A 112,980-nucleotide genomic window follows, 5' to 3' on the forward strand; every position below is an offset into this window, starting at 1 on the left:
TCCTGTGGGGCGGGACGGCGAACGCCGGGCAGTCCTGCCAGTCCGTCGAGCGGATCTACGTGGCCCGCGAGGTGCACGACGAGTTCCTCGACCGGCTCGTGGCCGCGGCCGGGCAGGTCGGCCTGACCTGCGAGGGCGGCCCGATCGGGCCCATCATCAAGCCGGGCCAGGAGGACGTGATCGCCGCCCACCTGGCCGACGCCGTGGCCAAGGGCGCGACCGTGCACACCGGCGGGCGCATCGAGCGGCACGGCGGCGGCCACTGGTGCCGCCCCACCGTGTTGTCGGGCGTCGATCACGGCATGCTCGTCATGACGGAGGAGACGTTCGGCCCGGTGCTGCCGGTCATGGCGGTGTCCGGGCCCGACGAGGCGGTCGCGCTGGCCAACGACTCGGTCTACGGGCTGTCGGCCGCCGTCTTCGCCGCAGGAGAGGAGCAGGCCCGCGCCGTCGCGGCCCGCCTCCAGGTCGGCGCCGTGAGCGTCAACGACGCCGGGCTGACCGCGCTCGTGCACGAGGGCGAGAAGAACTCCTTCCGCCTGTCGGGCCTGGGCGGCTCGCGCATGGGCGCGGCCTCCATCAGCCGGTTCCTGCGCCGCCGGGCCTTCCTGGTCAACCGATCCGACGCCGCCGACCCGTGGTGGCACAGCACGAAGGAGTGACCGGATGGGACTGCGCGAGCAGATGCCGCTGCTGGCCAGGCACGAAGGCGAGTGGGAGGGCGAGTACCGCCACGTCGGCCCCGACGGCGAGCTGCTCGACCGGCACCGGGTGCGGATGACCTGCGAGATCCGCGGCGAGGTCTACCACCAGACCAACCGCTACACCTGGGACGACGGCCGCACCGAGGTGCACGAGTTCCCCGGCGTGTATCTCGGCGGCGGGCGGTGCGGCTTCGACACCGAGCGGCTCAAGGGCGAGTTCTGGGAGCTGGACGACAGCACCATCTACCTGACCTGGCGGTTCAAGGGGGAGGACCTGCGGCTGTTCGAGCTCATCGTGCTGAGCGAGGACGGCCGCACGCGCAGCCGGGTGTGGCAGTGGCTGCGCGACGGGGTGTGCGTGCGGCGGACGCTGATCGACGAGCGGCGGGCCGGATGACCGCGTACACGGCGCTGGCGCTGCAGGTGCAGACCCGCCCCGGCGCGGGCATCGCGGCCGCGATCGACCGGATCGGCGCCCAGGTGGCGGGCTCGAAGGCGTGGCTCGGCCCTGAGCTGCGCCTGGTCGTGCTGCCCGAGTACGTGCTGACCGGCTTCCCGCTGCGGGAGAGCACCGCGCAGTGGCGCGACAGGGCGGCCATCGACCCCGGCGGCCCGGAGTACCGCGCGCTCGGCGCCGTCGCCGCGGATCAGGACGTGTTCCTGTGCGTCAACGCCTACGAGCGCGACGAGCACTTCCCCGACCTGTTCTTCCAGGCCACGGTGATCCTCGCGCCGTCGGGGGAGTGCGTGCTGCGCTACCGCAGGCTGCACTCGCTGTTCTCGCCGACGCCGTACGACGTGTGGGAGCGCTACCTGGAGATCTACGGCATCGACGGGGTGCTGCCGGTGGCGCGTACCGAGATCGGCAACCTCGCCGTGGTCGCCTCCGAGGAGATCCTCATGCCGGAGCTGGCCCGCGCGCTCGCGCTGCGTGGCGCCGAGGTGCTCTGCAACCCCACGTCGGAGGCGTCGTCACCGCAGCTCACGCCCAAGGCCGTCGCCCGCCGCGCCCGCGCCGTGGAGAACCTGGCCTGCGTGGTGTCGGCCAACAGCGGCGGCCTGACCGGCATCGCGATCCCCGGCGACTCCACCAACGGCGGCTCCGAGGTGATCGACCACCAGGGGCGGGTGCTCGCCCAGGCGGGGCCGGGCGAGACGCTGGTGGCGGCAGCCGAGCTGGACCTCGCCGCGCTGCGCCGCGCCCGGCTGCGACCCGGCATGGCCAACCTGCTCAGCCGGGTCAAGACCGGGCTGTGGGCCGGCGAGTACGCCAGGCACGACGTGGAGCGGCCCGCGAAAGGCGTACCCGATCGGGCGGTGCTCCGGGCGAGGCAGGTGGAGGCCATCGCCCGGTTGTTCGGCTGACTCCGGTCAGGTGTCGCCGGTGCGGGCGCTCGTGTGCCAGCCCAGCACCGCCCGCTCCACGCCGAGGAACGCCGCGTTGAGCCCGATGCCGAGCAGCCCGAGCAGCACGATCCCGGCCCACATGGCCGGGATGTCGAACTGGCTCTGCGCCTCCAGCATCCGGTGCCCGACCCCTTCGCTGCTGCCCACCAGCTCGGAGATGACCATCATGATGAGCGCCAGCGACACGCTCAGCCGCAGCCCGGCGAAGATCTTCGGAGCTGCGGCAGGCAGGATGATCTTCGTGAGGCGATGCCAGGAGCTCAGCCGGTAGACCGCGCCCGTCTCGATGTACTGCCGGTCCACGTGGCGGGCGCCGTCCATGCTGTTGATCAGCACCGGCCAGACGACGCCGTACACGATCGAGGCCACCTGCATCGGCGTGCCGACCTTGAACAACACCAGGAACACCGGCAGCAGCGCGGCGGGCGGAACCGACCTGCCGAAGTGCACCAGCGGCTCCACCAGCCCCGCCAGCCAGGACGAGCGCCCCAGCACCACCCCGACCAGCACCCCCGCCAAGCACGCGATCGACCACCCGGCGAACAGCCTGGACAGGCTCGGCACCAGGTCCGCCACCGCCTCGTCGGTCAGGAACACCCGCGACGGCGGCCCCGAGAACCACAGCTCCCGCAGCCGCGTCACGATCAGCGACGGCGGCGGGAAGTACGTGGCCTGCACCGACCGCGTGATCAGCTCCCAGGCCAGCACCGCCACGGGCAGCAGCCAGTACCACGCCACCCGCCGCACGACGCTCACGTGCCCTCCCCCGTCCGCGCGTGATGCCAGTGGAACAACCGCCGCTCACCGGCCGTGAACAGCAGATTCGCCGCCAGCCCGAGCACACCCGCCCACACCGTGGCCGCCAGCACCCTGTCGAGCCTGTTGGCGCTGCCCGCCAGCGACTGGAACGCCCCGATCCCGCCGCCGCCCGGCGCCAGCAGCTCCACGCTCACCGCCACGATCAGGGTGACCGCCACCGCGATCCGCACCCCCGTCGCGATGAACGGCGCCGCGCTCGGCAGGCTCACCCGCAGCACCACCGCCAGCCGGCCGAAGCCGAAGCTGCGCAGCGTCTCCTTGGCGAGCGGATCGACGTCGCTCAGGCCGTACATCGTGTTGATCAGCAGCGGCCACGAGCAGGTGTAGACGACCAGAGCGGTCTTGGCGTCGTGACCCTCGGGGAACAGGAACACCGCCAGCGGGATCAGCGCCACCGACGGGATCGGCCGCAGGAACTCCACCAGCGGGCGGGCCGAGCGCTCCATGAACGGCACCGTCCCGAACAGCAGGCCCGCGGGCACGGCCACCGCGATCGCGATCACCAGGCCCAGCAGGCACGGGCCGAGCGTGGCCAGCACGTCGGTCCTGAACTGGGCGTCCATCGGCAGGGTGGCCGCCGTGGCGAGCACGTGCGACACGTACGGCAGGAAGTCCGGGATCAGCCCGGTCCGGCCGGCCAGCTCGGCGGCGGCGAGGAATCCCACCACCCCGACGAAGCCCAGCACCGCGCGCCGGGGCCCGCCGCCGGCCGCGCCACGCCCGGCCCGGCCACCGCGCACTCCACGCCCATCGCCGCGCCCATCGCGACGCCCATCGCCGGGCCCACCGCCGGGCCCGTCGCTGCGCACGTCGCTGAGCCCGTCCCGCCCGGGTCCGGCGCCGGGCACCTCACGACCCGGCCTGGTGCTCGGCTCATCGCGCCCGGGTCCGGCGGCGACGGCGCCGCGGCCGGTCCGCCGACGAATCATCCGCCGACCGACGCGAAGAGCTGGGCCACGTCCACCTTGGCCTTCAGGTAGCCGTAGCCGTGCATGAGGTCGGCCAGCTTCTGCACGCTGGCCTTGTCGGCCTCCATGGTGAACGTCCCGAGCGTCATCGCCGCCGCCGTGTCCGCCGGGATCTGCGTGTACGTCGGCACGACCTCGTCGATGGCCTTACGATCGGCCCCGGCGATCTGCTGAGCCTTGGCCAGCGCCCGGTGGAAGGCCGCGGCCGTCTTCGGGTACTTGCTCACCCACTGCTCGGTGACGCCCCACCCGTCGATCGGCACGCCCTCGGTGACGCCGCTGGTGGTGTCGACGATCTGGGTGGCGCCGCTCTTCTTGGCCGCGCTCAGGAACGGCTCGACCAGCCAGGCCGCGTCCACCTTGCCCGTGGACAGCGCGCCGAGCTGGTCGGCGAACGACACGGGAACGAACTTGACGTCTTCCGGCCTGACGCCGGCGTCCTGGAGGTGGGCGTTGGTGACCGTCTGCCCCAGCGCCTTGAGCACGTTGACCGCGACCGTCTTGCCCTTGAGGTCGGCGACCGACTTGATGGGGGAGCCCTTGGCCACGACGACGGCGGAGACGTTCGGCGCGCCGCCCATGGTGTGCTGGAACAGCTTCAGCTTGGCCGCGCCCGAGTCGTTGATGGTCATGAGCACCACATAGCTCGTCATGAACGCGTCCATGCTGCCGTTAACGATCTTCGGCATGACCGCCGTGGGCGCCTGGATGATCTCGGTCTTGACCGTCAGGCCCTCCTCCTTGAAGAACCCGCGTTTCTCCGCGATGAAGAGTGAGGCAGAAGACGGCACCGGCACCACGCCGACCAGGAGCTGGGTCTTCTCCAGCCCGCCGGCGGACGTGGTGCCGGTGGTGCCGTTCTCTCCTCCTCCGCCTCCGCACGCGCTGAGCGCCAGCGCCACTGCCATACCCGCGACTACGATCCTGGTCAGTTGCATCGCCACTGCCTTTCTGAGTCCGGTGATCCGGCGGAGGCTGGGGAGAGGTCAGCGGCGCCTCGCCTCGATGAGGTTGGCGCCGGCGCCGAGTTCGACGACGTCGCTGATCACCAGCCCCGCATGGTCGAGCACGGCGGCGTACTCCTCGCGGCTGCGCTCGGTGCCGCCATTGAAGATCGCCAGCATCCGCATGTCAATGTCCTTGCCGAGGTGCGGCTCCTCACTGTCGGGGAGCACCACCTCCAGGATGAGGACGCGCCCGTCGTGGTTCATCGCCTCGCGGACGTTGCGCAGAACCCTGACCGCGTCGTCATCGTCCCAGTTGTGCAGGACGCTCGCCAGCAGATAGACGTCACCGCCTGCCGGAACCTCGGCGAACATGTCGCCGGAGACGACCCGCACCCGGTCGGCCAGGCCCTCGGCGGCCAGCGTCTGCCTGGCGTGCCCGGTCACGTACTCCAGGTCGAACAGCACACCCCGCATCTGCGGGTTGGCGTGCAGGACCGTGGCCAGGATGTGACCCTTGCCGCCCGCCACGTCCACCATGGTCGCGGTGGCGGGGAAGGTGTAGCGCTTGGCCAGGCCCTCGGTGAAGGGGATGGCCCTGGCGGTCATGTAGTCGTCGAACATCCGGCTGACGTCCGGGTGCCCGGCGAGGTGGTCGTAGATGAGGCCGTACCGCTTGATGAAGGCCGAGCTGCCTTCGCGCACGGTGGCGGGCAGCATGCCCATGGCGTACCAGAAGCTCTCCTCGCCGAGCATGCGGATCGACGAGCGGACGGAGTCGGGCACGTCCGAGCGCAGGGCCGTGCCCTTCTCCGTGAGGTCGTACGCGTCGGGCCCGGCCGCCGTGACGACGCCCATGCCGGCCAGCTCGCGCAGCACCCGGCGCAGCGAGGGGGCGTGCGCCCCGCAGCGCTCTGCCAGGTCGGCGGTGTTCAGCGGGCCGTGCGCGAGATGGTCGGCCACGTTCAGCTCCGCCATGGTCAGCAGAGCCGCGAAACGCGAGATGTCTCCTACGGCTCCCCATAAGAGGTCATCGGAATGCGGCATATGTCCTTCCAGGGGCGGTCACGGGTTGCGGGTGGCCTGCCGGTGCCAGACGAGCACGCGCCGCTCGGCCAGCACGAACAGGGAGTTCACGAGGTAACCGAGGATGCCGAGCAGCGCGATCGCCGCCCACACCCCGGCGCCGTCGAAACTGCGCTGCGCCTGCAGGAGCTGGTAGCCGATGCCGTCGCTACCGCCGATGAGCTCGCTGATGACCATGAGGATCAGGGCCAGCGAGAGGCTCAGCCGCAGCCCGGCGAAGATCTTCGGCGAGGCGGCGGGCAGCACGACCACCCGCAGCCGCTGCGCCCTGCTCAGGTTGAAGACGGTGGCCGTCTCGGTGTACGTGCGGTCCACCGCCCTGGCGCCGTCGATCGAGTTGAGCAGCACCGGCCACACCACGCCGAAGGTGATCGTGGCGAGCTGCGTGGCCAGGCTGTCCTGGAAGATCACGATGAGCGCGGGAAGCAGCAGGGGCGGCGGGATCGCGCGGCCGAACTCGATGAGCGGGTCCACGTAGTCGGTCGCCGCCCGGGAGCGCCCGAGCAGCATGCCCGCCACGATCCCGATCGCCGCCGCCAGGACCCAGCCGCCGAACATGCGGCCGAGACTCGGCAGGATGTTGTCGATCGCGTCGTCGGTGAGGAACACCGTGCTGACGGGGCCGGAGAACCACAGCTCGTACATGCGCACGACGATCGTCGTGGGCGGCGGGAAATCGGTGTCGCCGATCGCCCGGGCCGCCAGCTCCCACACGACGAGCACGACGGGGATCACCAGGAACTTGGAGAGCTTCTTCACGAGTCCGACGCTCCCGTCCGCATCCGGTGCCAGTGGAAGAGCCTGCGCTCCCCGGCCAGCAGCAGCACGTTCGCCAGCACGCCGATGACCCCGGCCCAGACCGTGGCCGCCATCACGAGGTCCGTTCTGTTGCCGCTGCCCGCGACGTTGACGTAGACGCCGATCCCGTTGATGCCGCCGGCCAGCAGTTCGGCGCTGACCGCCAGGACGAGCGCGATCCCGGCGGCGATCCTGACGCCCGTCGCGACGAACGGGGCCGCGCTGGGCAGGCTCACCCTGGCCAGCACGGCGAGGGGGCCGAAGCCGAAGCTGCGCAGCGACTCCTTGGCGACGGGGTCCACGTCGTGCATGCCGTAGAGGGTGTTGATGAGGATCGGCCAGACCGAGGCGTACACGATGACCGAGATCTTCATCAGCTCGTCCACCGGGATGAGCAGGATCGCCAGCGGGATGATCGCCACGGACGGGATCGGCCGCATGAACTCCAGCAGCGGCCGGATGGCGCGCTCCAAGGGGGTCAGCGCGCCGAGCAGCACGCCCACCGGCACGGCGATGACGGTGGCGAGAAGCAGGCCGAGCACCCAGTTCGTCAGGGTCGTGCCGACGCCCGCGACGAACTCGGCATCGGCCGGCAGGCGCACGGCTTCGAGCAGGATGGACGAGGGGGTGGGGAAATCGAGTTGCTGGTTGATCCCGAAGCGGATGAACAACTCCCCCAGAACGAGGAAGCCCGCGGCGCCGACGGCGCCGCGGAGCAGTCGTGCACCGGTCATCCGTTTGAGGCGGGAGCCGCGATGACGGACTTCACGTCGATGGCGCTCTTCAGGTAGCCGTACTCGAGCATGAGGTCGGCGACCTTCTGCAGGCGGTTGGCGTTCAGCTCACTGGGGTACGCGCCCAGCGTGATCACCGAGGCCGTCTTGGCGTCGATCTTCGTGTACTGCGGCAGCATGGCCTCGATCTCCTTGCGGTCGCTGGAGGCGACCTGCTGGGCCTTGGAGATGGCCCGCTGGAAGGCGGCCAGCGTCTTCGGGTACTTCGAGGCCCACTCCTCGGTGGCCATCCAGCCGGCGATGGGCAGGTCGGCGGTCTGACCCGTCATCGTGTCGGCCAGCTTGCGGAAGCCGTGCTGGCTCTGGTTGGCCGTGATGAACGGCTCGGTGATCCAGCCCGCGTCGGCCTGGCCGCTCAGGATCGCGTTGCCCATGTCGGGGAACGGCTTCTCCTTGAACGTGACGTCGTTCTCCGTCAGGCCCGCCACCTTGAGCTGCGAGGTGACCGCGAGCGTGGCGACGTTGCGCAGGTTGTTGACGAAGATGGTCTTGCCCTTGAGGTCCGCCACCGTCTTGATGGGGGAGTCCTTCGGCACCATGATGTTGAAGGTGTTCGGGCCGGCCTGGTACATGTCCGCGACCAGCTTGATCTTCTTGCCGGTGCTGACCGCGAGGAACGTCGAGACGTAGTTCGTCTGCGAGATGTCGAGCGAGCCGCTCTCGATCGCCGGAATGGCCGCGGCGCCACCGGTGATGATCTTCGGCGTGACGGTCAGGCCCTCTTCCTTGAAGAAGCCCTTCGCGTTGGCGATGTAGAGCGAGACCGGGTCCGGAATGGGGAGCGCCCCGACCGTGATGGTGGTTTTCTCCAAGCCGTTGCTGTTGGGCGCGGTGTCCGCGGTGTTGTCGGACCCGCCGCAGCCGGCAAGGGTGAGAGCGACTGTGACGCCGAGAACAATGGCGTGACAGCGCAGTTTGCGTGTCATGGGGGGGTTCTCCTACCAGGGGGAAGTCTTCTGGAGATCGGCACAGGTTGCCGGGCGTGAAGCGTACCGGAGGGGAGATCCGAACGGCAGCACTATGCCACGTTTATGCCGTTTATCTAGGAAATATGACTGTGCCCCGCTAAGTGTGTAAATAGTGCGATAAAGGGTGGTTAGTGGCTACATGTCCGGATTGGCGTGTTGGTTGCGCTCCGTGTCCAGGGGTTTGCCACGTGAACAATGTGTGAGTTGGAACGGTTGAAAACGGTCGAGACGTTGGCCTAAGTATGAGGTTTGTGCTCAAATTGGGCCTCGAACTTGCCTGCGATCACTCGTCCGTGTGACGAAGCCGCTGAGACCCCCCTGAAGCAGGCCATGGCGAGAGGTTGCCACCAGTGAGGACAACAACGACCGGCTCCGGTCGTGGTAGCGCTCCGGACGTTCCGGAAGAGTCTGCGGGCGGTGCGGCGCCGCAGAAGCCGCAGCACCAGCCCCGCTCGGGCAGCTCGTTCGCGCTGCGCAACTGGCGTGTGCGCACCCGCCTCATCGCTCTCATCGCCATCCCCACGATCGTGGCCGTGATCCTGGGCGCGCTGCGCGTCACCACCTCCATCAGCAGCGCGCAGCAGTACCAGCTCATCAACGACTCGGGACGACTGGTCGCCCAGATCGGTGAGCTCGCCCGCGACCTCGGCATGGAGCGTGACCTTGCCGCCCGCTTCGTCGCCGAAGGCAGGCGGGACGACGACAAGCTCAACAGCCAGCAGGGCATCGTGGACGCCAACGTCACCCGTACGCGGGCGCTGGCCAAGACCGTCGAGCCGTCGCTGTCGGTTCTCGGCGGCAGGATCCTCGACCGCATCGAGGTCCGGCTCAGCCAGCTCGCCTCGCTGCGGCAGACGGTCAAGGGCTCGCAGCTCCCGCCGCTGCCCACCGTGGAGAAGTACTCCGAGACCATCGCCGACATGCTGCAGATCTACGACGAGCTCGGACAGGGCTCCACGGACGAGCAGCTCATCGCGACGGCCGCCGCGCTGCGCTCCATCGCCCGCGCGGAGGAGGAGGCGTCCAAGCAGCGCGCGCTGCTGACGGTCGCGCTGGTGCGGGGCTCGTTCGAGGAGCCGGAGTTCAACGCCTTCCTCGACGCCCGCTCCCGCCGCGAGAGCGAACGGACCACGTTCAACACGGTCGCCACGGCGGAGCAGCGCCAGGACTTCAACAACACGGTGGCCAGCCGGAAGATCGGCCTCGCGGAGCTCTACATCAGCCGCGCCGTGCTGTTGAACAACAACGGCGACAACCTGCGCCGGCTCGACAGCAAGACGGCGAACGACACCGACAGCTGGTTCGAGGCCGTCTCCGAGACCGTCGACCGGCTCCACCAGGTGCAGAAGTCGCTGTCGGAGCAGGTGGCCACCCGAAGCACCGACGTCGCCGGCGGCGACAGGCAGCTCGCCGCGATCAACATCGGCATCGTGGTCGCGCTGCTGGTCCTGGTCCTCGCGATCACCGCCCTGATGGCCGGCTCGCTGGTACGCCCGCTGCGCCGCCTGCGCGGCGACGCCCTGAAGATCGCCGGCCACACGCTGCCCGACCTGGTGCGCCAGCTCCGCAACACCGACGTGGACCCCGACCAGCTACGCGTCCCGCCCATCGAGATCAACTCCAGGGACGAGATCGGTGAAGTGGCGCGGGCCTTCGACGAGGTGCACCGCGAGGCGGTCCGCCTGGCCGGTGAGGAGTCGAAGCTCCGCAGCAACGTCAACGCGATGTTCGTGAACCTGTCACGCCGCAGCCAGACGCTGGTCGAACGGCAGATCACCCTGATCGACGGCCTGGAGCAGGGCGAGCAGGACGAACAGCGACTGGGCAACCTGTTCAAGCTGGACCACCTGGCCACCCGCATGCGCCGCAACAGCGAGAACCTGCTGGTCCTGGCCGGCCAGGAGCCGCCGCGCCGCTGGAGCCAGCCGGTCAAGCTGGTGGACGTGGCCCGCGCCTCCCTGTCGGAGGTCGAGAACTACGAGCGGGTCGTCCTGGAGGTGCCGGAAGGCGTCTCCATCGCCGGCCAGGCCGTCAACGACGTCATCCACCTGCTCGCCGAGCTGATCGAGAACGCGCTGTCGTTCTCGCCGCGCGAGACCCGCGTGCCCGTTTCGGGCAGCCGCATCGACGGCGGCGGCATCATGCTCTCCATCAGCGACTCCGGCATCGGCATGACCGGCGAGGAGCTGGCGCAGGCCAACCTCCGCCTGACCGACGCGCCCACCGTGGACGTCTCCGTCTCGCGCCGCATGGGCCTGTTCGTGGTCGCCAGGCTGGCGCACCGGCACGGCATCCGCGTGCAGTTGCGCCCGCACGGCTCCGGCGGCCTGACCGCCATGGTCCTCATCCCCGAGTCGCTGCTCGGCGCGCAGGCCGCCCCGGTCGGCACGCCCGCCGCCGGCGGCCAGCCCAGGGAGGCGTTCCAGACGCCGCAGCCCGCGGCCGCCAGCCCCTGGCCCGCCTCGTCGTTCCAGCTCGGCCCCGGCCATCCGTCGTATCCGTCGTACCCGTCGGAGCCCGTCCCGCAGGGCGGTGGCGGCGGATCCTGGGCGTCGGGCCCGGCCTTCCCCGCCGAGGCGGGCGGCTGGATGTCGTCCGACTCGTCCAACGACGTCTGGGTCTCCTCGCGCGGCCCGATGACCGGCGACAGCGGCCTGCCGCAGCGGGAGAGCAGCCTGCCGCAGCGCGGCGCGCTGCCCGACGAGACCCGCCCGTGGACGCGCGGCCCCGAGCAGCCGCTGCCGACGAGGGGCGGTTTCAACAGCTTCGCCGAGCCCGACACGGCCAGGGGCGGCTTCCCCAGCTTCGCCGAGCCGGACACGGCGAGAGGCGGCTTCCCCAGCTTCGCCGAGCCGGACACGGCCAGAGGCGGCTTCCCCAGCTTCGCCGAGACCGAGTCGGCGAGAGGCAGCTTCAACAGCTTCCCTGAGACCGAGTCGGCCGCGACCGGCCCGATGCCCGCCGTCAAGCCGGCCTCGGCAGGGGACGAGTACCTGCCGATCTTCGCCTCGGTGGAGTCGGCCTGGTTCGACCACAACGCGGCCGAGGCCAACGCCACATGGGGCTCGGCCAAGGCCGACGCGGGCTGGAGCGCGGCGGAGGCCGTACGCGAGCCGGCGCGCGACGGCGCGACAGCCGCGGGCCTGCCCAAGCGGGTGCCCAAGGCCAACCTGGTGCCCGGCTCGGCGGACACCGTCTCGGCGCCCAAGGGCGTCGCACCGATGCCGGCGGTCTCACCCGACCGGGTGCGCAGCCGGCTCTCCAGCTTCCAGCAAGGCTTCCGGGCCGCGCGCGACGACATCAGCGAGGGACGGACGTACGGGTCCGGCCCGAGAAGTGACAGTAGGGATGAGGGCGCATGAGCGAGCGTAGCGAGCGGCCAGTCACACACAGCCGACTGTCGTTCATGCGATCGACGAAGGAGAACGCATGAATGACCTGAGCCACGCGGCACGTGGGGTGGACTGGTTAATCACCGACTTCGTCAGTACCGTTCCGGGAGTCGCGCACGCGGTGGTCGTCTCGTCCGACGGATTGCCGCTGGCGGCGTCGTCGGGCTTCCCCGCCGACCGGGCCGACCAGCTTGCCGCCATCGCGTCGGGCCTGGTGTCGCTGACCCAGGGCGCCGCCAGGGTGTTCGAGGGTGGCGCGGTCAACCAGACGATCGTGGAGATGCAGCGCGGCCTGATGCTGATCATGTCGATCAGTGACGGCTCGTGCCTGGCGGTGCTGGCCGCACCGGACTGCGACATGGGTCTGGTGGCGTATCAGATGACGCTGATGGTCGACCGCGCCGGTCAGGTGCTGACTCCGGCTGTGCGTGCCGAGCTGCGCGCCAGCCAGACCAGGTGATGTAGGTGACGAACTCGTGGAACAGCGGCGGCTGGGAGCCCCCGCCCCCGCCTCCCAGCCATGACCCCGCCTCCCCGGTGCGGCCGTACGCCGTGACGGGCGGGCGGACCGCGCCCAAGGTCAAGCTGGCGATGGAGGCACTGGTGTCCTCGGCGACCGCCGAGCACCGGGAGTTCTCCCACATCACGCCCGAGTACAAGGCGATCAGCCAGCTCTGTCTCCAGGTCCGATCGGTGGCCGAGGTGTCGGCGCTGCTGCGGATCCCGCTCGGCGTGGTGCGTGTTCTGATCGCGGACATGGCGGCGGAAGGCCTGGTTCGGGTGCATCAGCCGCAGCTCGAGGCAGGTAGACCGGACGTCAACCTGCTGGAAAGGGTGCTCAGTGGACTACGCAGGCTCTAGCCCCGGCCTCACCTCGACGAAGATCGTCGTCGCCGGTGGGTTCGGGGTGGGCAAGACGACGTTCGTCGGCGCGGTGTCGGAGATCATGCCGTTGACGACGGAGGCCGTCATGACGGACGCCTCCGCCGGCATCGACGACCTCGGCATGACACCGCTGAAGTCGACCACGACCGTCGCCATGGACTTCGGCCGCGTGTCACTGGACCGCGACCTGATCCTGTACCTGTTCGGCACGCCCGGGCAGCACCGGTTCTGGTTCATGTGGGACGACCTCGTACGGGGCGCGATCGGCGCGGTCGTCCTGGTCGACACCCGCCGCCTGGCCGACAGCTTCCCCGCCATCGACTACTTCGAGGAGGCGCAACTGCCTTTCGTGGTGGGCATCAACGGCTGGGACGGGTCGTACCCGCACAGCGACACCGAGGTGCGCGACGCCCTCACCCTGTCCCCGCACATCCCGATGGTGCGGCTGGACGCGCGTAAGAAGGATTCGGTGAAAACCGTCCTGATCCAGCTCGTCGAGCACGCGCTGACCGTCCGGATGGCCGTGCCAGGCTGGAGCGGCTAGCGGAGCGGATAGGCTGGAGTCTTAGACGTACATTCGCTTCGAGGACTGGCCAACCACGTGTTCGAGACGCTATCCGACCGGCTGACATCGGTCTTCTCCTCCCTCCGATCCAAGGGGCGGCTGTCCGATGCCGACATCGACGCCACCACCCGCGAGATCCGCATCGCCCTGCTTGAGGCCGATGTCGCGCTGCCGGTGGTCAAGGCGTTCGTCGCCCAGGTCAAGGAGCGCGCCCGCGGTTCCGAGGTCTCCCAGGCGCTGAATCCGGCGCAGCAGGTCGTCAAGATCGTCAATGACGAGCTGATCGGGATCCTCGGCGGTGAGACCCGCAGGCTGCGCTTCGCCAAGACACCGCCGACCGTCATCATGCTGGCGGGTCTGCAGGGCGCGGGCAAGACGACGCTGGCGGGCAAGCTGGCCAGGTGGCTGCGTGAGCAGGGGCACGCCCCCATGCTCGTCGCCGCCGACCTGCAGCGGCCCAACGCCGTCCAGCAGCTCCAGGTCGTGGGCGAGCGCGCCCAGGTCGCCGTCTTCGCGCCCGAGCCGGGCAGCGGTGTGGGCGACCCGGTCGAGGTCGCCCGCAGGTCGCTCGACGAGGCCAGGCGCCTCAACCACGACATCGTCATCATCGACACGGCCGGCCGCCTGGGCATCGACCAGGAGATGATGAAGCAGGCCGCCGACATCCGCGACGCGGTCACGCCCGACGAGACCCTGTTCGTGGTCGACGCCATGATCGGCCAGGACGCCGTCACGACGGCGCAGGCGTTCATGGAGGGCGTCGGCTTCGACGGCGTGGTGCTGACCAAGCTCGACGGCGACGCCCGCGGCGGTGCGGCGCTCTCGGTGCGGCACATCACCGGCCGGCCGATCATGTTCGCGTCCACGGGTGAGAAGCTGGAGGACTTCGACGCCTTCCACCCCGACCGGATGGCCTCGCGCATCCTCGACATGGGTGACATCCTCACCCTGATCGAGCAGGCGCAGAAGACGTTCGACGAGGAGCAGGCCGCCAAGATGGCCGGCAAGCTCACGTCGGGCGAGAACTTCACGCTCGAGGACTTCCTCGAGCAGATGATGATGGTCCAGAAGATGGGGCCCATCAAGAACCTGCTCGGCATGATGCCCGGCATGGGGCAGATGCGCGACCAGATCAACTCCATCGACGACCGCGACCTCGACCGCATCGCGGCCATCATCCGCTCGATGACCCCGGGCGAGCGGCAGGATCCGAAGATCATCAACGGCTCGCGCCGCGCCCGCATCGCCGCCGGCTCCGGCGTGTCCGTGAGCGCCGTGAGCAACCTGGTCACCCGCTTCTACGACGCCCAGAAGATGATGAAGCGGATGGCCGGCGGGATGGGCATTCCCGGCATGCCCGGCGGGAAGGGCAAGAACGCCAAGGCGCAGAAGAAGGCCAAGAAGGGGCGGCGCGTCAGCGGCGACCCGCGCAAGGCCGCGCTGGGCAAGCAGCCGTCCGAGTCGGCGCCCGACGAGCCCAAGCAGGGTGGCGTGCTGGGCAACCTCGGCGGGAAGCTGCCGCCCGGCATGGAGCTGCCGCCCGGCTTCGACCCGTCCAAGCTGCGGTTGCCCGGTCAGAAGTAGGCCGTCGGCGGGGGCGGTCGCATCCGCCCCTTGCCCGGTCGGGAGGCCGGCTGAGGGGTGGACGCATCCGCCCCTTGCCCGGTCAGGAGGTCGGCCGAGGGATGGACGCATCCGCCCCTTGCCCGGTCGGGAGGTCGGCCGAGGGGTGGACACATCCGCCCCTTACCGGACCTTTGCGGTGTGCTGTGGTGACAGGTCGTAGGCAGTGCCGTCGATCTGGCACAATGGCATGTTGGAACATCGTGGCCATGCGGGTGCCCTCTCACCTCCCGCCGGGCACGCCTGTCCCTGGAGCGTCGTCCCGTCGTGCCCCACTCGGCGAGATGCCGTTCACCCACGCTCGAATGCAGGAGAGACCACACCCGTGGCAGTCAAGATCAAGCTCAAGCGGCTCGGCATGATCCGCAACGCTCAGTACCGTATCGTCGTCGCCGACAGCCGCACCAAGCGTGACGGCCGGGCGATCGAGGAGATCGGCCTGTACCACCCGAAGCAGAACCCGTCGCGCATCGAGATCGACGCCGAGCGTGCTGCTTACTGGCTGGGTGTCGGCGCGCAGCCGACCGAGCCGGTGCTCAAGCTGCTCAAGCTCACCGGCGACTGGCAGAAGTTCAAGGGCGAGCCCGCTCCGACGCCGCTGAAGGTCGCCGAGCCCGCGCCCGACCGCCACGCCCTCTACGAGGCCGCGGCCAAGGAGACGGTGTCCGGTGGCGACACCGGCACGGCGGCCACCACGCCCCGCAAGAGCAAGAAGAAGGACGAGGCCGAGGCCCCCGCCGAGACCCCGACCGAGGGCGAGGGCTGACGTGCTCGAGGAGGCTCTCGAGCACCTCGTTAAGGGCATCGTCGAACATCCAGACGATGTCCGGGTCCGCGCACGCCGCATTCGCAGCGGGCGCGTCCTGGAGGTCCGGGTGCACCCCGAGGACCTGGGCAAGGTCATCGGACGCGGCGGGCGCACCGCCAAGGCGCTGCGCACGGTCGTGAACGCCCTGGCCGACGGGAAGTACGTGCGGGTCGATCTGCTCGATCTGCACGAAGCGGTCCGTTAGCGTCAGGTTTTTGCGCCCTCATCGGCTTCGTTCCGATGGGGGCGCTCCGCGTAGAAAGAGGTTTTTCACGTGCAGCTCGTCGTCGGCCGGATAGGCCGCCCGCACGGGGTACGCGGTGACGTGACCGTGGAGGTGCGCACCGACGATCCCGAGCTGCGCTTCGCCGCAGGCACGCCGATCGCGACCGACCCCGCCGATCGCGGGCCGCTCGTCGTCGCCGGTCGCCGGTGGCACAAGGGCGTGCTGCTGCTCACGTTCGAGGGGGTCGTCGGCCGCGACGCCGCCGAGGAACTGCGCGGCACCATGCTGGTCATCGACTCCTCCGAAGTCACGCCGTCCGACGACCCCGACGAGTTCCACGACCACCAGCTCATCGGGCTGGCCGTGCAGACCGTCTCCGGCGAGCCGGTCGGCGAGGTGGAAGACGTCCTGCACCACGGCCAGGACCTGCTCGTGGTGCGCAGGAAGGGCCAGGAGGACGCGCTCATCCCGTTCGTGCGGGAGCTGGTGCCCGAGGTCGACCTGGAGGCGGGCCGGCTCGTCGTCGACCCTCCTGAAGGGCTGCTGTGATGCGGCTCGACATCATCTCGATCTTCCCCGAGTACTTCGCGCCGCTGGACGTCTCGCTCATCGGCAAGGCCCGCGAGCGCGGCACCCTCGACGTACGGCTGCACCAGCTCCGCGACTGGGCCCACGACGTGCACAAGACCGTCGACGACACCCCGTACGGCGGGGGGCCCGGCATGGTCATGAAGCCCGAGGTGTGGGGCGAGGCCATCGACACCGTCGCCGCCGGCGGCGCGCCCCGGCTGATCGTCCCGACCCCCAGCGGGCGGCCGTTCACCCAGGAGCTCGCGCAGGAGCTGGCAGGCGAGCCGTGGCTGCTGTTCGCGTGCGGGCGGTACGAGGGCATCGACTCCAGGGTGATGGCCGACTACTCCGCCCGCCTGCGCGTGGACGAGGTCAGCATCGGCGACTACGTGCTGGCCGGCGGCGAGGTCGCGGTGCTGGTGATGGTGGAGGCCATCGGCAGGCTGCTGCCAGGCGTGCTGGGCAACGCCCAGTCGGCCGTGGACGACTCGTTCGCGCCCGGGTCGATGCGGAACCTCGTCGAGGGGCCCGTCTACACCAAGCCGCCCGTGTGGCGCGGGCACGAGGTGCCCGCCGTGCTGCTGTCCGGGCATCACGGAAAAGTCGCCCGGTGGCGGCGGGACGAGGCGATCCGGCGTACCGTGCGGAACCGGCCAGAACTGGCGGCGGCGCTCGACCCTGAGACGCTCGACAAGCACGACAAGAAGCTGCTCGAAGAGCTCTCGTTTCGCCTCCAGCCGGAAGATATGGCAAACTGAATCGCTGCCAACCGTCTATCGGTTGGTCCGTCATGCCCGGGAAACGGTCCCGGGTTCATCAAATCAGCAGGCGTGTCCGCCGCGAGCTCCGGCCGGGTGGACCTCCGCGTGCTCGCGAGGACTTGAGGACTGCTCTCATGCACACGAAGATCCAGGAGCTCGAGAAGGCGACCCTGCGCGGCGACGTGCCGGCGTTCCGCCCCGGTGACACGCTCGAGGTTCACGTCCGCGTCGTCGAAGGCAACCGCTCCCGCATCCAGGTCTTCAAGGGCTTCGTGCTGCGCCGCCAGGGCAGCGGTGCCCGCGAGACCTTCACGGTCCGCAAGGTCAGCTACGGTGTCGGCGTCGAGCGCACCTTCCCGGTGCACAGCCCGGTCATCGAGAAGATCGTGCTCGTGACCCGCGGCGACGTGCGTCGCGCCAAGCTCTACTACATGCGTGACCTGCGCGGCAAGGCCGCCCGCATCCGCGAGAAGCGCGAGACGACGGCCGCCAAGTAACCAGTGGTCTTCCGATGGCCCGCGCCTGGCGCGGGCCATTCGGCTTTACAGGGCCGTTTCCTTTATGTGGAGCGACTCGTGCACGGTGTAACGTCGGTCGAGGCTTGTCGAGCCTACGCATCATCTAGGCTCGTCAGCGATGACTAACGAAAGCCAGGAGCACGGCGCGGCGCGCCGCCCTGTCGAGGACGAGGTGGACGTGGTCGCCGAAGAGACTCAGAAGCCGGCCAAGGGCGAAAAACAAGAGAAGAAGGGGTCGTTCTGGAAAGAGCTGCCCGTTCTGATCGTCGTCGCCCTGGTGCTGGCGCTGATCATCAAGACGTTTGTGGTCCAGGCCTTCTACATTCCGTCGGAATCGATGGAGAACACCCTGCTGACGAACGACAGGGTCCTGGTCAACAAGCTCGTCTACCACACTCGTGACATCGAGCGCGGCGACGTGGTGGTCTTCTCCGGGGTCGACTCCTGGGACGGCGAGTTCGAGCTGGCGGAGCCGTCCAACGTGGTCGAGGGCTTCTTCCGGTGGGTCGGCACGGCGTTCGGCATCATCCCCGGTGAGAAGGACTACATCAAGCGGGTCATCGGCGTCGGCGGTGACCACGTCAAGTGCTGCGACTCCAAGGGGCGCATCACGGTCAACGGCACGCCCATCGACGAGGACAGCTACCTCTACCCGGGTGACGTGCCGTCCGACGAGTTCTTCGACGTCACGGTGCCGCAGGGGCGGCTGTGGGTCATGGGCGACCACCGCTCGGTCTCGCTCGACTCCCGCTCCCACACCGGCGACCCCGGCGGCGGTTCCATCCCGGAAGGCCAGGTCATCGGGCGGGCCTTCGTGATCGTGTGGCCGTTCAACAGGTTCGACACGATCGACATCCCCGACACGTTCGCCCAGCCCGCGCTGCACGCGATGGGCGGGTCAGTGCCGCTGGTCGCCGGGTTCGGCATGGCCGTACCCTTGGTGCTGGTCCGTCGGCGCCTGCGGAGGAGGCGCTGATGGCCGACACCAAGAAGGCGGAGGGCGTGGGGAAAGAGAAGAAGAAGGGCGGCTTCCGAGAGACCGTCCTGCTGCTCGTCATGGGCGTCGGCATCGCGCTGCTGCTCCAGGCGTTCGTGGTCGGATCCTTCTACATCCCGTCCGTGTCGATGGAGAACACCCTCCTGGTCAACGACCGGGTCTTCGTCAACAAGCTGGCGGGCAAGCCCGAGCGCGGCGACATCGTGGTCTTCAAGGGCTGGAACGGCGAGGACACGATCAAACGGGTCATCGGCATCGGCGGCGACAAGGTGGTGTGCTGCGACAAGCAGCGGCGCATCACCGTCAACGGCACGCCGCTGGAGGAGAAGTCCTACCTCTACCCCAACGACTTCCCCTCAGGCGACGACTTCAACGTCACCGTGCCCGCCGGGAAACTCTGGCTGATGGGCGACCACCGCAGCGCCTCGGCCGACTCCCGGGCCCACATGGAGGAGCCGGGCGGCGGCTTCATCGCCGAGGACGACGTGATCGGCAAGGCCGTGGTGCGCTACTGGCCGCTGTCGCGGGGCTACCTCTTCTCGCGTCCCGACATTTTCGACAAGGTCAAGTAGAGCCGACTTCCAGTCGCGGTATGCGGCGAATGGGGCGTACGCTGCCTGTGTCATGACAGTTGCGTTCCGCCCTCGACCGAGCGTCGTCCGGCGCGATTCCGGACTCTACGCCTACGAACGGGCGCTGGCCCGCCGCGGCCTCACCCCCATAGCGGGCGTCGACGAGGCCGGCCGCGGCGCCTGCGCCGGGCCCCTCGTGGTCGCGGCCGTCGTCCTGCGCAAGCAGATCGACGGCCTGAACGACTCGAAACTGCTGAACCCCCTGGTGCGCGAACGCCTCCACGACCAGATCATGCGCCTGTCACACGTGGGCATAGTGATCATCCCGCCGGGGGAGATCGACGCCAAAGGTCTGCACAAGTGCAACGTCTCGGGAATGCGGCGGGCCGTCGCGCGATTGCCCTGTGACCCGGAGTACATCCTGACGGACGGCTTCCCGGTCCCGGGGCTCCCGGCGCCGTCGCTGGCCGTGTGGAAGGGGGATCAGGTGGCCGCGTGCGTGGCGGCCGCGTCGATCGTGGCCAAGGTGACCAGGGACCGGCTGATGGTCGCGCTCGACGAACGCCACCCGCAGTACGGCTTCGCCGAACACAAGGGGTATGTCACACCAGGACACCGGCTGGCGCTGGAAACGCACGGGCCGTGTCCTGATCACCGCTACTCCTTCGTCACGGTGGCGAGGGAGATGGGTGAAAATGAAATGGGGGCCGGGGTTGCCTGAGCAGGCGAACCGGGGGACCGGTACGACAGGAGGACCGCGATGAGCGCAGAGGATCTCGAAAAGTACGAAACCGAGATGGAGCTGCAGCTTTACCGCGAATACCGTGATGTCGTCGGTTTGTTCACGTACGTGGTGGAGACTGAGCGGCGGTTCTATCTGACCAACTCGGTCGATCTCGACGTGCGTACCGCGGAGAACGGCGATGTCTTCTTCGATGTGAAGATGCAGGATGCTTGGGTTTGGGACATGTATCGGCCGGCGCGGTTCGTCAAGAACGTGCGGGTGGTCACGTTCAAGGATGTGAACGTGGAGGAGCTGGCGAAGGCTGATCTGGAGATGCCGAAGGAAGGGTTCTCCGGGTAGGGCGGGGCGGGCTGGGGGCGGTGGTGCCGTTGTGGGGGCGGGCGGTGAGCTGGGCGGATCGGTGGTGGGGGTGCCGTTCGGTGTGGCTGGCCGTTCGTGTCGGCGGCGTCGCTTAGCAGTGGCCGCCTCTGCCTGTGCTGTCAACTCGGCCTGGACTGTCGATTTGGCCTGCACTGTCGGTTCGGCCCCTGCTGTCGGGTTGGCCCGTGCTGTCGGTTTGGCCCGTGCTGTGGTCTTGGCCCGTGCTGTGGTCTTGGCGCTCGCCTGCCACGACGGCTCCCGGTCGTAGCCTCATCCCCGCGGCGGTTCTTAGGCGCGGCTGCGGTGCTGCCTTGGACTCACATCGGCCCGCCTCTGCGCAGCCTCCTGCCATGCCACCGCATCGCGCGCCTGCCACGACGCCGAGCCTGCCACGACGCCGAGCCTGCCACGACGCCGAGCCTGCCACGACGCCGAGCCTGCCACGACGCCGAGCCTGCCACCGCGCCGTGCGTGCCACCGCGCCGTGCCTGCCGCCACAGTGCGCCCCTGACATCACAGCCTGCGCCCCGCGCTACGGCTCGCACCCGCACGCGTGCCTGCACCCGCAGCCGTCGTCGCGCCCGGCCCGTGCCCCGCGCCCCTGCATTCGCGCCGCCCGCTCGCCCCGCCCGCCCGCTCGCCCCGCCCGCCCGTTCGCGCCGCCCGCTCGCCCCGTGCGCTCGCCCCGTGCGCCTGTCCCTTGCGTCTGCCGTGCCGTGGGCGTCCACCCCGCGCACCCGCCCCGAAGCGCCGGCCTGCCACGCCCTGCCTTACGCGTTCTCCCCGCCTGTCCTCGCCCGCCTACCCCGCCTACCTCGTGCGCCTGCCGGGCCGTCGGCGCCTACACCGCGCGTCCTGCCTACGTGCCGCCTGTCCTGCCAGCCGCTCGCACCAACCCCTCACCCCCTTGCCACCCCAAACCGCACCAGTTCTCCATCCCTCACCTCTCCCTACCACTCCCATCCCACGCCCCTGCCAGCCAGTTATCCACAGCCCTCAACCACCCCACAGCCCCTAATCCCCAGAACCCCATTCGGCCCCTCCACCACCACCCCACCTCCGCCAAGGTCGTGCTCGGACCCCAACCCAACCGACCCCGACGGAGGCACCACATGACCAAGGAAAGCAAGCAAGAACTAGGCAGACGCGGCGAACAAACAGCCGTCGCCTACCTAGAAACCCAAGGCATGCGAATACTCGCCCGCAACTGGCGCTGCCGCCACGGCGAGCTCGACATCATCGCCGAAGAAGGCCCCACCCTCGTCGTAGTCGAGGTCAAAACCCGCTCAAGCAGATCCCACGGCACAGCCCTGGAGTCAGTCAGACCCGCCAAGCTGGCCAGACTGCGCATGCTCGCCGCCAAATGGCTCGCCACCCAGCCCACCACGTTCGAAACCGTCCGCGTGGACGTGATAGCCCTGGAGCGCTTCGCCGGCGATTTCGCCCTCCGTCACGTACGGGGGGCGATCTGAATGGCGGTGGCCCGCACACGCAGCGTGGCCCTGGTGGGAGTGGCGGGCCGCACGGTCGAGGTCGAGGCCGACGTGGGCAACGGCCTGGCAGGCATCCACCTCATCGGCCTCCCTGACACGGCGCTCAGCGAGGCTCGCGACCGCGTCAGGTCGGCGATGGTGAACAGCAACTATCCCTGGCCCGACGCCCGCATCATCGTCAGCCTCTTCCCGGCCAGTCTGCCCAAGCGGGGTTCTCAGTTCGACCTGGCGATAGCCGTGGCCATCTTGGGCGCGGCGGGCGTGGTCCCGGCCGAGCGCATCGCGGAGCCGTTCTTCCTGGGGGAGCTCGGCCTCGACGGCCGCATCAGGGCCGTACGCGGCGTGCTCCCCTCAGTCCTGGGCGCGGCCAGGCACGGTGACGTCACGGTCGTCGTCCCCTCGGCGAACTCCGCCGAGGCCGTCCTCGTACCGGACGTGAGGGTGGTCCCCGTCGCGGATCTGCGCCAGCTCGTGGAGTGGCTGCGCAAGGGCGACGCCCCGCCCGAGCCCGAAGTGGAGGGGTACGCCGACCCGCCCAAGACCACCTGCGCCCCCGGCATCGACCTGGCGGACGTCGTCGGCCAGCCGGTCGCCCGCCGGGCACTCGAAGTCTGCGCGGCCGGCGGCCACAATCTGTGGATGCTCGGCCCGCCTGGCACGGGCAAGACGATGCTGGCCGAACGCCTCCCCACCCTCCTGCCGAGCCTGGAGCTCGACCACGCCCTGGAGGTCACCGCCATCCACTCGGTCGCGGGCGTCCTGCCGCCCAACGCGCCGATGCTGAGCCGTCCTCCGTTCGTCAGCCCGCACCACACGGCGACGTCCGCCGCGATCATCGGCGGCGGCAGCACCGTGGTGCGCCCAGGAGCCGTCTCCCTGGCCCACAGAGGCGTTCTTTTCATGGACGAGGCTCCCGAGTTCCCCAGACACGTCCTGGACGCGCTGAGACAGCCTCTGGAGTCCGGCAGGGCGACGGTGTCGAGGTCCGCGGGCTCGGTCACGTTCCCGGCCAGGTTCATGCTCGTCCTGGCGGCCAACCCATGCCCCTGCTCCCAAGCGGAGGACCAGGGTGAGACCTGCAAATGCTCTCCCACAATCAGACGCCGCTACCTCGGCCGCCTCTCCGGCCCCCTCCTCGACCGCATCGACATGAAGGTCACTGTCAACCGCTCCTCACGCCGCGAACTCCTGGCCGACCGCCAGTTCGTCGAGACCAGCGCGACGGTGGCCGAACGCGTCCTGGTAGCTCGCGAACGAGCCGCCAAGCGCCTGGCGGGCACGCAGTGGCGCTCCAACGCCGAGATCCCGTCCTCCGTCCTGCACGCCGACTTCCGCCCTCCGGACGAGGCCATGCAGCCCATGACGGCGTGCCTGGACACGGGCAGCCTCACCGCACGTGGCCTCGACCGTGTCGTACGCGTGGCGTGGACCCTCGCCGACCTGGCCGACAAGGACACCCCGGGACAGGACGAGACCAACGCCGCCCTTGGTTTCTGGCTCGGCGTGAGATAGCCACTCGGACCCTCTCCCCACCGCTCTCCTGGCGAACCTCGATCACCGCGCACCTCAAGGAGGTCACCTTGACCACCACGCCCTCGACGACCACAGAGCCCGCCACGCCTTCCACGACCACAGAGCCCAGCAGGTCTTCCACTCCCGCGACGACCCGCGCCGACGACCCGCCGAACCGCCCCACGCCCAGCGCCTCCACGCCCCCAGCCGGGCCCGTGAGCAGAGCGGGTCCCGAAGCCGAAGATGAGCCCACGAGCAGCGTCCAGGCCGATCTCCGCGCCCTGGAAACAAGGAGCGCAGAGCCTGAAAGCGAAGTGAGAACCACCCGACTCGAAGGCACACCAGCGACGGCAGGACCTCATGACGGAGCCAGGACAGCGGGTTCTCCGGACCGAATCAAGGCCGGCGGACAACTGACCGAGACCAGGACCCGAGCCGCCAAGACATCCGACACGGACAGGGAAATCAGGGCCAGAGCCGCTCTCATGCGAGCCGCCGACGTCGGAGACGTCACCATGGGCAGCCTCGTAGCCCAGTACGGCGCCCCTCAAGCAGTGGAGGCCATCCGCACCCGCACCCTCCCTCCAGGCTTCATAGCCCAACAAGCCCAGCAAGAGCGCCCACCCAACCTGACATCCTGCCTGAACGCCTGGTACACCCGCCTCGCAGCCGCCAACCCCGCAGCCGACCTCGAAGCCGGCCAACGAGCCGGAGCCCGGCTGATCATCCCGGGCAGCACGGAATGGCCCACCCAACTCGACGACCTTCGTCGCAGCCGCCCTCTCGGCCTGTGGGTGCACGGCAACGCCGACCTCCGCTTCTCCTGCCTCAAATCGGTGGCGGTGGTCGGGGCCAGAGCAGCCACCTCGTACGGCTGCCACATCGCGGCCGAGTTCGGCGTCGGTCTCAGCGAGTCGGGCTGGACCGTCGTGTCGGGTGGCGCGTTCGGTGTGGACGGGGCTGCCCACAAAGGCGCGCTGGCCGCCGAAGCGCCCACGGTCGTGGTCCTGGCCTGCGGTGTCGACGTCAGTTACCCGAGTGCCCATGAGTCCTTGTTCGCCAAGGTGAGAGAGAAGGGCGTTCTCGTCAGTGAGTGCCCGCCCGGCGTGCACCCGACCAGAGCCCGCTTCCTCATCCGCAACCGGCTGATCGCCGCCCTCTCCCGAGGAACGGTGGTCGTGGAAGCCGCGATTCGCAGCGGCGCCCTCAACACGGCCACCCACGCCCTCTCCCTCAACAGGCACCTGGGAGCAATTCCGGGCCCCATCACCTCCGCGATGTCAGCCGGATGCCACCGACTCCTCCGGGAGCGCAAGGCCGTCTGCATCACCTCCCCCGAAGACATGATCGACCTCGTAGGCGCGCTGGGCGATGACCTCGCCCCGCAGGTCCGCGGCCCGGCCGTCCCCAGGGACAGGCTCAACGAGCCGACCAAGAGAGTTCTGGACGCGGTCCCCACCAGAGGTGGTGCCGGGCCGGCTTCGATCGCGGTGGCGGCCGGCATGAGCCTGGACACGACGCTGAGCGCACTCGGTGGTCTGGCGGCCGCCGGCTACATCGAACGCACCCCGAGCGGCTGGCGCCTCCGCAAGCAACCCGCGGCGTACCGCAAGGCCCCGGACTCCACGGCCCTGGCACCCCCGCCCATCCCGGAACCCGACCCAACGGAAATCCCGCCGCCTCCTGACGATTTCCGAGCTTCGGAGGTCGGTCCGTAGCAGACCGGCCGGCCGGAGGTTGTGTTCGCGTGAATGAGGAGTACGCGGCTGGCGCCTGATGCCGGCTCAGTCGTGTCACCTGCCGATGGCGCGGAGGGTTGGGTGAGGAGGAGGCGATGGTGGTGTCTGAAGTGCGGTGATTGGGTCGGCTTGGAGCGCATGGTGACGGGAGCGGCTCGGGCATGGTTGAGAGAAAGTAGGGGTCACTGGTCCGCGTTCAGCTTCGTGGCATGCGACTGCGGGCTCAAACTGTTGTCCGCGGCCATCGTTCTGCTCTCCTCGGTTAACTTAGGCCCTCCAAGGATCAAGCGATGGCCGTCACCATGCTTACTGGGATGGCCCTGACCAGGCCGAACGGACATCGCCCCGACCGTACGCGGTCGGGGCGATGTCTTTGATGCTCATGACCGATGGTTGTGGCGTGCCGGGCTTTGGGGCGCCCTGTGCGGGTGGCCGCTGGCGTTGCGGTGGAGCGAATCTGCGCGGATGCGTGGGGGCAGCCGCTCGTGTCGCTGGTGGAGCGGTCTGCGGTGATTGCGTGCGAGTAGCTGCTTACGGTGCGGTGGGGCGGTCTGTGGTGAGGCGTGCGCGTAGCCGCCTGCGTTGCGGTGGGGCCGTCTGTGGTGGCGTCGCGGGTGGCTGCTTGCGTCGCGGTGGGGCGGTTCGTCGTGGTGTGTGCGGGCGGGCTGCAAGGTTGCGAGCTTGGGGCCTCCGCGCCTCAGAGCGTTGCGAGGTTTAGTCTGCCGCCACAGGGAGCCGTAGCGACGGGCAAGCGGGCGGCGGGCGTGGTGGAGGAGGCAGCCTTTCAGCCGGTTGCGGCCCCGGCCCCGGTTACGACCCCGGTTTCGGCCCCAGCCCCAGCCCCAGCCCCAGCCCGGTCTCGGTCCCGGCCCCCGGCTCCAGCCCCCGGCCCCAGCCCCAGCCCCCGGCCCCGGTACCGGCCCCCTGCCCCTGCCCCGGTCCCGGTCCCGGTCCCGCCCCCTGCCCCGGTCCCGATCCGGTCCCGGTCTAGGCCTCGGTCCCGGCTTCGGCTTCGGTTTCGGCCTTGGTCTTGGTTGCTGTTTCTGCGTTGGCGCCGGGGGGTGACGGTGGGGCCTCGATGGGGAACAGGATCGGGCTGAGCAGGTATTGCGTGCGGTCGGGGGCTGAGGCGTGGGAGAGGCGGGGGGCGATGGCGGCGCGTAGTTCGCTGATCAGCTCGTGCAGCTCATCGCGGCTGAGCCAGATGGCGTGCTGCCGGTAACCGACGAGGTCCGCTACCGGGTCGGCCTTCTCTTGGTCGAGGTAGGTGTTGAACTCGGCGAGCAGGATGGCCATGGCGGTGGCGAAGCCGCGTCGGTGGTCGTCGCGCGACAGTGATTCGAGCATGGCGGGGTCGATCACGGCCAGGTCCTGGCGCAGGCGGTAGCGGCGTTCCACGGCTCCTCGCACTCGCCGCTCCTCGGCCACCTCCAGGACGCCCTCGGTGGCCAGTAGGTCGATGTGCCGGTAGAGCGTGGCCTTGGAGACGTCGGGGATGCGTGCGCACAACTGCGAGGTCGTCAGCATGCGGCCGCCGCGCATCGCATGTACGACGCGGAGTCGTACGGGGTGGGCCAGCAGCTCCAAGGTGTCCATGTGGTTATGGTCTCACATGTGCTACCTTTCTCATCAATGAGAAAGGTAGGTGGCGAGACATGGGAACTGCTGAAGCCGAGCCAGGTGCGGTTGCTGTCTCTGTGGTGGAGATGGCGTGTGAAGGGCGGTTCGGGGACATTGAGGCGTTGTTTGCGCCGTCGTTGCGGGCGGTGGTGAGCGCGCAGGTGCTGCGGGTGGCCTGGGAAGGCGAGGTCGTGGCGAAGCGGGGCGGGGTGTCCGGCGTTGGGCTGCCGGTGAGGGAGGCGGCAGATGCGGGGATGGTGCGGGTCAGCGTTCCTGTCGAATGTCGGGAGGGTGGGCTCACCCTGGTGACGGTGGTCGATGAGCAGGGCGGGTTGCAGGGGTTGCAGCTCGCGCCCGCGACGGTGGTTTCGTGGGAGCCGCCGCCTTACGCCGAGCCTGAGCGCTTCTTCGAGGAGGACGTCACGGTTGACGCTGGTGCTCATGCTGTCGGCGGGACGTTGAGCCTGCCGCGGGGTGAGGGGCCGTGGCCTGGTGTCGTGCTGCTCAGTGGTGGGGGGCCGTTCGATCGCGATGAGACGAGTGGGCCTAACAAGCCGCTCAAGGACCTGGCCTGGGGGCTGGCCAGCCGGGGCGTTGCTGTCCTGCGGTTCGACAAGGTGAGCTTCGTTCATCGGGAGATGATGGCCGCGGCCGGCTTCACGATGACCGGTGAGTACGTGCCGCATGCGGTGGCTGCTGTGCGGCTGCTGCAGGGGCGGTCCGAGGTGGATGCCGGGCGGGTCTTTGTCGTGGGGCACAGCATGGGTGGCAAGGTGGCCCCGCGCGTGGCCGAGGCGGAGGAGGCCGTGGCCGGGCTGGTGATTATGGCTGGGGACACGCAGCCGATGCATCGTGCTGCTGTGCGAGTGGCGCGGTATCTCGCGACCGTTAGTCCGGGCATGGTCACGGAGGCTGCGGTCGAGGGGTTCGTCGCGCAGGCGGCGATGATCGACAGCCCTGATCTGTCGCCTTCCACGGCCGCTGCGGAGTTGCCTTTCGGGCTGCCGGGCTCGTACTGGATGGATTTGCGCGACTATGACGCGGTGGCGACTGCGGCTGCCCTGGACAAGCCGATGTTCATCCTGCAGGGCGGGCGGGACTATCAGGTCACCGTTGCCGATGATCTGGCTGGGTGGCGGGCGGGGCTTGGTGGCCGTCCTGATGTCCTTATTCGGGTGTACGACGCCGATAATCACCTCTTCTTTCCTGGGGAGGGGGTTTCCACGCCTGCGGAGTATGAGTATGCGCAGCATGTCGATGGGGCTGTTGTCGCGGATATCGCGGAGTGGGTGGTCGCGACGGCGGTGGAGGGATGAGGCTGCTTGCTGTGCGTTTGATGGCGTGCGTCGTTGATTGTCGGTGGCTCGGTGAGCCAGGGGGGTCGCCAGTGGGGGAAGAAGGTCGGAGAAGTTGGGGCTGCGGTGAGAACTGGAACGGGGGTGGAGGGGCTTGGTGATGGATGCGACGTTTAGGAGTTTCAGTCAGGCTTAGAGAGTGTGGGAGGTCTGGTCTCGTTCGGCGGGTGGGCTGGATGGAGATGTGGAGGGGGTTAGGCGTGGACAGGGAAGAAGTCGTGGCTGAGTTCAGGCGGTATCTGCGGCTTGAGCGTGACCTTTCTCCGCATACGGTCCGGGCGTACCTGACTGATGTGAACTCGCTGCTCGACCACACGAACGGGGACGTTGAGGGGCTGGATATCGGGGTGCTGCGGGCATGGCTGGCGGGGCAGCACGCGGCTGGCAAAGCGCGGGCCACGCTGGCGCGGCGGACCGCGTGTGCTCGTACCTTCACCGCCTACTGCCATCGGCGAGGGTGGCTGCAGACCGATCCCGGGCTGCTGCTGGGCAGTGCGAAGTCGCCTCGGACGCTGCCTTCCGTGCTTGATCAGCGGCAGGCCGAGGCTGTGCTGGCCGCGCCTTCGGAAGGGGAGCCGAAGGAACTGCGGGATCAGGCGCTTCTTGAGTTGTTGTACGCCACCGGCGTGCGGGTGAGTGAGCTTTGTGCGCTCGATGTCGATGACGTGGATCGGGAGCGGAACGTCATCAGGGTGATGGGGAAAGGGCGCAAGGAGCGTTCGGTGCCGTTCGGGGTGCCTGCGTTGCGGGCGTTGGATCGGTGGTGCATTCATGGGCGGCCGTTGTGGATGCGGGCCGGGTCCGGGCCGGCGCTCTTTCTTGGGGTGCGGGGTGGACGTATTGACGCGGGGACTGTGCGGCGGGTTGTGCATGCGCGGTTGGCGCAGGTAGAGGGGGCGCCGGATATGGGGCCGCATGGGTTGCGGCACAGTGCGGCCACGCATTTGCTTGAGGGTGGGGCTGACCTGCGGAGTGTGCAGGAGTTGCTTGGGCACGCGTCGCTCAGTACGACGCAGATTTATACGCATGTGTCGATTGAGCGGTTGCGGGCGGCGTATCGGCAGGCGCATCCGAGGGCTTGATGTGCGGGTGAGGGCGGCACTGGCTTCGGGTTGAGGGAGTCAGTGTGGCCCTGGGGTGGCTTTTCGGGCTCTGGTCGTTCTGCGGCGTCGTTGTCTTCGGTGTTGGCCCTTTGCGCGGGCGCGTGGGTTTGGTTGAGGGCGGCGGCGGTTGCGGAAGAGGGCGGTGATCAGGAGGAGGGTCGTGATTGAGGCGCAGAGGGCCATGACTGTGATGGCGAGATGGGGTGAGGTACTGCGTCGCAGGGTGGCTTGGAACGTTCCCGTGGAGAGGGAGTGATCAGTAGAGGGGGTGAGGGGGCGGGAAGAAGGCGGGGGCGCAAGATCCTCGCTGGGGCTGGGGCTGGGGCTGGGGCTGGGGCTGGGGTCGGGACCGGGGCTGGGACCGAGGCTAGGACCGGGGGTGAGGGGGCGTGGGGGCGAGGTGCTGGGGAAGTTGTTGCCCGTGGGCGGGGCCTCGGTGCCGGTCGTGAGGGTTGCCGGGAGGGGTGGGGCCAGAAGGGGAGGAGTCGGGTGGGGGCGTGGCCCAGGAGTTGCAGAGGGTTCAGGTAGGTGGTGGCGCGACGCAGGCCCCAGTGGAGGCACGACTCCTCACAATGGTGCGTCGAAGGCTCCAGGACGCCGAGTCTGGCGCCTGAGGTGATGGGCTGGCCTCGCTGGACAGAGGCGCTGACGGGGAGGTAGGTCGTGCGCAGGCCGCCTTCGTGGACGATCGTGACCACGCCCTTGCCGGCGACCGGGCCCGCGAAGTGGATCGTGCCTGGGCCTGCGGCCAGGACGGGGGTGGCTGCCGGGGCGGCGAGGTCGATGCCGCGGTGGCCGGCGAGCCATGGCTCGGGGGGTGGGGTGAAGCGGCGCAGGATCCGCGGGTTGCCGTCGAGTGGCCATCGCCAGGTGGGCGGGGAGGCTCTTGCTGGGGGAGCAGGGGTGGTGGAGAAGAGCAGCGTCGTCGAGATGAGCAGGATCGCGGTGGCGGAGGCGGCTCTCGTCCAGGGGCTTGAGGGTGGGGTGGTCATGAGGGGAGTTTGGCGGGGGTGGGGAAGGGCGCGAGGAGGCGAACGTCGTTCTGTGGATAAGGGGTCAGGGTGCGGCGTGGCGCTTGCTTTCGATCAGGTGGGTTGTGGAGTCGGTGGGCGAGGGTGCCGGGGTGTGGAGGAGGGTGGTTCGGCGGCGTTGGGGGCGGAGCGGGGACGTCCAGATCCAGATGGTGCTGAGGGCGATGCCTGCCGCGCAGATGAGGATCACCGGGCGCAGGCCGATCAGTTCGGCCATGAAGCCGCCGGCGAGGCCGCCCAGGGCCAGGACGCCCTGCACCGCGAAGGTCGTGGTGGCGTTCACCCGGCCGCGTAGCTCCGGCGGGGTTTCCCTGAGGGTGATCGCGCCCATGCAGGTGGCGAAGGCGACGACGATGCCGCCTGTGATCGTGCCGGTCAGGGCGAGGAGGGCGAGTTTCCACCAGAGCGGGCCGGTCAGCAGGCCCACGGCGAGGATCTCGATGGGGAAGAAGATCACTGACACGAGCAGGACGCGGTTCTCGCCGTAGCGCTTGGACAGGCGGGCCGTCAGCCAGGCGCCGAACAGGCCGCCCGCGCCGCTCAGGGCGATGAGGACGCCGATCAGGGCCTTGGGGATGCCGAGGGTGTTCAGCATGTAGAGCATGTAGACGGCCGTGTAGGCCATGGCGAAGAAGTTGATCGTGACGCCGGCGCCCAGGAGAGCGCGAAGAACCGGGTTGGTGACGCTGGTCCTCAGTCCTTCGACGACGTCGCGCCACATGCTCTTGGAGGCGGCGGGGGTGTTGTGCTCGGGAGTTCTGATAGTGCGCAGGAGGAGGGCCGAGGTGAGGAACGCGAACGCCTCGGCCAGCACGGCCAGCGGCGCCGTGAGGAGTTGCACCAGGAGGCCCGCCAGGCCGGGGCCGCTGACTGACGCCACCGAGTAGGAGGCGTGGAAGCCGGCCATGGCCTCCGTTCGCTGGGACGGGTCGACGACTGCCGCGAGGTGGGGGAAGTTCGCGGCCTTGAAGAGCACGCCCGCTGTGCCGATCACCAGGGCGACGGCGATCAGCCAGATGACGTTCAGCAGGCCGAGCAGCCAGGCGATGGGGATCGTGGCCGCGGCCGCGCAGGAGGCGAGTTCGCAGGCGATCATCAGCGGGCGGTGGCGGGTCAGGCGGTCGGCGATGGCCCCCGATTGCAGGCCGAACAGGAGGACCGGGATCGAGGCGGCGGCGGTCAGGATGCCCATCTGGGAGGGGGAGGCGGTCAGCAGGGTGACCGCGGTCAGGGGGATGGCCAGCTTGGAGACCTCTGAACCGGTGACGGAGATGGTGCGGGCCGTCCAGAGGAGGCGGTAGTCGCGCTGCTTCCGTAGGGGAGGGAAGGGCGGCGGGGCTGGAGCGGCGGGACGGGGCGGAGCTGAGCGGGTGGGGAGGGGTGGGGCCGAGGAGGTAGCGGGCGACGGCGCTGAGGTGGTGGGAAGGGGCGGGGCTGAGGAAGTGGCGGGCGACGGCGCTGAGGTGGTGGGAAGGGGCGGGGCTGAGGCGGTGGGGAGGGGTGGAGTTTTGGAAGTTGGGGGCGAGGTGGGTTGGGGTGGCGGTGGGCGTTCGTCGGTGTGGTTTGTCGAGGTCGGAGGCGGGGTGGGGAGGTTGGAGGCGGCGGTGCTGGAGTTGTGAAGGGAACGCTTCATAACTATGAAGGTAACCCTTCATAGTTATGAAAGCAATGCTTCAGGCCTGAAGATGGGTACGTTTGGCGCATGACGCAGGAGAGAGAGGGGCTCAGCGATCCCAAGGCGATGCGGGCGCTGGCTCATCCGGCGAGGTTGATGATCCTCAACAGGCTTCGGGTGGAGGGCAGCGCCACCGCGACCGAAGTGGCGGAGATCGCGGGGATCACGCCTAGCGCCGCCAGCTATCACTTGCGGATGTTGGCCAAGTACGGCTTCGTCGAGGACGCGCCGCCGCGAGGGGACGGCCGGGAGCGGATGTGGCAGGGGGTGGACCGGCCGTTGAGCGTCGGGACTCGGCCCGACGACGAGCCCGACGTCCGGGCGGCCAAGACCATGCTGATCACTGCGTTCCGGCGGGATGCGAACGCGGAGGCTGATCGGGCTCTGGTCAATGCCGACATGGAGGCCGAGGAGTGGCGGGAAGTGACGCTGTTCAGCCGGCACCGGCTTCGGTTGGACGCGGCTGAGCTTGGGCGGTTGAGCAGGCGGATCGAGGAGTTGCTCGAGCCGTACTTCGCTCAGCGCCGGGACGAGAAGGAGGCTCCGGAGGGGGCCAGGGTTGTGGAGGCGCAGGTCAATCTGTTCCCGGTGGTGGCGAGGGCGGTGCCGGGGCTGCCTACCGAGGATCACGGCACCGGGTGAGAAACGCCGGGTGAGTGGTCGTCGTGGGCTTGGGGCCCGGGGGGCGGGCGTCGTGGGGATGGTGGCGCTGAGGGCGGGCGTCGTGGGCTTGGGGCCTGGAGGGCGGGCGTCGTGGGGATGGTGGCGCTGAGGGCGGGCGTCGTGGGCTTGGGGCCCCGAGGGTGGGCGCCGGAGGGAGTGGGCCGCTGGGGTGGTGTTGGGGGAGTGGGAGCGCGGGCGTCGTGGGAGTGGGAAAGCTACGGCGGTGGCCGGGGGGCCTGTGCGGTCGGCGGGGGAGGCGCGGGGGATGAGTGGGTGGTGGTGCCGGGGTAGGGGCCGATGTCCGTTTGACCGCGGACGGTCAGCCTGGGGTGGTGTGGGAGGTAGACTTTTCGGTGGCCTGTGACCACAGGCCGACTTCGCATGCCCCATTGCGGACCGCGCCATCGGTCCGGGCCATGTGCCCGGCGGGAGCGGGTTCGGGGCATCAGGGCGGCAGACGACGCGCTGCCGCGGCACAACCGAGAACCGCGCCCATCCGCAGGGCGCCAAGACCTGGAGGACCAGCACATGGCCCCCGTCGTCACCATGCGACAGCTGCTCGAGAGCGGCGTTCACTTCGGCCACCAGACTCGGCGCTGGAACCCGAAGATGAAGCGCTTCATCTTCACCGAGCGCAACGGCATTTACATCATCGACCTGCAGAAGTCTCTGTCGTACATCGACCGTGCCTATGACTTCGTGAAGGAGACCGTCGCCCACGGCGGCACGATCCTGTTCATCGGCACGAAGAAGCAGGCTCAGGAGGCCATCTCCGAGCAGGCCGCGCGGGTCGGCATGCCGTACGTCAACCAGCGCTGGCTGGGTGGCATGCTCACCAACTTCTCCACCGTGCACAAGAGGCTGCAGCGTCTGAAGGAGCTCGAGGAGCTCGACTTCGACAACGTCGCGGGCTCGGGGCTCACCAAGAAGGAGCTCCTCATGCGCCGCCGTGAGAAGGACAAGCTGGAGCGCACGCTCGGCGGTATCCGCGACATGGGCCGCGTGCCCAGCGCCGTGTGGGTCGTCGACACCAAGAAGGAGCACATCGCGATCAGCGAGGCCAAGAAGCTTGGCATCCCGGTCGTCGCGATCCTCGACACCAACTGCGACCCCGACGAGGTCGACTACCCGATCCCCGGCAACGACGACGCCATCCGCGCCGTCGGCCTGCTGACCAGGGTCGTCGCTGACGGTGTCGCCGCCGGTCTGATGGCGCGCTCCGGCGCCGCCCGCGGTGACGAGAAGCCGGCCGCCGCCGAGCCGCTGGCCGAGTGGGAGCGCGAGCTCATCGAGCAGGGCACCGCTGAGGCCCCTGCCGCCGCTGAGGCCGCTCCCGAGGCTCCGGCCGCTCCGGTCGCCGCCGAGGAGTCCGCTGCTGCCGAAGAGTCCGCTGCTCCTGAGGCTCCGGCCGCCGAGGAGGGCGCCACCGCTGAGGCGGCTGCTCCCGCCGAGGGTGAGGCCGAGGCCGCTGCTGAGGGCGAGACCGAGCAGCAGGCCTGACGTCCGCGCACCAGGGGCGCCGCTGCTCCGCCGCTGAGGTCCTCGGCTGAGGGCATCGTGTGGTGGGGCTGCGGTTCCCCGTGGCGCCGGTCTGGCGGGGTGCTGCTGCGGAGGTCCGGGTCGACCGGGCCGACGGCAGCACCGGGCCGGGGCCGGGCCGCGATGAACTGGGCTGCGGTGAGCTGCGACGGCTCGCCGGCTGGTTGGCGGGTGCTTGCGGGCTGGTTCTGCCGGTCAGCGAGTGTCTGTCGGCTGGTTCCGCTGGTTGGCGGGTGCTTGTCGGCTGGTTCTGCCGGTCGGTGAGCGTGTGCAGGCTGGTTCTGCCGGTCGGCGGGTGTACGCGCGAGTGCAAGGCAACGTGACAGCTGAATAAGGCAAACCACCGGGTGGCTGCGGGTCTCGGGTGGGCGGTCAGGCAAGGTGGGCGTTCCGGATCGGCAAACGGCTGAGACGGGACGGCATGCCGGGCGGGCCGCTCCGGGTCCCGGGCGGTAAGCCAGGCCAAGGCGAGGTGTCGGTGAGGCCAGGGTCTCCTGACGTCGTACGCCGGGGCCGGCTCATTGCCCGCAGGCTGGAAGGCGGAGGCGCGACGCGCCCGAAGGTGAGATCGTTGGGCGGTGCCGAGCCGAGGTGGTACGCCGAGGCGAGGCTGGGCAGTATGCCGAGCGAAGCAGCAGCGAAGCCGGGCCGCCCCGCGCCCCGAGCAAGACAAGGCTCCTGTACGGCGGGCGCCTGCCGTACGAACCCCGGGTGGGTGGCCGGATACCGGCTCCCGCCCGGACCACGATGACGACGACGAAATCCCACAAGGAAAAAGAGCAATGGCTTCCGTGAACATGGCCGACGTCAAGCGGCTTCGTGAGATCACCGCTGCCGGCATGATGGACTGCAAGAAGGCGCTGGAGGAGTCGGAGGGCGACTTCGACCGCGCGATCGAGCTGCTGCGCCTCAAGGGCGCCAAGGACGTGGGCAAGCGTGAGGCGCGCACCGCGTCCAACGGCCTGGTCGCGCTCAAGCAGGACGGCGACTCCTCCGCCGCGCTGGTCGAGATCAACTGCGAGACCGACTTCGTGGCCAAGGGCGAGCGCTTCCAGGAGCTGGCCGCCCAGGTCGTCGCGCACGTGCTGGCGACCAAGCCGGCCGACGTGGCGACGCTGGTCGAGTCCTCCTTCGACGGCAAGACCGTCAAGGAGCACCTCGACATCGCCAACGCCGCGCTCGGTGAGAAGATCGAGATTCGGCGCTTCTCGGTGCTGGAGGGCGGCTACATCGGCGCGTACATGCACAAGACGGACCCGGCGCTGCCGCCGGCCGTCGGCGTGCTGGTGCAGCTCGACAAGCCGAACGCCGAGGTCGCCAAGGACATCGCGCAGCACGCCGCCGCGATGGCGCCGCAGTACCTCAAGGCCGAGTCCGTTCCCGCCGAGGTCGTCGAGAAGGAGCGCAAGCTCTTCGAGGAGATGACCCGCGAGGAGGGCAAGCCCGAGGCCGCCATCGGCAAGATCGTCGAGGGTCGCGTGAACGGCTGGTACAAGGACTTCACGCTGCTGCAGCAGGCCTTCGTCAAGGACAACAAGAAGAGCGTGGGCAAGTACGCCGAGGAGAACGGCGTCGAGGTCCTCGGCTTTGTCCGCTTCAAGGTCGGTCAGGCTTAGGCTTAGGCAAGCTGCCAGCTCAACGATCCGCCGAATTGAAGGAGGCCGCCGCCGTGCAGGACCACCGGGAGTCAGCCCACGAATCCACACGGACGGCGGCTTCCTCATCTCAAGATCCACAAAATCCGCACAACCACCTCAGGTGGAAGCGGGTGATGTTGAAGCTTTCAGGAGAGGCGTTCGCCGGGGGCGAGCCGCTGGGCATCGACCCGATGATCGTCGATCACCTGGCCGACTCGATCACCGAGGCGGTCAAGGAGGGCGTGCAGGTCGCGGTCGTGGTCGGCGGCGGCAACATGTTCCGCGGCGCGACCCTCTCGCAGGGGGGCATCGACCGGACCAGAGCCGACTACATGGGCATGCTCGGCACGGTCATCAACTGCCTGGCGCTGCAGGACTTCCTGGAGCGGCGGGGCGTGGAGACCCGGGTGCAGACCGCCATCACCATGCAGCAGGTGGCGGAGCCGTTCCTGCCGCGCCGCGCGATCAGGCACCTCGAGAAGGGCCGTGTGGTCATCTTCGGCGCGGGGCTCGGCTCGCCGTTCTTCTCCACCGATACCGCCGCGTCCCAGCGGGCCCTGGAGATCGGCGCCGAGGCGCTGCTCAAGGGCACGCAGGTCGACGGGATCTACGACTCCGATCCACGCAAGAACCCGGACGCGGTCCGGTTCGACCACCTCGACTACGGCGAGGTGCTGCTGCGCGACCTCGCGGTCATGGACGCCACCGCGATCAGCCTGTGCAAGGACAACGATCTGCCGATTGTGGTCTTCGACCTCATGGGTGAGGGCAACATCCTGCGCGCGGTACGCGGTGAGAAAATCGGCACGCTGGTGAGTCCGGCAGGCAAATGACGGAGCGAGCCCGACACCGCCAGCTAGTAGACAGGGAGCCGCTGTGATCGACGAAACCCTCCTCGAAGCCGAGGACAAGATGGACAAGGCCGTATCGGTCGCGAAGGAGGACTTCGCGACCATTCGTACGGGCCGCGTCACCCCCTCGATGTTCAACAAGATCAACGCCGAGTACTACGGCACGCCGACGCCGATCCAGCAGTTGGCGTCCTTCCACGTGCCCGAGGCGCGCATGGTGACCATTCAGCCCTACGACAAGGGCTCGACGAATGCGATCATCAAGGCCATCCGCGACTCCGACCTCGGCGTGAACCCCACCGACGACGGCCAGGTGATCCGGGTGACGTTCCCGGAGCTGTCCGAGGAGCGCCGCAAGGAGTACATCAAGGTCGCCAGGAACAAGGGTGAGCACGCCAAGGTGTCGGTGCGCAACATCCGCCGCTCCGCCAAGGAGACCCTGGACAAGATGATCAAGGATGGCGAAGCGGGCGAGGACGAGGTCAGGCGGGCCGAGAAGGAGCTCGACGACCTCACTCAGAAGCACGTCGCGAAGATCGACGAGCTGCTCAAGCACAAGGAAGCCGAGCTGCTCGAGGTCTGAGCGGCGCGCCGCACGGCGGGTCGCCTGGAGCGGTCCGCCGCCCGTAGCGGGTCACTCACGGCCCTCGCCGCCGATGGCGGGGGCCGTGGCTCTTGGAGAAGTCTGTGGAAGAACGTACGGCTGGCACCAGCTCGAGCGGCGGCAGCCGTACCGGAAGGAACCTGCCCGCCGCGATCGCCGTCGGCCTGGTCCTGGCCGGGCTGGTCATCGGCACCGTGTACACGATCAAGGAGCTGTTCCTCGTCGTGGTCGCGGGCGCCGTCGGCGTCGGCGTGCTGGAGCTGGTCAAGGCCTTCGCCACCCGTGACATCAAGGTGCCCGCCGTCCCTGTGCTCGCGGGCCTGGTGGCGATGCAGGTGGGGGCGTACTGGGGCGGGCCCGAGTGGCTGCTGGCCACGTTCGCGATCTTCGCGTTCGTGCTGCTGATCTGGCGGATGTTCAGCGACGGGACGGCCGGTTACGTCCGTGACGCGTCGGCGTCGGTGTTCACGCTGTTCTACCCGGCGATGCTGAGCGCGTTCGTGGCGCTGATGCTGCATCCGGACGACGGCAACCACCGCGTGCTGATCTTCATCGCGGTGACCGTGGCGAGCGACATCGGCGGCTATGTCGCGGGTGTGCTGTTCGGCAGGCACCAGCTCACGGTGATCAGCCCGAAGAAGACCTGGGAGGGGCTGGCGGGGTCGGTCGTCGCGTGCACGGCGGTCGGGGCCTGGCTGGTGATGTGGCTGCTGGACGGCCAGTTCTGGCAGGGTGCGCTGATCGGGGCGCTGGCGGCGCTGCTGGCCACCGTGGGCGACCTGATCGAGTCGATGATCAAGCGGGATCTCGGCATCAAGGACATGGGGACGATCCTGCCGGGGCACGGCGGGCTGATGGACCGGCTGGACTCGCTGGTGACGACGCTGGTTCCGGTCTGGCTGCTGATGACCCTGTTCTTCTGACCTGGCCGGCCTGCGGGGCCTGCGAGTTTTGTGGGGCTCAGTGGGTCTGCGGGGCTTGCGGGGCCTGCGAGTCTTGTGGGGCCTGCGAGTCGGTGGGGCTCAGTGGGTCTGCAGGGCCTGCGTGGTGACGGGTGAGAGCCAGAGCCACCGGACGATCTCACCGCCGAACGCGAACCCTGACATGTCGGGCATGTGGGCCGGGTTGGCCTGCATGAGGACCCCCGAGTACTGCGGCCCCAGCGGGAACGTCGAAGGCTCGTGATACCACTTCGCCGTGTGCCCGTGGCCCAGCCAGGTGACCGAGTGCCACGGATACTGCGACAGCCACACCAGCAGCAGCGCCGCGTCCTTCGGGTCGTCGCGGGTGGCCACGGCCAGCTCGATCCTGGCGTACGCGCCCGGCTTGTCGATCCACTGCTCCACCGTCGGCATGCGCTGGCAGCTCATCCCCACCGTGGACAGCACCGTGAAGCCGCGATCGCCGTGCGGCGGCCGCTCGGTGATGCCGACCGTCGGCAGCCGCTCGCCGCTGGCGTCCCAGTAGCGGCCCGCCGGGCCCAGCACCCGGTCGAGATGGCCCATCACGAACTGCTGGAACGACGGCCACGACCCCTCACCGTGCCGCCACCGCCAGTAGGACCTGGCGTTCGAGATCCGGGGACGCAGCCCTTCGAGCGCCTCCGACAGCGCCCAGGCGAACGGCGACTCGCCCACGGCGTCCCGCGCGTAGCCGGGCATGCCCCTGCTCATGTCGGCCCAGCCGGGGATGACCGCGAGCAGCTCGTCGTCCTCGTACAGCGCGACGCCGTCGCCCTCCTCGAACCACAGCGGGCTGAGCTGCCCGAGCGGCCGGCGGCCGTCGGGGTGCAGCGTGTTCGCCCTCGGCATCAGCGGCGGCAGGCCCGCGTTGATGCGGGCCAGGTCGACGACGGCGGGGGCGGGGCGATGGTTGGCCAGCCAGACGGCTCCGTGGACCGTGCCGTCCGGTGAGCACAGGTAAGCTACCGAGGAGTCCTCGTCCCGCTCGACCACGAGCGTCCGGCTCCCGTACGGGTTGCCGGCGGCGAGCACGACCTCGGTGCCACCCTCGCCAGATGCCGACCGAAAAATCGCCATACGAGATGACTGTAGATCGGGCGGAGACCAAGACGCGAGCCGTAGTGAGACCAGGAATGCCACCTCCGATCCGAACGTTGATTACCCTGGTCGCAAACCCCTCAAGCTAAGCAAAGGCAGCACAGTGTCCCAGCCTCCAGGTCAGCTCACCTTCGTCGCGCCGCGGCGGGCCAAGCCCGCACGGCACCTGGCCGACCTGTCGATGGCCGACCGGCGGGCCGCCGTGACGGAGCTGGGCGAGAAGGCCTTCCGCGCCGACCAGCTCTCCCGCCACTACTTCGAACGCCTCACCACCGACGTGCAGGCGATGACCGACCTGCCCGCGGCGGCCAAGGACAAGCTGTCGGCGCTGCTGCCCACCTTGCTCACGCCGGTCAAGGAGCAGACCACCGACGGCGGCACCACCCGCAAGACGCTGTGGAAGCTGTTCGACGGGGCGCTGGTGGAGTCGGTGCTCATGCGCTACCCCGACCGCGTCACCATGTGCGTGTCGTCGCAGGCCGGGTGCGGCATGAACTGCCCGTTCTGCGCCACCGGACAGGCCGGGCTGACCAGGAACATGTCCACCGCCGAGATCGTCGAGCAGGTCGTGGCAGGCGCCCGCGCGCTGGCCGCCGGCGAGGTGCCCGGCGGGCCCGGGCGGGTCAGCAACGTCGTGTTCATGGGCATGGGCGAGCCGCTGGCCAACTACAAGCAGGTCATCGGGGCGGTGCGCCGCCTGGTCGAGCCCGCCCCCAACGGGCTCGGCATCTCCGCGCGGGGCGTCACCGTCTCCACCGTGGGGCTGGTGCCCGCCATCAACAAGCTCGCCGACGAAGGGCTGCCCGTCACGTTGGCGCTGTCGCTGCACGCGCCCGACGACGAGCTGCGCGACACGCTGGTGCCGATCAACACGCGCTGGAAGGTCGGCGAGGTGCTCGACGCCGCCTGGGCCTACGCGGCCAGGACCAAGCGGCGGGTGTCCATCGAGTACGCGCTGATCAAGGACATCAACGACCACGAGTGGCGGGCCGACCTGCTCGGCAAGCTGGTCAAGAACAAGCTCGTGCACGTGAACCTGATCCCGCTCAACCCGACGCCCGGGTCCAAGTGGACGGCTTCGCGGCCGGAGGATGAGCGGGCGTTCGTGCGGCGGCTGGAGTTCCACGGCGTGCCGGTGACGGTGCGTGACACGCGCGGGCGCGAGATCGACGGCGCCTGCGGGCAGCTCGCCGCCGCCGAGTAACGCGAGGCAGGGGTACGGGCGGAGCCCCGTTCGGGGCGGTGGGCCTCGGGGCGCGTCAAGGCTGCTGGAGGGGCCTGGCGTGTGTCATGAGCGGCGGCGGAGCCAGCCGTACGTCGCCAGGCCGAGCAGGCACCACGCCAGCGAGATCGCGGCCAGCTCCGGGAAGCGGCCGAGCAGCTCGCCGGTGTTGGCGGCCTTCATCCACGAGATGAGCGGCACCGTCAGCCAGTACAACGATGTCGAGCTCAGCAGCAGCATCGCCAGGAAGCCCAGCAGCAGGCCCATGATCGAGAAGGCCGGCGACGGCAGGATGGCGCGGCTGGTGAGGGCGCCGAGGGCGGTGCCCGCCAGGGCGGCGAGCACGTACAGGACGAGCGCCACCAGCAGCAGGCCGGACGTGGGCGACCCGGAGACGCCGGCCAGCAGAGCCCAGCCCAGGCCGAGCGCCGCGAACACCGCGCACGCCGTGAACGCCGCCAGCAGCCCCGCCGCCACCTCCTTGCCCCGCCCGCCGACCTGGATGGCCGACATCTCACGTTGCCGGTCCGGCTCGGTGTCCAGCAGGCTTCTGGCGGCCCAGGCGAGGACGGGCACGAGGAGTACGGCGCCGTCCACGAGCACGGTGGCCTCGGCGCCCTTCGGCGCGCGGCTGCCGTGGACGATGGCCAGCAGGGCGAGGGTGAGCAGCAGCGCCTGGAACACGCGGTGGGAGCGCACGTAGGCGGCCAGGCGGTAGGCGGCCAGGGCGATCATGCGGTCTCCTCGGTCTCACGAGCGGCCTGTGGCGGGATCTCGTGGGCTCGCAAGCCCTCCTCGCGCATCCTGGCCAGGAAGCGGGGCAGCTCCTCGGCCGGTAACGTCACGGCCACGGTGGCCTGCGCGGCGGCGACCGGCGACGGCGCCACCGTGCTCTCCTTGAGGTGACCGTCCACCATCGACCAGTGACGCAGCCCGGGCAGCCCGCGCAGGCCGCCCTGGTGGTCGCTGGCGATGACGATGCCGCCCCGTCCCGCCACCTCGGTCGCGATCGCGGGCAGCGCCTCCCGGGTGTCGGCGTCGAGGCCGGCGAACGGCTCGTCCAGGATGAGCAGGCCAGGATCGGCCATCAGCGCCTGAGTCAGCCCCACCTTGTGCGCGCTGCCCTTCGACAGGTCGCCGAGCGGCGTGCCGAGCAGGTGCCCCATGTTGAGGCGTTCGATCCACGGCTCCCAGCGGGCGCCGCCGCGTACGCGGGACATGTGCCGCAGGTACGCCGTGACCGTGAACGGCTGGGCGGCGGGGAACCGGTCGGGCGCGAAGCCGACCACCGGCGGCCGGTCGGCGATCGTGCCCGTGGTGGGCCTGGCGAGGCCGGCCAGGAGCCGGAGCAGCGTGGACTTGCCCGCTCCGTTCGCGCCGGTCAGCTCGATCACGTCGCCGGGGGCGAGCGGGGCGTCGGCGTCTTCGATGACGAGAGGATCACGTCTTCGGTACCGGAAGGAAATCTTGGACAGGCGCATGATCCCGTAACGGTATATGTCGTGTCGCAGGCTCGGCGTAAAGGTCCGACAATGGAGGGACCCCCAGCACGAAACTCAAGAGGAGTGAGCTTGAACCGCTTTCCGCGCGTCATGGGTATGCGTTCAGGCTATGACCCCGTCGAGGTTGACGCCCTGATCGGGCGGATCGAGTCGACCCTCGGCAGAGGCTCTCACCTGTTGGAGCCCGTCACCGCCGACGAGGTCCGCACGGCCACGTTCCGCGCCAAGCGCGGTGGTTACCAGGAGACCGCCGTCGACTTCGCGCTCGAGGCGTTCGTGGTGGCGCTGGAGGCCCAGGCCAAGCGGCCCATCCGCCTGGCCATGGCCGAGCCCACCGGCGAGATGCTGCGCGAGCAGTGGTTCGAGACGCAGGCCGCGCGGGTCGAGCGGGTGGCCTTCCGTCCCGGCCGCATGGGCACCGGTTACAACGAGGACGAGATCGACGCGTTCCTCGACCGGATCGTGGCCACGTTACGCGGCACGACCGACTATCCGCTCAAGGCCAAGGAGGTGCGGGACGCGAAGTTCTCGACCGTGATGTTCAGGCCCGGGTATCTGATCGCCGACGTGGACGCGTTCCTCGCGGGCATCGCCGACGTCCTGGAGCAGCGGGCGCTGTAGGCGGCGACTTCGACCTCGGCGAGCGGCCCGTGCTCCCGGCGGCTGCTCGATGCGATGAGCAGCTCGCGGCTCGAGGGGGTTACTCGACTGCGGCGAGCAGCCCCGTGTTCTAGGCGGTGGCTTCGACTGCGGCGAGCAGGCCGCGCAGGTCGGGCTGGGTGTGCGGGACGATCGAGGCGTCGGCGGGCCGCATGCCGTGCCGGTTGATCCACACGCGACGCAGCCCCAGCCGATGCGCGGGCTCCATGTCGTGGAAGTAGCTCTGGGCCACGTGCACCCACACCTCCGGCTCGTAGGAGCCCCTGAACAGCTCGAAGTGCGCGTCCGCCGGCTTGTACGCCCCCGCGTCCTCGGCCGTCACCACCGCCTCGAACGGCACCGGCAGCCGCCGCCGCGTCCCGGCGATGAGGTCGCGGTCGCAGTTGGTCAGCAGCGCCAGCCGCCACCCCGCCTCGCGCAGCGCCGTCAGCTCGGCCCGAACGTCGGGGAACACCGGCCAGTACGGCAGCGTCGTGGCCAGCACGCCGGCGTCGTCCGGGCCGAGATCCACCTTCTCCTCCTCGCACGCCCTGCGCAGCGTCTCGGCCAGCACGTGGCGGTAGCGCATCGCGGGGGACTCGGCCTGGACGAGGTGCTCATGCCGGTTGTACGCCTCCAGCAGCCGCGCCCCCTGCCCCGGCGCGATCAGTTCGGCGCTGGTGCCGATGCCGTGCCGCCAGTCGACCAGAGTCCCGAAACAGTCGAACGTAACCCATCGCATGGATCCCATAATGACGGTCATGAGCATTTCCGTCCGTGATATCGGGCCCGATGACCTTCCGGTGGTCACCCGCGTCATCACCGGGAGCTGGGGCGGCACCACGCTGATGATCCTGGGCAGCGGCAGGCAGGTGGACGTGACGGAGCTGCCCGGCTTCATCGCCGAACTCGACGGTGAGGTGGCCGGGCTCGTCACGTACCTGGAGGACGAGGGCGCGGTGGAGATCGCCTCACTCGATGCGGTGATGCCCGGCAAGGGAGTGGGGAGGGCGCTGCTCGACGCGGTGCGGGCGGTCGCCGCCGAGCGGGGCGTGGCGCGGCTCTGGCTGATCACCACGAACGACAACACGCACGCCCTGCGCTTCTACCAGCGCTACGGGTTCGATCTCGTCGCCCTGCACAGGAACGCCATGGACCGGGTGCGCGCCATCAAGCCGAGCATCCCGGCCGAGGCCGACGGCATCCCGATCAGGCACGAGCTGGAGCTCGAACTTCTCCTGTAGGAGGACGCGGGTGGGCTCAGGCGGAGTGGGCAGGCTGGGTGGAGCGTGGGTGGCGGAGCAGGGCGACGATGACGGAGGTCACCGGGGCGGCCAGGAACGCGCCGGTGATCCCCGCGATGACGCTGCCCACCGTGATCGCCACCAGGATGACCGCACCCGGCAGGTCGAGCGCCTTGCCGTAGATCTGGGGCGCCAGCACGTGCCCCTCGATCTGCTGCACCGCCACGGTCACCGCCACCACGATCAACGCCACCAGCCATCCCTTGGCCACGAGCGCCACCACGGCCGCCAGCAACCCCGCGAAGAACGCCCCCACCACCGGCAGGAACGCCCCCACGAACGTCAGCACCGCCAGCGGCAGCGCTACCGGCACGCCCAAAATCCACAGCGAGATCCCGATGAAGAACGCGTCCACCAGCCCCACGATCGCGACCCCGTGGATGTAGCGGCCGATCACCGAGAAGATCAGGTCACCGGTCTCGGCCACGCGGGTCCGCATCCCGGCCGGCAGGAGCTCGACCAGCCAGCGGAAGAGCCGGTCGCCGGCGTGCACGAAGTACACCGACAGGATGATAGCCAGGACGGCGCCGACCACGATCTCGCCCACGGTCCTGACCCCGGCCAGCGCCCCGGTGGTGATCTGGCGGCCCTGCGTGGACAGGTACTCCCTGGCCTGCGCGACGAGCTGCTGGTCGTTCAGCCCCAGGTGGGACGCCAGCACGTGCAGGTCGTCGAGGACCTTGCCGACGCTGGCCCGCAGCTCCGACACGCTGGCCACCGTCGGCGGGACCACCAGCGCGATCAGCGCGCCGGCCAGCACCAGGCCGCCGACGAAGACGATCGTGGTGGCCGCGGCCCTGCCCAGGCCGCGTCTGCGCAGCCAGCGGGCCGGGGGGAGCAGCAGCGCGGTCAGGAAGACGCCGATGATGATCGAGATGGCCACCGTCCGCACGTGGTAGAGGCAGAAGAAGGCCACCGCGATGACCGCCAACCACCCCAGCAGCCGCCACGGCCCCATCCCGCTACCCCCGATCATGCCTGGTCAGAGGCGTTCCCCCCGGTGATCGCGGGCAACCCTGATCAGGCGGGCGGGCTGGGGTGAGGAGGGAAGGGCCGGGCGGGTGTCTGGCGTACCGGGGTCAGGCGAGTCGGGGTGAGGCGGGCTGGGTCAGGTGGGTGGGGTGAGGTGGGGGCGTTGCGAGCGCTTGTTCGCCTCGTACGTCTCCCGCGCCGCATAAGTGGCACTCGTCGTGGCCACCTCCGCCACCGGCACGTCCCACCAGGCCTCCGAGGACGGCACGTCGTCGGCCATCCGGTCCGTGCGCACGTAGATGACCGTGGTCGAGGCGGCCGATCGGGCGGTGTCGAGCGCCTTGCGCAGGTCCGCGACGGTCTCGGGCCGCAGCACGGTGGCGCCCAGGCTGGCGGCGTTGGCGGCCAGGTCGACCGGCAGGGGCCCGCCGTCGCGGCGCTGGTAGGCGGTGCCGAGCCGCTCGGCGCCGACGCTCTCCGACAGGCGGCCGATGGAGGCGAAGCCGGAGTTGTCCACCAGCACCACGACCAGCTTGACGCCGTCGGAGACGGCCGTGACCAGCTCCTGCGCCATCATCAGGTAGGAGCCGTCACCCACCAGCACGAACACCTCGCGCTCCGGGGCGGCCAGCTTCACCCCCAGCCCGCCGGCGATCTCGTAGCCCATGCAGGAGTAGCCGTACTCCACGTGGTAGCTGCCGGGGCCGCTGGGCCGCCAGAGTTTGTGCAGGTCGCCGGGCATGGATCCGGCCGCGCACACCACCACGCCGTCGTCGCCCGCCGCCGCGTTGACGGCCCCGATGACGGCGGCCTGCGGGATCGGCGTGCCATCCAGCGCGTACGCGGCGTCCACGGCGGTGTCCCACGCCCGGGTCAGCTCGGCGGCGCGCTCACGGTAGGCGGCGGGCGTGCCGTGGCCCGCGCACGCTTTGGCCAGGTCGCTGAGGCCTTCGCGGGCGTCGGCGACGAGTTGCAGGCCGGAGAGCTTGGCGGCGTCGAAGCCGGTGATGTTGAGGTTCAGAAACGCGGCGTCCGGGGCGAAGATCGTGCGGGAGGCGGTGGTGAAGTCGCTGTAGCGGGTGCCGACGCCGATGATCAGGTCGGCCTCGCGAGCCAGCGTGTTGGCGGCGGTGGTGCCGGTGGCGCCGATGGCGCCGAGCGCGAGCGGGTGACCGTACGGGAGTGCGCCCTTGCCCGCCTGCGTCTCGGCGACCGGGATGCCGCACGCCTCGGCGAACGCCTGGAGCTGGGCCGTGGCCTCGCTGTAGATCGTGCCGCCGCCCGCCACGATGATCGGGCGGGCCGCCGACCTGATCAGCTCGGCGGCGCGGGCCAGGGCAGCGCGTTCCGGGCGCGGCCTGGGGATGTGCCAGACGCGGCGGGCGAACAGCTCATCCGGCCAGTCGAACGCCTCCGCCTGCACGTCCTGCGGCAGCGCCAGCGTCACCGCGCCGGTCTCGGCCGGGTCGGTGAGCACCCGCATGGCGGCCAGCAGCGCGCTGGGGAGCTGTTCTGGGCGGTTGACGCGGTCCCAGTAGCGGGAGACGGGCTTGAAGCAGTCGTTGACGGAGATGTCGTACGAGCGCTGGTCCTCCAGCTCCTGGAGCACCGGGCCGGCGGCGCGGGTGGAGAAGATGTCGCCGGGCAGCAGCAGCACGGGCAGGCGGTTGATGGTCGCGCCGGCCGCGCCGGTGATCATGTTGGTGGCGCCGGGGCCGATCGAGGTGGTGCAGGCCAGCGTGGACAGGCGGTTGGCGGCGCGGGCGTAGGCGGCGGCGGTGTGCACCATGGCCTGCTCGTTGCGGCTCAGGCGGTAGGGCAGGTCCTCGGTGGAGGTGGCGAGCGCCTGGCCCAGGCCGGCCACGTTGCCGTGGCCGAAGATGCCGGCGCAGCCGCCGAAGAACCGGCGTTCCGCCCCGTCGCGCTCGCTCCACTGGCGGGCCAGGAAGCGCACGACCGCCTGTGCGACGGTCAAACGGATCACGAAGTCCTCCCGAACGGCAGTCTGGGGTCGATGGGCTGGGCGTCCCAGGAGGAGCGGATCCAGGTGTGGCGAGGGTCGTCGCAGAACGCCATCGAACGTTGCTCCGCGGGGCCTGCCAGGACGTTCAGGTAGTACAGGTCGTAGCCGGGCGCGGCCATGGAGGGGCCGTGGTAGCCGTAGGGGACGAGCACCACGTCGCCCGAGGAGACCTCGGCGAGGGTGTCGATGTGGCCGCGTTCTGAGGAGTAGACGCGCTGGTAGCCGATGCCCTGGTCGGCCACCTCGAAGTAGTAGATCTCCTCCAGGACCGCCTCGCCCTCGCCCGGGGTGTCGTGCTTGTGCGGGGGGTAGGAGGACCAGTTGCCGCCGGGGGTGAGCACCTCGACGGCCATGAGCTTGTGGCAGCCGCCGAAGGCGTCGGGGGAGCAGAAGTTGTTGACCTGGCGGGTGGCCTGGCCGGCGCCTCTGATCTCGACGGCCACCTCGGCGGCGGCCACGTAACGCGGGGGGAGCGCCTGGGTGGCGCGGGCGGAGGGGAACGCGATGCGGCCCGCGCCCTCGACGGTCACCTGCGTAGAAATCGGGATATAGGCGAAATCGGAGGGGCTGTCGAACACCGAGGAGCGGCCGTTCAGCACGAACGTGTCGCCCGGGATGGAGACCGTGCACGAGCCTGCCAGGGGGAGAACGAGCATCTCCTCCTCGCCCGTGTCGAAGGACAGCGGGGCGTCCGTCAGATCCGCCACGCGCAGCCCCGAGTAGGTCCAGCCGGCCGCTGACGGGGTGATCTCGACCGACCAGGGGCCGCTGGCGGTCTTGCCGTACGGAAGGTGAGTCATGTGCGGGCCTCTCGTACCAGTGCGGCGGCGCCGTCCACCGCGGTCGCCACGTCGTCGTCGGGAGGGTAGAGCAGGGCGCGCCCGACGACGAGGCCGCGCACGCCGGGCAGGCTCAGCGCGCGGTGCCAGTCGGCGTAGGCGGCGTCGATGTCCGGCGGGTCGCCTCCCAGGAGCAGGGCGGGCAGCGTGGTCGCGGCCATCACCCGCTCCATCTCCGCCACGGCCGGGATCTTCAGCCAGGTGTAGGCCGAGGTGACGCCGAGCGCCTGGGCGACGCTGATCGCGCGGATCACGGCGTCGGGCGACAGGTCGTTGCGCAGGGCGCCCGACTCCGAGCGCAGCGACCAGAACGGCTCCACCATGGCCACCAGCCGCCGCCTGGCCAGCTCGGTGACCGCGCGGGCGCAGGACTCCAGCGTCGTCACGGTGGCGTGGTCGGACGGGTCGATGCGGCAGAGCATCTTGCCGCCGTCGAGCCGCATGGTGTCGATGGCGGCGGCGTCGAAGCCGGTGAATCGGTCGTCCACCTCGAAGACCGAGCCCTGCAGCCCGCCGCGGTTCATGGAGCCGAAGGCCAGCTTGCCCTCCAGGGCGCCCAGCAGCAGCAGGTCCTCCAGGACGTCGGGAGAGGCCAGGATGCCGCCCACGCCGGGCCTGGACAGCGCCAGCCGCAGGCGGTCGAGCAGATCCACGCGGCTGGCCATGGCGAAGGGCCGGTCACGCACGCCGAGTGCGCCGCGCGCCGGGTGGTCGGCGGCGATGATCAGCAGCCGCTCGCCCTCACCCGGCAGGCCGCGGCGCTGCCGCCGGGCCGCGGCCGCGGCGATCTCCTCCGGCTGGGTGGCGCGGATGCGGGTGAGCCGCCCGTAGTCGGCCGACCGGGACAACGCGATGTCGCTCAAGAGCGCGCCCCGTTCAGCAGGTCTTCCACCTCTGAGGTGGACGGCATGGCGTCGGCGCAGGCCAGGCGGGCGGCCACGTACGCGCCCGCCGCGTTGGCGAAGCGGAGCGTGCGCTCCAGCGGCCAGCCGCGCAGCAGGCCGAGGCAGAGGGCGCCGCCGAACGCGTCTCCCGCGCCGATCCCGTTGACCACCTTCACCTCCATGGGCTCCACCCAAGCGCTCTCCTCGGAGGTACGCGCGAAAACCCCTTCCGGGCCCATTTTCACGATCGCGAGCCGTACGCCGGCGTCGAGCAGGGCCTGCGCGGCGGCCTCAGGATCGCGTACGCCGACCGCGACCTCCACCTCCTCCAGGTTCCCCACGGCCACGTCCGCCAGCGGCAGCATGCCGCGCGCCGCCTCGTGGGCCGCCTCGCGCGACTCCCACAGCACCGACCGGTAGTCGAGGTCGAACACCGTCCACCCGGACGTGCGCGCCGACAGGGCGGCGGCGTGGGTGGCGGCGCTCGGCTCCTGGCTCAGCCCGGTCAGCGAGAACCAGAACAGCCCGGCTGCCGCGATCGCGTCCAGGTCGAGCACCGACGGGGAGATCTGCAGGTCGGGCGGGTGCTCGCCGCGGTAGAAGTAGATCGGGAAGTGGTCGGGAGGGAAGATCTCGCAGAACGTGACGGGCGTGGGCCGGCCCTCGACGGTGGTCACGAAGGCGTCGTCCACGCCGAAGCCGCGGATCGCCCGGCGCACGTAGTCGCCGAACGGGTCGGCCCCCACGCCGGTGATCACCGCGGAGCGCAGCCCGTGGCGGGCCGCCGCGACGGCGACGTTGGTGGGGCTGCCGCCGAGGAACTTGCCGAAGGTCTCGACGTCGGCCAGGCCGACCCCGGTCTGCAGCGGATAGACGTCGACGCCGGAGCGGCCGATCGTGATCAGGTCGTACAACAGCACCTCCAGGGACGGAGCTCACCTCGTCACTATGGCATATTGTCATGACATTCGGATGTCCGCTATGTTGCGGATCACGTCCCGTCAGAGTCCACGGTTGTTCACTACCCGGCATCCCGGGTAGTGAAGATCGCCCCCGCGCCGGCATCGGCGCAGCATGCGGGCACGTCCTCGAATTTCGGCCAGGTCTTTACGTCATATGAATGTCATGACATATTGGCCCATGGCCTCCTCCCTTTAGGACTACGTCGGAGGGTTTGCATGGCATTGCGGAAACGGTCGATGGGTGTGGTCGCGGTCATCGCCGCCGCCGGTCTGGGGCTCGCCGCCTGCGGCCAGTCCTCCGGCGGAGGCGGCGACACCATCGAGCTGACGATCGCCCAGAACGCCATCGCCGGTGGCAAGAACGCCGCCGCGGCGAAGTTCGTCGCCGACTGGGTGATCCCCAAGTTCGAGGCGGCGCAGAAGGCCAAGGGGAAGGACGTCACGGTCAAGTTCGTTCCCAGCGGTGTCGACGACGAGCAGTACAAGACCAAGCTCTCCCTCGACCTCAAGTCAGGCAAGGGCGCGGACGTGATCGACATCGACGGCATCTGGGCCGGCGAGTTCGCCGAGGCCGGCTACATCAAGCCGCTGTCCGAGCTGGTCGGGGCGGAGGCCGACAGCTGGGACGGCTGGGCCCAGATCCCCGAGGCCGTGCAGGCCATGGCCGAGTTCAACGGCAAGAAGTACGCCCTGCCGGTCGGCACCGACGGCCGCGTGCTCTACTTCAACAAGAGCCTGTTCACCAAGGCCGGGCTGCCGGCCGACTGGCAGCCCAAGAGCTGGCAGGAGATCCTCGACGCGGGCGCCAAGCTCAAGTCCTCCGGCGTGCCCGTCCCCATCCAGATCAACGCCGGCACCGCGATGGGCGAGGCCACCTCCATGCAGGGCGTGCTGCCGCTGCTCGCGGGCGCGGGCGGCGAGGTGCAGCAGGACGGCAAGTGGTCCGGCGCCTCCCAGCCGATGAAGGACGCGCTCGGCCTGTACCAGAAGATCTACGGCGGCGGCCTCGGCGATCCCAGGCTCCAGCAGGAGGCCAAGGGCCGCGACAAGTCGTTCCAGCAGTTCGCCGAGGGCAAGATCGGCATCCTGATGGAGGGCGACTACTTCTGGCGCGGCGTGGTCAACCCCAAGACCGGCGTGGCCAAGATGGCCGACCGCGACCAGACCGTCGGGTACGCCATGATCCCCGCCATCGAGCCCGGCAAGGGCATTCGCGGCCAGGACTTCGTCAGCATGTCCGGCGGCGCCCTGCGCACGGTGAACCCCAGCAGCAAGCACCCGAAGGAGGCGTTCGAGCTGCTGGCCTTCACGCTCTCCCCGGAGGCGCTGAAGGAGGAGACCAAGGACGGCAACGTCCGCATCACCCCGCGCACGGACGTCAACAAGGAGATCCTGGCGGGCGAGCCCCTGCTGACGTTCATCTCGGAGAAGGTGCTGCCGGTGACGGCCTACCGGCCGCCGGTCGCGCTCTACCCGCAGGTGTCGGTGGCGCTGCAGGAGGCCACCGCCGCGGTCGCCGGCGGCACGGCTCCGGACCAGGCCGCGGCCGACTACCAGAAGAAGCTTGAGGGAATCGTCGGTGGCGCAGGCAACATCGCCTCCTGAAACCCCCGAGGCTCCCGAGGCTCCTGAGGCGGGCCCCGGCACGAAGGAGCCCTCCCGCTACAGCTCGGACGCGGCGGGCCTGGGCAAGGCGCGGGCAGGGGTCTTCATGGCCCCCGCCCTGCTGCTGATCGCCGCCTTCCTCGTCTTCCCCGCGCTCTGGGTGCTCTACCTCGGCCTGACGAACTACCGCCTGACGGGGATCGCCGCCGCCGAGCCGCAGTTCGTCGGCCTCGGCAATCTCCTCGACGCGGTCGCGAACCCGACGTTCTGGAGCTCTACCTGGCTGACCACGCAGTTCGTGCTGGGCTCGGCCGTCATCGGGCAGGTCGGGCTCGGCTTCACCATCGCGTGGCTGCTGCGCGACCGGCGCGGCCCGCTCAAGCGGGCGGTCGAGGGCCTGGTCATCCTGGCCTGGATCCTGCCCAGCGCCATCGTGTCGTTCCTGTGGGTGGCGCTGCTCGACCGCGACGGCGGCACGCTCAACGCGCTGCTCGGCATCCCCGGCACCGCCTGGCTGCTTGACCACCCGATGTTGTCGATCATCGTGTTCAACACCTGGCGCGGCACCGCGTTCTCGATGATGTTGTACGGCGCCGCGCTCGGCAACGTGCCGCCCTCGCACCTGGAGAGCGCCCGCCTGGCCGGCGCCTCCGGCTGGCAGCAGCTCAGGGACGTGGTGTTCCCGCACATCAGAGGGCACATCCTGACGAACCTGCTGCTGATCAGCCTGTGGACGTTCAACGACTTCACCCCCTTCCTGCTCACCGCCGGCGGCCCCGACGGCAAGTCGGAGATCCTGGCCGTGCACGTGTACAAGGTGGCGCTGCAGGGCGGCGAGCTGGGCTACGGCGCCGCCGTCTCCACGATCATCCTGCTGATCAACCTGGTCGTCGCGGTGTTCTACCTGCGGCTGTTGCGGAGCAAGAAATGACGCGGTTCGTCCTGGGCCGGATCGGGTTCTGCACGCTGATCGCCGTGCTGCTGGCGTTCTTCACGATCCCGCTGCTGTGGCTGGTGACCGCGCCCTTCACCACCGACCCCACCTACGAGGTGTCGGTGCCCGACTTCACCTGGGACAACTTCCTGGCGGTCGTGGAGCACCCGTACGCGCTGCCGTCGTTGTGGAACTCGGTCGTGCTGTCGGTCGGCACCGCCCTGCTGGTCGTGCTCTTCTCCGCGCTGGCCGCCTACGCGCTCAGCCGGGTTCGGCTGCCCGGCCGCGACGCCCTGCTGTACGCGCTGCTGCTGCTGTCGTCGATCATCACCGGCACGGCGGCCATGGTGCCGCTGTTCCAGCTCGCGGTGGAGCTGAACCTCATCGACTCGCAGCTCGGGCTGATCCTCATCCTGACCGGCGGCCTGCTGCCCGCGGCGATCTTCATGCTGAAGGACTTCATGGACGCCACGCCCAAGTCGTACGAGGAGTCGGCCCGCGTCTTCGGCGCCTCGCCGCTGCAGATCGTGCGCCACGTGGTGGTCCCCCTGGTACGGCCGGGGCTGGCGACCATCGCGGTGTGGGCCGTGGCCAACGTGTGGGGGAACTTCCTCATGCCGTACCTGCTGCTGAGCGACGTGGAGAAACAACCGGCGGCGGTGATCACGTACACGCTCTACACCGAGGGCGGGCAGGCCAACCTCAGCATGTTGTCCACGTTCGGGCTGCTCTACTCCATCCCGGTGGTGCTCATGTACCTGTTCGTCAGCAAGAAGTACGGCTTCCGCTTCCACGGAGGGATCAAGCGTTAATGGCCGCCATCGAACTACGCGGGCTGACCAAGGTCTATCCCGGCGGGGTGAAAGCGCTCGACGCGCTCGACCTGGCCATCCCCGACGGCGAGTTCTTCGCCCTGCTCGGGCCCTCCGGCTGCGGCAAGACCACGCTGCTGCGCACGATCGCCGGCCTGGAGACCGCCACCGGCGGCGCCGTGGTCATCGGCGGGCGCGAGGTGACGGGCGTGCAGCCGGGCGGCCGGGACGTGGCCATGGTGTTCCAGGACTACGCGCTGTTCCCGCACATGGACGTCACGGACAACATCGCCTACCCGCTGCGCATCAAGAAGGTCGCCAAGGACGCGCGCCGCGACAAGGCCGCCGAGGTGGGGGCCAGGCTCGGGCTCGACCACCTCATGGACCGGCGGCCCGGGCAGCTCTCCGGCGGGCAGCAGCAGCGGGTCGCGCTGGCCAGGGTGATGGCCACGCAGGCGCAGGCGTACCTGTTCGACGAGCCGCTGTCCAACCTGGACGCCCGGCTGCGGCTGGAGGCCCGCACGTTCCTCAAGAAGCTCCAGCGCGAGCTGGGGGTCACCACCGTCTTCGTCACCCACGACCAGGCCGAGGCGCTGGCGATGGCCGACCGGATGGCGGTCATGGAGGCCGGGCACATCCGGCAGATCGGCACTCCGGCCGAGGTCTTCCAGCGGCCCGCCAACACCTTCGTGGCCGGGTTCATCGGCTCCACCCCGATGAATCTGCTGGACGGCGCCGTGCGAGGTGACACGCTGGAGGTGGCAGGGTGCAAGATCGCGGTCCCCGCCTCCGCCGGCGGACCGCTGTCCGATGGGGAGGAGATCGTGTACGGCGTACGGCCCGAATACCTGGCCTACTCGGCCGAGCCCGCGGAGGGCGCGTTCGGCGGGCAGGTGGCCATCGTGGAGAACCTGGGCGCCTCCCACCTGGTGACCCTCGACGTCAACGACGTGACCGTGCAGGTCGTGGTGCCCGAGGGCAGCGAGCCCGCGGTGGGCGACGACGGCTACGCGCTGCCCCGGCGTGACCGGGCGCTGGTCTACCGGAACGGAGAGCTCGTGTGAGGGGGCACTGGTCGCTGGACGACCGGCTGGAGCGCATCCTGCGCGAGGTGCCGTTCGAGGTGCCGCCGGGGACGGCCGCGGTGCACGTGAAGCTCTCCTACGACAGGTCGCAGGGCGTGATCGACCTGGGATGCGGCGCCCCCGGCGGCTTCCGCGGCTGGTCGGGCGGCGCGCGCGACGAGTACACGATCACCCGCGACTGGGCCACCCCCGGCTACCTGCCGGGCGAGCCCGAGGCGGGCACCTGGAACGTGTGGCTGCGCCTGCACCGCATCCCGCCGCAGGGCCTGGACTACACGCTGGACATCTCCTTCGAGCGGGCCGCGCCGCCCGAGCCGGTGGCCGGGGAGCCGCCGCACGGCGAACGGCCGCCGCGCCGCGACATCCCGGACGTGGGCGGCCTGCGCTGGTACGCGGGCGACTTCCACGCCCACACCGTCCACAGCGACGGCACCCTCACCATCGCCGAGCTGGCCGAGCTGGCCCGCGGGCGCGGGCTCGACTTCCTGGCCGTCACCGACCACAACACGACCAGCCACCACCCCTGGCTGGCCACGATCGACCGGGGCGTCACGCTCATCCCCGGCCAGGAGGTCACCACCGACCGGGGCCACGCGAACGTGTTCGGCGAGGTCGGCTGGGTGGACTTCCGCGAGCCCGCCGACTCCTGGGTCGAGCACGCCGAGCGCGCGGGCGGGCTGATCTCGATCAACCACCCGCTCGGCGGCGACTGCGCCTGGCTGCTGCCGATCAGCCGCCGCCCGCGCGTGGCAGAGGTGTGGAGCTCCGGGTGGTGGGACCGCCGCTGGGGAGCCCCGCTGGCCTGGGCCGACGCCTGGCGCGACGACGTGATCGCGATCGGCGGCAGCGACTTCCACACGCACGGCTCCGACGGCCTGCCCGGCTCGCCCACCACCTGGGTGCTGGCTGAGAACACCGGCGCGGAGCCGTCGGGCGCTCACGCGGGGCCGGTGGGCGCGCACGCCGTGCTGGAGGGCGTGCGCGCGGGCCGCACCGCCGTGTCCACCGGCCCCGGCGGGCCGCTGCTGCTCAGGCTGGGCGACGAGCTGCTCGTCCTGGACGCCGACGGCCTGGTGCTGGTACGCCCCGACGGCACGCGGCAGGTGGTCCGCGGCGAGCGCGCGCTGCTGCCCGCCATCGACGGACCCCACCGGCTGGAGACCTACGAGAACGAGGTGATCGCCCTATGCGCGTGAGGAAAGTCGCCAACGCCCCCGTGAGCTTCGGCGTGTTCGAGCTGAGCGACGGCCCGCCGCCGCTGACCCCCGACGAGATGGTCCGCGCGCTGGCCGAGGCCGGCTACGAGGGCATCGACTCGGGGCCGATCGGCTACCTGGGCACCGGCTCCGAGCTGACCGACCGGCTGGCCGGGGCCGGGCTGCTGCTCTGCGGCGGCTGGGTGGACCTGCCCTTCCACGACGCGGACGGCTACGGCAAGGCGCTGCCGGGGCTGGAGGCGGCGCTGGACGTGTTCGCCGCCGCGCCTCCGGGCGACCTGCCGCCGCGGCCCACGATCGCCTGCCCCGGCACGCCGGAACGGTTCGCGCGGCCCGGCGGGACCGCTCCAGGGCTGCCGGCCGCCGAGTGGCCCGCGTTCGCCGCCCGGATCCAGGACACGACCGAGCGGTGCCGCGCGCGCGGGTTCGAGCCCGTCTTCCACCACCACCTCGGCACCCACGTCGAGACGCCCGACGACGTCGAGCGGCTGCTGGAGCTGACCGACGTGCAGCTCTGCCTCGACACGGGACACCTGCTGCTGGCCGGCGGCGACCCGGTCGCGGCGCTGCGCGCCTGGGCGGACAGGGTCGGGCACGTGCACGTCAAGGACGGCGACACGACCATCCTCGCCCAGGCCCTGGCCGACGGCGTGGACCTGCGCGAGCTGATGGGCCGCGGCGGGTTCGCCCCGCTCGGCGAGGGCGAGCTGGACCTGCCCGCCGTGGTGCGCACGCTGGACGAGATCGGCTACGCGGGCTGGATCGTGATCGAGCAGGACACTCTCCCCGGGCGGCGCACGGTCGCCCAGAACATCGCCGACCAGGCGGCCAACCGCCGGAAGCTGAAGGACTTGGGGCTTTGAGAATCGCGCTTGTCGGGTGCGGGGCCGTCACGCAGGCGGTCTACGTGCCGTTGCTGTCCAGGCGGCGGGACCTGTTCGAGGTCAGCGCCGTCTGCGACCTGTCGCGCACGCTGGCCGACGCCGTGGGCGACCGGCTGGGGGCGGCGCGGCGGTACACGGCGGTGGCGGAGATGCTGGCCGAGGGCGGGTTCGAGGCCGTCGTCGTGCTGGCGTCCGGCTCCCACGGCGAGACCGTGCGGCAGGCGCTGGCCGCCGGGTACGCGGTGCTGTGCGAGAAGCCGCTCGCGCTGACCAGGGCCGAGGTGGCGGCGCTGCCCGAGGGGCGGCTGATGGTCGGCTACATGAAGCAGTACGACCCGGCCGTGCGCAGGGCCGAGGAGCTCCTGGCCGAGCTGGGCGGGCCCGAGGTGATCAGGGCGGTCGAGGTGACCGTGCTGCACCCGAGCGGGGAGTCGCAGCTCGCGTTCGCGAACCTGACGCAGGCGGGCGATGTGGACGCCGGTCTGCTGGCCTCGTTGCGCGCGGCCGAGGGCGAGCTGGTGTCGCGGGCGCTGGGCGAGCAGGCCCCTGAGCAGGTGCGGCACCTGTACGGGGTGGCGCTGGGCTCCATCTGCCACGACCTGTCGCTCTTGCGGCGCTTCACCGGCTCTCCGGCAGAGATCTCCCACGTCGAGACGTGGGGGCCCGCGCCCGGCTCCATCGAGATCTCCGGGACGCTGCCCGTACGGGGCCGCTTCTCCATCCGCTGGCACTACCTGGAGGACTACCCCGCCTACCGCGAGACCGTGGCCATCCACCACGACCGGGGCTCGCTGGAGCTCGTCTTCCCCTCGCCCTACCTGATGAACGCCCCGACCAGGCTCACCGTGGTGTCCGGGAGCGAGAGCCGTACGCACTGGCGTGAAGTGACCGAGGCGTTCGAGGTACAACTCGCCGCCTTCCATGCTTACGTGAACGATGGCAAGCCGCCGCTCACCGACGCGGGCGGCGGGCTGGAGGACATCGTCACGGCGCAGCGCATCGCGGCGCGTTACGCCGTACAGCATGATCTGCCCCTGGGAGGCGAGGCAGCGTGACCACGGAGATCGTCGTCGTACCGCACACGCACTGGGACAGGGAGTGGTACGAACCCTTCCAGCGCTTCCGGCTGCGCCTGGTGGCGCTGCTCGACGAGGTGCTCGACACGATGGAGCGCGAGCCCGCCTACCACTTCACCCTCGACGGTCAGCTCGCCTGCGTGGACGACTACCTGGAGGTCAGGCCAGAGAACCGCGACCGCGTGGCGGCGCTGGTGGAGTCGGGGCGGCTGGCGGTGGGGCCGTGGCAGATCCTGCTCGACGAGTTCCTCTGCTCGGGCGAGAACATCGTGCGCAACCTGGAGCTGGGCATGGCCAGGTCGGACAAGCTCGGCGGCGCCATGCCGGTCGGCTACCTGCCCGACATGTTCGGACACACGGCGCAGATGCCGCAGATCCTGCGCAAGGCCGGGCTGCTGCACGCGTGCGTCTACCGGGGCGTGCCGCAGGCCGTCACGACGGACGCCTTCGCCTGGGTGGCGCCCGACGGCACGGCGCTGCGCACGCAGTACCTGCCGGCGGGCGGCTACGGCAACGGGGCCCACCTGTTCTCCGACGCGGAGGGCCTCGGGCAGCGGGCGGCGGGGTTCGTACGCACCATGCGGGAGTGGCACGGGCCCGACGGGCCGCTGCTGGCGATGTACGGCACCGACCACTCGGCGCCCGTGCGCGGGCTGCCCGGCATGGTGGCCGAGATCGGCGCCCGCATGGACACCCTGTCCGGATACATCGGCGCGTACTCCGGCGACGTGGCGGGGCTGCCGCGGGTGCACGGCGAGCTGCGCTCCCACGCCCGCGCCAACATCCTGCCCGGCGTCATCTCCGTCCGCCCCCACGTCAAGCAGGCCATGGGCCGCGCCGAGCGGATGGTCGAGCGCTACGCCGAGCCGCTGGCCGCGCTCTGGGGCGCGGAATGGCCCGGCCGCTTCCTCGACATGGCCTGGTGGCGGCTCGTGGACGCCAGCGGCCACGACTCCGTGACCGGCTGCGGCGTGGACGACACCGCCCAGCAGGTCGCCGCCCGCATCGCCGAGGCCGAACAGCTCGGGCAGGCCGTCCGCGACATGGTGACCGCCCGCCTGGCCGAGGCGGTGCCGTCCGACGGCGTGCTGGTCGTCAACCCCACCCCCGCCCCCCGGCACGGCGTCGTCATCGTGGACACGGCCGGCGCCGACCCGCTGGTGGACCCGTCGGGCGCGCCGGTGCCGGTGCAGCCGCTGGAGTACGCCGCCACGCTGCTGCTCGACGAGCCGATGGACCTGGCCACGGCCCTGACCCTGATCCACGGCACCGAGCTGTACGGGCAGCACATCACCGGCTACACCGTCGAGGACGGCACCCTCACGTTCACCGTGGCCAGGCAGACCTCCGTCGTCATCGACCCGGACGAGCTGCGTACCGCCGCCGCGGGCATCACCAGTGTCCGCATCCTCGCCGAGCCGCGCCGCACGGTGGCCGCCCTCGTCGAGGCCCCGCCGCTCGGCCACACCAGCCTGCGCCCCGCGCCGCGCGAGCGCGTGTACGGCGGCGACCAGGTGGAGCGGCTGCCCGGCCTGCACCACCCGTCCTGCTGGCTCAGCTCCGACTCGGCGCCCCTGCCGGTGCGCGGCGACACGACGGTGCTGGACAACGGGCTGCTGCGCGTCACGATCGAAGTCGACGGCAGCCTCACGCTCGTCGGCCAGGACGGCACCACCGTCACCGGCGCGGGCCGCATCGTCGACGGCGGCGACGTCGGCGACACCTACAACCACGCGCCGCCGCTGAGCGACCTGATCGTGTCGGAGCCGGTGGACGCGGATTTCGAGCTGGTCTGCACGGGGCCGCTGGTCGCCGTCGTGGACGTGCGGCGCACGTACCTGTGGCCCGCCTCGGGCGAGGGTCTGGAGGGCGCGCCCGAGGTGCCCGCCCTGACGCGCGGCGCCAGGATGGAGGAGATCGTCCTCACCACCCGGGTGGAGCTGCGCTCGGGAGAGCCGTTCGTCCGGCTGGGCATCACGTTCGACAACCGGTGCGACGATCACCGGGTGCGCCTGCACGTGCCGCTGCCCAGGCCCGCCGCGCAGTCGCACGCCGAAGGGCAGTTCGCCGTCGTCACCCGAGGGCTCACCGCGGAGGGCGGCTGCGGCGAGACGCCGCTTCCGACCTTCCCCGCCTCGTCGTGGGTGGCCGCCGGGGGAGTGGCGGCGTTGCTGGAGCACGTGACGGAGTACGAGGTGGTGGACGGGGAGCTGGCTCTCACGCTGCTGCGCTCGGTCGGCTACCTGTCCCGCAACCGCAACGTCTCGCGCCCCGAGCCGGCGGGGCCGCAACTGCCCACGCCCGCGGCGCAGTCCCGCGGGCTGCGGTCGGTGAGCCTGGCGCTGATGCCTTACCAGGAGGGATGGGACGAGGTGGTGCCGCAGGCGGAGGCCTTCCGGCACGACCTGCTCGTGGTGCCGGGGCTCGGCGAGCGGAGCCTGCCGCTGCCCTCGCCCGCGGCCGGGTTGTCGGTCGACGGGGAGGGGGTGGTGATGACGTCGCTGCGTGAGCGTGACGGGTGGCGGGAGCTGCGGGTCGTGGCGCTCACCTCCTCGGACACGGAGGCCGTGATCGGCGGGCGCTTCACCCGGGCACGCCGGGCCGACCTGCGGGGACGTCCGGGGGAGCCGCTCGACGTGACTGACGGGACGCTCCGGCTGCCGCTGGGCGGCTGGGAGATCGCGACGGTGCAGCTCTCGGACTGACCCCGCGCGGGTGATCTCGCGCGGGCGGGGCTGGCGCGGGTCAGAGGCCCAGGTGGCGCTGGGCCTCCTCCCGGGCGGCCCTGGCGCGGTCCTCCTCCGAGCGGGACAGGCCGAGCGCCAGCGCCCGGTCCAGATCCGCCAGCGCGCCACGGAAGTCCCGCAGCGCGATCCGGACCCGCCCCCGCCCGTAGAGCGCCCTGGCGGCGTTCCTGTCGAGGTCGAGGGCGTCGTTGTAGGCCGCCTCGGCGTCGGCGGGCGACCCCGCCTGCCACAGCGCGTAGGCCAGGAGCGTGCGGGCGCTGACGTCGCCCGGCATCCTGGCGACCGCCTGCCGGCCGAGCTCCACCGCCTCCCCCGCGTCGCTCATCGACAGCGACACCTCGGCCAGCGCGGTCAGCAGCACCTGGTTCCTGGCGAGCTGGAAGCCGCCGAGCCGCTCCAGCAGCTCGGGTGTCGGGTCGCCGACCGCCAGGCGGTCGCACAGCTCGTACGTGCCGGCGGTCACGGGACGGTGCCGTGGCCGAGGCCGCCCTCTTCCTGCCAGAGCCGGTCCCACGGCCCTCGTTGCCCGACGATCCCGCGCACTGCCCGGTCGAGGGTCGCCTCGTCCACCTCGATGAGCTGAAGCAGCGTCAGGTCAGTCAGCTCCGCGAGCCCGGTGCCGACCGCGCGAGCCGGTTGCGCCATAGAAAGTCCCTCCTTGGCCGCTGTGGCGATGATACGACGGGACTTTGGCCGAATGAAATGCCGATAAATGCCGAACCGGGGTGGTGACTAACGCGCCCGCTCAGTTGTGCAGCCCGAGTTGGCGGGCGGCCCGGATGGCCAGCCAGACCTCGGCGAAAGCCGCGCTGGACTCCAGGTCCCTGCCGGTGAGCTCGCTGAATCGGCGCAGCCGGTAGGCCAGCGTGTTGGGGTGGATGTGCAGGGCCGCGGCGGCGTCGCGCATATGGCGGTTATGTTCGAGCCAGGTCCGTACGGAAGCCAGCAAATACGAATTGTGTGCCTCGTCATAGGCGAGCACCTTGCCCAGCACGTATTCCACCAATGCGGTCAGCGTGGCGGGGTCCTCGGGCAGCCACCGGCCGGTGGTGTCGTCGCCGTACAGGACGAGGGCCCGGCCGGACTCGGCGGCGTGCGTGGCCGCCCAGGCGGCCTCCCGCTGGGCCACGCGGAGCGGCTCTCCCGGCGGGAAGGGGCGGCTCATGCCGGCGGCGACGCCCGGGACGGCGGCGACGGCGGGGCCGAGCGAGGAGGGGCCGAGGAGGTAGTGGTCGTCGCCCCGGCGCAGCATCAGATGGGGCAGGTCGTCCAGGGCGCGGCGCAGGGCGTCGTCGGGGACGCCGCGCACGACGAGCAGCGCCGCGTCGGCGTCCATGGACAGGCCGAGGCGGGCCAGGCGGCGGCGGGCGGCAGGCGGGTCGAGGAGGTCCTGCAGCAGCTCGGCCAGCGTCTCGGCGCCTTCCCTGCGCAGCGTCTCGCGCTCGTGCCTGGCCATCGCGACCTGGAGCGCGGCCACCGTGGCGATGTGCTGGACCACGGCCAGCCCGGCGGGGCGGGCGCCCTCGCGTTCGAAGGCCACCAGGTAGCCGGCCGGGCCGCCCGGGGCGGAGACGGGCAGGACGAAGCCGCCGGGGATCGTGGGCGGGGCGTCGGGCGTGGCGGGCAGCACGGCCGGCGCGGGCACCGGTACGCCGGGCAGGAGGGGGCGGCCCGAGCGGGTGGACAGGTAGACGTCGTAGCCGGACAGGCGTTCCAGGCGCTTGAAGAGCGTGGCCGTGTCCAGGTCTTCGGCGGCCAGCCAGCGCAGCGCCCCGAACACCTGGAGCTGGGCGCCGAGGCGGTGGCTGGCGTCCTCCCGCAGCGCGGCGGCGACCTCCTGCGCGATCGCGATGAACGGCACCGCCAGCGGCACCTCCAGCACCGGCATGCCGCGCTCCTCGGCGGCCTCGAAGAACGACGGGTGCAGCGGCGGCACGTGGAGCTGGGCCGACAGGGCCAGCGCCGAGACTCCCGCGTCGTCCAGCCGCTCCAGGTAGGCCCGCTGCCTGGCGGCCGTGCGGGGCACGCCGATGCCGGTGGTCATGATGACTTCGGCGCCGAGCAGCCACGGCGTCGGGTCGTCCAGCTCGCTCACGTGCGCCCACGACACGGAGCGGGACAGCCCGGCCTCGCCCGCGAGCACGCGGAGCTGGAGCGCGGGGGAGCGGAGAAGATCCTCCACGGTGAGTTTGTGGTCAGCCACAACACACACCGTAGTACTTCGTGGCGCCCACAATTGCCGCAGGTCAGAGGCGTGACGAACACTGAGGCGCATGAACCTCGGTCCCGTCGACTCCAGCAAGGTCCCGCGCTTCGCGGGCCCGGCCACCTTCGCCCGCCTGCCCCGCCTCGACCAGGTGGAGCGGGCGGACGTGGCGGTGGTGGGCGTGCCCTTCGACACCGGCGTCTCCTACCGGCCCGGCGCCAGGTTCGGGCCCGCCGCCGTACGGGAGGCGTCCCGGCTGCTGCGGCCCTACCACCCGGGCCTGGACGTGTCCCCGTTCGAGCGGGTGCAGGTCGCCGACGCCGGTGACATCGCGGTCAACCCGTTCGACATCGGCGCCGCCATCGAGACCATCGAGGGCGCGGCCGACGACCTGGACGCCAAGCTGGTCACCATCGGCGGCGACCACACGATCGCGCTGCCGCTGCTGCGCTCGGCGGCCAGGAAGCACGGCCCCGTGGCGCTGGTGCACTTCGACGCGCACCTCGACACGTGGGACACCTACTTCGGGGCCGAGTACACGCACGGCACCCCGTTCCGCCGGGCCGTCGAGGAGGGCATCCTCGACACGGAGGCGCTCAGCCACGTCGGGATCAGGGGCTCCCTCTACGGCAAGAAGGACCTGGAGGAGGACCGGCGGCTCGGGTTCGGCATCGTGACCGCGGCCGACGTGCTGCGGCGCGGCCTGGACGAGGTGATCGACCTGCTGCGGCAGCGGGTCGGCGACCGCCCGCTGTATCTCTCCATCGACATCGACGTGCTCGACCCCGCGCACGCCCCCGGCACGGGCACCCCCGAGGCCGGCGGGCTCACCAGCCGCGAGCTGCTGGAGATCCTGCGCGGTCTCGCCGGGCTCAACCTGATCGGGGCCGACGTGGTCGAGGTGGCCCCGGCCTACGACCACGCGGAGATCACCTCGATCGCCGCCTCCCACGTGGCCTACGACCTCGTCAGCCTGCTGGCGCTCCAGGAGAAGACATGAGCAGCGGCTCCCTCACGGAGATCGAGACCTACGGCGTCGAGCGCATCCCCGACGCCGACCGCACCGCCCGCCCCGTGGACCTGTTCAGGGTCGCCTTCGGCGGCGCCAACACGTTCGCGACGTGCGTGCTGGGCGCCTTTCCCATCCTGTTCGGCCTGTCGTTCTGGCACGGCCTGGCGGCCACCGTGCTCGGGCTGGTGGCGGGGGCGCTGATCCTGGCGCCGCTGTCGCTGTTCGGGCCGCTCAACGGCACCAACAACGCCGTCTCCTCCTCGGCGCACCTGGGCGTGCACGGCCGCGTGGTGGGCTCGTTCCTGTCGCTGCTGACCGCGATCGCGTTCTTCTCCATCTCGGTGTGGTCGTCGGGCGACGCGCTCGTGGGCGGCGCGCACCGGCTGGCCGGGCTGCCGGACACCGACCTGACGTACGGGGTCGCGTACGGGCTCTTCGCCGTCCTGGTGCTGGTGGTCTGCGTGTACGGGTTCCGCTTCATGCTGTTCGTGAACAAGATCGCGGTCGCGGCGGCGTCGTTGCTGTTCGTGCTGGGCGTCTTCGCCTTCGCCGGGGACTTCGACCCGTCCTACGCCGGCGCGGTCCAGCCGGGTGACGCGCTGTTCTGGCCCTCGTTCATCGGCGCGGCCCTGATCGTGCTGTCGAACCCGGTCTCGTTCGGCGCGTTCCTGGGCGACTGGTCCCGCTACATCCCGGCGAGCACCCCGCGCGGGCGGGTGATGGCGGCGGCGTTCCTGTCGCAGATCGCCACCATCCTGCCGTTCTTCTTCGGCCTGTCCACCGCCTCGATCATCGCGGCCAAGGCCGCCGAGTACGTGGACCCGGCCGCGCCCAACTACGTCGGCGGCCTGCTGGCGGTCTCGCCCGGCTGGTACTTCGTGCCCGTCTGCCTGATCGCGCTGATCGGCGGCATGTCCACCGGCACGACCTCGCTGTACGGCACCGGCCTCGACTTCTCCAGCGTCTTCCCGCGCTTCTCCCGGGTGCAGGCCACGGTGTTCATCGGCACGCTGTCGATCGTGTTCATCTTCGTCGGGCGTTTCGCGGCGAACCTCACGCAGAGCATCTCCACGTTCGCCACACTGATCATCACGTGCACGGCACCCTGGATGGTGATCATGATGCTCGGCTACGTGACGCGGCGTGGCTGGTACGACCCGGAGGCGCTGCAGGTGTTCAACCGGCGCCAGCGGGGCGGCCGCTACTGGTTCACGCACGGCTGGAACTGGCGCGGGCTGAGCGCCTGGCTGGTCTCGGCCGGGCTGGCGTTGCTGTTCGTCAACCTGCCTGGCCAGTTCGTCGGGCCGCTGGGGAACCTCGCGGGCGGCGTGGACATCTCGCTGCCGGTCGGCCTGGCCGTGGCCGGGCTGCTCTACCTGGCGCTGCTGGCGATCTTCCCCGAGCCGCGCGAGGTCTACGGTCCTGACGGGCCGCGCCTGGTCCGCTCGGCCGACACCCCCGTGCTGCCGATCGTGGAGCCGGCGACGTGACGCGCCTGCTCGACCTGAGCGTGGAGCTGGTGACGTGATGACGCTGCTCGACCTGTCGGCGCCGATCGAGAGCGGGATGCCCGTCTACCCGGGCGACCCTGAGGTCTCGGTCGGCCCGGCGCTCACCGTGGCCCGCGACGGCGTGAACGTGCTGGGCCTGCACCTGGGCTCCCACTCGGGCACCCACGTGGACGCGCCCTTCCACATCGACGACTCGCTGCCCACGCTGGACGACTTGCCGCTGGAGCGCTTCCACGGCCCCGCCACGGTGGTGGACGCCCGGGGGCGGGGGCCGACGATCGGCCCCGAGTTCTTCGAGGAGGTCCGCGCGGGCGTGATCGTGCTGGTGGTCACCGGCTGGCCGTTCGGGCGTCAGGGCCATCCGTACCTCACCGCCGAGGCCGCCGCACTGCTGGTCGAGCGCGGTGTCCGGACGGTCGGGATCGACGCGTTCAGCGTGGATCCGACGCCCGCAGCCGAATTCCCCGCGCACGAGAAGCTGTTGCGGGCGCACGCCGTCATCGCCGAGAACCTGTACGGCCTCGACCGGTTGATCGGGGCGCGGGAGATCGAGGTGTCGATGTTCCCGCTGCGGATCACCGGAGGCGACGGCTCACCCGTACGGGCCGTCGCCCGGGTCGGTTAGCGGGTGCCCCAGGAGTACGTCTGCTTGCGCAGCTTGAGGTAGACGAACGACTCGGTGGCCCGTACGGCGGGGATGGCGCGGATCTTGCTGAGGATCTCCAGCAGGTGCCCGTCACCCTCGCAGACCACCTCCACGATCACGTCGAAGGAGCCCGCCGTGAGCACCACGTAGTCGATCTCCTCGATGCCGGCCAGCTCGTCGGCCACCTTCTCCAGGTCGCCCTCGCAGTTGACGCCGATCATGGCCTGCCGGGGGAAGCCGAGCGTGAGCGGGTCGGTGACCGCGACGATCTGCATGACGCCGGCGTCCTGGAGCCGCTGGACGCGCTGGCGGACGGCGGCCTCGGACAGGCCGACCGCCTTGCCGATGGCCGCGTACGGCTTGCGCCCGTCGGCCTGGAGCTGCTCGATGATCTGCTTGGACAGGTCGTCCAGCACCACCGGGCTGCCGGAGCTCGCGCTGTTTCGGCGTACGCGGGGCGGCGTCGTCATTGAGCGGTTTCCTCCTAGCGGTCCGGCGTTACGGGGGCGTTCCCGCCGGGTTGCCGTCCTGGTGCGACATGTTGTCAGTTCTTCGCGGTCTGTCAAGCGAATTCGTAGCAATTTGATATCTTCACCACGAAATCCCTTGTCGTGATGCATCTGCTCTGTCAGAGTCGCGGCAACTCAGCCACCTCACGAGGAGGTCGTTAACCTTGACCACCCGTCTGCAGAACTTCATCAACGGTGAGTTCGTGGACGCCAAGAGCGGCCGATACTCCGACATCATCGATCCGTGCACGGGCGAGGCTTATGTCCAGGCTCCCGTCTCGGGTCTGGAGGACATCGACGCCGCCTTCGCCGCCGCGGCCGCCGCTTTCGAGTCGTGGGGCAGGACCACCCCGGGCGAGCGGGCGAACCTGCTGCTCAAGGTCGCCGACGCCATCGACGCCAGGGCCGATGAGATCAACGAGGCCGAGTGCCGCAACACCGGCAAGCCCCGCGCCCGCATGGCCGAGGACGAGACGCCGATCGCCGCCGACCACTTCCGCTTCTTCGCGGGCGCCGCGCGCACGCTGGAGGGCCCGACGGCGGGTGAGTTCCTGGCCGAGCACACCAGCGTCATCAGGCACGAGCCGATCGGCGTGGTCGGCCAGGTGACGCCGTGGAACTACCCGATGATGATGGCGGTCTGGAAGATCGCCCCGGCGCTGGCGGCCGGCAACACGATCGTGCTCAAGCCGTCCGACACGACCCCGGTCTCCACGCTGAAGCTGGCCGAGATCCTCGGCGAGGTGCTGCCGCCCGGCGTCTTCAACGTCGTCACCGGCGACCGCGAGAGCGGCGCCCTGGTCGTCGGCCACCCGACCGCCGCCATGGTGGCGATCACCGGCTCGGTCGGCGCGGGCATGTCGGTGGCCAAGAGCGCCGCCGACGACCTCAAGCGCGTGCACCTGGAGCTCGGCGGCAAGGCGCCCGTCGTGGTCTTCGAGGACGTCAAGGACCTGCGCAGGGCCGCCGCCGACATCGCCACCGCCGGCCTCTACAACGCCGGCCAGGACTGCACGGCCGCCTGCCGGGTGCTCGTGCACGAGAGCGTGCACGACGAGTTCGTGGCCGCGCTGACCGAGGCCGCCGCCGGCACCGTCACCGGCGACCTCGACAACGCGGACGCCCTGTACGGGCCGCTCAACAACGAGAACCAGCTCGCCAAGGTGCAGGGCTTCATCGAGCGCGTCCCCGCGCACGCCAAGGTCCTCACGGGCGGCCACCGCGTCGGCGACAAGGGCTACTTCTTCGCCCCGACGATCGTGGACGGGCTGCGCCAGGACGACGAGATGGTGCAGAACGAGGTCTTCGGTCCCGTGATCACCGTTCAGACGTTCACCGACGAGGCCGACGCCCTGGCCAAGGCCAACGACGTCAGGTACGGCCTGAGTGGCTCGGTCTGGACGTCCGACCACGGCCGCGCCATGCGCATGTCGAACCGGCTCGACTTCGGCGTGGTCTGGGTCAACACGCACATCCCGTTCGTCTCGGAGATGCCGCACGGCGGCTTCAAGCACTCGGGCTACGGCAAGGATCTGTCGGTGTTCGGTCTGCACGACTACACCAGGGTCAAGCACGTCATGCACTACATCGGCGAATAGCGGCAAGGAACGAACCTGGAAATGACCGGGCTGAGTGCGATCGAGCTTGCGGACGTCGTCAAGGAGTACCACTCGCATGGCGAGGTCGTCCAGGCAGTCAAGGGCGTGACGCTGGGCATCGAGGAGGGGGAGTTCTTCTCCCTCCTCGGCCCCTCCGGCTGTGGCAAGACCACCACCATGAGGATGATCGCGGGCTTCGAGGCGCCCTCGAAGGGCCTGGTGAAGCTGTACGGCCAGGACGTCACGAACGTCCCGCCGAACAAGCGCGACGTCAACATGGTCTTCCAGTCCTACGCGCTCTTCCCGCACATGAGCGTCTGGGACAACGTGGCGTTCGGCCTCAAGCAGCGCAGGACGCCGAAGGCGGAGATCGACCAGCGGGTCGGCGAGATGCTGGAGATCGTCGACCTCGCCGACCGGGGCAAGCGCATGCCGCGCCAGCTCTCCGGCGGCCAGCAGCAGCGCGTGGCGCTGGCCAGGGCCCTGGTCAACCGGCCGCGCGCGCTGCTGCTCGACGAGCCGCTCGGCGCGCTCGACCTGAAGCTGCGCCAGGCCATGCAGATCGAGCTCAAGCGCATCCAGCGCGAGGTCGGCATCACGTTCGTGTACGTCACGCACGACCAGAGCGAGGCGCTGACGATGAGCGACCGCATCGCCGTCATGAACGACGGCGCGGTCGAGCAGCTCGCCGGGCCGCGCGAAATCTACGAGCGGCCGGCCACGGCCTTCGTGGCCGGCTTCATCGGCACCTCCAACCTGCTCACCGGCGCCGCGACCGGCGGTGTGCTGCAGGTCGGCGGCGGCCGGGTGCTGGTGCCCGGCGCCGACGGCGAGGTGACGGTGACCGTGCGGCCCGAGAAGATCACCATCGGCACGGACGAGCCTGCGCAGGGGCTCAGCGCCGTGAAGGGCACCGTGGCCGAAGTGGTGTATCTCGGCACGTATAACAGCTATGCGGTGAGTCTCGCTGACGGGGCCGAGATCACCGTGTTCCAGCAGAATGTGCACGACGCCACGGCGACGGCGGAGCGGGGCGACTCCGTCTGGCTGTCGTGGCAGGCGCAGCACTCGTACGTGATTGGAAGATGACAGCACCTCATGAACCCCCTCCTCCTGCGTGGAATGACGCAGCCCCGCACCCGTCGTGACGTCTTCAGGCTGGCCGGCGCCTCCGCCGCCGGCCTCGCCCTGGCCGCCTGTGGCGTGCAGGGCCAGAAGGCGGCGCCGCCCAAGGCCGACGCCGTCGCCGACTACTGGGCGAGCCAGAAGAAGAACGGCAAGGTCGTCTTCGCCAACTGGCCCGAGTACATGCCCGAGGACAAGGGCCCGCTGGAGAAGTTCAAGCAGGACACCGGCATCACGTACGAATACAAGGAGGTCATCCAGGAGAACGCCGAGTTCTTCGGCAAGGCCGACCCCGTGCTGCGCGCCGGTCAGTCGCTGGGCTACGACATCGTCGTCATGACGAACGGCATCCAGCTCCAGCACATGATCGAGCTGGGCTACGTGGTGCCGCTCGACCACACCAAGCTGCCGAACTTCCAGGCCAACGCAGGGCAGAAGTACAAGGAGCGCTCCTACGACCCGGGGAACAAGTACACGGTGCCCTACACCTCGGGTGTGACGGGCATCGCGTACAACACCGAGTTCGTCAAGGAGGAGATCACCAGCATCGAGTCGCTGTTCGACCCGAAGTACAAGGGGCGGGTCGGCATGATGGCCGACGCCCAGGAGATCGCCAACTTCGGCATGATCGCGCTGGGCATCGCCCCGGAGAAGTCGACCGAGGCCGACTGGCGCAAGGCCGGAGAGAAGCTCAAGGCCCAGAGCGACGCCGGAATCGTGCGGAAATATTATGATCAGTCGTATATCGACGCGGTGTCGAAGGGCGACGTCTGGCTGACCATGGCCTGGTCGGGCGACGTGTTCCAGCGGCAGCTCGCCGGCGAGCCGGTGAAGTTCGTGGTGCCCGCCGAGGGCGGCACGATCTGGACCGACAACATGCTCATCCCCAAGGGCGCGGCCAACCCGGTGGACGCCCTCATGCTGATGGACTACCTCTACCAGCCGGCCGTGGCCGCCGAGCTGGACGAGTACATCCAGTACGTCACGCCGGTCCCCGCCGTGGAGGAGCTGCTGCGGGAGAAGGCCAAGACGGCGAAGGGCGAGGACAAGAAGGCCCTGGAGGACATGGTCAGCAGCCCGCTCATGTTCCCGTCCGAGGCCGACTACGCCAAGCTGCACAACTACACCCAGCTCACCACCCAGCAGGAGCAGGTGTTCAACCCGATCTTCCAGTCCATCACCCAGGCCTAGCGATGCGGCGGCTCACCCCCTACCTGCTCGCCCTGCCGAGCTGGATGTGGCTGGCGATCTTCCTGGTCGTGCCCATGGTCGCGATGGCGTCGGTGTCGCTGCAGACCGGCAACGCCATCGACGGCTTCGCGATGACGTTCAGCTTCTCCAACTACACCGACGCGATCGGCCGCTACAGCACCCAGCTCGTCCGTTCGCTGGTGTACGGCGGGCTCGCCACCGTGGCCATGCTGGTGATCGGGTACCCGGTGGCGTACTTCATCGCCTTCAAGGCCGGCGCGCGCAAGTCGACGTACCTGTTCCTGCTGCTGCTGCCGTTCTTCGTCTCGTTCGTGCTGCGCACGATCTCGTGGAACTTCCTGCTGTCGGACAACGGCATCCTGTTCGGCACGCTGAAGGGCTGGGGGCTGCTGCCCGACGACTTCCACGTGCTGGCCACGGGGTTCGCGGTGATCGCGGGGCTGACGTACAACTTCCTGCCGTTCATGATCCTGCCGATCTACGTGGCGCTGGAGCGGGTGGACCCGCGGGTGGTGGAGGCGGCGCAGGACCTGTACGCGACGCGGGCGGCGGCCTTCCGCAGGGTGGTGCTGCCGCTGTCGCTGCCGGGGGTGTTCGCCGGGGTGCTGATGACGTTCGTGCCGGCCACGGCCGACCCGATCAACGCCGCCGTCCTCGGCGGCACGTCCACCACGATGATCGGCAACATCATCCAGACCGAGTACCTGACGAACCTCGACTACCCGACCGCCTCGGCGCTGTCGTTCACGCTGATGGCGGTGCTGCTGGTCGGGATCTTCATCTACGCCCGCGCCCTCGGGACGGAGAACGTGCTGGAGGCGGCGGCCCGATGAGAGGCACCAGGACCGGCGACCGGCTGCTGCACATCTACACGTGGCTGATCATCGTCTGGCTGTCGTCGCCGATCGCCGTGATGATCCTGTTCGGGTTCAACGACAAGAAGAGCAAGTCCAACACCACCTGGCAGGGGTTCACCCTGCGCTGGTACACCGAGCTGTTCGACATCTCCGACCTGACCGTCGCGCTGCGCAACTCGCTGGTGATCGCCGTGGTCAGCACGATCATCACGGTCGTGATCGGCACCATGCTGGGGCTGGCGCTCGGCAGGCACCGTTTCCGCGGCCAGGGCGCGACGAACTTCCTGGTCTTCGCCGCCATCTCCACGCCCGAGCTGGTCATGGGGGCCTCGCTGCTGTCGCTGTTCGTCTCGGGGAACGTGCCGCGCGACGCCAACACGATCATCATCTCGCACGTGCTGTTCTCGCTGTCGTTCGTGGTGGTCACGGTGCGGGCGCGGGTTGTCACGCTGGACCCTTCGCTGGAGGAGGCGGCCAGGGACCTGGGGGCGACGCCCTGGGGCACGTTCCGGCAGGTGACGCTGCCGGCGATCATGCCGGGTGTGCTGGCGGGCGGGATGCTCGCCTTCGCGCTGTCCATCGACGACTACGTGGTGACCAGCTTCGTCAACGGCTCGACCGTGACCTTCCCGCTGTGGATCGTCGGCGCGGTCAAGACCGGCATCCCGCCGCAGGTCAACGTCATGGGTACGCTGATCTTCTGCATCGGGGTGCTCATCGCGATCGGCAACGCGGTCGCGGCGCGCCGCCGTAGCTGAGAGCATTCTTCCGGATTCCCCTCCGCAGGTCGCGGAGGGGTTTCACCTTGGCCAAGAACAGGGAGGCGAGATCGGATTCCGGCGGGGGGAACCCGCGCGTGATCACCTATTTGGTCCCGCAATCTTCATAAAACTCAGACTTTCGTAAGGGAAGTGGGATTTGTGGATCCGCTGAAGGCGCTGGCTGACGCGGAGCGCAAGCCGTACTGGCTGGACAGCCCGGCCAGACCCGAGCCGCAGCCGCGGCTCTTCGGACACACCACCGCCGACCTGGTCGTGGTCGGCGGCGGCTTCTCAGGGCTGTGGACGGCCCTGATGGCCAAGGAACGCGACCCCTCGCTGGACGTCGTCCTGCTGGAGGGCCGCAGGATCGGCTGGGCGGCCACCGGCCGCAACGGCGGCTTCTGCATGGCGACCCTCACCCACGGCCTGGCCAACGGGCTGGAGCGGTGGCCGGAGGAGATCGACCGGCTCGAACGCATGGGCGTCGAGAACCTCGACGAGATCGAACGCACGCTGGAGCGCTACGGCGTCGACTGCTCGTTCGAGCGCACCGGCGAGCTGCACGTCGCCACCGAGGAGTGGCAGCTCGACGGGCTCAACGAACACCTCGACCTGATCTCCGACCTCGGCCTCGGCTACCTGCCGCTCGACCAGGGTCAGGTGCGGGCCGAGGTGAACTCGCCGACCTACCTCGGCGGGCTGTGGGAGCGCAGCGGCTGCGCCATGCTCGACCCGGCGCGGCTGGCGTGGGGGCTGCGGGAGGCGTGCCTGCGGCTCGGCGTACGCGTCCACGAGCGCACCCCCGTCCGCTCGCTGAGCGACGACGGCACGACGATGACCCTGCGCACGCCGCACGGCTCGGTGGGCGCGCGGCACGTGGCGCTGGGCACCGGGGTGTTCCCGCCGCTGCTGCGGCGGCTCAAGCACTTCGTCGTCCCGGTGTACGACTACGTGCTGATGACCGAGCCCCTGACCGAGGCCCAGCTCGGCGAGGTGGGCTGGCGCAACAGGCAGGGCGTCGGCGACTCGGGCAACCAGTTCCACTACTACCGGCTGACCGACGACAACCGCATCCTGTGGGGCGGCTACGACGCCGTCTACTACAACGGCGGCCTGGTCAAGCCGGAGTACGACCAGCGCGACGAGACGTTCGTCAAGCTCGCGCAGCACTTCTACGACACCTTCCCGCAGCTCGACGGCGTGCGCTTCACCCACAGGTGGGGCGGCGTGATCGACACGTGCAGCCGGTTCAGCGCCTTCTACGGGCAGGCGCACGGCGGGCGGCTCGTCTACGCCGCCGGCTACACCGGCATGGGCGTCGGCGCCACCCGCTTCGGCGCGAACGTCATGCTCGACCTGCTGTCGGGCAAGCCCACCGACCGCACCGAGCTGCGGATGGTCAAGGAGAAGCCGGTCCCGTTCCCGCCCGAGCCGGTGCGGTCGGGGGTGATCCAGTTCACCCGCTGGTCGATCGCGCAGGCCGACCAGCACCAGGGCAGGCGCAACCTGTGGCTGCGCGCGCTCGACCGGATGGGGCTCGGGTTCGACTCGTAGCGCACACTTGTGCGTATGAGAGTGGAATTCGTGGCGGACGGTCTCACGCTGGCCGGCGACCTCCGGGTGCCGGACGGCGTGGGGCCGTGGCCGGGGCTGGTGTTCACGGGGCCGTTCACGGGCGTGCGCGACCAGGTCACAGGGCTGTACGCGGCGCGGCTGGCCGAGCGGGGTTACGCCACGCTGGCCTTCGACCACCGCAACTGGGGCGAGTCGGAAGGGCGGCCGCGCCGCCACGAGGACCCGCAGGGCAAGCTGCACGACCTGCGGGCCGCGGTGTCGTTCCTGCGATCGCGGCCCGAGGTGGACCGGGAGCGGATCGGCGCGGTCGGGGTCTGCCTCGGCGGCGGGTACGCGCTGAAGTTCGCCGCCTTCGACCCCCGCGTGAAGGTGTTCGCCGGGATCGCCGGGGCCTACAACAACCCCTACGCGATGCGCGGCGCCGACCTGGCGCCCTACCTGGACGTGCTGGAGCGGCAGGACCTGGGCGGGCCCGTCGAGTACCTGCCCGCCGTCGCCGAGCACGGCGAGGCCGCGATGCCCGGCGACGAGCCGTACGCGTACTACGGGACCGAGCGCGGTGCCTCGCCGCTCTGGTCGAACGAGGTCACCAGGGCCGGCGTGCTGGAGCTGCTCACCATGGACAACATGACCGGCAGCGACTTCCTGTCGCCCAAGCCCGGGCTGATCGTGCACGGCGTGGTCGACCGGTTCTGCGCGCCCGAGGGGGCGGAGGAGGTGTTCAAGCGGCTCGACCAGCCAAAGCGGATCGTCTGGGTGGACGCCAAGCAGCACATCGACCTCTACGACCGCGAGCCGTACGTGACGCAGGCCGTGGACGCCACCGCTGATTTCCTGGGCGAACACCTCTGAGGCGCTGGGCAAGGTGGTGCTGAAGGTCTCGCCAGGAAACCGCCTGGCGTGATGGGGCGGGCCGCCTGGCCGGGCATCATGCGTACGACCCCCGACGAGATCACGGGGGTTCGTGCGTGCGTGGGAAGTGGATGGCGTGGCTGGGGCTGGCGGTCGCGGCCGGCTGCGGGGCCGGCAAGGCGCCGGTCGTGCCCGCCGCGGTGGAGGTGCCGGTCAAGGTAGCGCGATGCGTCCTGAAATATCGTGACAACCGGGCGGCCGGCGTCGCCCGGGCGCGGCTCGAACGCGACCTCGCCGCCTACGTCCGCGACCGGCCGGGACGGATCGTCTACGGCGCGCAGGACCTCGTCACCGGCGTCCGGCTGGGGCAGGGCGAGCACGAGCACGACATGATCACCGCCAGCGGGGCCAAGGTGGACATCCTCGCCGCGCTGCTGTCCCGCCGCGACTCCCGCCTCGACCAGGGAGAACGCGACCTGGCCTCCCGCATGATCCGCGAGAGCGACAACAGCGCCGCCGACGCGCTGTGGTCGCGGGTCGGCGGCGGCGGGGCCATGAGCGACTTCTACGCCAGGATCGGGCTCAAGGAGACCACACCAGGGCCCAGCAAGTACTGGGGCGGCACCAACACCAGCCCCGCCGACCGCATCCGCCTGCTCAAGGTGCTGATCAGGGGCGGCAAGGGGCTGAGCGCCGCCGACCGGGGGATGGTGCTCGGGCTGATGGAACGGGTGCAGAAGGACCAGGCGTGGGGCGTCAGCGCCGCCGCCAGGCCCGGTGACCGGGTGGCGCTCAAGAACGGGTGGACGCCCCGGCCGTTCATCCACAACACGTGGGCGGTGACCAGCTACGGGAGGGTCGTCGGGCCGGGGCGGGACCTGCTGCTGTCCGTGCAGACCGACCGGCAGCCGGGGGAGGGGACGGGCATCCAGACCATCGAGGGCATCGCCCGGATGATCGGCCACCGGCTGGACGGCCTGTCCCCGACGACCACCCGCCCCTGCCCGACGAACCCCATCGCCTGAGCCCGGCCAGGCCTGAGCCGAGGGCGGTCAGTGGGCCGCGGTGAGCACCTCCTCCGGGATCTCCTTCGGCACGCCGCGCAGCCCCACCAGCGCCAGCACCGCCACCACGGCCAGCAGGCCCGCCGTGACGAGCGAGGTCAGGTGCACGCCGTCCAGGAAGGCCGCCTGCGCCGCACGTACGAGCTGGCCGGCCTGCTCGGAGGGAAGCGCGGCGGCCACATTCAGCGCTCCGGCCAGCGACTCCCCGGCGGCCTCGCCCGGCACCCCGGCGGGCAGTTCCAGCGAGGCCCGGTACGCGCTGGTCAGCACCGTGCCCAGGATCGCGATGCCGAGCGCCCCGCCCAGCTCGAACGAGGTCTCCGACACCGCGGCGGCGGCCCCCGCACGCTGCCGCGGCGCCGTGGCGAGCACGTTGTCGTTGTTGACGGTGAACGCGAACCCGACGCCCATGCCGCCTATCACCATGACGGGCAGCAGCGTCAGGTAGTTCAACTCGGTGCCGAGAGTGGCGTAGTAGAGGAACGAGCCCGCGTTCATGGCCAGGCCCAGCGCGACCACGCCGTTCCTGCCGAGGTGGCGGATGAGCCTGGCGGCCAGCACGCCGCCCACCGCGCCGCTCAGCCCGCCGGGAAGCTGAGCCAGCCCCGCCTGCAGCGGCGACCAGCCGAGCACGAGCTGCAGGTACCAGGCGAACATCAGCATCATGGCGGACATCGCGAAGATCGCCAGCAGGTTCGTCAGGATCGAGGCGGTGAACGCCCTGCGCGCGAACAGCCGCACGTCGATGAGCGGTTCGGCCAGCCTCGTCTGCCGCCACACGAACAGCGCCAGCAGCGCGACCCCCGCCACGCCCGCCGCCACCACGTCCGCGTGCCCGACGCCCTGGTGGGCGGCCTCCTTGACCGCGTAGATGACGGTCACCACACCGGTGAACGACAGCACCACGCTCACCAGGTCGATGCGGCCCGCGTCCGGGTTGCGCGACTCGGGCAGCACCAGGAAGCCGGCGACGACCACCACCGCCATGATCGGCACGTTGATCAGGAACACCGAACCCCACCAGAAGTGGTCGAGCAGCAGGCCGCCGACCACGGGGCCGACGGCGAAGCCCGCCGCGCTCATCCCGCTCCAGATGCCGACCGCCGCCGTCCGCTCACCCGGCTCGGTGAACACGTTGCGGATGATCGACAGGGTCGAGGGCATGATCGTCGCGCCCGCCACGCCCAGCAGCGCCCTGGCCGCGATCAGCAGCTCCGGGGTGGGCGCGTACGCCGTCACCACGGAGGCGGCGCCGAACGCGACGGCCCCGATCAGGAGCAGGCGTTTACGGCCGATGCGGTCACCCAGGTTGCCCATGGTGACGAGCAGGCCGGCCAGCGCGAAGCCGTACATGTCGCTGATCCAGAGCAGCTCCGTCGAGGTCGCGCCGAGGTCGGCCACCAGGCGGGGGAGCGCCAGGTGGAGGACCGTGAGGTCGAGGGAGAGCAGCAGCGTGGCCAGGCAGGCGACGGCCAGGCAGGACCATTTGTTCTTCATGCCGCACATCGTGATCGGCGCGGCTGACGACGGACCTACCGCTCGCTGACCGCGTCTACTGCCCGGTGTGTGCGCCGCAGATCCGGGCCAGGGCGGCGTCGATGCGGGCGCGGGTGTCCTCGGTGCTGTACCAGCCGTCGGGGCACACCTCGCGCGCCCGCACCAGCAGGGGACGAGCCGCCCCCGGCTCGCCGGACCGCAGCGCCACCAGCCCCAGCCCCAGCCACGACCAGGCGAGGATCTCCATCGAGCCGTTGCGGCGCGACAGCACGGCCGCCTGCTCGTAGTCCGCCCGCGCCCCCGCCACGTCGTCCAGCGCGAACCGCGCGTCGGCCCGCCGGCACAGCCCCTCGGCGATCTCCGTGGCCGCCCCCAGCTCCCGCGCCAGTTCGAGCGCCTCGTCGGCCAGCGCGTGCGCGCTGCGGTAGTCGCCCTGCAACTGGCGCAACGCACCCAGCCCGGACAGCACCAGCACCATGCCCCACCGCTCCCCGATCGCCCTGAACCCGGCCAGGGCGGCCTCGAAGTGCTCCAGCGCCTCGTCGATCCGGCCGAGGATCTGCAGGACGAACGCGTGGCCGCAGCTCGCCAGCGCCCTCTTCCAATGGGTCAGGCCGCTGACCTTGTCCATGTAGAACTGCTGCATCGCGCCGAAGTCCGCGGGCGGCCCGGTGAACATCGACAGCAACATCATCATGAACTCCACCCGCACCGGCAGGTAGTCGATCGGCAGCAGCCGCCGCACCTCCTCCAGCCGGGTGCGCAGCAGCTCGTCCCGCCCGCCGGCCCAGGCCATGACGAGCACGCACATGCCGTACTCCTCCTCCAGGCCGGGGACGCGGGTCTCGCCCAGCGCGGCCAGCAGCGCGGCGGCCAGGCTCGCGCTGGCGGTGCGGTGGCCGCGCATCCACCAGTAGCAGGCGCTCTGCGCCAGCAGCCGCAGGCCCAGCTCGAACTGCCCGGACGCGGTCGCCCAGCGCACGGCCGCGTCCAGGTCGCCGCTCTCCTCATCCAGCCTGGCCAGCCACTCCAGCTGCGCGCCCGTACGCAGCAGCGGGTCCGCCGTCATGATCAGGTCGAGGTAGCAGCGGGCGTGCGCGTCGCGGACCGCGTGCTCCTCGCCCGACTCCGCCAGCCGCCCCGCGCAGAACGCCCTGATCGTCTCCAGCATCCTGAACCGGCCGTCCACGAACTCCACCAGCGACTTCTCCGCCAGCGAGAAGAGCACCTCCTCCGGCAGCCCGCACACCCGCTCGGCCACCTCCGGCCGCGCTCCCGTCACGAAGGCGCTCAGCCGCCTGGCCATCACCTGCTCGTTCTCGTCCAGCAGGTCCCAGCTCCACGCCACGACCGCGTGCAGCGTCTGGTGGCGGGGCAGCGCCGTACGGCTGCCGCGGGCCAGCAACCTGAACCGGTCGTCCAGCCGGGCCGCGACGTCGGCGACCGACAGCGTGCGCAGCCGTGCCGCCGCCAGCTCGATCGCCAGCGGCAGCCCGTCGAGAGCCCGGCAGATGTGCACGACGTGCGCGGCGTTGTCCCCGTCCACCACGAAACCGGGGCGCACGGCGGCGGCGCGGTCGGCGAACAGCCGCACAGCCGGATAGCCGAGCGGCTCGTCCGTCTCGACGGGCGGCAGCCGCAGCGGCGCCACCGGCAGGATCGACTCGCCCGTGATGCCCAGCGCCTCCCGGCTCGTCACCAGCACGCGCAGGTCGGGGCAGTTCGCCAGCAGGTGGTCGGCCAGCTCGGCGGTGGCGGCGACCAGGTGCTCGCAGTTGTCCAGGACCAGCAGCAGCTCGCGGTCGGCCAGCGCGGTGACGAGCCTGGCCCAGGGGTCCAGGGCGGGGCGCTCGTGCAGCTTCAGCGCGGCGTCGCGGATGCCGAGCGCGGCCAGCACCGCCTGCGGCACGCCGTCGGCGTCGGAGACGGGGGCCAGCGGGACGAAGCAGACGTCGCCCGGCTCCCGTTCGGCCGCCTCGGTCGCCAGCCGCGTCTTGCCCGCGCCGCCCGGGCCGATCAGGGTGACGAGCCTGCAGTCCTGGAGCCTCGCGCCGAGCTGCGCCAGCTCGTCGGTGCGGCCCACGAAGCTGGTGAGCTGCGCCCGCAGCCCCTGCCTGGACCGCTGCCAGGCCTGACCTCGCGTCCCGGGCACCCCAGGACGCTCGCGCCCTGCGACGGCCGCGTGTGACGCACCTGGTGTGGCGGACTGCCACGAGCCCGGCGGGGCGGCGTGCGAGGCGGCCTGCCACGCGTCGGGCGGAGCGACGTGCGACACGCCTGGCGGAGCGGCGTGTGGCGCGCTTGGTGGGACGGCGTGCGTGGCGGCGGGCACGGCCGGGTAGGCCGGGCTCACGGGCGGGGCGAGGCCCGCGACGGGGCCGAGGGCGGGGTCGGCTCTGAGGACGGCGAGGTGGGCGGCGGCCAGCTCGGCGCCAGGCTCGACACCCAGCTCCTCGTCCAGCAGCTTCCTGGTCTCCTCGTAAACGCTGAGCGCCTCGGCCTGCCGCCCGCTGCCGTACAGAGCCCGCATGAGCTGCGCCCGCAGCCGCTCGCGCAACGGATACCCGGCCGCGAGCTGGCTCAGCTCGGCCACCAGCTCGCGATGCCGCCCGAGGTCGAGGTCGGCCTGCACCCGGTCCTCGGTGGCGGCCAGCCGCAGCTCCTCCAGACCGGCGGCGGCGGCCTCGGCGTGCGGGGCGTCGGCGAGCGGCGCGCCCCGCCACAGCTCCAGCGCCTCCCGCAGCAGCGCCGCCGCCCGCCGCGGGTCACCGGCGGCCAGCGCCTCCCGGCCCTCCGCGGTCAGCAGCTCGAACCTGCGCGCGTCCACGTCACGGGGATCGGCCACCAGCCGGTATCCGGCCGGGTGGAACTCCACCAGCTCCCTGCCCAGCGCCCGCCGCAGCCGGGACACCTGCGACTGCAGCGCGTTGGCCACGCCTTCCGGGGGGCGGGCGCCGTACATGCCGTCCACGAGCTGCTCCGCGCCGACGACGCGGCCGGCGTGCAGGGCGAGCAGCGTCAGCAGGGCACGTACGCGGGGGCCGCCGAGCGTGACCGGCCGGCCGTCCTCGTCCAGCACGTTCGTGGGCCCGAGGATCTGGAAGCGCATGCTTCGATTATCGCGGCAAGCCGGCGACGATCTCGGCATACGACGGGATCGCGGGGGCCTGCTCGCCGCGGGCGGCGAGCGCCGTCGCCAGCGCCGCGCCCAGCGCGGCCCGGTAGAGCAGCGATCCGGTGCTCACCCTGGCGACCCCGGCCTCGCCCAGCAGCGCCAGGCTCGGGCCGTTCGGCTGGTGGAGCACGTTGAGCGGCAGCGGGGTGCTCGCCGCGACCTTCGCGATCTCGTCGAGGTCGGTCAGCCCCGGGACGAAGACGCCGTCGGCGTGCCCGTAGGCCGCCACCCGCTCGTAGGTGCCCTCGCCGTCGCCCAGCCAGTACGTGTCGGTGCGGGCGTTGACGAACACCCCGTGTCCCTTGGCGGCCTCGATGATCCGCTGGTGCAGCTCGATGGGCCGGAGTGTGCCGTCGGGCCGGCCGTCCTCCAGGTTGACGCCGGCCACGCCCAGTGCGGCCAGGCTCGCCACCAGGTCGCCCACCTCGGCGGGGTCGTCGCTGAAGCCGCCCTCGATGTCCACCGTGACCAGGACGCCCAGGCCGCTGATCGCCTCGGCCAGCTCGATCGTCTCGGCCCTGGTGGCGCCGGCCGCGTCCGGTTTGCCGTGTACGGCGGCCACGCCGAGGCTGGTCGTGCCGATCGCGGGGAAGCCGTGCGCGGCCAGGTAGGCGGCGGAGCCGTAGTCCCAGGCGTTGGGCAGCAGCAGCGGGTCGCCGGGGCGGTGCAGGTCGTGGAAGTTCACTTGAGAATCCCTTCCAGGACGCCCGCGGCCAGCGCGAGCGCGTGTTCGGGGGCGGGGCAGGGGCGCACGCCGTGGCCGAAGGTGAGGTGGGGGACGTGGCCGAGCGCGGGGTCGATCGCGTCGGGGTCGCGGTTGACGGCCACCAGGTCGATGGTCACCTCGTCGCCGGTGCGGGTGTCGAGCCGGCGGCTGGCCTTGAGAGGCGGGTCCTGCCTCAGCGTCTCGCACAGCAGCATGTCGATGTCCTGGTCTTTCGCGGCGTGCTTGAGTGCGGTCTCGATGAGGCCTTCGGTGGCGGCGTGCGCCTGGAGCAGCAGGGTGATCACGGGTACTCCGGCCAGCTTCAGCAGCTCGGCCACGGCGGCGTCGGCCTGCGGGCTCTCCTCGCCCGACAGGTAACCGGCCGCTGCGGCGGGCACGGCCCGGGTGTCGGCGACCCCGAGCGCGGCCCCCAGCACGGCCACCGGCACGCCACGCCAGTCGCCGCCCCGCTGCCTGGTCAGCGCCTCGGCGGCGGACCGCAGCGCGGCGGGGTTCAGCCCGCTCAGCAGCGCGACCAGCTCGCGGCGCCGCTCGGCGTGCGCGGGGCCGGTGCTGAACCGGGAGACGTGGGCGCGCAGCCAGGCCAGCGTCCCTTCCGCGCCGTCCTGGCGTACGGGTGGCGGCACGTACCTGGTGTCGGAGAGCACCGCCTGGGCTTCGGCATGTCGGGTGATGAGCATGGGTTCACGCTAGGGCGAGGTTCTTTCGGCGGCCGTCGAAGTGTGTCAGGCGGCCAGCCGTTCCTGGGGGTCGCGGGCGGGCGCGGGCTCCTCGGCGGGAACGGGCTCGCTGCGGACCGCGGCCCGGACGGGCAGGGCGGTCAGCGCCATGGCGATGAGCAGCGCCATCTCGGCCAGCACGACGCCGCGCTCCAGCATCCCGTAGTAGCCGCCGCCGTTGATCAGCGTCGAGGTGAAGGAGGCGGGGTGGGCCGCCAGGTAGATCGCGAGGGTCGCCCCGGCGGCGACGCTGAGGGCGCGCACCGCGTTCCAGCCGGGCGTGGCCCTGCGGCCTCTGGCCAGGATCCAGCCGGCGACCGGCAGCGAGGTGAACACGACGGCCGCCGACCAGCGGTGGATCTCGCCGGACACCGTCCCGATCTGCGAGGTGCCGGGGTCGGTGGGGAAGATCGCGCTCATCATCAGGCCCGCGGCCCCGGCCACCAGCAGCACGCGGGTGGGCGCGGTGCGGGCCGGGTCGGTGGTGGCCAGCCCGTACGCCAGGCACAGGCAGGCCGCCGCCAGCGCGAGCATCCCGATCAGGACGGGCACCAGCCCGCCGGACACCAGCGCGTAGTCACTGAGCAGCACCTGGGTGGGCAGCGCCACGTCCGCGTACGCGAGCGCGGCGGCGGACACCAGCGTGCCGAGCACCGTGCCCCAGATGCCCTGCCTGGGGGTCATCGCATCACCTCGTCATAGATTCGCTCGAACCGGGCGAGAGACGCCTGGTCGTCATGGGTGAGTGCCAGCTCCCTGCTGGCCTTGCCGAGGCGGGCGCGCAGCCCGTCGTCGGCGAGGACGGCGGTGAGGTGCCGGGCCAGCGCGACCACGTCGCCCGGCTGGTAGAGGTAGCCGTTGTCGTCCACGAGGTGCGGCAGCGCCATCGCGTCGGCGGCGACCACGGGCAGCCCCGAGGCCATGGCCTCCAGCGTGGCGATGCTCTGGAGCTCGGCGACGCCGGGCATGGCGAACACGTCGGCGGCGGAGAAGGCCTGCGGCATGTTCTCGTCGGCGACGAAGCCGAGGAAGAACACCCGCTCGCTCACGCCGATGCGCCTGGCCAGCCGCTCCAGCTCCTCGCGCTGGTTGCCCTTGCCGACGAAGGCGACCTGGGCGTCGGTCTCGTTGAGCACCAGCGGCAGCGCGCGGATCACCTCGTCGAGGCGCTTCTCCTCGTCGAGGCGGCCGACGAACAGAATGGTGGGCCGGTCGGGCAGGTCGAACATCTTGCGCGCCCACGCCTTGGGCTCGGCGTGCGGGTGGAACCTGGTCAGGTCGATGCCGCAGGAGACGGGCTCGACGCCGCGCCCGAAGCCCTGGTCGGACAGCAGCTTGGCGGCCAGCGGGGTGGGCGTGGTGATGTGGTCGGCCCGGCCGAAGACGCGGCTGAAGTCGCGCCAGGCCAGCCGGCCCGCCTTCTCGCGCAGCCGCGCGGGGATGTGGGCGAACTGGAAGAGGTTGTCGGGCATGAAGTGGTTGGTGGCCACGATCGGCACGCCGGCCCGGCGGGCGGCGGCCATGGCGGCCCTGCCGACCACGAAGTGCCCCTGGGTGTGCAGGACGTCGGGCTTGATGATGGAGACGAGCCGGTCGAGCCTGGTCGGCACGGTGACGCGCATGGTCGGGTGGACCAGCAGCGGCGCGGAGCGCAGCCGGTGCACGATCACGCCGTCGCACACGTCGGCGCTGGCCGGGCCCTGGTCGGACTGGCAGATGACGTGCACCTGGTTGCCGCGCGCGGCCAGGCCGGTGGCCAGGCGGTGGGTGAAGTAGGCGGCGCCGTTCACGTCGGGCGGGTAGGTGTCGGACGAGATCAGGATCCGGCGCGGGCGCTCGGGGGCGGGGGACAGCGTGCCGGTCAGGTCGGGGACGCTGTGCAGGGGCATGGCCATCTGGATGAACTCCGGTTTCAGTGGTGGCTTGGGGAGAGCCGTGGACGGGGGAACCTCATGCGGGCTCGCGATGGGCCTCCAGCGGGCTGGTCCGCGCCAGGGCGACGGTGCCCGCGGCGGTCAGCAGGGCCGCCAGGACCGGCAGGATCCCGGTCGGCAGCGGCTCGCCGAGCAGCAGCGCGCCGAACGCCACCGCGGTCAGCGGGTCGGCGACCTGCAGCGAGGCGAAGGAGACGCCGAAGTGCCCGACGGCGTAGGCCCGCTGGAGCATCATCAGCGCCAGCAGCGCGGGGATCGGCAGCGCCAGCAGGTACCACCAGTTCCACGCGCCGTCCACCAGCACCCGCACGAGGGTGGCGGTGGCGCCGTACAGCACTCCCGAGCTGGTCGCGAGCAGCGCCGCCCGGCCCGCGGCCGAGGCCGCCCTGGAGCCGGCCCACAGCAGCACGGCCGCGATCCCGGCCACGCCCAGCAGCGTCAGCACGCCGTCCGGGCCGAGGTAGGTGGGACCGTCGGACTCGGGGACCAGCAGCACCAGGCCGATCAGCCCCGCCGCCACCACCCCGGCCGCCGTCAGCTCCTTGCTCGACGGCCTGCGGCCGTGCAGCGTGGCGGCGATGGGCAGCGCGAACAGCAGGCTGGCCACGCCCATCGGCTGCACGATCGTCAGCGGCCCGAGCCCGAGTGCGACGATGTGCAGGCCGCCACCCGCCAGGATGGCCACGCCGCCCAGCAGCCAGCGGGGCCTCCTGAGCAGGGCGAGCAGCCCAGGCTTCGCGGAGCCGACCGCCTCGAACTGCTGCAGCGCGGCCCCGAGCGCGAAGAACAGCGAACCGACCAGGGCGATCACCGCGGCCAGCACAGTCATGCGCACTCCTTTCACACGGATGGTTGCCAGGCAGGGTCAAACGGACGTGTCCGCTGGAAGACGTTCCGGGGAAGCCTTGATGGCGCGACGCTTCCTGACCCAGCGCACGATCTCCACCACGGCGGTGACGGACAGCGCGATGCCCAGGCCGAGCAGCAGTCCCTTGATCGGGTCGTTCTCGAACGCCATCCCGCCGAAGAAGCCGATCAGCCCGGAGTAAACGGCCCACGAGCTGGTGGCGATCGCGTCGAAGAAGGTGAACGAGCGCAGCGGATGCCGTACCGCGCCCATGGTCAGCGTGGTCGCGGTGCGCCCGCCGGGGATGTACCTGGCCACGACCAGGACGAGCCCGCCTCGCTCCGCCAGCGCGCCGCGTGCCCAGACGAACGCCTTCTTGTCGCGCAGCCTGCGTGCCGACTTGCTGCCGATCAGGTAGGAGATGTGGTCACCGGCGAACGCGCCGAGCGCGGCCACCACGATGACCAGCGCCAGGTTCGTCTCGCCGGTGGCGGCGAACACCCCCGCGGTGATCACGGACGTCTCGGCGGGCACGATGGGGAAGAACCCGTCGAGCAGCGCCAGGGCGAACAGCGCGACATACAACCACGGCGACGACATCACCTGTTCGACGAGGTCGAGTATGGCGTGCGACATGAGCGTGTACTCCGATCGTTAGGGCACCCCCACAGCCTGCTGGCGTGGGACGTCCGGGGACATCGGGGATGCCCCCGGTCGAACGCGGCCCTTTCCCCGATACGGATCAGGGCCGATACCCCTTGAAGGTAGAAACCCCGCAGGTCACGGCACATCGGACGATCGGCACGCACTACCCCCTACTTTCGTCGGGGGCCGGCGTGCGATCTCCGGATGACATCTACGATCAAACCGGTTCGCGCAGGCGGAAGCAGGAGTGGAGATAGGCGCATTCGTGGTGGGGCTAGCCCTACCTGGGTGGTGGACGGCGCCCCACCCTGACTTTCGTCAGGGGTGCCACCTGACGTCGGTCGGCAGCCGCATCCCCTGGCCGCCGATAACGTCGGTGCCGTGAAGCGTTTTCGCCGGGAGAACCGCCGCCAGGTGGTCTATGACGTGCTGCTCTTCGTCGCGCTCGGCGTGTGCGTCGCCGCCATGGGGCCCGACCCGTTCAAGGACCCCGCCGGGTTCGGCGCGGTGACCGTGCCGCGCTGGGGGCTGGCCGCGGTGGCCGTGCTCGTCGGCCGGCCCTACCCCCTGGCCGCGCTGGTGCTGCTGCTGCCGCTGGGGCCGTGGCGGTTCAGCGAGGGGTTCGCGACCGTGGACCTGAGCTGGCTGCTGCCCCGGCGGAACGTGAAGATCCTGCCGCTGCTGGCGACGTCGCCGTTCATCGCCTGGTACGCGTACCTGACCGGGCGGCGGATGGCCAAGGGGTGGCCCGCGCTGCTGGCGTTCTGCGTCATCTCGCTGGTCGGCGTGGTGGTGGTGCTGAGCAAGGGCGGCGATCTGGCCCTGTGGGTGTCCATGATCACCGCGGTGGCGGGCACCTACCTGGTGCCGTACCTGTTCGGGGTGCTGCGCCGCAAGCTGCTGCAGCAGCGGCGGCAGGCCAGACTGTCGGCCGAGGCGCAGGCCAGGATGCGCGAGCGGGCCAGGATCGCGCGGGAGATGCACGACTCGCTCGGCCACGACCTGGCGCTGATCGCGGTCAGGGCGGCGGGGCTGGAGCTGGCGCACGGGCTGGCCCCCGCCCAGGTCAAGGCGGCGGGGGAGCTGCGGCTCGCGGCGGCCGACGCGACCGAGCGGCTGCGCCAGATCATCGGGCTGCTGCGCGAGGACGGCGACGCGGCGCCGCTGTCCCCCGTGGGGGAGGACGTATCGGAGCTGGTGCGCAGGGCCGCCGACTCCGGCATGTCGATCTCGCTCGACCTGGCTCCCGGGCCGGTGCCGGGGCTGGCCGGGGCCGTGGTGCAGGAGGGGCTGACCAACGCCGCCAAGCACGCGCCGGGGGCCGAGGTGTCGGTCTCGGTGGGGCCGCACGAGGTGCTCGTCCGCAACGGGCCGCCGCGTTCACGGCCCACCGCCAGGACGGGCGGGCTGGGGCTGGCGGGGCTGCGCGAGCGCGTACGGCTGGCGGGAGGAACGCTCAGCGCCGGGCCGGCGGGCGACGGCTTCGAGCTGGTCGTGTCGCTGCCCCGCGAGAATTAGCGGTGCGGTTCAGGCGTGGGAGACGTGCAGCCGGTGCAGCAGCCGCTTGAAGGCGATGACGGAGAACGTGATGGCCGTCCCGCTGATCACGGCCACCGCCGAGGTGCGCATGATCATGAACGCGCCGAGCGAGCCGCCGAGGTACTCGTAGACCGCCAGGAAGATGCTCAGCGTGGAGTTCATCAGCAGCACGAACGCCCACAGCAGGGTGATCCTGGCGAAGAACCTGCGCACCCGCTCGTGCTTGAGCACCGCCGACGGCAGGTGGATGTAGTCGAGCGTGAGCTTCTGCACCAGCGGCTTGTTGAGCCGCACGGAGGCGAGGAAGGCCATGCTGATGCAGATCGTGCCCATCTCGGGCTGGATGAAGAACCACATCCAGGTGCCGGTCCAGAACGCCACGATCGCCCGGATGGTGATCGCGAACGCCGCCAGGTACATCGTGGCGGGCACCTTGACCCGCTTGACGAGCCGCCAGGCCACGCCCAGGTAGACCCAGGCGACCGTGAGGGCCAGCGCCCACTGGAAGCCGAGGGCGACCATGGCGAGGTAGAAGACGGCCAGGGGGGCGACCACGCCTTCGAGCAGCCGGGGAGCCGCCTGCCGGGCGAGCGCGGTGAGGCGTGGGAGGGTGACCGGTGGATGGTTCAAGGCTGCTCCGCAGATAGGCCGACGATCGACGTCTACCCGGGCTTCGGGGGACCAGGCATTCCAGATGGCTCGCACGATGTCACCGATGCGGCCAGCACCGCCGCCCCGGGAAGCGCGCCGGTGGCTTACCGTACCTGAGGCGGAGTGATGGGACCGCCTCTTTTGACGCGTTCCATCTGTCTCCACGAAAACAGCGCAACCTTGAATGCGGCTTTCATCCGAGTGACGCTGTGGCGAGCTTCGCGCCAAACCCCAGGAAGACGGCCCCGACGCCGGAGGTGAGCCCGGCGCTGATCCTGCGGTGCCGGCGGAACTGCGCGGCCAGGAAAGTGCCGCAGAAAATCAGGCCGGTCAGGTAGAGGAAGCTGAAGAGCTGGATGACCGTGCCGAGGATGACGAACGACAGCGCGGGGCTGGCGTACGACGGGTCGACGAACTGCACGAAGAACGACAGGAAGAACAGGATGGCCTTCGGGTTCAGCAGGCTGATCGTCAGGGCCTTGCGGAACGGGCGCGTGCGGGCCTCCGTCTTGACGGCGGCCACGGGGGCGCCCTCCGCGCGGGCCGAGCGCCACGACCTCCACGCGCCGCGGATCATCTGGAAGCCGATCCACGCCAGGTAGCCGGCGCCGGCGTACTTGACGATCGTGAACAGCAGCGGGTTGGCCCGCAGCAGCGAGGCGGCGCCGGCGGCGGTGAGGAACATCAGCACCGTGTCGCCGACAAAGACGCCCGCCGCGGCCCGGTATCCCTGCCGGACGCCGTGCTGGGCGGCGTAGGACAGGACGTACAGGGAGTTCGGGCCGGGCAGGAGGATGATCAGGAAGGCGCCGATGACGTAGGCCCAGAAATCCGTGATGCCGAAGAACATGATGCCGCTTGCTCCTGGGGAAGAACTGGTGACATATCACGTTATCTGGTGATTAGTGGTCGGGTGCGTACCAGATGCCTCCGTACGACTGGCGGTGGTCGAGCGCCCGGTACGCCGCGTCCACCAGCGCCTGGCCCCGCGGGTTCACGCCGAGCCCCGCGCCCTGCTTGCTCATCGTGTAGCCGAACGCCAGCCGCGCCGCCGGATCGCAGAACCCGATCGAGCCGCCCATCCCCACGTGCCCGAACGCGCTCTGCGACAGCAGCACGCCCTCGCTGTCGGGCTCGGGCAGGTGCCGGTTGTCCACCGACTTGACGAAGCCCAGCGCGAAGTGGGTCGGCGCGAGCAGCACCGCGTCGGCGCCCGCGGAGGCGGTCAGCGACATGAGCGCCAGGTGCTCCGCGCTCACCAGGTCGCCGCCGCCCAGAGACAGCGGCCGGTACAGGCCCGCCAGCCCCCGCGCGTTGGTGATCCCCCCGACGGCCCCGATCTCGGCGGCGTGCGCGGCCCTGCTGTCGGACTCGCCGGCGGCCATGTACCCGCCCTCGTGAGCCAGCACCGCCGCCTGCGCCGACGCAGGATCGCCGAACGCCTTGAGGTAGAACGAGGCCGGCGCCTGCGGCGGATCGGCGGGCACGGTCGGCGCCACCCGCCCCTCCTGCTCCTCGGGCAGCCCCATCCAGAACTCCAGCCCGAGCGGCTCGGCCACCTCCTCGCGGAAGAACGTGCCGAGCGAACGCCCGCTCACCCTCCGCACCACCTCGCCCACCAGATAGCCGAACGTGAGCGCGTGGTAGCCGTGCCTGGTCCCCGGCTCCCAGAACGGCTCCTGCTCGGCCAGCCGCCCGGCCATCAGCTTCCAGTCGTAGAAGGCGCCGGGCGGCAACGGCTCACGCAGCGCGGGCAGGCCTGCCTGGTGGGAGAGCAGGTGCCGGACGAGGGTGCCGCCCTTGCCGCGCACGCCGTACTCGGGCCAGTAGCGGATCACCGGCGCGTCGAGGTCGAGGTCACCGCGCGAGGCGAGCACGTGGGCGCACAGCGCCGTCGCGCCCTTCGTGCACGACCACACGTGCCCGATCGTGTCGCTCGCCCAGGGACGGCCGGGCGCCGCCTGCCCGCCCCACAGGTCTACGGCCACGTCCCCGTCGACGATCACGCACACCGAGGCGCCCAGCTCGCCACGGTGTTCCAGGTTCGCCTCGAACTCCTCGCGCACCTGGGAGAACATGGGGTCACAAGTGCCATGCACGGTCATTTCCCGAATGCATCACGAAACCCGGCACCTGTAAACCGATGACTTTCCGCCCTTGCGCTGGTCAGAAACGCAGACAAGGAAGGAGCACGAGATGGATCTCGGAATCGCGCTTCCCGTGACGGGCCCGCAGGCGAGCCCGGAGGAGCTGGTCCGCGTCGCCCAGACGGCCGAGCGGGCCGGGCTCGGCGCCGTGTGGGCCTACGAGCGCCTGCTGCGGCCCGCCGAGCCGTGGATGCTCGGCCTGGAGCAGGTCATCCCGCTGCCGGAGGAGAGCTCCTCGGTGTACGACCCGCTGGAGACGCTCGCCTACCTCGCGGCCAGGACCAGCACGATCCGCCTCGGCACCAACGTCGTGGACGCCCTGTTCCACCCGCCCGTCGTGCTCGCCAAGCGCCTGGCAACGCTCGACCGGCTCAGCGGCGGCCGCCTGTGGGCCGGGCTGGGGCAGGGCTGGATGAAGCAGGAGTTCGAGGGGGTGGGCGTGCCCGTCAAGCGGCGCGGGGCGGGCTTCGCGGAGCACGTCGAGGCCATGCGCGCGTGCTGGGGCCCCGACCCGGTGAGCTTCTCCGGCCGCTTCTACACGATCCCGGAGTCGGGCATCGGCCCCAAGCCGGTGGGGCTGACCCTGCTCGGCGGCGCGGCGGCGCCGGCCGCGGTCGAGCGGGTGGCCGCCCTCGGCATGGGGCTGGCCACGGTGGTGTTCGACTGGGACCTGCTCGGGCAGGGCGTCGAGGCCTACCGCAAGGCCGGCGGGCAGGGCCCGCTGGTGATCCAGGTGAACGGCACGATCAGCGACAGGCCGCTGGACGAGCGCGGGCCGCTCACCGGCTCGGCGGAGCAGGTGGCGGAGGATCTGGCGCGGGCCAGGGCGCTGGGCGCCGACCACGTGTTGTGGCAGCCGATCGGCTTCGACGCGGACGGTCTGGTCGAGCGCATCGCGGAGATCATTACCTATTGACCGTGTAGGGAATCGGTCTATATCTGGAGAGATGACCCTCTGGACTCCGGATCCCACGTTCTATCCATCCCCCAGAGACGCCGCCGGCGCCCCCGCCGAGAAGCTGGCGTACGTCGCCGCGTTCGACCGCAGCTGTGCCCGGCCGGACGCCATCGCCGTCATCGACACCGACCCGTCCTCGCCCGCGTACGGCACCGTCGCAGGCTGGACCGACCTGCCCGACACGGGCGACGAGCTGCACCACTTCGGCTGGAACGCGTGCAGCAGCGCCCTGTGCCCGAACGCGCCGCACCCGCACGTGGAGCGGCGCTACCTGGTCGTGCCCGGCCTGCGCTCCTCGCGCATCCACATCTTCGACACCAAGGACCGGATCAGCCCCGAGCTGGTCAAGGTGATCGAGCCGGAGACGCTGGCCCGCCGCGCCGGCTACTCGCGCCCGCACACGGTCCACTGCGGCCCCGAGGGCCTGTACGTGTCCGCGCTCGGCGGCGCCGACGGCAGGGACGGGCCCGGCGGCATCGCGGTGCTCGACCACACCTCGTTCGACGTGCTCGGGCAGTGGGAGCTGGACCGGGGGCCGCAGTACCTGGCCTACGACTTCTGGTGGCACATCAACCAGGACGTGCTCGTCTCCTCAGAGTGGGGCACGCCGTCGATGATCGAGGAGGGGCTGGTCGGAGAGCTGCTGCTCGGCCGCAAGTACGGTCACAAACTGCACTTCTGGGACCTGCGCAAGCGAAGCCACGTGCAGGAGGTGGACCTGGGCGACGAGCACCAGATGCCGCTGGAGCTGCGCCCCGCCCACGACCCGACCCGCCTGTACGGCTTCGCCGGCGTGGTCGTCAGCGTCGAGGACCTGTCGGCGTCCGTCTGGACCTGGTTCCACGAGAACGGCCGCTGGCAGGCCCGCAAGGTCATCTCCATCCCCGCGGAGCCGGCCGACCCGAGCCGCCTGCCGCCGATCCTGCAGCCGTTCGGCGCGGTGCCGCCGCTGGTGAGCGACATCGACCTGTCGGTGGACGACCAGCGCCTGTACGTCTCCTGCTGGGGCACCGGCGAGATCAAGCAGTTCGACGTGTCCGACCCGTTCAAGCCGGTCGAGCTGGCCTCGCTGCGGGTGGGCGGCATCGGCCGCGAGGACCCGCACCCCGCCGACCCCTCGCTCCCGCTCCGCGGCGGGCCGCAGATGGTCGAGGTCAGCCGCGACGGCCGCCGCGTCTACCTGACCAACTCCCTGTACGGCGCCTGGGACGACCAGTTCTACCCCGACGGGGTGGGCGCCTGGATGGCCAAGATCGACACGGACTCGTTCACCTTCGACACCCGCTTCTTCCCCCACGGGGACGACTTCCGCGGCCTGCGCCCCCACCAGGTGCGGCTGCAGGGCGGTGACGCCTCCTCCGACTCCTACTGCTACCCGTGACGCTCGCCGCCGTGCTCCTGCTCGGCGCCTTCCACGGCCTCAACCCGGCCATGGGCTGGCTCTTCGCCGTGGCGCGCGGTCTGCAGGAGCGCAGCATGGACCGGCTGCTGCAGTCGATCCCGATGATCGCCCTGGGCCACCTCGCCTCGGTGGCCCTGGTCGCCCTGGTCGTGGCGGCCACCGGCTCCCTGGTCACCGGCACCGTGTTGTCGGTCGGCGGCGGGGTGGTGCTGGTGGGGTTCGGCCTGTGGCGGCTGCTGTCGCGCCGGCACTTCCGGTGGGTGGGGATGCGGCTGTCGCTGTGGCAGCTGGCCTGCTGGTCGTTCCTGATGTCGTCCGCTCACGGGGCCGGGCTGATGTTGCTGCCGGTCTTCACCGGCATGCGGGCGGAGGGGCACGCCGGTCACGCCGCCTCCGGAGGGCTGGGCGTGGCGGCCCTGCACACGCTGGCGATGTTCACGGTGGCGGGGGTCATCGCCGTGGTCGTCTACCGGGTCGCGGGGCTGACGGTGCTCCGGCGGGCGTGGTTCAACGTGGACCGGATGTGGGCGCTGGCGCTGGTGGCGGCCGGGGCCATCACGTTGATGCAGGTCTGAACGGGCAAGATGTGACATGTGCGGATATCGATCCTGGGGCCGATGGAGGTCGAAGGGGACGACGGGCCGATCGCGGTCGGCGGCCTCCGGCTGCGCGCGCTCCTGGCGCTCCTCGCGCTCGAAGCGGGCCACACCGTCACGGCCGAACGGCTGATCGACGCGCTCTGGCCGGACGCCCCTCCCGCCAACGGGCCGAACGCGTTGCAGACGCTGGTCAGGCGGCTGCGGGTGGCGTTGCTGCCGCATGACGTGGTGGAGAGCAGGCCGGGCGGGTACGCGCTGGCCGTGGCCGAGGACGACGTGGACGCGCTGCGGTTCAGACGCCTGTCGGCCATGGGGGCGGGGCTGGAGTTGTGGCGCGGCGACGCGCTGGCCGACCTCACCGCCGTCCCTCGGCTGGCCAACGTGGCGGCCACGCTGGAGCAGGAGCGGCTGGCCGCCGTCGAGACGCGGGCGCGGCAGCGGCTGTCCGCCGGGCTGCCCGTCGATCTGAGCGCCGAGGTGGCGGCGAACCCGCTGCGGGAGCGGCTGTGCGCGCTGGCCATGCGGGCGATGGCCGCCGCCGGGCGTCAGGCCGAGGCGCTGGAGCTGTTCGAGCGCACCCGCCGCACGCTCGCCGACGAGCTGGGCGTCGATCCCGGCGCCGAGCTGCGCGCCGCCCACCTCGCCATCGTGTCGGGGGCCGCCACACCGGGGGCCGCCGCGTCCGGGGCCGTCGTGTCAGGGCCCGCCGCGCCTGGGGCTGTCGCGCCTGGGGAAGGCGTTTCCGTGCGGCGTCCCGTACGGCACAAGGGCAATGTGCGGGCGCCGAGGACCGGCATCATCGGCCGCGAGGCGGAGCTGGAGCAGCTTCTCGGCCTGCTCGACAGGGCGGAGCTCGTGACGCTCGTCGGCCCCGGCGGCGCGGGCAAGACGCGGCTGGCCACCGAGGTCGCGCTGCGGATGGCGGGCGGCGGGCTCGACGGGGTGTGGATGGTGGAGCTGGCCCCGGTCAGCGAGCCGGGCGACGTGGCGGGGGCCCTGCTGGAGGTGCTCGGCCTGCGCGAGGACCGGCCGCGCTACCGGGCGGCCGAGGAGGAACCCGTCCGCCACCAGGCGCAGGATCCGGCCGGGCTCGCCTACGGGAGGGCGGCGGATCCCGTCGCGGTGGCCGTGGAGGCGCTGGCGGGGCGGCGGGCGCTGCTCGTCCTGGACAACTGCGAGCACCTCGTCGGCCCCGCAGCCGAGCTGGCCGAGCGGCTGCTCACCGAGTGCCCGGCGCTGCGCGTGCTGGCCACCAGCAGGGAGCCGCTGGGCCTGCCCGGCGAGCACCTGGCCCCGGTGCCGCCGCTCGAACCGCCGCCCGCCGGCGCGGATCCGGCCACGGCGGCGGCGTACCCGTCCGTCAGGCTGCTGGTCGAACGCGCCACCGCCGCGCGCCCGGCGTTCACCCTCGACGAGGGCAACGCCGATGACGTGGTGGCGCTGTGCCGCAGGCTCGACGGGATGCCGCTGGCGATCGAGCTGGCGGCGGCGCGGCTGCGCACCATGACGCCCCGGCAGCTCGCCGACCGGCTCGACGACCGGTTCAGGCTGCTGACGGGCGGCAGCAGGACCGCGCTGCCCCGCCAGCAGACGCTCAGGGCGGTGGTCGAGTGGAGCTGGGACCTGCTGGACGACCAGGAGCGGGTGCTGGCCAGGCGGCTGGGCGTGTTCGCGGGCGGGGCGACGCTGGAGGCGGTGGAGGAGGTGTGCGGCGGCACGGCGGACGTGCTGGGCGCGCTGGCCGACAAGTCGCTGGTGCAGGTCACGCCCGAGGGCCGCTACGCGATGCTGGAGACCATCCGCGCCTACGCCGCCGAGCGGCTGGAGGAGGCGGGCGAGGCCGGGGAGTACCGGCGGCGGCACGCCGTGTACCTGCGCGACCTGGTCGAACGGGCCACCCCCGAGCTGCGGACGGCGGCGCAGATCGAGTGGATCGAGCGGCTGGCGGCCGAGCGCGACGACTTCGCGGCGGCGCTGCGCTGGGCGCTCGACGAGCGGGACGCCGAGCTGGCGCTGCGGCTGTGCGCGGGGCTGAACTGGTTCTGGTGGATGTGCGGCTACCGGCGGGAGAGCGCCGCCTGGGCCACGCAGGTGCTCGACCTGGTGGGGGAGACGCCGCCGCCCGGCCTGGCGGGCGCGTACACGGCGTGCGTGTTCGCCTGGGGCGTCGACCGGTTCGGCTCGATCATCAACGACCGGGAGGCGATGCGCGCGCTGTGGCGGCGGATCGAGGATCTGGTGGACCTCGCGGACCGGGAGGGGCCGGTGCATCCGATGCTCCGGCTGAGCAAGGTCGTCATGGCCTTCGCCGCCGGGCTCGACGAGCACGCCACCGAGCTGCTCGACTCCTACGTGGCGGGCGACGACCTCTGGCTGGCCAGCTCCGCCCTCATGATCGGCGGCAGGGGCCGCGACGAGGAGAAGCTGGAGCGGGCGGTCGCCGGGTTCAGGAAGCTGGGGGACCGGTGGGGGCTGACCGAGTCGCTGCTCGGGCTGGCCACCGTCCGGGCCGAGCGGGGCGCGCCGACCGGCGACCTCATCGCCGAGACCTGGGAGCTCACCAGCCCGTGGGTCAGCGCCGACGAGGCCGTCTCCACGCTGGTCAGGCTGGCGGACCTGCGCGCCAGGGCCGGTGATCTGGAAGGTGCGGGCCAGGACCTGGCCAGGGCGCGGGCCAGCTTGAACGGCGTGGGTGAGCACCTGCGGGACGGCGTGGGTGAGCACCGGCGGGACGGCGTGGGCGGTGAGGCGAGCGCGTTCACCCGGATGCAGCTCGGCCAGGCCGAGGCCGGGCACGCCGTCCGCGTCGGCGACCTGGAGCGCGGGCTGGCGCTGTACCGGGACCTGTTCGAACTGCTGCCGGAGGTCGTGCCGGTCACGCAGTTCGAGGTCGCGCTGAGGACCGCCTACGGCCGCGCGCTGCTGTGGAGCGGGGACGTGGAGGGGGCGCTGGCCGAGCACCGCCGGGCGCTGCGGACACTCGGCGAGCTCGTCCCCGACAGGCCGCTGCAGTCGGTGACGCTGGCCGGGTTCGGGCTGATCGCGCAGGCCGGGGGCGACCAGGAGCGGGCGGCCGTGCTGTTCGGGGCCGCCTCGGTGGTGGAGCCGGCCGACGGCTCGCCCGAGACGGCCGAGGGCGTCGAGGCGGCCAGGGCCGCGCTCGGCGCGGAACGGTTCCTGGCCTGCTTCGAGGCGGGCGCCGCGATGGGCATGTCCGAGGTTTACGCGACGGTGGGCAGCACGACGTAGGAGGGGGCGTGCACCGTGGTGGTGCCCTTCTCGGGGTTCCTGGCGAACCGGGGGAAGTTGGCGCCCGCCAGGTCGATCCTGATCCGGTGACCCGGCAGGAACGCGTTCGAGGTCGCGCCGAGCCGGACTGTCACCAGCCGAGGTGGACGCCGGTCCAGTCGACGGCGTCCTGGCTCGCCCGCTCCCCGTGGTCGCGGCCGCAGATGTCCCGGTCGTGGGTGAAGTGCGTCCACGGGCCCACGGTCAGCCGCGAGTCGCCATGCAGCAGCGTGCAGTGCTCGATGGAGGCGTCCAGGAAGTAGTCGTACCCGCCGGTGCTCACCAGCGCGGGCACGTCGATGCGGGAGTGGTCCACGACGCCGTCCCGCCAGAGCGGGGCGCGGGGGCCGGGGGTGTCCGTCCAGGCCGAGTAGAAGGGGACGAGGTCGGCCAGCAGGGGCTGGTCGGCGAGCGGCAGCCGGTCGAACAGCTCGCCGAGCCGGGAGGCCGCCGCCAGGTACGCCTGCCTGTCCTCCGGGGTGGCCGTCCCGGGCCTCCCCGCTGATGAACCGGAACTCGCCGTCCGAGTCGCCGGTGCCGCGCACGTCCCGCGCCACGACCGCGTACCCGGCCGCCACCAGCCGGGGCACGTCCAGGTGGAACCCCGGCCCGGCCAGGCCCCGGCCGTAGGGGGTGCGCGACAGCAGCACGGGGAAGGGCCCCGGCCCGCCGGGCCGCCACGCGGTCGCGACGAGCCGCACGCCGTCACGGGTGGTCATGGTCTCGGTGGTCTCGATCATCGGACTCTCCTGTTGTAGGCGCGCAGGGCGAGGGGCGTGAAGAGGGCGAGCAGCGCGGCGCTCCAGCCGACGGTGATCCACATGTCGGCCGCCGCGGCCCCGCCGCCCAGCAGGCCGCGCAGGGCGCCGGCCAGGTGGGAGACCGGGTTGATCCCCATCCACCAGGTCAGCCAGCCCGGCATGTCGGTGGCGGGCACGAAGGCGCTGCTGCCGAACGTGAGCGGCAGCAGCACGGCCGTGGCCATGCCCTGCATCGAGGTGACCGATTTGGCGATCAGCCCGATCCAGGCCGAGCCCCAGCTCAGCGCCGTGGTCATGAGCAGCACCAGGCCGATCCCGGCCAGCGCGCGCAGCGGGTCGGTGGTGATGCGGAAGCCGACGGCGTACCCGACGGACAGCGACATCGCGACCGTGATCAGCATGGTGAGCAGGTCCGCGATGATCCGGCCGGTCAGCGGCGCGGACCTGGCGATCGGCAGTGTCCTGAACCGGTCGAAGACGCCGTTGCCGATGTCGGTCGCCAGGTTCATGCCGGTGGTGATCGTGGCCATCAGCGCGACCTGGACGAGCACGCCGGGCAGCATGTACGCCACCGCCCCCGCCCGGTCACCGCCGGCCGCGCCGCCGAACAGGTAGACAAAAATGACGATCATGAAGACGGGCTGGAACAGCAGGCCGAGGAGCTGCCCCGGGCTGTTCCTCAGCGGGATCAGGCTGCGCCAGGCCAGCGTCAGTCCTTGGGAGACAGCAGTGATCATCGGTTCTCTCCTGTGAGGGTGCGGAAGACGTCGTCCAGAGAGGGCAGCCGCAGGGCGTGCTCGGCGAGCACGATGCCCGCGTCGTCCAGCTTCCGCAGCAGGGCGGGCGGCGCGGCCAGGTCGTGGACCGGCAGGGTGAGCAGCCCGTCGGCGGCCCGGACGCCGAGGATGCTCCCGGCCTTCTCCAGGTCCTCCGCGTGCAGCGGCCTGACGTCGAGCCGGTGCCCGCCCGCCAGCGCCTTCAGCTCGGCGGGCGTGCCCGACGCCGCGACCCGGCCCCGGTCGATGACCAGCAGGTCGTCGGCGAACTGGTCGGCCTCCTCCAGGTACTGGGTGGTCAGCAGCACCGTCACGCCGTCGGCGGTCAGCCCTCTGACCGTGTTCCACAGGTCGCCGCGGGCACGCGGGTCCAGGCCGGTGGTGGGCTCGTCGAGGAACAGGATCCGCGGCCTGGCGACCAGGCTCACGGCCAGGTCGAGGCGGCGGCGCATGCCGCCCGAGTAACCGCCCGCCGACCGGCCGGCCGCCTCCTCCAGGCCGAAGCGGGCCAGCAGCTCCGCGGCCCTGGCCCGGGCAGCCGCCCTGGACAGGCCGAGCAGCCGGCCGATCAGCACCAGGTTCTGGGTGCCGGTGAGCTTCTCGTCCACGGAGGCGTACTGGCCGGTCAGCGAGATGAGCTCGCGGACCTTGCCGGGCTCGCGGGTCACATCGTGCCCGCCGACCAGGGCGCGCCCCGCGTCGGCGGCGATCAGGGTGGCGAGGATGCGTACGGCGGTGGTCTTGCCCGCGCCGTTCGGGCCCAGGACGCCGAGCACGGTGCCGGTCCTGGCGTTGAGGTCGATGCCGTCGAGTGCGGCCTTGTCGCCGTACCGCTTGGCGAGCCCTTCTGCTTCGATCGCGTACTTCATGCCAGGAACGGTGCCGGGCCGCCCTGGCATCGGCCTGTCAGGGACCTGTCAGCGGCATCACACGGTGCGGCACCACCGTGGACAGCGTGATGACGGTGGTGCTGCGCCGCACCCCTGGCACGGCCAGCATCCGGTCGATGACCTGCTGGAGGTGCTCGTGGTCGCGGCCCGCGATCCGGCACAGCACGTCGCCGGGACCGGTCACGATGTAGGCCTCGAGCAGTTCGGGGATCGCCTCCAGGGTCGCCGAGATGTGCTCGCGGGCCGCCTGCTCGACCTCCAGCGTGGTGAACGCCTGCACCGGGTGGCCGAGCGCGGCGGGGGAGAGTTCGGGGCCGAAACCGGTGATCACGCCGTCGGCGACCATGCGGTCCAGCCGGGCCTGCACGGTGCCGCGCGCCACCCCCAGCAGGCGGGCGATCTCCAGCAGGCCGCTGCGCGGGCGTTCGGCGACCAGGCGGAGCAGGTCGCGGTCCAGATCGTCGAGACCGTGGCGGCGTGCTGGCATATTCGTCTCCCAAAGCGGGGTTTCACTGCCGGATCGGCAGCATGCGAGGGGCGCTGTTGTCAGATGCGGCAACCGGGCCGAGACTTCGGATCTTATGGAGCACCAGCACCCCTTCGTTCCCTATGAGCCGGAGCGCTACGCGCCCGAGGAGATGGTCAGGCGCGGCGAGGAGTTCCACCGGCTGGTGGACCGGCGGCGCAGCGTGCGGCAGTTCAGCGCGGAGCCGGTCCCGTACCGGTGCGTCGAGCTGGCTGTGCGGGCCGCCGGCACCGCGCCTTCGGGCGCGCATCAGCAGCCGTGGAAGTTCGTGGCGATCGGCGACGCGGAGACGAAGCGGCGCGTGCGCGAGGCGGCCGAGATCGAGGAGCGGCAGAACTACGAGGGCGGGCGGCTGCCGCCCGAGTGGCGTGCGGCCCTGGAGCCGATGGAGACCAGCTCGGACAAGGGGTACCTGGAGGTGGCGCCCTGGCTGGTGGTCTGCTTCGCCGAGAAGTACGGCCTGACCCCCGAGGGCGAGAAGGTCAGGCACTACTACGTCAACGAGAGCGTCGGCATCGCCTGCGGCCTGTTCATCACGGCGCTGCACGTCATGGGTCTGTCCACGCTCACGCACACGCCGAACCCGATGGCCTTCCTCAGCGAGATCTGCCGCCGCCCGCCCAGCGAGCGGCCCTACATCCTGTTCCCCGTCGGGTACGCGGCCGACGGCGGCGAGGTGCCCGATCTGGCCAGGAAGCCCCTACAGGAAACCCTGATCCCGATGTCCGTAAATTTGGGCCTTTCCTAGGTCTGTCAACGTCATCACTCTCAGTTCAGGCGCGAGTCAGCAACCCCATCCCGAGCGCCTGAGGAGGACGAGGTGAAACGCCGTTTAGTCATCCTGCTGGCAGCCCTCAGCCTGATCAGCCTGACCGGCATGACGGGCGCGGGTGCCACCGCCGAGCCGCCGGCGAACAAGCAGTACCGCGTGTCCGGCCCGGCGAACGCCCAGCAACGCAGTGCGGTGGCGTCCACGGGCGCCGCCATCGAGGAGGTGGCCACGGACTCGGTCCTGGTCACGGCCACGGAGGCCGAGGTCTCCGCCATCAGGCGGCTCGGCTACCGGGTGGCGGAGGTGCCGCGCCCGACACCCCCGTCCGCCGACGCCTTTGACTTCCCGCCGGCGGACTCGCAGTACCACAACTACGCGGAGATGAACGCGGAGATCAACGCCCTGGTCGCGGCCCATCCGGGCCTCATCAGCCAGGCCAACTACGGCACCTCCCACGAAGGGAGGAATCTCCGCCTCATCAAGATCAGCGACAACGTGGGCACGGACGAGAACGAGGTCGAGGTCCTGTTCACCGCCCACCAGCACGCCCGCGAGCACCTCACGGTCGAGATGGCGCTGTACATCATGCACCTGCTCACCGACAACTACGGCAGCGACGCGCGGATCACCAACCTGGTGAACACCAGGGAGATCTGGATCATGCCGGACATGAACCCGGACGGCGGCGAGTACGACATCGCCACCGGCACCTACCGCTCCTGGCGCAAGAACCGCCAGCCCAACTCGGGCTCGTCGGCCGTCGGCACCGACATGAACCGCAACTGGGCCTACAACTGGGGCTGCTGCGGCGGTTCGTCCGGCACGACGTCGAGCGAGACGTACCGGGGCGCGAGCGCGGAGTCGGCGCCCGAGGTCAGGGCGGCGGCCAACTGGGTGCGCAGCCGCGTGGTCGGCGGCGTCCAGCAGATCAAGTCGCACATCGACTGGCACACCTACAGCGAGCTCATCCTGTGGCCATACGGCTACACCTTCAACGACACCGCCCCCGGCCTGACCCAGGACGACAGGGACGCGCACGCCACCCTCGGCCAGAACATGGCCTCCACCAACGGGTACACGCCCGAGCAGGCCAGCGACCTCTACATCACCGACGGCACCATCGACGACTGGATGTGGGGCGTCTACAAGATCTTCAGCTTCACCTTCGAGATGTACCCGACCGGCTCGAACCCGGGCTTCTACCCGCCGGACGAGCAAATCGTGCCCCAGACCACCCGTAACAGGGAGGCGGTGCTGCGCTTCCTGGAGTACTCCGACTGCGTCTACCGCATCATCGGCAAGGAGGCCCAGTACTGCGGCACCGGCAACCCGCCGATCACCGTCTACCAGGACACGTTCGAGTCGGCCACGGGCTGGACCGCGAACCCGGGCGCCACGGACACGGCGACCCTGGGCCAGTGGGAGCGCGGTGACCCCGAGGCGACCACGTCCAGCGGCGCCAAGCAGCTCGGCACCACGGTCAGCGGCACGAACGACCTGGTCACCGGCCGCCTGGCGGGCGCCTCGGCGGGCGCGAACGACATCGATGGCGGGATCACCTCGATCCAGTCGCCGCCGATCACGCTGCCCGCCACGGGCGCGCTGAACCTGTCGTTCTCGTGGTACCTGGCGCACGGCTCGAACGCCTCCACCGCCGACTACCTGCGCGTACGCGTGGTCGGCAACACCACCTCGACGGTGTTCAACCAGGCGGGCGCGGCCACCAACCGCAACGGCGCCTGGGCCACCGCCTCGGCGAGCCTGAACGCGTTCGCCGGTCAGACCGTCCGCATCCTCGTCGACGCCGCCGACGCCTCGGGAGCGTCCCTGGTCGAAGCCGGTGTGGACGACGTGAGGATCACCCAGCAACCGTAACCTTCCACCCCCACTCCGCCGCACGGGATTCCGGCCCCCGTGCGGCGGAGTCGTGTTTGGGTCTTGTAAGGATCCGGTGTCAAAGCTACGATCGCGACAACTCTTAGGAAACTTTCCTAAAAGTAATCATCAATCGGACAAAACCTAACAACCGCTGCAAGGTTACTCGCGCCGACATCCCCCCGAAGGCCCGTGCCATCACCTCCGCGGGCCGTGCCGTACGGCTTGCGCTCTCACCCCCCGGCGCAAGCCGTACGGCACGCACCTCCCCTGAAGGAAGAACCCGTGAGACTACGCGCGATTCTCCTCACACTCGCCACCCTCGCCCTCGGCCTGCAAGCCCTGCCCGCCCACGCCGCGGCCGCCACCGCCACCTTCGTCAAGGTGGCCGACTGGGGCTCCGGCTTCGAAGGCAAGGTGACCGTCACCAACGGCACCACCACCGCACTGCCGAGCTGGAACGTCCAGTTCGACCTGCCCGCCGGCTTCACCATCCCCTCCGCCTGGGACGCGGTGATGACCAAGACCGGCCAGCACTACACCTTCACCAACCCGAGCTGGGCCTCCCCGCTGGCGCCAGGGGCCAGCGCGAGCTTCGGCTTCAACGGCAGCCCCGGCAACTTCCCCGGCATCACCGGCTGCACGCTGAACGGCGCCTCGTGCGGCGGCGGCAGCACGAACCCTGGGGTGCCCGGCACGCCGGGAGCCGTCAGCGCCACCGCGACAGGCAGCGCGATCAGCCTGAGCTGGGGCGCCGCCAGTGGCACGGTCACCGGCTACCGCGTCTACGAGGGCGCTGCGCTGAGGACCACGACCACGGCCACCACGGCGACGATCAGCGGCCTGGCCGCCTGCGAGACCCACACGTACACGGTCAGGGCGTACAACGCGCAGGGCGAGTCGCCCGGCCAGGACGTCACCGCCACCACCACCGGCTGCACGGGCGGCGGCACGCTGCCCAGGCACTTCCTCACCGGCTACTGGCACAACTTCGTCAACGCCGCCACCGAGCTGAAGCTGGCGGCCGTGCCGAACGAGTACGACCTCGTCGCGATCGCCTTCGGCGAGGCCACGGCCACCGCCGGAGAGGTCGTCTTCGCCGTCGATCCAGGGCTGGCCACCGCGGTCGGCGGCTACACCGACGCCCAGTTCAAGGCCGACGTGCAGGCCCTGCACCAGCGCGGCAAGAAGGTGATCCTGTCGGTCGGCGGCGAGGCCGGCCGGGTGCAGGTCGCCGGCGCCGCGGCGGCGACGCGGTTCGCCGACTCGGTGTACGCGCTCATGCAGAGCTACGGCTTCGACGGCGTGGACATCGACCTGGAGAACGGCCTCAACGCCACCTACATGGCGCAGGCGCTGCGGTCGCTGCGCGCCAAGGCCGGCTCCGGGCTGATCATCACGATGGCCCCGCAGACCATCGACATGCAGTCGACCGGGATGGAGTACTTCAAGCTCGCCCTGTCCATCAAGGACATCCTCACGGTCGTGCACACCCAGTTCTACAACTCCGGCTCCATGCTCGGCTGCGACCAGGCCCAGGCGTACGGGCAGGGCTCGGTCAACTTCATGACCGCCCTGGCCTGCATCCAACTGGAGAACGGGCTGCGCCCCGACCAGGTGGCGCTGGGCCTGCCCGCAGGGCCGGGAGCCGCGGGCGGCGGCGTCGTCGCGCCCGCCCTCGTCAACCAGGCGCTCGACTGCCTGGCCAAGCGCACCAGTTGCGGGAGCTTCGTGCCACCGCGCGCCTACCCGGACATCAGGGGCGCGATGACCTGGTCCATCAACTGGGACGCGAGCAACAACTGGTCGTTCTCCAAGACCGTCAAGCCCCACCTCCAGGGAATGCCATGAAATTTCGTAGCAAACTCACCGCACTGGTGGCCGGCCTCGTCCTCGCGCTGACCGGCGCCGGGCTGACCTCCGCCGCGCCCGCGGCGTACGGAGCGGTGCAGCAACTCGCCGCCGCCTGGGCGCCGTGGACCTCCTACGCCATCGGCGCGGTCGTCACCTACAACGGCGTCGACTACACCTGCATCCAGGCGCACACCTCCCAGCCCGGCTGGGAGCCGCCGAACGTGCCCGCCCTCTGGAAGCAGGGATCGGGCGGTGGCGGCGGCAACGACACCACGGCCCCGTCGGTGCCCGGCAACCTCCGCTCGACCGGCGTCACCTCCAGCAGCGTCTCCCTGGCCTGGAACGCCTCCACCGACAACGTGGGCGTCACCGGCTACAACGTCTACCGGGGCGGCACCCTCGTCACGACGGTGACTGGCACCTCCTTCACCGACACCGGCCGCGCCGCGAGCACCAGCTACACCTACACCGTCCGGGCCCGCGACGCGGCGGGCAACCTGTCCGGCGTCAGCAACTCGGTCAGCGCGACCACCTCGGCCGGCGGCGGTGGCGGCGAGAACCCGACGAAGATGGCCGGCGCGCCCTACCTCTACATGGGCTGGGGCAACCCGCCCAACCCCGGCACGGTCATGGACGCGACCGGCGTGAAGTCGTTCACGATGGCCTTCATCCTGTCCAGCGGCGGCTGCACCCCCGCCTGGGACGGCAACCGGGCGCTGACCGGCGGCGCCGACCAGCAGGCGATCAACACGATCAAGTCGAAGGGCGGCAGCGTCCAGATCTCCTTCGGCGGCTGGCAGGGCAACAAGCTCGGCCCCAACTGCTCCACCCCGCAGGCGTTCGCGAACGCGGTGCAGCAGGTCATCAACGCCGTCGGCCCGGCCGTCGTGGACTTCGACATCGAGAACACCGACGAGTTCGAGAACTACACCGTCCAGGACCGCATCCTGAACGCGCTCAAGATCGTCAAGGCGAACAACCCGAACGTCAAGGTCGTCGTCACCTTCGGCACCACGCGGACCGGCCCGAACAGCCACGGCATCCGCCTGATCAACCAGTCGAGGGCGCTCGGCGTGCCGATCGACAACTACACGATCATGCCGTTCGACTTCGGCAGCTCCAACATCTACCAGGACACCGTCAACGCCTCCGAGGGCCTGAAGAACGCGCTCAAAAGCGCGTTCGGCTGGGCCGACGCCCAGGCCTACGCGCACATGGGCATCTCCGGCATGAACGGCCTGTCCGACCAGCAGGAGATGACCTCGGTCGCGACCTGGACCCAGATCCGCGACTGGGCCAGGTCCAAGGGCCTGACCAGGCTCGCCTACTGGGCCGTCAACCGTGACCGCCCCTGCCCGGGTGGCGGCGTGGTCTCGAACTGCAGCGGCATCGCGCAGTCCGACTGGGAGTTCACCCGCATCACCGCCGGCTTCTAGCCCGCTGATCGGCCCGCCCCCCGTACCCCGGGGGCGGGCCGCAGTGAGGAGACCCATGAAACTCCGAGCACCGGCGGTCCTGCTCGCCGCCGCCCTCCTCGCCCTCCACGCCACTCCCGCCTTCGCAGCAAATATCGCGATAAATCCGGGCTTTGAGGACGGCCTGACCGGCTGGTCCTGCGCGGCGGCCCAGGCTGTGTCGTCCCCGGTCCACGGGGGCGCCCGCGCGCTCCAGGCCACCCCGCAGGGCAACGACCTGGCCCGCTGCCAGCAGTCCGTGACCGTCCAGCCGAGCACCACCTACCAGCTCTCGGCCTGGGTGCAGGGCAACTACGTGTTCCTGGGCGCCACCGGCACAGGCGTCAACGCCAGCACGTGGGGCTCTCCCGGCGGCCAGTGGAGCCAGCTCAGGACGTCCTTCACCACGGGCGCCTCCACCACGTCGGTGACGATCCACGTCAACGGCTGGTACGGCCAGGGCGCGTACTACGCCGACGACGTGGTGCTCGACGGGCCCGGCGGCACCCCGGACACGCAGGCGCCCACCGTGCCGGGCAACGTGGCCGTAGGCGGCGCGACCGCCTCCAGCCTCAACGTGACCTGGGCGGCCTCGACCGACAACATCGGGGTGGCCCGCTACGAAGTGTCCCGAAATAGCGTGACACCGACGGCCGTCTCCGGAACCAGCCACACCGCCACCGGCCTCACCGCGCAGACGTCCTACTCCTTCCGCGTCAGGGCGTGCGACGCGGCGGGCAACTGCTCGGCCTACTCCGCCCCGGTCACCGGCACCACGACCAGCGGCGGCGGTGGCGGAGGTGACCTCCCGAAGCGGGTCCTGGTCGGCTACCTGCACGCCTCATTCGCCAACGGGTCCGGATATATCCGTATGAGCGATGTACCGGCCGAGTGGGACGTCATCAATCTCGCCTTCGGCGAGCCCACCTCCGTCACCTCGGGCGACATCAGGTTCCGCCAGTGCCCGGCCGCCGAATGCCCGAACGTCGAGCCGGAGGCCGACTTCATCGCCGCCATCAAGGCCAAGCAGGCCCAGGGCAAGAAGGTGCTCATCTCGATCGGCGGCCAGAACGGCCAGGTCCAGCTCACCACCACGGCGGCCCGCGACACGTTCGTCGCCTCGGTCTCCGCGATCATCGACAGGTACGGGCTCGACGGCCTCGACATCGACTTCGAGGGCCACTCCCTCTACCTCAACCCCGGCGACACCAACCTCGCCGCCCCCACCACCCCGGTCGTCGTCAACCTCATCTCCGCGCTGAAGACGCTCAAGAGCCGCTACGGCGCGAAGTTCACCCTGACCATGGCCCCGGAAACGTTCTTCGTCCAGCTCGGCTACCAGTTCTACGGCCCCGGCCCGAACGGCGCGGCCGACAACAGGAGCGCCTCCTACCTGCCCGTCATCCACGCCATGCGCGACGCCCTGACCCTGCTCCACGTGCAGGACTACAACTCGGGCCCGATCAAGGGCCTGGACGACCAGTACCACACGATGGGCGGGCACGACTTCCACGTGGCCATGACGGACATGCTGCTGGCCGGCTTCCCGATCATGGGCAACCCGGCCAACGTGTTCCCGCCGCTGCGCCAGGACCAGGTGGCCATCGGGCTGCCCGCCTCGGTCAACGCGGGCAACGGGTTCACCAGCGTCGCGGAGGTGCAGAAGGCGTTCGACTGCCTGGCCAAGGGGAGCAACTGCGGGACGTACCGGCCGCGCGGGGTCTACCCGGGCCTGCGCGGCCTGATGACCTGGTCGATCAACTGGGACCGGTACAACGGGCACGAGTTCTCCCGCAGCCATCGGGCGTACCTGAACGGGCTCACCTGACCAGCTGCGTCGGCTTGACCGGCAGGCCCAGGCCGGGCGGGCGGTAGGTGGGCAGCGCCTCGCCGTACTCGTGCATCCAGGCGTGATCCACCAGCATCCGCATCCGCCCGGCCTCGGCCGCGCCGCCCGGCTCGGCCAGCGTCATGCCGCCGGCCAGCTTGGCCAGCGTCTCGGCGACCAGCTCGGGGTCGGGCGGCGACAGGTCGCAGTGCTCGTCCGGCCCGATCAGCAGGTCCACGCCGGGCGGCAGCGGGTAGATCGGCCTCGGCAGGGCCAGCACGCGCGGCGGCGGCGCCATCGGCCAGCCGTCGGCCACCGCCTCCAGCAGCACCGACCGCGCCGACCGGCGCGCGAACAGGCCCTCCGCCAGCGCCCAGCTCAGCGCGCCCACGTCGGAGCGGTCCTCGCCGCACGCGTGCAGGCACAGGTACGGCACCAGCGGGATGCCCTCCTGCCCGGCCTGCGCCCACCCGCCGCCGCACCCGGTCAGCACCAGCAGCGCGAGCATCGCCCGGTAGGCGGTGTCGGCGTGCGGCGTCTCCAGCCGCCCCGGCACGATCACGCACCGCCCGCCGGTCTTCTCCGCCGTCACCCCCAGCTCCCGCGCCGTCTTCAGCGCCCGCGACGCGGCCACCCCGGTGTACGCCTCCTGCCAGGCGGGCGTGTACGGCTGCGCCCGGTCCTCGTACCCGTCCGGCCAGACGCCCGGCAGCCCGGGCCGCGCCACCCCGTAGCCGGCCAGCACCAGGTCGAACACCGTCGTCACCAGCTCGCCGCCGTCCCGCAGCACGGGCACGCCGCGCCGCAGCACCCCCGGCCCGTCGTCGAAGCGCGGCAGCAGCACCTCCACGGTCTCGCCGCCGTACAGGCTGAGCCGCCCGTACGCGCCGCCGGTCAGCCCGCCGGGCACGTACCCGGACTCCCGCTCGCGCAGCCGCACCAGCAGGGGCAGGTCCGTGCGCGCCATGGCGTGCTCGGCGAACGGCGTGCGGTCCAGGAAGAACTCCTTGAGCAGCACGTGCCCCATGGCCATGGCCAGCGCCCCGTCCGTGCCCGGCCGGACCACGAGCGTCTCGTCGGACAGCCGCGTCGGGTGGGTGCCGATCGCGACCACCTTCTGCCCCTTGTACCGCCCGGCGATCACCCACGGCGTGTCCGCGCTCCGTACGAGCCGGTTGTTCTCCCCCCACAGCAGCACGTGCGCCGCCCGCGCCCAGTCGTCGGCCCCCGGGCCGCAGAAGCGCGGCCCCAGCACCTGTTCGGGCGCGCACGGATGCTCGGTCAGCACCGCCCCGCCGAGCCCGCCGACCACCCGCGCCAGCGGCGAGGTGGCCAGCGCCGCCACCTGCTCGGCTCCGTGACAGGCGGCCGTGTACGCCATCGCCGCCGCCGTCAGCTCCGCCGCCGTCGCGTCGTCCAGCGGAACCCGCCTCTCTCCTCGGGCTCGCTGGTAGAGCTGTGAGTTCCCTGTGAGTTTCGCCCAGGCCGCGACCGGGTCGCGCAACCCATCTCTCACCTCGAAGTAGAGCCTGACCAGTGCCTGGTTGACCTGCGATCCCCCCATGGAAAAAGTTCAACACAGACGGTGATGTCGTATCGGGATACGTGTCGGCATGTCGGGGATAAGAATTGGAAGCGCAGGTGGCAGTAGCCCCCCGGTTACGGCAGGCTAGAGGCCGCCATGGATTACGCAGTTCTCACGGGGATCGTCCTCGTCGCCGGTGTCGTGCTCGCCCTCGTCGCCCAATGGCGTGATTGGCGGCCATCTCTGGCCGTCGCCATCGTCGTGGGCGTCGCCGTACGCGTGCTCATCATGTACACCTCCGCCATCGACAGCTGGCAGCCCGTCGACTTCGTCGAGAGCTTCAAGCCCGCGGGCGAGGCCGTGCTGCGGGGTGAGGACCCGGTGCTGGCCAGCGAGGGCGGCTGGCACTTCCTGCCGACCATCCCGTACGTGTACGGCATCCTGCTGTGGCTGGGCATCCCGTGGGAGTACGCCGGGCGCCTGGTCACCGTGGTCGCCGACATCGTGCTCATCCCGCTGGTCGCCAAGCTGGCCGGCGGCCCGAAGGCGTCGCTGCGCGCCCTGCAGTACGCGCTCAACCCGCTCGCCGTGCTCATCGCCTCGGTCCATGGCCAGGTGGAGCCCGTCGCGCTGGTGTTCGGCGTGGCCGCGTTCGTGGTGGCCAGGGGGCCCGGCGACCCCGACCGGCCAGGCATGGTCACCGACGTGGTCGGCAAGGTCCGCGCGGGGGTGGCCGCGTACGGCGTGCGGGCCTCCGTCCCGCGGGTCATCGGCCGCGGCGGCATGCTGCACCGGGCGCTGCTGCCAGGCCCCGACGACCGCGCCCAGCTCAAGCGCGGTCTGCTGGCCGGTGTGCTGATGGGCCTGGCGCTGTGCGCGAAGAGCTGGCCGATCTGGCTGATCCCCGGCTTCCTGCTGCTCCTGCCGAACCTGCGCTCCAGGATCGCCGCCCTGTTCACCACCGGCGCGGTGCCGATCTTCTTCTTCGTGACGCTGCCGATCTTCGCGGGCACGTCGATCAACCAGCTTCCTGCGGTCATCGACACCATCCGCGACATCCGGCCCATCGTGGGCGAGTGGGGCTGGACCCCGTGGCTCACCGAGGGCAGCTGGTCCCTGGAGCCGGCGATGGCCTCGTTCGGCACCAACCTGATCTACGTCTGCGTCATCCTCGTCATCCTCTGGTGGCGGCGGGCCGACCCGATCGACATGACCACGGCCATCCTGCTCGTGTTCATGGTCGTGACGCCCCGGCTGGGCGCCCAGTACCTGCTGTGGTTCATGCCGTTCCTGATCGCCCGCCCCACCCGCTTCGCCTGGCCGGCCATCATCGGCTGCTCGCTGTGGGCGGGCTACGGCTACCTGGTGATGACGCAGTTCGACGTCAACGGCTGGTGGTTGCAGCACACGTACTGGTCGCGGGCCTCGATCGTGCTGCTGCCGATCCTCGCGCTGGCCATGCCGTGGGGCCGCCACATCGCGGCGGCCCCGGCATGGAGAAGCTCCGCTCCCCGTCAGGTCACCGGCATAGGCGCCCCCACAGCGTGACCCACTGGCCGGGATGGACGTGGCCCACGACGGCGTCGCGGGCCACCCCGGCCGCCGCCAGCGCGGCGTCCACGCCGTCGTAGCGGGTCTTCAGCGAGGCGCGCACCGAGCCGCCCACCCCGCCGAAGCCCAGCTCCACCAGCTCCTGGTAGGAGCGGCGGCCGTGCACCAGCGGCTCGGGCCTGCGCTCCAGGCGCAGGATCGCCGAGTCCACCGACGGCACAGGGCGGAAGCTCTCCCTGCCGACCGTGTCGCCCAGCCGCCAGTCGAACCACGGCCACGACTCGACCGTGACCAGGCTCCACCGGCCGTAGTCGCCGGTGCGCTTGCGGGCGTACTCCCGCTGGGTGAGCAGCGTCGCCGAGGTCAGGGCGGGCGCCCGCAGGCACCAGTCCACGATCCTCGACGTGACGGAGTAGGGGATGTTCCCCACGACCGCGAACGGCTCGCGCGGCGCCCGCGCGGCCGTGAAGTCGCCCCTGACGACCTCGATGCGTGCGTCGCCGCGCGTGCGCGAGGCCAGCCGGCCGGCCAGCCGCGGATCGAGCTCGTAGCCGATCACCCGCGCGCCCGCCTCGGCCAGCGCCAGCGTGAGCGCCCCCTCGCCGGGCCCGGGCTCCAGCACGAGCCCCTCAGGTGCGGCCGCCTTGATCATCAGCTCGACGGCATGCCTGTCGGCCAGGAAGTTCTGCGACAGCTCGCGCCGCGCCCGATCCGTGGGCGTGCGACCGCCACCGCCGCCTTTCCTGGCCTTCTTCTGAGTGTGTGAATAGTTTCCGTGCGCGAAATTCTGCGCCACAGCACTGCCCTTCCGGGTCCTCGAGATGAATGGGTCTCGAAGGGCCCTGGGCGCGCCTGCGGACGCTCAGCTCAGGTGTGCGAAGTCACCGCGTCCGCTAGCGGGCCAGAGCCCGGCCGCGGCGGATGCGAATGAAAACCTGGCAGGTGAACATGCATGACATGCCCGCCACGGTAGGCGGCGGCCTCGCGGCCGGGCAACTCAATAAACGCTTTGAGCCGGCTTTGAAGTGACTCGGGTAGACCTTGGAGCATGAACCGACCGGCCAGGGTGCTCGTCGTGGACGACGAGCCGAACATCCGCGCCCTGCTCTCCCAGACGCTGCGCCTGGTCTCGTTCGAGGTCAGGACGGCCGAGACGGGCGCGCAGGCGGTGACGGCCGCCAGGGAGTTCAGGCCCGACATCGTGGTGCTGGACGTGATGCTGGCGGACTTCGACGGGTTCGAGGTCGCCAGGCGGCTCGGCGACAGCGTCCCCGTGCTGTTCCTGACCGCCCGCGACGGCGTCGAGGACCGCGTGCAGGGGCTCACCCTGGGCGCCGACGACTACGTGGCCAAGCCGTTCAGCCTGGAGGAGGTCGTGCTGCGCATCCGCGCCATCCTGCGCCGCAGCCGCGCCGCCCCCGAGCCCGACGTGCTGCGCTACGCCGACCTGGAGCTGGACCCGCACGCCCACGAGGTGCGCAGGGCGGGCGTCCCGGTCGACCTGTCGCCCACCGAGTTCAACCTCCTCGAATACCTGCTCACCAACGCCGGCCGGGTGGTGAGCAAGGCGCAGATCCTCGACAGCGTCTGGCGCTACGACTTCGACGGCGACTCCAGCATCGTCGAGTCCTACGTCTACTACTTACGCAAGAAGATCGACACGTTCGAGCCGCAGCTCATCCACACCGTGCGCGGCGTCGGCTACACCCTGAGGACCCCCCGATGAGAGCCTGGAGCCTGCGCGCCCGGCTCGTCATGGCCGTGCTCGGCCTCGCCGCCCTGGCCCTCGTGCTGTCGAACGTCGCCGGCATCGCGCTGCTGCGCGGCAGCCTGATGGAGCGCGTGGACGGCCAGCTCCAGCAGCTCACCAAGCTCTCCAGCGTCAAGGCCATCCAGGTGCTGACCCAGCGGCCCGCCGCCGGCGACTGGAACGACGTGCTCGCCAAACGCCTGGCCGCGCTGCCGGAGATCATGGTCTACCGCCCCGACGGCTCCCTCCAGTCGCAGAGCGGCTCCGAGCCCCGTCCGGTCATCGACCACATCGAGATCGGCGTCAGCTACACCGTGCCGGGCACCAGCGGGCCCTCCTGGCGGGTCCGCGCCATGCGGCTCGCCGACGGCGGCACGATGGTGTTCGCCCAGCCGCTCACCGAGCTGGAGCAGACCCAGACCGCCGCCATCGCCATCGCCGCCGCCGTCAGCGCCGTCGTGCTGCTCCTGCTCGGGCTGGGCGCCAACGCCGTCGTACGCCTCGGCCTGCGCCCCCTGACCAGGATGGAGGCCACGGCCGGGCACATCGCCCGCGGCGACCTCGCCCGCCGGGTCCGCGCCGCCGACCCGCACACCGAGCCGGGCCGCCTGGCCACCGCCATGAACGTGATGCTCGACCGCCTCCAGTCCGAGATCGCCGCCAGAACCGACTCCGAGGCCCGCATGCGCCGCTTCCTCGCCGACGCCTCCCACGAGCTGCGCACCCCGCTCACCTCCGTACGCGGCTTCGCCGAGCTGCACCGCAGGGGCGGCGGCGACGCGAACGAGGCCATGCGCAGGATCGAGGACGAGGCGGCCAGGATGGGCGTGCTGGTCAACGACCTGCTCACGCTCGCCCAGCTCGACGAGGAACGTCCCCTCGACCGCCATCCCGTGGACCTGCTCGAAGTCGCCGCCGACACCATCCGCGACGCCCGCGTACGCGTGCCGGACCGGCAGGTCAGGCTGGCCGGGCTGGACGGCAGGCTCACCCCCGTCTCCGTCGTGGGCGACGAGGCCCGCCTGCGCCAGGTCGCCGCCAACCTCGTCGGCAACGCGCTCAGCCACACCCCGCCCGAGGCGTCCGTCACCGTCAGGGTCGGCGGTCAGGGGCGCCTGGGCGTGCTGGAGATCTCCGACACCGGCCCCGGCGTGCCGCCCGAGCACGTGCCGCACCTGTTCGACCGCCTCTACCGCGTCAGCCAGGGCAGATCCAGGGCCGACGGCGGCGCCGGGCTCGGCCTGGCCATCGTCGCCGCCATCGTGCGCGCCCACGGCGGCCGGGTCGAGCTGGACACCGCGCCCGGCAGGGGCGCCACCTTCCGGGTACTCCTACCTGGCTCCGAGGTGACTCCGAGCCCGCTCTGAACAGCGCTCGGCACCTTCGGAGCCATGACAAGGACACTCCTCGCCGCAGCCCTCCTCGCCACCCTGGTGGCGGGCTGCGGCACCTCGCAGAGCGGAACCGGCGTCGCCTCAGTGACCGCCTCCAGCGCCGCACCCACCTCCGCTGCAAGCCCCACCGCCACCGCCGACCCCCAGGAACAGGGCAGGAAGTTCGCCCAGTGCATGCGCGAGCACGGCGTGCCCATGGAGGACCCCGCGCCCGACGGCAGCGGCGGCCTCGCGGTGATCGCCGGGAAGGCCGACGGCAAGACGAAGAAGGCCATCGAGGCCTGCCGCGAGCTGGCCCCGTTCAAGGACCGCCGGGCCGCCACGCCCGAGGACGTCGAGCAGCTCCGCGCGCTCGCCCGGTGCATGCGGGAGAACGGCGTGGACATGCCCGACCCCGGCCCCGACGGCACCTTCGGCGGCGGCGCGGGCTCCATCAAGCGCGACGACCCGGCCTTCCAGAAGGCGTTCGAGGCGTGCCGCGGCAGCTTCCCCTCGATGGGAGCCACCAAGTGACCGAGGCCGGGCGAGCCCTGCCACCGGGAGGGCGCAACCCGCTGCGGGCCCTGGCCTGGACGGGCGCCGCCGCGCTGCTCGCCGCCGCCGTCGGGGCCGCCGCCGTGGGCTTCGGCGGCGACAGCGCCGGCACCGCCGTCGCCGGACGCACCCCGCCGGCCACCGCCCAGGTGACCCGCACGACCCTCACCGCGACCAAGACTGTGGACGGCACCCTCGGCTACGGCGACACCGTCACCGTCGCCGCCAAGTCACAGGGCACCATCACCTGGCTGCCCGCGGAAGGCTCCACCGTCACCAGGGGCCACGCCGTCTACAGCGTGGACGCCGACCGCCGCCCCCTCCTGTACGGCACC

At 70.9% G+C, this 112,980-nt stretch carries 106 protein-coding genes and 1 pseudogene (2 of these 107 running past the window's edge); 65 read left to right on the plus strand and 42 right to left on the minus strand.

Features of this window, described 5'->3' with window-relative positions:
• The 3 genes in view from FXF51_RS15370 to FXF51_RS15380 are tightly spaced (at most 4 nt apart) and all read left to right on the plus strand, a layout consistent with a single transcriptional unit that may run on beyond the window.
• A protein-coding gene (locus tag FXF51_RS15370) for an aldehyde dehydrogenase family protein (protein ID WP_148435116.1) crosses the window boundary here: on the plus strand, nucleotides 1-662 show its final stretch. The gene continues 718 nt to the left of window position 1, outside the view; the window shows 662 of its 1,380 coding nt (coding positions 719-1,380); the start codon falls outside the window, past its left edge; it ends in the stop codon at nucleotides 660-662.
• Nucleotides 663-666: 4 nt separating this feature from the next.
• A complete protein-coding gene (locus FXF51_RS15375; protein ID WP_148435117.1) occupies nucleotides 667-1,101 on the plus strand; it encodes a DUF3598 family protein in 435 nt (144 codons plus the stop codon).
• A complete protein-coding gene (locus FXF51_RS15380; RefSeq protein WP_148435118.1) occupies nucleotides 1,098-2,069 on the plus strand; it encodes a nitrilase-related carbon-nitrogen hydrolase in 972 nt (323 codons plus the stop codon). The genes FXF51_RS15375 and FXF51_RS15380 overlap by 4 nt, the downstream gene beginning before the upstream one ends.
• Nucleotides 2,070-2,075: 6 nt before the next feature.
• On the opposite strand, the gene FXF51_RS15385 is transcribed toward FXF51_RS15380, so the two are convergent.
• From FXF51_RS15385 to FXF51_RS15415, 7 genes are all read right to left on the minus strand, one after another.
• Nucleotides 2,076-2,867, minus strand: coding sequence for an ABC transporter permease (locus FXF51_RS15385; protein WP_262379545.1), 792 nt, complete (start codon nucleotides 2,865-2,867; stop codon nucleotides 2,076-2,078).
• Nucleotides 2,864-3,670: an ABC transporter permease gene (locus tag FXF51_RS61870; protein ID WP_262379546.1), complete on the minus strand. Its 807-nt coding sequence runs from the start codon at nucleotides 3,668-3,670 to the stop codon at nucleotides 2,864-2,866. The genes FXF51_RS15385 and FXF51_RS61870 overlap by 4 nt, the downstream gene beginning before the upstream one ends.
• A gap of 185 nt (nucleotides 3,671-3,855) precedes the next feature.
• Nucleotides 3,856-4,806: an ABC transporter substrate-binding protein gene (locus tag FXF51_RS15395; protein WP_187414386.1), complete on the minus strand. Its 951-nt coding sequence runs from the start codon at nucleotides 4,804-4,806 to the stop codon at nucleotides 3,856-3,858.
• A gap of 78 nt (nucleotides 4,807-4,884) precedes the next feature.
• A complete protein-coding gene (locus FXF51_RS15400; protein WP_148435120.1) occupies nucleotides 4,885-5,889 on the minus strand; it encodes a methyltransferase in 1,005 nt (334 codons plus the stop codon).
• An 18-nt stretch (nucleotides 5,890-5,907) separates the two neighbouring features.
• Complete coding sequence (locus FXF51_RS15405; protein ID WP_148435121.1) at nucleotides 5,908-6,687, minus strand: ABC transporter permease; 780 nt, start codon at nucleotides 6,685-6,687, stop codon at nucleotides 5,908-5,910.
• Nucleotides 6,684-7,460: an ABC transporter permease gene (locus tag FXF51_RS15410; RefSeq protein ID WP_148435122.1), complete on the minus strand. Its 777-nt coding sequence runs from the start codon at nucleotides 7,458-7,460 to the stop codon at nucleotides 6,684-6,686. The genes FXF51_RS15405 and FXF51_RS15410 overlap by 4 nt, the downstream gene beginning before the upstream one ends.
• Nucleotides 7,457-8,446: an ABC transporter substrate-binding protein gene (locus FXF51_RS15415; RefSeq protein WP_262379547.1), complete on the minus strand. Its 990-nt coding sequence runs from the start codon at nucleotides 8,444-8,446 to the stop codon at nucleotides 7,457-7,459. Before FXF51_RS15415 ends, FXF51_RS15410 begins: the two co-directional genes overlap by 4 nt.
• A gap of 392 nt (nucleotides 8,447-8,838) precedes the next feature.
• Between FXF51_RS15415 and FXF51_RS15420 the strand changes: the two genes are divergently transcribed.
• The 17 genes from FXF51_RS15420 (at nucleotide 8,839) to dprA (ending at nucleotide 25,233) form a co-directional block, all read left to right on the plus strand.
• Nucleotides 8,839-11,850 carry a nitrate- and nitrite sensing domain-containing protein gene (locus FXF51_RS15420; RefSeq protein ID WP_148435123.1) on the plus strand — a complete coding sequence of 1,004 codons (3,012 nt, stop codon included), beginning with the start codon at nucleotides 8,839-8,841 and terminating at the stop codon, nucleotides 11,848-11,850.
• 67 nt (nucleotides 11,851-11,917) lie between these two features.
• Nucleotides 11,918-12,340: a roadblock/LC7 domain-containing protein gene (locus FXF51_RS15425; RefSeq protein WP_020546542.1), complete on the plus strand. Its 423-nt coding sequence runs from the start codon at nucleotides 11,918-11,920 to the stop codon at nucleotides 12,338-12,340.
• A gap of 5 nt (nucleotides 12,341-12,345) precedes the next feature.
• A complete protein-coding gene (locus FXF51_RS15430) occupies nucleotides 12,346-12,741 on the plus strand; it encodes a DUF742 domain-containing protein (protein WP_148435124.1) in 396 nt (131 codons plus the stop codon).
• Nucleotides 12,722-13,309, plus strand: a complete 588-nt coding sequence (locus tag FXF51_RS15435; protein WP_148435125.1) for a GTP-binding protein — start codon at nucleotides 12,722-12,724, stop codon at nucleotides 13,307-13,309. Before FXF51_RS15430 ends, FXF51_RS15435 begins: the two co-directional genes overlap by 20 nt.
• A 57-nt stretch (nucleotides 13,310-13,366) precedes the next feature.
• Nucleotides 13,367-14,914: a signal recognition particle protein gene (ffh, locus tag FXF51_RS15440; protein ID WP_148435126.1), complete on the plus strand. Its 1,548-nt coding sequence runs from the start codon at nucleotides 13,367-13,369 to the stop codon at nucleotides 14,912-14,914.
• A 364-nt stretch (nucleotides 14,915-15,278) separates the two neighbouring features.
• On the plus strand, nucleotides 15,279-15,719 hold the full coding sequence (gene rpsP, locus FXF51_RS15445) for a 30S ribosomal protein S16 (protein WP_148435127.1): 441 nt from the start codon (nucleotides 15,279-15,281) through the stop codon (nucleotides 15,717-15,719).
• Nucleotide 15,720: 1 nt separating this feature from the next.
• Entirely contained in the window at nucleotides 15,721-15,966 is a 246-nt protein-coding gene (locus FXF51_RS15450) for an RNA-binding protein (protein ID WP_043634919.1), read from the plus strand.
• 69 nt (nucleotides 15,967-16,035) lie between these two features.
• The gene (rimM, locus tag FXF51_RS15455; RefSeq protein WP_148435128.1) at nucleotides 16,036-16,536 is read left to right on the plus strand and encodes a ribosome maturation factor RimM; all 501 of its coding nucleotides are present in this window, start codon (nucleotides 16,036-16,038) and stop codon (nucleotides 16,534-16,536) included.
• The gene (gene trmD, locus FXF51_RS15460; protein WP_148435129.1) at nucleotides 16,536-17,315 is read left to right on the plus strand and encodes a tRNA (guanosine(37)-N1)-methyltransferase TrmD; all 780 of its coding nucleotides are present in this window, start codon (nucleotides 16,536-16,538) and stop codon (nucleotides 17,313-17,315) included. The genes rimM and trmD overlap by 1 nt, the downstream gene beginning before the upstream one ends.
• A gap of 137 nt (nucleotides 17,316-17,452) precedes the next feature.
• Nucleotides 17,453-17,815 (plus strand): 50S ribosomal protein L19, encoded by a 363-nt coding sequence (gene rplS, locus FXF51_RS15465; RefSeq protein WP_080042338.1) that lies wholly within the window; start codon nucleotides 17,453-17,455, stop codon nucleotides 17,813-17,815.
• Nucleotides 17,816-17,954: 139 nt separating this feature from the next.
• Nucleotides 17,955-18,812, plus strand: a complete 858-nt coding sequence (gene lepB, locus FXF51_RS15470) for a signal peptidase I (protein ID WP_148435130.1) — start codon at nucleotides 17,955-17,957, stop codon at nucleotides 18,810-18,812.
• The gene (gene lepB, locus FXF51_RS15475; RefSeq protein ID WP_148435131.1) at nucleotides 18,812-19,405 is read left to right on the plus strand and encodes a signal peptidase I; all 594 of its coding nucleotides are present in this window, start codon (nucleotides 18,812-18,814) and stop codon (nucleotides 19,403-19,405) included. Before lepB (FXF51_RS15470) ends, lepB (FXF51_RS15475) begins: the two co-directional genes overlap by 1 nt.
• A 52-nt stretch (nucleotides 19,406-19,457) precedes the next feature.
• A complete protein-coding gene (locus FXF51_RS15480) occupies nucleotides 19,458-20,126 on the plus strand; it encodes a ribonuclease HII (protein WP_148435132.1) in 669 nt (222 codons plus the stop codon).
• A 39-nt stretch (nucleotides 20,127-20,165) separates the two neighbouring features.
• A complete protein-coding gene (locus FXF51_RS15485) occupies nucleotides 20,166-20,489 on the plus strand; it encodes a DUF2469 domain-containing protein (RefSeq protein WP_026215037.1) in 324 nt (107 codons plus the stop codon).
• 1,133 nt (nucleotides 20,490-21,622) lie between these two features.
• A complete protein-coding gene (locus tag FXF51_RS15490; RefSeq protein WP_148435133.1) occupies nucleotides 21,623-21,982 on the plus strand; it encodes a YraN family protein in 360 nt (119 codons plus the stop codon).
• Entirely contained in the window at nucleotides 21,983-23,515 is a 1,533-nt protein-coding gene (locus FXF51_RS15495; RefSeq protein WP_148435134.1) for a YifB family Mg chelatase-like AAA ATPase, read from the plus strand.
• 485 nt (nucleotides 23,516-24,000) lie between these two features.
• Entirely contained in the window at nucleotides 24,001-25,233 is a 1,233-nt protein-coding gene (gene dprA / locus FXF51_RS15500; protein ID WP_148435135.1) for a DNA-processing protein DprA, read from the plus strand.
• Nucleotides 25,234-26,241: 1,008 nt separating this feature from the next.
• Here the strand turns inward: dprA and FXF51_RS15510 are convergent.
• Nucleotides 26,242-26,850, minus strand: a complete 609-nt coding sequence (locus FXF51_RS15510) for a helix-turn-helix domain-containing protein (protein WP_148435136.1) — start codon at nucleotides 26,848-26,850, stop codon at nucleotides 26,242-26,244.
• A gap of 59 nt (nucleotides 26,851-26,909) precedes the next feature.
• Between FXF51_RS15510 and FXF51_RS15515 the strand changes: the two genes are divergently transcribed.
• Entirely contained in the window at nucleotides 26,910-28,190 is a 1,281-nt protein-coding gene (locus FXF51_RS15515; RefSeq protein ID WP_148435137.1) for an alpha/beta fold hydrolase, read from the plus strand.
• 221 nt (nucleotides 28,191-28,411) lie between these two features.
• Entirely contained in the window at nucleotides 28,412-29,311 is a 900-nt protein-coding gene (locus FXF51_RS15520) for a tyrosine recombinase XerC (RefSeq protein ID WP_262379561.1), read from the plus strand.
• A gap of 167 nt (nucleotides 29,312-29,478) precedes the next feature.
• Here FXF51_RS15520 and FXF51_RS15525 read toward each other — a convergent pair whose 3' ends face one another.
• Both FXF51_RS15525 and FXF51_RS15530 read right to left on the minus strand, forming a co-directional pair.
• Entirely contained in the window at nucleotides 29,479-30,324 is an 846-nt protein-coding gene (locus FXF51_RS15525) for a M23 family metallopeptidase (protein WP_148435138.1), read from the minus strand.
• A gap of 64 nt (nucleotides 30,325-30,388) precedes the next feature.
• Nucleotides 30,389-31,996, minus strand: a complete 1,608-nt coding sequence (locus FXF51_RS15530) for an MFS transporter (protein ID WP_148435139.1) — start codon at nucleotides 31,994-31,996, stop codon at nucleotides 30,389-30,391.
• A 69-nt stretch (nucleotides 31,997-32,065) separates the two neighbouring features.
• Between FXF51_RS15530 and FXF51_RS15535 the strand changes: the two genes are divergently transcribed.
• The 6 genes from FXF51_RS15535 to FXF51_RS15565 all read left to right on the plus strand — a co-directional run bounded on the left by FXF51_RS15535 (nucleotide 32,066) and on the right by FXF51_RS15565 (nucleotide 38,255).
• Nucleotides 32,066-32,680, plus strand: coding sequence for an ArsR/SmtB family transcription factor (locus FXF51_RS15535; protein ID WP_148435140.1), 615 nt, complete (start codon nucleotides 32,066-32,068; stop codon nucleotides 32,678-32,680).
• 549 nt (nucleotides 32,681-33,229) lie between these two features.
• Nucleotides 33,230-34,201, plus strand: coding sequence for a 30S ribosomal protein S2 (gene rpsB / locus FXF51_RS15545; RefSeq protein WP_148435141.1), 972 nt, complete (start codon nucleotides 33,230-33,232; stop codon nucleotides 34,199-34,201).
• Nucleotides 34,202-35,022: 821 nt separating this feature from the next.
• Nucleotides 35,023-35,856, plus strand: a complete 834-nt coding sequence (gene tsf / locus FXF51_RS15550; protein ID WP_148435142.1) for a translation elongation factor Ts — start codon at nucleotides 35,023-35,025, stop codon at nucleotides 35,854-35,856.
• Nucleotides 35,857-36,011: 155 nt separating this feature from the next.
• Entirely contained in the window at nucleotides 36,012-36,710 is a 699-nt protein-coding gene (pyrH, locus tag FXF51_RS15555; protein WP_222871302.1) for a UMP kinase, read from the plus strand.
• A gap of 43 nt (nucleotides 36,711-36,753) precedes the next feature.
• Nucleotides 36,754-37,311 carry a ribosome recycling factor gene (gene frr / locus FXF51_RS15560; RefSeq protein WP_148435144.1) on the plus strand — a complete coding sequence of 186 codons (558 nt, stop codon included), beginning with the start codon at nucleotides 36,754-36,756 and terminating at the stop codon, nucleotides 37,309-37,311.
• A 104-nt stretch (nucleotides 37,312-37,415) separates the two neighbouring features.
• A complete protein-coding gene (locus tag FXF51_RS15565; RefSeq protein ID WP_187414387.1) occupies nucleotides 37,416-38,255 on the plus strand; it encodes a phosphatidate cytidylyltransferase in 840 nt (279 codons plus the stop codon).
• A gap of 99 nt (nucleotides 38,256-38,354) precedes the next feature.
• On the opposite strand, the gene FXF51_RS15570 is transcribed toward FXF51_RS15565, so the two are convergent.
• Complete coding sequence (locus tag FXF51_RS15570; RefSeq protein WP_148435145.1) at nucleotides 38,355-39,371, minus strand: suppressor of fused domain protein; 1,017 nt, start codon at nucleotides 39,369-39,371, stop codon at nucleotides 38,355-38,357.
• Nucleotides 39,372-39,495: 124 nt separating this feature from the next.
• Here FXF51_RS15570 and rlmN point away from each other — a divergent pair, with 124 nt between their 5' ends.
• Nucleotides 39,496-40,596, plus strand: coding sequence for a 23S rRNA (adenine(2503)-C(2))-methyltransferase RlmN (rlmN, locus tag FXF51_RS15575; protein WP_148435146.1), 1,101 nt, complete (start codon nucleotides 39,496-39,498; stop codon nucleotides 40,594-40,596).
• Between the two features lie 84 nt (nucleotides 40,597-40,680).
• On the opposite strand, the gene FXF51_RS15580 is transcribed toward rlmN, so the two are convergent.
• Complete coding sequence (locus FXF51_RS15580; protein WP_148435147.1) at nucleotides 40,681-41,349, minus strand: hypothetical protein; 669 nt, start codon at nucleotides 41,347-41,349, stop codon at nucleotides 40,681-40,683.
• Complete coding sequence (locus FXF51_RS15585) at nucleotides 41,346-42,095, minus strand: ATP-binding cassette domain-containing protein (RefSeq protein ID WP_148435148.1); 750 nt, start codon at nucleotides 42,093-42,095, stop codon at nucleotides 41,346-41,348. The genes FXF51_RS15580 and FXF51_RS15585 overlap by 4 nt, the downstream gene beginning before the upstream one ends.
• A gap of 117 nt (nucleotides 42,096-42,212) precedes the next feature.
• Between FXF51_RS15585 and FXF51_RS15590 the strand changes: the two genes are divergently transcribed.
• A complete protein-coding gene (locus FXF51_RS15590) occupies nucleotides 42,213-42,737 on the plus strand; it encodes a DivIVA domain-containing protein (RefSeq protein WP_187414388.1) in 525 nt (174 codons plus the stop codon).
• Between the two features lie 109 nt (nucleotides 42,738-42,846).
• Here FXF51_RS15590 and FXF51_RS15595 read toward each other — a convergent pair whose 3' ends face one another.
• Nucleotides 42,847-43,497 (minus strand): HAD family hydrolase, encoded by a 651-nt coding sequence (locus tag FXF51_RS15595; RefSeq protein WP_222871289.1) that lies wholly within the window; start codon nucleotides 43,495-43,497, stop codon nucleotides 42,847-42,849.
• A 19-nt stretch (nucleotides 43,498-43,516) separates the two neighbouring features.
• Between FXF51_RS15595 and FXF51_RS15600 the strand changes: the two genes are divergently transcribed.
• Nucleotides 43,517-43,999, plus strand: a complete 483-nt coding sequence (locus tag FXF51_RS15600) for a GNAT family N-acetyltransferase (RefSeq protein WP_187414389.1) — start codon at nucleotides 43,517-43,519, stop codon at nucleotides 43,997-43,999.
• A gap of 16 nt (nucleotides 44,000-44,015) precedes the next feature.
• Here FXF51_RS15600 and FXF51_RS15605 read toward each other — a convergent pair whose 3' ends face one another.
• From FXF51_RS15605 to iolC, 5 genes are all read right to left on the minus strand, one after another.
• Nucleotides 44,016-45,035 carry an AI-2E family transporter gene (locus FXF51_RS15605; protein WP_262379550.1) on the minus strand — a complete coding sequence of 340 codons (1,020 nt, stop codon included), beginning with the start codon at nucleotides 45,033-45,035 and terminating at the stop codon, nucleotides 44,016-44,018.
• Between the two features lie 132 nt (nucleotides 45,036-45,167).
• Nucleotides 45,168-47,012, minus strand: a complete 1,845-nt coding sequence (iolD, locus tag FXF51_RS15610; RefSeq protein WP_148435228.1) for a 3D-(3,5/4)-trihydroxycyclohexane-1,2-dione acylhydrolase (decyclizing) — start codon at nucleotides 47,010-47,012, stop codon at nucleotides 45,168-45,170.
• Nucleotides 47,012-47,854, minus strand: coding sequence for a 5-deoxy-glucuronate isomerase (iolB, locus tag FXF51_RS15615; RefSeq protein ID WP_148435152.1), 843 nt, complete (start codon nucleotides 47,852-47,854; stop codon nucleotides 47,012-47,014). The genes iolD and iolB overlap by 1 nt, the downstream gene beginning before the upstream one ends.
• On the minus strand, nucleotides 47,851-48,756 hold the full coding sequence (locus FXF51_RS15620) for a deoxyribose-phosphate aldolase (RefSeq protein WP_148435153.1): 906 nt from the start codon (nucleotides 48,754-48,756) through the stop codon (nucleotides 47,851-47,853). Before FXF51_RS15620 ends, iolB begins: the two co-directional genes overlap by 4 nt.
• Nucleotides 48,753-49,691 (minus strand): 5-dehydro-2-deoxygluconokinase, encoded by a 939-nt coding sequence (gene iolC, locus FXF51_RS15625; RefSeq protein WP_148435154.1) that lies wholly within the window; start codon nucleotides 49,689-49,691, stop codon nucleotides 48,753-48,755. The genes FXF51_RS15620 and iolC overlap by 4 nt, the downstream gene beginning before the upstream one ends.
• A 264-nt stretch (nucleotides 49,692-49,955) precedes the next feature.
• Here iolC and FXF51_RS15630 point away from each other — a divergent pair, with 264 nt between their 5' ends.
• From FXF51_RS15630 to FXF51_RS15665, 8 genes are read left to right on the plus strand one after another with little or no spacing between them, the layout of a single operon-like run.
• The gene (locus FXF51_RS15630) at nucleotides 49,956-51,344 is read left to right on the plus strand and encodes an extracellular solute-binding protein (protein WP_262379551.1); all 1,389 of its coding nucleotides are present in this window, start codon (nucleotides 49,956-49,958) and stop codon (nucleotides 51,342-51,344) included.
• Nucleotides 51,319-52,275, plus strand: a complete 957-nt coding sequence (locus FXF51_RS15635; RefSeq protein WP_262379552.1) for a carbohydrate ABC transporter permease — start codon at nucleotides 51,319-51,321, stop codon at nucleotides 52,273-52,275. The genes FXF51_RS15630 and FXF51_RS15635 overlap by 26 nt, the downstream gene beginning before the upstream one ends.
• Nucleotides 52,272-53,090: a carbohydrate ABC transporter permease gene (locus FXF51_RS15640; protein ID WP_148435155.1), complete on the plus strand. Its 819-nt coding sequence runs from the start codon at nucleotides 52,272-52,274 to the stop codon at nucleotides 53,088-53,090. Before FXF51_RS15635 ends, FXF51_RS15640 begins: the two co-directional genes overlap by 4 nt.
• The gene (locus FXF51_RS15645) at nucleotides 53,090-54,154 is read left to right on the plus strand and encodes an ABC transporter ATP-binding protein (protein WP_148435156.1); all 1,065 of its coding nucleotides are present in this window, start codon (nucleotides 53,090-53,092) and stop codon (nucleotides 54,152-54,154) included. The genes FXF51_RS15640 and FXF51_RS15645 overlap by 1 nt, the downstream gene beginning before the upstream one ends.
• Nucleotides 54,151-55,371 (plus strand): CehA/McbA family metallohydrolase, encoded by a 1,221-nt coding sequence (locus tag FXF51_RS15650; RefSeq protein WP_148435157.1) that lies wholly within the window; start codon nucleotides 54,151-54,153, stop codon nucleotides 55,369-55,371. The genes FXF51_RS15645 and FXF51_RS15650 overlap by 4 nt, the downstream gene beginning before the upstream one ends.
• A complete protein-coding gene (locus FXF51_RS15655) occupies nucleotides 55,362-56,255 on the plus strand; it encodes a TIM barrel protein (RefSeq protein WP_148435158.1) in 894 nt (297 codons plus the stop codon). Before FXF51_RS15650 ends, FXF51_RS15655 begins: the two co-directional genes overlap by 10 nt.
• Complete coding sequence (locus FXF51_RS15660; protein ID WP_148435159.1) at nucleotides 56,252-57,331, plus strand: Gfo/Idh/MocA family protein; 1,080 nt, start codon at nucleotides 56,252-56,254, stop codon at nucleotides 57,329-57,331. Before FXF51_RS15655 ends, FXF51_RS15660 begins: the two co-directional genes overlap by 4 nt.
• Nucleotides 57,328-60,057: a glycoside hydrolase family 38 C-terminal domain-containing protein gene (locus FXF51_RS15665; protein ID WP_148435160.1), complete on the plus strand. Its 2,730-nt coding sequence runs from the start codon at nucleotides 57,328-57,330 to the stop codon at nucleotides 60,055-60,057. The genes FXF51_RS15660 and FXF51_RS15665 overlap by 4 nt, the downstream gene beginning before the upstream one ends.
• 40 nt (nucleotides 60,058-60,097) lie before the next feature.
• Here FXF51_RS15665 and FXF51_RS15670 read toward each other — a convergent pair whose 3' ends face one another.
• The 3 genes from FXF51_RS15670 to FXF51_RS15680 form a co-directional block, all read right to left on the minus strand.
• Nucleotides 60,098-60,562, minus strand: a complete 465-nt coding sequence (locus FXF51_RS15670) for a tetratricopeptide repeat protein (RefSeq protein WP_148435161.1) — start codon at nucleotides 60,560-60,562, stop codon at nucleotides 60,098-60,100.
• On the minus strand, nucleotides 60,559-60,744 hold the full coding sequence (locus FXF51_RS15675; RefSeq protein ID WP_148435162.1) for a hypothetical protein: 186 nt from the start codon (nucleotides 60,742-60,744) through the stop codon (nucleotides 60,559-60,561). Before FXF51_RS15675 ends, FXF51_RS15670 begins: the two co-directional genes overlap by 4 nt.
• A 100-nt stretch (nucleotides 60,745-60,844) precedes the next feature.
• Nucleotides 60,845-62,302 carry a PucR family transcriptional regulator gene (locus tag FXF51_RS15680; protein WP_262379553.1) on the minus strand — a complete coding sequence of 486 codons (1,458 nt, stop codon included), beginning with the start codon at nucleotides 62,300-62,302 and terminating at the stop codon, nucleotides 60,845-60,847.
• Between the two features lie 70 nt (nucleotides 62,303-62,372).
• On the opposite strand from FXF51_RS15680, the gene speB reads away from it, so the two are divergent.
• Genes speB through FXF51_RS15695 form a run of 3 tightly spaced genes read left to right on the plus strand, consistent with a single transcriptional unit; the run spans nucleotide 62,373 to nucleotide 65,453 of the window.
• The gene (speB, locus tag FXF51_RS15685; RefSeq protein WP_148435164.1) at nucleotides 62,373-63,305 is read left to right on the plus strand and encodes an agmatinase; all 933 of its coding nucleotides are present in this window, start codon (nucleotides 62,373-62,375) and stop codon (nucleotides 63,303-63,305) included.
• A complete protein-coding gene (locus tag FXF51_RS15690; RefSeq protein ID WP_148435165.1) occupies nucleotides 63,302-64,807 on the plus strand; it encodes a purine-cytosine permease family protein in 1,506 nt (501 codons plus the stop codon). Before speB ends, FXF51_RS15690 begins: the two co-directional genes overlap by 4 nt.
• Nucleotides 64,808-64,844: 37 nt before the next feature.
• Entirely contained in the window at nucleotides 64,845-65,453 is a 609-nt protein-coding gene (locus FXF51_RS15695) for a cyclase family protein (protein WP_148435231.1), read from the plus strand.
• Here the strand turns inward: FXF51_RS15695 and FXF51_RS15700 are convergent.
• Complete coding sequence (locus FXF51_RS15700) at nucleotides 65,450-65,944, minus strand: Lrp/AsnC family transcriptional regulator (RefSeq protein WP_148435166.1); 495 nt, start codon at nucleotides 65,942-65,944, stop codon at nucleotides 65,450-65,452. The two genes, FXF51_RS15695 and FXF51_RS15700, sit on opposite strands and share 4 nt — an antisense overlap.
• Nucleotides 65,945-66,147: 203 nt before the next feature.
• Here FXF51_RS15700 and FXF51_RS15705 point away from each other — a divergent pair, with 203 nt between their 5' ends.
• The 8 genes from FXF51_RS15705 to FXF51_RS15740 all read left to right on the plus strand — a co-directional run bounded on the left by FXF51_RS15705 (nucleotide 66,148) and on the right by FXF51_RS15740 (nucleotide 74,988).
• Nucleotides 66,148-67,581, plus strand: coding sequence for a gamma-aminobutyraldehyde dehydrogenase (locus tag FXF51_RS15705; protein ID WP_148435167.1), 1,434 nt, complete (start codon nucleotides 66,148-66,150; stop codon nucleotides 67,579-67,581).
• A gap of 21 nt (nucleotides 67,582-67,602) precedes the next feature.
• Entirely contained in the window at nucleotides 67,603-68,670 is a 1,068-nt protein-coding gene (locus tag FXF51_RS15710) for an ABC transporter ATP-binding protein (RefSeq protein WP_148435168.1), read from the plus strand.
• A gap of 9 nt (nucleotides 68,671-68,679) precedes the next feature.
• Nucleotides 68,680-69,897 carry a spermidine/putrescine ABC transporter substrate-binding protein gene (locus tag FXF51_RS15715; protein ID WP_187414390.1) on the plus strand — a complete coding sequence of 406 codons (1,218 nt, stop codon included), beginning with the start codon at nucleotides 68,680-68,682 and terminating at the stop codon, nucleotides 69,895-69,897.
• A 2-nt stretch (nucleotides 69,898-69,899) separates the two neighbouring features.
• Nucleotides 69,900-70,751 (plus strand): ABC transporter permease, encoded by an 852-nt coding sequence (locus tag FXF51_RS15720; protein WP_148435169.1) that lies wholly within the window; start codon nucleotides 69,900-69,902, stop codon nucleotides 70,749-70,751.
• Nucleotides 70,748-71,533, plus strand: coding sequence for an ABC transporter permease (locus tag FXF51_RS15725; protein ID WP_148435170.1), 786 nt, complete (start codon nucleotides 70,748-70,750; stop codon nucleotides 71,531-71,533). The genes FXF51_RS15720 and FXF51_RS15725 overlap by 4 nt, the downstream gene beginning before the upstream one ends.
• A 162-nt stretch (nucleotides 71,534-71,695) precedes the next feature.
• A complete protein-coding gene (locus FXF51_RS15730) occupies nucleotides 71,696-73,090 on the plus strand; it encodes an NAD(P)/FAD-dependent oxidoreductase (RefSeq protein WP_148435171.1) in 1,395 nt (464 codons plus the stop codon).
• Nucleotides 73,091-73,105: 15 nt separating this feature from the next.
• A complete protein-coding gene (locus FXF51_RS15735; protein ID WP_222871290.1) occupies nucleotides 73,106-73,963 on the plus strand; it encodes an alpha/beta hydrolase in 858 nt (285 codons plus the stop codon).
• 116 nt (nucleotides 73,964-74,079) lie between these two features.
• On the plus strand, nucleotides 74,080-74,988 hold the full coding sequence (locus FXF51_RS15740) for a serine hydrolase (RefSeq protein ID WP_148435173.1): 909 nt from the start codon (nucleotides 74,080-74,082) through the stop codon (nucleotides 74,986-74,988).
• Nucleotides 74,989-75,015: 27 nt separating this feature from the next.
• Here the strand turns inward: FXF51_RS15740 and FXF51_RS15745 are convergent, their stop codons facing one another.
• Genes FXF51_RS15745 through FXF51_RS15780 form a run of 8 tightly spaced genes read right to left on the minus strand, consistent with a single transcriptional unit; the run spans nucleotide 75,016 to nucleotide 84,562 of the window.
• A complete protein-coding gene (locus FXF51_RS15745) occupies nucleotides 75,016-76,524 on the minus strand; it encodes a DHA2 family efflux MFS transporter permease subunit (protein ID WP_148435174.1) in 1,509 nt (502 codons plus the stop codon).
• Between the two features lie 55 nt (nucleotides 76,525-76,579).
• Nucleotides 76,580-79,633, minus strand: a complete 3,054-nt coding sequence (locus tag FXF51_RS15750) for an AfsR/SARP family transcriptional regulator (protein WP_262379555.1) — start codon at nucleotides 79,631-79,633, stop codon at nucleotides 76,580-76,582.
• 7 nt (nucleotides 79,634-79,640) lie between these two features.
• Entirely contained in the window at nucleotides 79,641-80,384 is a 744-nt protein-coding gene (locus FXF51_RS15755; protein WP_148435175.1) for an isocitrate lyase/phosphoenolpyruvate mutase family protein, read from the minus strand.
• Nucleotides 80,381-81,106 (minus strand): cytochrome P450, encoded by a 726-nt coding sequence (locus FXF51_RS15760; protein ID WP_148435176.1) that lies wholly within the window; start codon nucleotides 81,104-81,106, stop codon nucleotides 80,381-80,383. Before FXF51_RS15760 ends, FXF51_RS15755 begins: the two co-directional genes overlap by 4 nt.
• A 45-nt stretch (nucleotides 81,107-81,151) precedes the next feature.
• Nucleotides 81,152-81,829: a DUF998 domain-containing protein gene (locus FXF51_RS15765; RefSeq protein ID WP_148435177.1), complete on the minus strand. Its 678-nt coding sequence runs from the start codon at nucleotides 81,827-81,829 to the stop codon at nucleotides 81,152-81,154.
• The gene (locus tag FXF51_RS15770) at nucleotides 81,826-83,040 is read right to left on the minus strand and encodes a glycosyltransferase (RefSeq protein WP_148435178.1); all 1,215 of its coding nucleotides are present in this window, start codon (nucleotides 83,038-83,040) and stop codon (nucleotides 81,826-81,828) included. The genes FXF51_RS15765 and FXF51_RS15770 overlap by 4 nt, the downstream gene beginning before the upstream one ends.
• Before the next feature lie 55 nt (nucleotides 83,041-83,095).
• The gene (locus FXF51_RS15775) at nucleotides 83,096-83,908 is read right to left on the minus strand and encodes a DMT family transporter (RefSeq protein ID WP_262379556.1); all 813 of its coding nucleotides are present in this window, start codon (nucleotides 83,906-83,908) and stop codon (nucleotides 83,096-83,098) included.
• Between the two features lie 36 nt (nucleotides 83,909-83,944).
• Nucleotides 83,945-84,562: a DedA family protein gene (locus tag FXF51_RS15780; RefSeq protein ID WP_148435179.1), complete on the minus strand. Its 618-nt coding sequence runs from the start codon at nucleotides 84,560-84,562 to the stop codon at nucleotides 83,945-83,947.
• Nucleotides 84,563-84,952: 390 nt separating this feature from the next.
• On the opposite strand from FXF51_RS15780, the gene FXF51_RS15785 reads away from it, so the two are divergent.
• Nucleotides 84,953-86,089: a sensor histidine kinase gene (locus FXF51_RS15785; protein WP_148435180.1), complete on the plus strand. Its 1,137-nt coding sequence runs from the start codon at nucleotides 84,953-84,955 to the stop codon at nucleotides 86,087-86,089.
• Between the two features lie 9 nt (nucleotides 86,090-86,098).
• On the opposite strand, the gene FXF51_RS15790 is transcribed toward FXF51_RS15785, so the two are convergent.
• From FXF51_RS15790 to FXF51_RS15800, 3 genes are all read right to left on the minus strand, one after another.
• A complete protein-coding gene (locus FXF51_RS15790; protein WP_148435181.1) occupies nucleotides 86,099-86,740 on the minus strand; it encodes a VC0807 family protein in 642 nt (213 codons plus the stop codon).
• A gap of 214 nt (nucleotides 86,741-86,954) precedes the next feature.
• A complete protein-coding gene (leuE, locus tag FXF51_RS15795; RefSeq protein WP_148435182.1) occupies nucleotides 86,955-87,611 on the minus strand; it encodes a leucine efflux protein LeuE in 657 nt (218 codons plus the stop codon).
• Between the two features lie 52 nt (nucleotides 87,612-87,663).
• Complete coding sequence (locus FXF51_RS15800) at nucleotides 87,664-88,839, minus strand: serine hydrolase domain-containing protein (RefSeq protein ID WP_222871291.1); 1,176 nt, start codon at nucleotides 88,837-88,839, stop codon at nucleotides 87,664-87,666.
• 118 nt (nucleotides 88,840-88,957) lie between these two features.
• Between FXF51_RS15800 and FXF51_RS15805 the strand changes: the two genes are divergently transcribed.
• Genes FXF51_RS15805 through FXF51_RS15820 form a run of 4 tightly spaced genes read left to right on the plus strand, consistent with a single transcriptional unit; the run spans nucleotide 88,958 to nucleotide 95,116 of the window.
• Nucleotides 88,958-89,824, plus strand: coding sequence for a TIGR03619 family F420-dependent LLM class oxidoreductase (locus tag FXF51_RS15805; RefSeq protein ID WP_148435184.1), 867 nt, complete (start codon nucleotides 88,958-88,960; stop codon nucleotides 89,822-89,824).
• Nucleotides 89,825-89,855: 31 nt separating this feature from the next.
• Complete coding sequence (locus tag FXF51_RS15810) at nucleotides 89,856-91,247, plus strand: selenium-binding protein SBP56-related protein (RefSeq protein ID WP_148435185.1); 1,392 nt, start codon at nucleotides 89,856-89,858, stop codon at nucleotides 91,245-91,247.
• A complete protein-coding gene (locus FXF51_RS15815; protein WP_222871292.1) occupies nucleotides 91,244-91,843 on the plus strand; it encodes a hypothetical protein in 600 nt (199 codons plus the stop codon). The genes FXF51_RS15810 and FXF51_RS15815 overlap by 4 nt, the downstream gene beginning before the upstream one ends.
• Nucleotides 91,844-91,885: 42 nt before the next feature.
• Nucleotides 91,886-95,116, plus strand: a complete 3,231-nt coding sequence (locus FXF51_RS15820) for a BTAD domain-containing putative transcriptional regulator (RefSeq protein WP_148435187.1) — start codon at nucleotides 91,886-91,888, stop codon at nucleotides 95,114-95,116.
• Here FXF51_RS15820 and FXF51_RS62585 read toward each other — a convergent pair.
• From FXF51_RS62585 to FXF51_RS15845, 6 genes and pseudogenes are all read right to left on the minus strand, one after another.
• On the minus strand, nucleotides 95,089-95,250 hold the full coding sequence (locus FXF51_RS62585) for a CocE/NonD family hydrolase C-terminal non-catalytic domain-containing protein (protein WP_262379557.1): 162 nt from the start codon (nucleotides 95,248-95,250) through the stop codon (nucleotides 95,089-95,091). The two genes, FXF51_RS15820 and FXF51_RS62585, sit on opposite strands and share 28 nt — an antisense overlap.
• The gene (locus tag FXF51_RS63750; protein WP_411268362.1) at nucleotides 95,247-95,612 is read right to left on the minus strand and encodes a CocE/NonD family hydrolase; all 366 of its coding nucleotides are present in this window, start codon (nucleotides 95,610-95,612) and stop codon (nucleotides 95,247-95,249) included. The genes FXF51_RS62585 and FXF51_RS63750 overlap by 4 nt, the downstream gene beginning before the upstream one ends.
• 82 nt (nucleotides 95,613-95,694) lie before the next feature.
• Nucleotides 95,695-95,895, minus strand: a pseudogene (locus FXF51_RS63755) (CocE/NonD family hydrolase); the annotation flags it as partial.
• A complete protein-coding gene (locus FXF51_RS15835; protein ID WP_148435189.1) occupies nucleotides 95,892-96,653 on the minus strand; it encodes an ABC transporter permease in 762 nt (253 codons plus the stop codon). The pseudogene FXF51_RS63755 and the gene FXF51_RS15835, both read right to left, overlap by 4 nt.
• Nucleotides 96,650-97,561, minus strand: coding sequence for an ATP-binding cassette domain-containing protein (locus FXF51_RS15840; RefSeq protein ID WP_148435190.1), 912 nt, complete (start codon nucleotides 97,559-97,561; stop codon nucleotides 96,650-96,652). The genes FXF51_RS15835 and FXF51_RS15840 overlap by 4 nt, the downstream gene beginning before the upstream one ends.
• Before the next feature lie 37 nt (nucleotides 97,562-97,598).
• A complete protein-coding gene (locus tag FXF51_RS15845) occupies nucleotides 97,599-98,069 on the minus strand; it encodes an Lrp/AsnC family transcriptional regulator (protein WP_148435191.1) in 471 nt (156 codons plus the stop codon).
• A 94-nt stretch (nucleotides 98,070-98,163) separates the two neighbouring features.
• Here FXF51_RS15845 and FXF51_RS15850 point away from each other — a divergent pair, with 94 nt between their 5' ends.
• The 5 genes from FXF51_RS15850 to FXF51_RS15870 all read left to right on the plus strand — a co-directional run bounded on the left by FXF51_RS15850 (nucleotide 98,164) and on the right by FXF51_RS15870 (nucleotide 105,891).
• Nucleotides 98,164-98,856 carry a nitroreductase family protein gene (locus FXF51_RS15850; RefSeq protein WP_148435192.1) on the plus strand — a complete coding sequence of 231 codons (693 nt, stop codon included), beginning with the start codon at nucleotides 98,164-98,166 and terminating at the stop codon, nucleotides 98,854-98,856.
• Nucleotides 98,857-98,928: 72 nt separating this feature from the next.
• Nucleotides 98,929-100,755 (plus strand): M14 family zinc carboxypeptidase, encoded by a 1,827-nt coding sequence (locus FXF51_RS15855; RefSeq protein WP_222871293.1) that lies wholly within the window; start codon nucleotides 98,929-98,931, stop codon nucleotides 100,753-100,755.
• A gap of 285 nt (nucleotides 100,756-101,040) precedes the next feature.
• A complete protein-coding gene (locus FXF51_RS15860) occupies nucleotides 101,041-102,606 on the plus strand; it encodes a chitinase (protein WP_148435193.1) in 1,566 nt (521 codons plus the stop codon).
• Nucleotides 102,603-104,045 (plus strand): carbohydrate-binding protein, encoded by a 1,443-nt coding sequence (locus FXF51_RS15865; protein ID WP_148435194.1) that lies wholly within the window; start codon nucleotides 102,603-102,605, stop codon nucleotides 104,043-104,045. The genes FXF51_RS15860 and FXF51_RS15865 overlap by 4 nt, the downstream gene beginning before the upstream one ends.
• 55 nt (nucleotides 104,046-104,100) lie before the next feature.
• Nucleotides 104,101-105,891: a chitinase gene (locus FXF51_RS15870; RefSeq protein WP_148435195.1), complete on the plus strand. Its 1,791-nt coding sequence runs from the start codon at nucleotides 104,101-104,103 to the stop codon at nucleotides 105,889-105,891.
• Here the strand turns inward: FXF51_RS15870 and FXF51_RS15875 are convergent.
• Entirely contained in the window at nucleotides 105,884-107,455 is a 1,572-nt protein-coding gene (locus tag FXF51_RS15875; RefSeq protein ID WP_148435196.1) for a molybdopterin-dependent oxidoreductase, read from the minus strand. The genes FXF51_RS15870 and FXF51_RS15875 overlap by 8 nt on opposite strands.
• A gap of 117 nt (nucleotides 107,456-107,572) precedes the next feature.
• Between FXF51_RS15875 and FXF51_RS15880 the strand changes: the two genes are divergently transcribed.
• Nucleotides 107,573-108,964: a hypothetical protein gene (locus FXF51_RS15880; protein WP_148435197.1), complete on the plus strand. Its 1,392-nt coding sequence runs from the start codon at nucleotides 107,573-107,575 to the stop codon at nucleotides 108,962-108,964.
• Here the strand turns inward: FXF51_RS15880 and erm are convergent.
• The gene (gene erm, locus FXF51_RS15885; protein ID WP_411268363.1) at nucleotides 108,936-109,661 is read right to left on the minus strand and encodes an ErmE/ErmH/ErmO/ErmR family 23S rRNA (adenine(2058)-N(6))-methyltransferase; all 726 of its coding nucleotides are present in this window, start codon (nucleotides 109,659-109,661) and stop codon (nucleotides 108,936-108,938) included. The genes FXF51_RS15880 and erm overlap by 29 nt on opposite strands.
• Nucleotides 109,662-110,015: 354 nt before the next feature.
• Here erm and FXF51_RS15890 point away from each other — a divergent pair, with 354 nt between their 5' ends.
• The 4 genes in view from FXF51_RS15890 to FXF51_RS15905 are tightly spaced (at most 24 nt apart) and all read left to right on the plus strand, a layout consistent with a single transcriptional unit that may run on beyond the window.
• Nucleotides 110,016-110,693, plus strand: a complete 678-nt coding sequence (locus FXF51_RS15890) for a response regulator transcription factor (RefSeq protein ID WP_148435199.1) — start codon at nucleotides 110,016-110,018, stop codon at nucleotides 110,691-110,693.
• On the plus strand, nucleotides 110,690-112,084 hold the full coding sequence (locus FXF51_RS15895; RefSeq protein ID WP_222871294.1) for a sensor histidine kinase: 1,395 nt from the start codon (nucleotides 110,690-110,692) through the stop codon (nucleotides 112,082-112,084). The genes FXF51_RS15890 and FXF51_RS15895 overlap by 4 nt, the downstream gene beginning before the upstream one ends.
• 24 nt (nucleotides 112,085-112,108) lie before the next feature.
• Complete coding sequence (locus tag FXF51_RS15900) at nucleotides 112,109-112,624, plus strand: hypothetical protein (protein WP_148435200.1); 516 nt, start codon at nucleotides 112,109-112,111, stop codon at nucleotides 112,622-112,624.
• On the plus strand, nucleotides 112,621-112,980 hold the beginning of the coding sequence (locus FXF51_RS15905; protein ID WP_262379558.1) for a peptidoglycan-binding protein. 714 nt of this gene lie beyond the right edge of the window; only the first 360 of its 1,074 coding nucleotides appear in the window; its start codon is at nucleotides 112,621-112,623; its stop codon lies off the right edge, out of view. The genes FXF51_RS15900 and FXF51_RS15905 overlap by 4 nt, the downstream gene beginning before the upstream one ends.

It is taken from the genome of Nonomuraea sp. PA05 (assembly GCF_008086045.1).
GTDB classification, from domain to species: domain Bacteria; phylum Actinomycetota; class Actinomycetes; order Streptosporangiales; family Streptosporangiaceae; genus Nonomuraea; species Nonomuraea monospora.

Excerpts from the sequence above, each read along its gene's own strand:
- FXF51_RS15490 (WP_148435133.1), top strand. The coding sequence starts at position 21,623 with ATGACCAAGGAAAGCAAGCAAGAACTAGGCAGACGCGGCGAACAAACA.
- FXF51_RS15480 (WP_148435132.1), top strand. The coding sequence starts at position 19,458 with ATGACAGTTGCGTTCCGCCCTCGACCGAGCGTCGTCCGGCGCGATTCC.
- speB (WP_148435164.1), top strand. The coding sequence starts at position 62,373 with ATGAACCTCGGTCCCGTCGACTCCAGCAAGGTCCCGCGCTTCGCGGGC.
- FXF51_RS15585 (WP_148435148.1), bottom strand. The coding sequence starts at position 42,095 with ATGCGCCTGTCCAAGATTTCCTTCCGGTACCGAAGACGTGATCCTCTC.
- FXF51_RS15780 (WP_148435179.1), bottom strand. The coding sequence starts at position 84,562 with ATGTCGCACGCCATACTCGACCTCGTCGAACAGGTGATGTCGTCGCCG.
- trmD (WP_148435129.1), top strand. The coding sequence starts at position 16,536 with ATGCGGCTCGACATCATCTCGATCTTCCCCGAGTACTTCGCGCCGCTG.
- FXF51_RS15425 (WP_020546542.1), top strand. The coding sequence starts at position 11,918 with ATGAATGACCTGAGCCACGCGGCACGTGGGGTGGACTGGTTAATCACC.
- FXF51_RS15775 (WP_262379556.1), bottom strand. The coding sequence starts at position 83,908 with ATGACTGTGCTGGCCGCGGTGATCGCCCTGGTCGGTTCGCTGTTCTTC.
- rpsB (WP_148435141.1), top strand. The coding sequence starts at position 33,230 with ATGGCCCCCGTCGTCACCATGCGACAGCTGCTCGAGAGCGGCGTTCAC.
- FXF51_RS15590 (WP_187414388.1), top strand. The coding sequence starts at position 42,213 with ATGCGTTCAGGCTATGACCCCGTCGAGGTTGACGCCCTGATCGGGCGG.
- lepB (WP_148435130.1), top strand. The coding sequence starts at position 17,955 with ATGACTAACGAAAGCCAGGAGCACGGCGCGGCGCGCCGCCCTGTCGAG.
- FXF51_RS15735 (WP_222871290.1), top strand. The coding sequence starts at position 73,106 with ATGAGAGTGGAATTCGTGGCGGACGGTCTCACGCTGGCCGGCGACCTC.
- FXF51_RS15645 (WP_148435156.1), top strand. The coding sequence starts at position 53,090 with ATGGCCGCCATCGAACTACGCGGGCTGACCAAGGTCTATCCCGGCGGG.
- FXF51_RS15530 (WP_148435139.1), bottom strand. The coding sequence starts at position 31,996 with ATGAAGCGTTCCCTTCACAACTCCAGCACCGCCGCCTCCAACCTCCCC.
- FXF51_RS15640 (WP_148435155.1), top strand. The coding sequence starts at position 52,272 with ATGACGCGGTTCGTCCTGGGCCGGATCGGGTTCTGCACGCTGATCGCC.
- FXF51_RS15695 (WP_148435231.1), top strand. The coding sequence starts at position 64,845 with ATGACGCTGCTCGACCTGTCGGCGCCGATCGAGAGCGGGATGCCCGTC.
- FXF51_RS15570 (WP_148435145.1), bottom strand. The coding sequence starts at position 39,371 with ATGGCGATTTTTCGGTCGGCATCTGGCGAGGGTGGCACCGAGGTCGTG.
- FXF51_RS15400 (WP_148435120.1), bottom strand. The coding sequence starts at position 5,889 with ATGCCGCATTCCGATGACCTCTTATGGGGAGCCGTAGGAGACATCTCG.
- FXF51_RS15600 (WP_187414389.1), top strand. The coding sequence starts at position 43,517 with ATGAGCATTTCCGTCCGTGATATCGGGCCCGATGACCTTCCGGTGGTC.
- FXF51_RS15725 (WP_148435170.1), top strand. The coding sequence starts at position 70,748 with ATGAGAGGCACCAGGACCGGCGACCGGCTGCTGCACATCTACACGTGG.
- FXF51_RS15720 (WP_148435169.1), top strand. The coding sequence starts at position 69,900 with ATGCGGCGGCTCACCCCCTACCTGCTCGCCCTGCCGAGCTGGATGTGG.
- FXF51_RS15595 (WP_222871289.1), bottom strand. The coding sequence starts at position 43,497 with ATGCGATGGGTTACGTTCGACTGTTTCGGGACTCTGGTCGACTGGCGG.
- FXF51_RS15820 (WP_148435187.1), top strand. The coding sequence starts at position 91,886 with ATGGAGGTCGAAGGGGACGACGGGCCGATCGCGGTCGGCGGCCTCCGG.
- FXF51_RS15535 (WP_148435140.1), top strand. The coding sequence starts at position 32,066 with ATGACGCAGGAGAGAGAGGGGCTCAGCGATCCCAAGGCGATGCGGGCG.
- FXF51_RS15375 (WP_148435117.1), top strand. The coding sequence starts at position 667 with ATGGGACTGCGCGAGCAGATGCCGCTGCTGGCCAGGCACGAAGGCGAG.
- FXF51_RS15835 (WP_148435189.1), bottom strand. The coding sequence starts at position 96,653 with ATGATCACTGCTGTCTCCCAAGGACTGACGCTGGCCTGGCGCAGCCTG.
- FXF51_RS15525 (WP_148435138.1), bottom strand. The coding sequence starts at position 30,324 with ATGACCACCCCACCCTCAAGCCCCTGGACGAGAGCCGCCTCCGCCACC.
- FXF51_RS15810 (WP_148435185.1), top strand. The coding sequence starts at position 89,856 with ATGACCCTCTGGACTCCGGATCCCACGTTCTATCCATCCCCCAGAGAC.
- FXF51_RS15485 (WP_026215037.1), top strand. The coding sequence starts at position 20,166 with ATGAGCGCAGAGGATCTCGAAAAGTACGAAACCGAGATGGAGCTGCAG.
- FXF51_RS15870 (WP_148435195.1), top strand. The coding sequence starts at position 104,101 with ATGAAACTCCGAGCACCGGCGGTCCTGCTCGCCGCCGCCCTCCTCGCC.
- FXF51_RS15520 (WP_262379561.1), top strand. The coding sequence starts at position 28,412 with ATGTGGAGGGGGTTAGGCGTGGACAGGGAAGAAGTCGTGGCTGAGTTC.
- FXF51_RS15715 (WP_187414390.1), top strand. The coding sequence starts at position 68,680 with ATGAACCCCCTCCTCCTGCGTGGAATGACGCAGCCCCGCACCCGTCGT.
- lepB (WP_148435131.1), top strand. The coding sequence starts at position 18,812 with ATGGCCGACACCAAGAAGGCGGAGGGCGTGGGGAAAGAGAAGAAGAAG.
- FXF51_RS15760 (WP_148435176.1), bottom strand. The coding sequence starts at position 81,106 with ATGCTCATCACCCGACATGCCGAAGCCCAGGCGGTGCTCTCCGACACC.
- FXF51_RS15630 (WP_262379551.1), top strand. The coding sequence starts at position 49,956 with ATGGCATTGCGGAAACGGTCGATGGGTGTGGTCGCGGTCATCGCCGCC.
- rplS (WP_080042338.1), top strand. The coding sequence starts at position 17,453 with ATGCACACGAAGATCCAGGAGCTCGAGAAGGCGACCCTGCGCGGCGAC.
- FXF51_RS15865 (WP_148435194.1), top strand. The coding sequence starts at position 102,603 with ATGAAATTTCGTAGCAAACTCACCGCACTGGTGGCCGGCCTCGTCCTC.
- FXF51_RS15765 (WP_148435177.1), bottom strand. The coding sequence starts at position 81,829 with ATGACCCCCAGGCAGGGCATCTGGGGCACGGTGCTCGGCACGCTGGTG.
- FXF51_RS15395 (WP_187414386.1), bottom strand. The coding sequence starts at position 4,806 with ATGGCAGTGGCGCTGGCGCTCAGCGCGTGCGGAGGCGGAGGAGGAGAG.
- FXF51_RS15710 (WP_148435168.1), top strand. The coding sequence starts at position 67,603 with ATGACCGGGCTGAGTGCGATCGAGCTTGCGGACGTCGTCAAGGAGTAC.
- FXF51_RS15900 (WP_148435200.1), top strand. The coding sequence starts at position 112,109 with ATGACAAGGACACTCCTCGCCGCAGCCCTCCTCGCCACCCTGGTGGCG.
- FXF51_RS15800 (WP_222871291.1), bottom strand. The coding sequence starts at position 88,839 with ATGTTCTCCCAGGTGCGCGAGGAGTTCGAGGCGAACCTGGAACACCGT.
- FXF51_RS15410 (WP_148435122.1), bottom strand. The coding sequence starts at position 7,460 with ATGACCGGTGCACGACTGCTCCGCGGCGCCGTCGGCGCCGCGGGCTTC.
- FXF51_RS15805 (WP_148435184.1), top strand. The coding sequence starts at position 88,958 with ATGGATCTCGGAATCGCGCTTCCCGTGACGGGCCCGCAGGCGAGCCCG.
- FXF51_RS15845 (WP_148435191.1), bottom strand. The coding sequence starts at position 98,069 with ATGCCAGCACGCCGCCACGGTCTCGACGATCTGGACCGCGACCTGCTC.
- dprA (WP_148435135.1), top strand. The coding sequence starts at position 24,001 with ATGCGAGCCGCCGACGTCGGAGACGTCACCATGGGCAGCCTCGTAGCC.
- FXF51_RS15880 (WP_148435197.1), top strand. The coding sequence starts at position 107,573 with ATGGATTACGCAGTTCTCACGGGGATCGTCCTCGTCGCCGGTGTCGTG.
- FXF51_RS15380 (WP_148435118.1), top strand. The coding sequence starts at position 1,098 with ATGACCGCGTACACGGCGCTGGCGCTGCAGGTGCAGACCCGCCCCGGC.
- FXF51_RS15415 (WP_262379547.1), bottom strand. The coding sequence starts at position 8,446 with ATGACACGCAAACTGCGCTGTCACGCCATTGTTCTCGGCGTCACAGTC.
- FXF51_RS15495 (WP_148435134.1), top strand. The coding sequence starts at position 21,983 with ATGGCGGTGGCCCGCACACGCAGCGTGGCCCTGGTGGGAGTGGCGGGC.
- FXF51_RS15850 (WP_148435192.1), top strand. The coding sequence starts at position 98,164 with ATGGAGCACCAGCACCCCTTCGTTCCCTATGAGCCGGAGCGCTACGCG.
- FXF51_RS15515 (WP_148435137.1), top strand. The coding sequence starts at position 26,910 with ATGGGAACTGCTGAAGCCGAGCCAGGTGCGGTTGCTGTCTCTGTGGTG.
- FXF51_RS15655 (WP_148435158.1), top strand. The coding sequence starts at position 55,362 with ATGCGCGTGAGGAAAGTCGCCAACGCCCCCGTGAGCTTCGGCGTGTTC.
- FXF51_RS15840 (WP_148435190.1), bottom strand. The coding sequence starts at position 97,561 with ATGAAGTACGCGATCGAAGCAGAAGGGCTCGCCAAGCGGTACGGCGAC.
- FXF51_RS15510 (WP_148435136.1), bottom strand. The coding sequence starts at position 26,850 with ATGGACACCTTGGAGCTGCTGGCCCACCCCGTACGACTCCGCGTCGTA.
- leuE (WP_148435182.1), bottom strand. The coding sequence starts at position 87,611 with ATGTTCTTCGGCATCACGGATTTCTGGGCCTACGTCATCGGCGCCTTC.
- FXF51_RS15580 (WP_148435147.1), bottom strand. The coding sequence starts at position 41,349 with ATGATCGCCCTGGCCGCCTACCGCCTGGCCGCCTACGTGCGCTCCCAC.
- FXF51_RS15700 (WP_148435166.1), bottom strand. The coding sequence starts at position 65,944 with ATGACGACGCCGCCCCGCGTACGCCGAAACAGCGCGAGCTCCGGCAGC.
- FXF51_RS15675 (WP_148435162.1), bottom strand. The coding sequence starts at position 60,744 with ATGGCGCAACCGGCTCGCGCGGTCGGCACCGGGCTCGCGGAGCTGACT.
- FXF51_RS15890 (WP_148435199.1), top strand. The coding sequence starts at position 110,016 with ATGAACCGACCGGCCAGGGTGCTCGTCGTGGACGACGAGCCGAACATC.
- FXF51_RS15875 (WP_148435196.1), bottom strand. The coding sequence starts at position 107,455 with ATGGGGGGATCGCAGGTCAACCAGGCACTGGTCAGGCTCTACTTCGAG.
- pyrH (WP_222871302.1), top strand. The coding sequence starts at position 36,012 with ATGTTGAAGCTTTCAGGAGAGGCGTTCGCCGGGGGCGAGCCGCTGGGC.
- tsf (WP_148435142.1), top strand. The coding sequence starts at position 35,023 with ATGGCTTCCGTGAACATGGCCGACGTCAAGCGGCTTCGTGAGATCACC.
- FXF51_RS15895 (WP_222871294.1), top strand. The coding sequence starts at position 110,690 with ATGAGAGCCTGGAGCCTGCGCGCCCGGCTCGTCATGGCCGTGCTCGGC.
- FXF51_RS15605 (WP_262379550.1), bottom strand. The coding sequence starts at position 45,035 with ATGATCGGGGGTAGCGGGATGGGGCCGTGGCGGCTGCTGGGGTGGTTG.
- FXF51_RS15745 (WP_148435174.1), bottom strand. The coding sequence starts at position 76,524 with ATGAAGAACAAATGGTCCTGCCTGGCCGTCGCCTGCCTGGCCACGCTG.
- FXF51_RS15750 (WP_262379555.1), bottom strand. The coding sequence starts at position 79,633 with ATGCGCTTCCAGATCCTCGGGCCCACGAACGTGCTGGACGAGGACGGC.
- FXF51_RS15770 (WP_148435178.1), bottom strand. The coding sequence starts at position 83,040 with ATGGCCATGCCCCTGCACAGCGTCCCCGACCTGACCGGCACGCTGTCC.
- iolB (WP_148435152.1), bottom strand. The coding sequence starts at position 47,854 with ATGACTCACCTTCCGTACGGCAAGACCGCCAGCGGCCCCTGGTCGGTC.
- FXF51_RS15690 (WP_148435165.1), top strand. The coding sequence starts at position 63,302 with ATGAGCAGCGGCTCCCTCACGGAGATCGAGACCTACGGCGTCGAGCGC.